This window comes from Butyrivibrio sp. MB2005, from assembly GCF_000424285.1.
Classification (GTDB): domain Bacteria; phylum Bacillota; class Clostridia; order Lachnospirales; family Lachnospiraceae; genus Butyrivibrio.
Window position 1 is genome coordinate 1 of sequence record NZ_AUJP01000016.1, and the last position, 115,343, is coordinate 115,343.

83 protein-coding genes, 2 tRNA genes, 1 rRNA gene and 1 riboswitch (1 of these 87 running past the window's edge) are annotated in these 115,343 nt (G+C 41.3%); of the genes, 7 read left to right on the forward strand and 79 right to left on the reverse strand.

The window, feature by feature from the left end:
* The 9 genes from G610_RS0109400 to tsaE all read right to left on the reverse strand — a co-directional run.
* Positions 1 to 128: ribosomal RNA gene (locus tag G610_RS0109400) — 16S ribosomal RNA — on the reverse strand; the annotation flags it as partial.
* 324 nt (positions 129 to 452) lie between these two features.
* Positions 453 to 541: transfer RNA gene (locus G610_RS0109405), tRNA-Ser, on the reverse strand.
* 39 nt (positions 542 to 580) lie between these two features.
* Positions 581 to 666: transfer RNA gene (locus G610_RS0109410), tRNA-Ser, on the reverse strand.
* Between the two features lie 109 nt (positions 667 to 775).
* The gene (gene ispD / locus G610_RS0109415; protein ID WP_026524573.1) at positions 776 to 1,486 is read right to left on the reverse strand and encodes a 2-C-methyl-D-erythritol 4-phosphate cytidylyltransferase; all 711 of its coding nucleotides are present in this window, start codon (positions 1,484 to 1,486) and stop codon (positions 776 to 778) included.
* 33 nt (positions 1,487 to 1,519) lie between these two features.
* Positions 1,520 to 2,614, reverse strand: coding sequence for a tRNA (adenosine(37)-N6)-threonylcarbamoyltransferase complex transferase subunit TsaD (gene tsaD / locus G610_RS0109420; RefSeq protein ID WP_051197917.1), 1,095 nt, complete (start codon positions 2,612 to 2,614; stop codon positions 1,520 to 1,522).
* A 58-nt stretch (positions 2,615 to 2,672) separates the two neighbouring features.
* Positions 2,673 to 3,266, reverse strand: a complete 594-nt coding sequence (locus tag G610_RS0109425) for a DUF6715 family protein (protein ID WP_026524575.1) — start codon at positions 3,264 to 3,266, stop codon at positions 2,673 to 2,675.
* 44 nt (positions 3,267 to 3,310) lie between these two features.
* Positions 3,311 to 4,234 carry a ribonuclease Z gene (locus G610_RS0109430; protein ID WP_026524576.1) on the reverse strand — a complete coding sequence of 308 codons (924 nt, stop codon included), beginning with the start codon at positions 4,232 to 4,234 and terminating at the stop codon, positions 3,311 to 3,313.
* On the reverse strand, positions 4,227 to 5,411 hold the full coding sequence (gene tsaB / locus G610_RS22670) for a tRNA (adenosine(37)-N6)-threonylcarbamoyltransferase complex dimerization subunit type 1 TsaB (protein ID WP_026524577.1): 1,185 nt from the start codon (positions 5,409 to 5,411) through the stop codon (positions 4,227 to 4,229). The genes G610_RS0109430 and tsaB overlap by 8 nt, the downstream gene beginning before the upstream one ends.
* A gap of 1 nt (position 5,412) precedes the next feature.
* Positions 5,413 to 5,853 carry a tRNA (adenosine(37)-N6)-threonylcarbamoyltransferase complex ATPase subunit type 1 TsaE gene (tsaE, locus tag G610_RS0109440; protein WP_026496917.1) on the reverse strand — a complete coding sequence of 147 codons (441 nt, stop codon included), beginning with the start codon at positions 5,851 to 5,853 and terminating at the stop codon, positions 5,413 to 5,415.
* A gap of 88 nt (positions 5,854 to 5,941) precedes the next feature.
* Positions 5,942 to 6,088: riboswitch (FMN riboswitch) on the forward strand.
* A gap of 71 nt (positions 6,089 to 6,159) precedes the next feature.
* Between tsaE and G610_RS20390 the strand changes: the two genes are divergently transcribed.
* Positions 6,160 to 6,915 (forward strand): ECF transporter S component, encoded by a 756-nt coding sequence (locus G610_RS20390; RefSeq protein WP_035797330.1) that lies wholly within the window; start codon positions 6,160 to 6,162, stop codon positions 6,913 to 6,915.
* Between the two features lie 132 nt (positions 6,916 to 7,047).
* Positions 7,048 to 8,130, forward strand: coding sequence for an HD-GYP domain-containing protein (locus tag G610_RS0109450; RefSeq protein ID WP_026524578.1), 1,083 nt, complete (start codon positions 7,048 to 7,050; stop codon positions 8,128 to 8,130).
* Between the two features lie 41 nt (positions 8,131 to 8,171).
* Here the strand turns inward: G610_RS0109450 and G610_RS0109455 are convergent, their stop codons facing one another.
* The 33 genes from G610_RS0109455 to G610_RS0109615 all read right to left on the reverse strand — a co-directional run bounded on the left by G610_RS0109455 (position 8,172) and on the right by G610_RS0109615 (position 47,194).
* Positions 8,172 to 9,464 (reverse strand): UDP-N-acetylglucosamine 1-carboxyvinyltransferase, encoded by a 1,293-nt coding sequence (locus G610_RS0109455; protein ID WP_026524579.1) that lies wholly within the window; start codon positions 9,462 to 9,464, stop codon positions 8,172 to 8,174.
* Between the two features lie 114 nt (positions 9,465 to 9,578).
* Entirely contained in the window at positions 9,579 to 11,072 is a 1,494-nt protein-coding gene (locus tag G610_RS0109460) for a M23 family metallopeptidase (RefSeq protein ID WP_242829634.1), read from the reverse strand.
* Positions 11,073 to 11,159: 87 nt separating this feature from the next.
* Positions 11,160 to 11,759, reverse strand: a complete 600-nt coding sequence (locus G610_RS0109465) for a hypothetical protein (protein WP_026524581.1) — start codon at positions 11,757 to 11,759, stop codon at positions 11,160 to 11,162.
* 277 nt (positions 11,760 to 12,036) lie between these two features.
* Positions 12,037 to 12,678, reverse strand: coding sequence for a GTP pyrophosphokinase (locus G610_RS20395; protein WP_035793384.1), 642 nt, complete (start codon positions 12,676 to 12,678; stop codon positions 12,037 to 12,039).
* A gap of 26 nt (positions 12,679 to 12,704) precedes the next feature.
* Complete coding sequence (locus G610_RS0109475) at positions 12,705 to 13,631, reverse strand: glycosyltransferase family 2 protein (protein ID WP_026524582.1); 927 nt, start codon at positions 13,629 to 13,631, stop codon at positions 12,705 to 12,707.
* 58 nt (positions 13,632 to 13,689) lie between these two features.
* Positions 13,690 to 14,781 carry an LCP family protein gene (locus G610_RS0109480; RefSeq protein ID WP_026524583.1) on the reverse strand — a complete coding sequence of 364 codons (1,092 nt, stop codon included), beginning with the start codon at positions 14,779 to 14,781 and terminating at the stop codon, positions 13,690 to 13,692.
* 80 nt (positions 14,782 to 14,861) lie between these two features.
* Entirely contained in the window at positions 14,862 to 16,271 is a 1,410-nt protein-coding gene (locus tag G610_RS0109485) for an undecaprenyl-phosphate glucose phosphotransferase (RefSeq protein WP_026524584.1), read from the reverse strand.
* A gap of 22 nt (positions 16,272 to 16,293) precedes the next feature.
* Complete coding sequence (locus G610_RS0109490) at positions 16,294 to 17,277, reverse strand: glycosyltransferase family 2 protein (protein ID WP_026524585.1); 984 nt, start codon at positions 17,275 to 17,277, stop codon at positions 16,294 to 16,296.
* Positions 17,278 to 17,291: 14 nt separating this feature from the next.
* Complete coding sequence (locus G610_RS20400) at positions 17,292 to 18,689, reverse strand: glycosyltransferase family 2 protein (protein ID WP_196809830.1); 1,398 nt, start codon at positions 18,687 to 18,689, stop codon at positions 17,292 to 17,294.
* Positions 18,690 to 18,758: 69 nt separating this feature from the next.
* Complete coding sequence (locus tag G610_RS0109500; protein ID WP_026524586.1) at positions 18,759 to 20,501, reverse strand: phospho-sugar mutase; 1,743 nt, start codon at positions 20,499 to 20,501, stop codon at positions 18,759 to 18,761.
* Between the two features lie 69 nt (positions 20,502 to 20,570).
* Positions 20,571 to 22,634, reverse strand: coding sequence for a glycosyltransferase family 2 protein (locus tag G610_RS0109505; RefSeq protein ID WP_026524587.1), 2,064 nt, complete (start codon positions 22,632 to 22,634; stop codon positions 20,571 to 20,573).
* Positions 22,634 to 24,601 (reverse strand): glycosyltransferase family 2 protein, encoded by a 1,968-nt coding sequence (locus G610_RS0109510; RefSeq protein WP_196809831.1) that lies wholly within the window; start codon positions 24,599 to 24,601, stop codon positions 22,634 to 22,636. The genes G610_RS0109505 and G610_RS0109510 overlap by 1 nt, the downstream gene beginning before the upstream one ends.
* A gap of 213 nt (positions 24,602 to 24,814) precedes the next feature.
* The gene (locus tag G610_RS22675; RefSeq protein ID WP_081667348.1) at positions 24,815 to 26,944 is read right to left on the reverse strand and encodes a class I SAM-dependent methyltransferase; all 2,130 of its coding nucleotides are present in this window, start codon (positions 26,942 to 26,944) and stop codon (positions 24,815 to 24,817) included.
* Positions 26,945 to 26,947: 3 nt separating this feature from the next.
* Positions 26,948 to 28,222: an ABC transporter ATP-binding protein gene (locus G610_RS0109520; protein WP_026524589.1), complete on the reverse strand. Its 1,275-nt coding sequence runs from the start codon at positions 28,220 to 28,222 to the stop codon at positions 26,948 to 26,950.
* Positions 28,223 to 28,254: 32 nt separating this feature from the next.
* Complete coding sequence (locus G610_RS0109525; protein WP_081667351.1) at positions 28,255 to 29,277, reverse strand: ABC transporter permease; 1,023 nt, start codon at positions 29,275 to 29,277, stop codon at positions 28,255 to 28,257.
* Positions 29,277 to 29,843 carry a dTDP-4-dehydrorhamnose 3,5-epimerase gene (rfbC, locus tag G610_RS0109530; protein WP_026524591.1) on the reverse strand — a complete coding sequence of 189 codons (567 nt, stop codon included), beginning with the start codon at positions 29,841 to 29,843 and terminating at the stop codon, positions 29,277 to 29,279. The genes G610_RS0109525 and rfbC overlap by 1 nt, the downstream gene beginning before the upstream one ends.
* A gap of 20 nt (positions 29,844 to 29,863) precedes the next feature.
* Positions 29,864 to 30,385: a hypothetical protein gene (locus tag G610_RS0109535; protein ID WP_026524592.1), complete on the reverse strand. Its 522-nt coding sequence runs from the start codon at positions 30,383 to 30,385 to the stop codon at positions 29,864 to 29,866.
* Positions 30,375 to 31,244, reverse strand: a complete 870-nt coding sequence (rfbA, locus tag G610_RS0109540) for a glucose-1-phosphate thymidylyltransferase RfbA (protein ID WP_026524593.1) — start codon at positions 31,242 to 31,244, stop codon at positions 30,375 to 30,377. The genes G610_RS0109535 and rfbA overlap by 11 nt, the downstream gene beginning before the upstream one ends.
* A gap of 105 nt (positions 31,245 to 31,349) precedes the next feature.
* Positions 31,350 to 32,279, reverse strand: a complete 930-nt coding sequence (locus G610_RS0109545; RefSeq protein WP_026524594.1) for a glycosyltransferase family 2 protein — start codon at positions 32,277 to 32,279, stop codon at positions 31,350 to 31,352.
* 112 nt (positions 32,280 to 32,391) lie between these two features.
* Positions 32,392 to 33,480 (reverse strand): dTDP-glucose 4,6-dehydratase, encoded by a 1,089-nt coding sequence (rfbB, locus tag G610_RS0109550; RefSeq protein WP_026524595.1) that lies wholly within the window; start codon positions 33,478 to 33,480, stop codon positions 32,392 to 32,394.
* Positions 33,481 to 33,589: 109 nt separating this feature from the next.
* Positions 33,590 to 33,928, reverse strand: coding sequence for a hypothetical protein (locus G610_RS0109555; RefSeq protein ID WP_035797331.1), 339 nt, complete (start codon positions 33,926 to 33,928; stop codon positions 33,590 to 33,592).
* The gene (locus tag G610_RS0109560) at positions 33,925 to 34,296 is read right to left on the reverse strand and encodes a transporter (RefSeq protein ID WP_035797332.1); all 372 of its coding nucleotides are present in this window, start codon (positions 34,294 to 34,296) and stop codon (positions 33,925 to 33,927) included. The genes G610_RS0109555 and G610_RS0109560 overlap by 4 nt, the downstream gene beginning before the upstream one ends.
* Entirely contained in the window at positions 34,286 to 35,263 is a 978-nt protein-coding gene (locus G610_RS0109565; RefSeq protein ID WP_155830998.1) for an SGNH/GDSL hydrolase family protein, read from the reverse strand. The genes G610_RS0109560 and G610_RS0109565 overlap by 11 nt, the downstream gene beginning before the upstream one ends.
* Positions 35,264 to 35,285: 22 nt before the next feature.
* Complete coding sequence (locus tag G610_RS0109570; RefSeq protein WP_026524599.1) at positions 35,286 to 36,371, reverse strand: hypothetical protein; 1,086 nt, start codon at positions 36,369 to 36,371, stop codon at positions 35,286 to 35,288.
* 32 nt (positions 36,372 to 36,403) lie between these two features.
* A complete protein-coding gene (locus G610_RS0109575; RefSeq protein ID WP_196809832.1) occupies positions 36,404 to 37,717 on the reverse strand; it encodes an MBOAT family O-acyltransferase in 1,314 nt (437 codons plus the stop codon).
* Between the two features lie 134 nt (positions 37,718 to 37,851).
* On the reverse strand, positions 37,852 to 38,613 hold the full coding sequence (locus G610_RS0109580) for a hypothetical protein (RefSeq protein WP_026524601.1): 762 nt from the start codon (positions 38,611 to 38,613) through the stop codon (positions 37,852 to 37,854).
* A gap of 8 nt (positions 38,614 to 38,621) precedes the next feature.
* The gene (locus G610_RS0109585; RefSeq protein WP_026524602.1) at positions 38,622 to 39,842 is read right to left on the reverse strand and encodes a DUF6077 domain-containing protein; all 1,221 of its coding nucleotides are present in this window, start codon (positions 39,840 to 39,842) and stop codon (positions 38,622 to 38,624) included.
* Positions 39,843 to 39,844: 2 nt separating this feature from the next.
* Positions 39,845 to 40,471 carry a uridine kinase gene (udk, locus tag G610_RS0109590; protein ID WP_026524603.1) on the reverse strand — a complete coding sequence of 209 codons (627 nt, stop codon included), beginning with the start codon at positions 40,469 to 40,471 and terminating at the stop codon, positions 39,845 to 39,847.
* Positions 40,472 to 40,491: 20 nt separating this feature from the next.
* Positions 40,492 to 41,997 carry a hypothetical protein gene (locus tag G610_RS0109595; RefSeq protein ID WP_026524604.1) on the reverse strand — a complete coding sequence of 502 codons (1,506 nt, stop codon included), beginning with the start codon at positions 41,995 to 41,997 and terminating at the stop codon, positions 40,492 to 40,494.
* An 86-nt stretch (positions 41,998 to 42,083) separates the two neighbouring features.
* Positions 42,084 to 43,262, reverse strand: a complete 1,179-nt coding sequence (locus G610_RS0109600; RefSeq protein WP_026524605.1) for an SGNH/GDSL hydrolase family protein — start codon at positions 43,260 to 43,262, stop codon at positions 42,084 to 42,086.
* A gap of 191 nt (positions 43,263 to 43,453) precedes the next feature.
* Positions 43,454 to 44,398 carry a glycosyltransferase family 2 protein gene (locus tag G610_RS0109605; RefSeq protein WP_026524606.1) on the reverse strand — a complete coding sequence of 315 codons (945 nt, stop codon included), beginning with the start codon at positions 44,396 to 44,398 and terminating at the stop codon, positions 43,454 to 43,456.
* Between the two features lie 13 nt (positions 44,399 to 44,411).
* Positions 44,412 to 46,184, reverse strand: coding sequence for a DUF6044 family protein (locus G610_RS0109610; protein ID WP_026524607.1), 1,773 nt, complete (start codon positions 46,182 to 46,184; stop codon positions 44,412 to 44,414).
* A 14-nt stretch (positions 46,185 to 46,198) separates the two neighbouring features.
* On the reverse strand, positions 46,199 to 47,194 hold the full coding sequence (locus G610_RS0109615) for a radical SAM/SPASM domain-containing protein (RefSeq protein WP_026524608.1): 996 nt from the start codon (positions 47,192 to 47,194) through the stop codon (positions 46,199 to 46,201).
* Positions 47,195 to 47,362: 168 nt separating this feature from the next.
* Here G610_RS0109615 and G610_RS0109620 point away from each other — a divergent pair, with 168 nt between their 5' ends.
* A complete protein-coding gene (locus G610_RS0109620; RefSeq protein WP_026524609.1) occupies positions 47,363 to 49,255 on the forward strand; it encodes a hypothetical protein in 1,893 nt (630 codons plus the stop codon).
* A gap of 28 nt (positions 49,256 to 49,283) precedes the next feature.
* Here the strand turns inward: G610_RS0109620 and G610_RS0109625 are convergent, their stop codons facing one another.
* The 4 genes from G610_RS0109625 to G610_RS0109640 form a co-directional block, all read right to left on the reverse strand.
* Complete coding sequence (locus G610_RS0109625) at positions 49,284 to 50,465, reverse strand: glycosyltransferase 87 family protein (protein ID WP_026524610.1); 1,182 nt, start codon at positions 50,463 to 50,465, stop codon at positions 49,284 to 49,286.
* A gap of 18 nt (positions 50,466 to 50,483) precedes the next feature.
* Positions 50,484 to 52,049, reverse strand: a complete 1,566-nt coding sequence (locus G610_RS0109630; protein ID WP_026524611.1) for a DUF6056 family protein — start codon at positions 52,047 to 52,049, stop codon at positions 50,484 to 50,486.
* 8 nt (positions 52,050 to 52,057) lie between these two features.
* Positions 52,058 to 53,164 (reverse strand): DegT/DnrJ/EryC1/StrS family aminotransferase, encoded by a 1,107-nt coding sequence (locus G610_RS0109635; protein ID WP_026524612.1) that lies wholly within the window; start codon positions 53,162 to 53,164, stop codon positions 52,058 to 52,060.
* A gap of 77 nt (positions 53,165 to 53,241) precedes the next feature.
* Positions 53,242 to 54,297 carry an NAD-dependent epimerase/dehydratase family protein gene (locus G610_RS0109640; protein ID WP_026524613.1) on the reverse strand — a complete coding sequence of 352 codons (1,056 nt, stop codon included), beginning with the start codon at positions 54,295 to 54,297 and terminating at the stop codon, positions 53,242 to 53,244.
* 140 nt (positions 54,298 to 54,437) lie between these two features.
* Here G610_RS0109640 and G610_RS0109645 point away from each other — a divergent pair, with 140 nt between their 5' ends.
* Both G610_RS0109645 and G610_RS0109650 read left to right on the forward strand, forming a co-directional pair.
* Positions 54,438 to 55,973: a lipopolysaccharide biosynthesis protein gene (locus G610_RS0109645; RefSeq protein ID WP_026524614.1), complete on the forward strand. Its 1,536-nt coding sequence runs from the start codon at positions 54,438 to 54,440 to the stop codon at positions 55,971 to 55,973.
* 72 nt (positions 55,974 to 56,045) lie between these two features.
* Positions 56,046 to 57,221, forward strand: coding sequence for a glycoside hydrolase family 88 protein (locus G610_RS0109650; protein ID WP_026524615.1), 1,176 nt, complete (start codon positions 56,046 to 56,048; stop codon positions 57,219 to 57,221).
* A gap of 7 nt (positions 57,222 to 57,228) precedes the next feature.
* Here G610_RS0109650 and G610_RS0109655 read toward each other — a convergent pair whose 3' ends face one another.
* From G610_RS0109655 to G610_RS0109695, 9 genes are all read right to left on the reverse strand, one after another.
* Positions 57,229 to 58,095, reverse strand: coding sequence for a YitT family protein (locus G610_RS0109655; RefSeq protein ID WP_026524616.1), 867 nt, complete (start codon positions 58,093 to 58,095; stop codon positions 57,229 to 57,231).
* Positions 58,096 to 58,240: 145 nt separating this feature from the next.
* The gene (locus G610_RS0109660) at positions 58,241 to 59,494 is read right to left on the reverse strand and encodes a leucine-rich repeat domain-containing protein (RefSeq protein ID WP_026524617.1); all 1,254 of its coding nucleotides are present in this window, start codon (positions 59,492 to 59,494) and stop codon (positions 58,241 to 58,243) included.
* 625 nt (positions 59,495 to 60,119) lie between these two features.
* Entirely contained in the window at positions 60,120 to 61,010 is an 891-nt protein-coding gene (locus G610_RS0109665) for a LysR family transcriptional regulator (protein ID WP_026524618.1), read from the reverse strand.
* Positions 61,011 to 61,432: 422 nt separating this feature from the next.
* Entirely contained in the window at positions 61,433 to 67,210 is a 5,778-nt protein-coding gene (locus G610_RS0109670) for a carbohydrate binding domain-containing protein (protein ID WP_026524619.1), read from the reverse strand.
* A complete protein-coding gene (locus G610_RS0109675; RefSeq protein ID WP_026524620.1) occupies positions 67,197 to 68,390 on the reverse strand; it encodes a glycoside hydrolase family 130 protein in 1,194 nt (397 codons plus the stop codon). The genes G610_RS0109670 and G610_RS0109675 overlap by 14 nt, the downstream gene beginning before the upstream one ends.
* A complete protein-coding gene (locus tag G610_RS0109680; protein ID WP_305803307.1) occupies positions 68,391 to 69,578 on the reverse strand; it encodes an AGE family epimerase/isomerase in 1,188 nt (395 codons plus the stop codon).
* 17 nt (positions 69,579 to 69,595) lie between these two features.
* Complete coding sequence (locus G610_RS0109685; RefSeq protein WP_026524622.1) at positions 69,596 to 70,429, reverse strand: carbohydrate ABC transporter permease; 834 nt, start codon at positions 70,427 to 70,429, stop codon at positions 69,596 to 69,598.
* The gene (locus G610_RS20410; RefSeq protein ID WP_051197909.1) at positions 70,426 to 71,325 is read right to left on the reverse strand and encodes a carbohydrate ABC transporter permease; all 900 of its coding nucleotides are present in this window, start codon (positions 71,323 to 71,325) and stop codon (positions 70,426 to 70,428) included. The genes G610_RS0109685 and G610_RS20410 overlap by 4 nt, the downstream gene beginning before the upstream one ends.
* A 33-nt stretch (positions 71,326 to 71,358) precedes the next feature.
* Positions 71,359 to 72,852, reverse strand: a complete 1,494-nt coding sequence (locus G610_RS0109695; RefSeq protein ID WP_026524623.1) for an ABC transporter substrate-binding protein — start codon at positions 72,850 to 72,852, stop codon at positions 71,359 to 71,361.
* Positions 72,853 to 73,122: 270 nt separating this feature from the next.
* On the opposite strand from G610_RS0109695, the gene G610_RS22140 reads away from it, so the two are divergent.
* The gene (locus G610_RS22140) at positions 73,123 to 74,031 is read left to right on the forward strand and encodes an AraC family transcriptional regulator (protein WP_026524624.1); all 909 of its coding nucleotides are present in this window, start codon (positions 73,123 to 73,125) and stop codon (positions 74,029 to 74,031) included.
* A 4-nt stretch (positions 74,032 to 74,035) separates the two neighbouring features.
* On the opposite strand, the gene G610_RS0109705 is transcribed toward G610_RS22140, so the two are convergent.
* The 9 genes from G610_RS0109705 to G610_RS0109745 all read right to left on the reverse strand — a co-directional run bounded on the left by G610_RS0109705 (position 74,036) and on the right by G610_RS0109745 (position 87,861).
* The gene (locus G610_RS0109705) at positions 74,036 to 75,058 is read right to left on the reverse strand and encodes a LacI family DNA-binding transcriptional regulator (protein WP_026524625.1); all 1,023 of its coding nucleotides are present in this window, start codon (positions 75,056 to 75,058) and stop codon (positions 74,036 to 74,038) included.
* Positions 75,059 to 75,257: 199 nt separating this feature from the next.
* Positions 75,258 to 75,515: an HPr family phosphocarrier protein gene (locus G610_RS0109710; protein WP_026524626.1), complete on the reverse strand. Its 258-nt coding sequence runs from the start codon at positions 75,513 to 75,515 to the stop codon at positions 75,258 to 75,260.
* A gap of 75 nt (positions 75,516 to 75,590) precedes the next feature.
* Positions 75,591 to 76,853, reverse strand: a complete 1,263-nt coding sequence (locus tag G610_RS0109715) for a zinc-binding dehydrogenase (protein WP_026524627.1) — start codon at positions 76,851 to 76,853, stop codon at positions 75,591 to 75,593.
* Positions 76,854 to 76,878: 25 nt separating this feature from the next.
* Complete coding sequence (locus G610_RS0109720; RefSeq protein WP_026524628.1) at positions 76,879 to 77,298, reverse strand: PTS sugar transporter subunit IIA; 420 nt, start codon at positions 77,296 to 77,298, stop codon at positions 76,879 to 76,881.
* A 14-nt stretch (positions 77,299 to 77,312) separates the two neighbouring features.
* On the reverse strand, positions 77,313 to 79,349 hold the full coding sequence (locus tag G610_RS0109725; protein WP_026524629.1) for a BglG family transcription antiterminator: 2,037 nt from the start codon (positions 79,347 to 79,349) through the stop codon (positions 77,313 to 77,315).
* Between the two features lie 18 nt (positions 79,350 to 79,367).
* Positions 79,368 to 80,771 carry a PTS mannitol transporter subunit IICB gene (locus G610_RS0109730; RefSeq protein WP_026524630.1) on the reverse strand — a complete coding sequence of 468 codons (1,404 nt, stop codon included), beginning with the start codon at positions 80,769 to 80,771 and terminating at the stop codon, positions 79,368 to 79,370.
* A 269-nt stretch (positions 80,772 to 81,040) separates the two neighbouring features.
* Entirely contained in the window at positions 81,041 to 82,579 is a 1,539-nt protein-coding gene (locus G610_RS20420) for a flotillin family protein (protein ID WP_051197910.1), read from the reverse strand.
* Between the two features lie 109 nt (positions 82,580 to 82,688).
* Positions 82,689 to 84,866: a hypothetical protein gene (locus G610_RS0109740; protein WP_026524631.1), complete on the reverse strand. Its 2,178-nt coding sequence runs from the start codon at positions 84,864 to 84,866 to the stop codon at positions 82,689 to 82,691.
* A 19-nt stretch (positions 84,867 to 84,885) separates the two neighbouring features.
* On the reverse strand, positions 84,886 to 87,861 hold the full coding sequence (locus G610_RS0109745; protein WP_026524632.1) for an Ig-like domain-containing protein: 2,976 nt from the start codon (positions 87,859 to 87,861) through the stop codon (positions 84,886 to 84,888).
* Between the two features lie 169 nt (positions 87,862 to 88,030).
* Here G610_RS0109745 and G610_RS22145 point away from each other — a divergent pair, with 169 nt between their 5' ends.
* Positions 88,031 to 91,015, forward strand: coding sequence for an LTA synthase family protein (locus G610_RS22145; RefSeq protein WP_051197911.1), 2,985 nt, complete (start codon positions 88,031 to 88,033; stop codon positions 91,013 to 91,015).
* A 58-nt stretch (positions 91,016 to 91,073) separates the two neighbouring features.
* Here the strand turns inward: G610_RS22145 and G610_RS0109755 are convergent, their stop codons facing one another.
* The 15 genes in view from G610_RS0109755 to G610_RS0109825 are tightly spaced (at most 55 nt apart) and all read right to left on the reverse strand, a layout consistent with a single transcriptional unit that may run on beyond the window.
* Entirely contained in the window at positions 91,074 to 93,833 is a 2,760-nt protein-coding gene (locus G610_RS0109755) for a YfhO family protein (RefSeq protein ID WP_026524633.1), read from the reverse strand.
* Between the two features lie 45 nt (positions 93,834 to 93,878).
* On the reverse strand, positions 93,879 to 95,186 hold the full coding sequence (locus G610_RS0109760) for a polysaccharide pyruvyl transferase family protein (RefSeq protein WP_026524634.1): 1,308 nt from the start codon (positions 95,184 to 95,186) through the stop codon (positions 93,879 to 93,881).
* Positions 95,183 to 96,391, reverse strand: coding sequence for a Coenzyme F420 hydrogenase/dehydrogenase, beta subunit C-terminal domain (locus tag G610_RS20430; RefSeq protein ID WP_051197912.1), 1,209 nt, complete (start codon positions 96,389 to 96,391; stop codon positions 95,183 to 95,185). The genes G610_RS0109760 and G610_RS20430 overlap by 4 nt, the downstream gene beginning before the upstream one ends.
* 24 nt (positions 96,392 to 96,415) lie before the next feature.
* Positions 96,416 to 99,673 carry a right-handed parallel beta-helix repeat-containing protein gene (locus G610_RS0109770; protein WP_026524635.1) on the reverse strand — a complete coding sequence of 1,086 codons (3,258 nt, stop codon included), beginning with the start codon at positions 99,671 to 99,673 and terminating at the stop codon, positions 96,416 to 96,418.
* A gap of 49 nt (positions 99,674 to 99,722) precedes the next feature.
* The gene (locus G610_RS0109775; RefSeq protein WP_026524636.1) at positions 99,723 to 100,685 is read right to left on the reverse strand and encodes a hypothetical protein; all 963 of its coding nucleotides are present in this window, start codon (positions 100,683 to 100,685) and stop codon (positions 99,723 to 99,725) included.
* A gap of 8 nt (positions 100,686 to 100,693) precedes the next feature.
* Entirely contained in the window at positions 100,694 to 103,471 is a 2,778-nt protein-coding gene (locus G610_RS0109780) for a bifunctional glycosyltransferase/CDP-glycerol:glycerophosphate glycerophosphotransferase (RefSeq protein ID WP_026524637.1), read from the reverse strand.
* 21 nt (positions 103,472 to 103,492) lie between these two features.
* A complete protein-coding gene (locus tag G610_RS0109785; RefSeq protein ID WP_026524638.1) occupies positions 103,493 to 105,355 on the reverse strand; it encodes a hypothetical protein in 1,863 nt (620 codons plus the stop codon).
* A gap of 14 nt (positions 105,356 to 105,369) precedes the next feature.
* A complete protein-coding gene (locus tag G610_RS22150; RefSeq protein WP_051197913.1) occupies positions 105,370 to 107,922 on the reverse strand; it encodes a CDP-glycerol glycerophosphotransferase family protein in 2,553 nt (850 codons plus the stop codon).
* 55 nt (positions 107,923 to 107,977) lie between these two features.
* Positions 107,978 to 108,817 (reverse strand): LicD family protein, encoded by an 840-nt coding sequence (locus G610_RS0109795; RefSeq protein ID WP_026524639.1) that lies wholly within the window; start codon positions 108,815 to 108,817, stop codon positions 107,978 to 107,980.
* A gap of 12 nt (positions 108,818 to 108,829) precedes the next feature.
* Entirely contained in the window at positions 108,830 to 109,789 is a 960-nt protein-coding gene (locus G610_RS20440) for an ABC transporter ATP-binding protein (RefSeq protein WP_081667357.1), read from the reverse strand.
* A 23-nt stretch (positions 109,790 to 109,812) separates the two neighbouring features.
* On the reverse strand, positions 109,813 to 110,592 hold the full coding sequence (locus G610_RS0109805) for an ABC transporter permease (RefSeq protein WP_026524640.1): 780 nt from the start codon (positions 110,590 to 110,592) through the stop codon (positions 109,813 to 109,815).
* Between the two features lie 36 nt (positions 110,593 to 110,628).
* The gene (locus G610_RS0109810) at positions 110,629 to 111,690 is read right to left on the reverse strand and encodes an NAD-dependent epimerase/dehydratase family protein (protein WP_026524641.1); all 1,062 of its coding nucleotides are present in this window, start codon (positions 111,688 to 111,690) and stop codon (positions 110,629 to 110,631) included.
* A 29-nt stretch (positions 111,691 to 111,719) separates the two neighbouring features.
* A complete protein-coding gene (locus tag G610_RS0109815; RefSeq protein WP_026524642.1) occupies positions 111,720 to 112,445 on the reverse strand; it encodes an IspD/TarI family cytidylyltransferase in 726 nt (241 codons plus the stop codon).
* A 24-nt stretch (positions 112,446 to 112,469) separates the two neighbouring features.
* Positions 112,470 to 113,408, reverse strand: coding sequence for a LicD family protein (locus G610_RS20445; protein WP_051197914.1), 939 nt, complete (start codon positions 113,406 to 113,408; stop codon positions 112,470 to 112,472).
* 1 nt (position 113,409) lies between these two features.
* A protein-coding gene (locus tag G610_RS0109825; RefSeq protein ID WP_026524643.1) for a YidC/Oxa1 family membrane protein insertase crosses the window boundary here: on the reverse strand, positions 113,410 to 115,343 show its 3' portion. Its footprint extends 832 nt past the window's final position; the window shows 1,934 of its 2,766 coding nt (coding positions 833-2,766); the start codon falls outside the window, past its right edge; it ends in the stop codon at positions 113,410 to 113,412.

The following is a 115,343-nucleotide window of genomic DNA, read 5'->3' on the forward strand; positions in this document are numbered from 1 at the left end:
CACCCGTCCGCCACTAAGATTTAACAAGATTCCGCCGAAGCCTCATCAGCGTTAAATCTCCGTTCGACTTGCATGTGTTAGGCACGCCGCCAGCGTTCATCCTGAGCCAGGATCGAACTCTCACGTTTAAAATTTATCTAATCACTTAAAGTGACTGGATCGTTCGTCTGACCAGAACTAAAGCTTGGCTTTGTTCTGTCCGTTTTTACCTTGTTAGGTTTGTTTTGTTCTCTGAATATTCGTTATTGATCAGAGCCGGTATTGCGAAACGCTTCGCGTTTCCCAATCTTTTGCTTTCACAAAATAAAATCATTCATGTATAGCTCTTAGCAAGCAAACTTGCACGAGCTATCCCTGATTGATTTTGCTCTGCTCAATGCTGTTTGGAATTTTCAGGGTTGCATTACTATTCCATTGTCAAAGTGCATCTCATCGATGTTACTGATGAGGACCGCAGAAGGAGGGATTTGAACCCTCGCGCCGCTGTTAACGACCTGCACCCTTTCCAGGGGTGTCTCTTCAACCTCTTGAGTACTTCTGCAAAAGTGTTGACTTTAATTCTTCACTCTTCAATTTTGAGCGGAGCGAGAGGGATTCGAACCCTCGTGGCGTTGCCGCCAAACGGTTTTCAAGACCGCCTCGTTATGACCGCTTCGATATCGCTCCAAACACTATATCGGCTACTGTTTGTTGGGCTTCAACGCACAGCGCGATAATTATAATAACAACGTAGTAAACCTTTGTCAATATTAATTTTTGAAAATTTTTAATAATTTTATAGTTTCTTATTTATAATGGATTCCGCAAGGGTTAAATCCTCAGGTGTAGTGATTTTTATATTGTCATAAGACCCCTTTATAAGTTTTACCTTTCTGGTACCAAAAGTTTCCATAACCATGGCATCATCGGTAATATTTACCCCCTCTGAAAGAAGTCTTTCTTCTTCAGCAGCAAGCTTTTCATAGAGCTCTAATATCTCAGGATAGAGAAAAACCTGTGGTGTCTGAATGAGCCAGGTCTTGTCTCTGTCGGGAGTTGTAGCGGCAAATCCGTTTTCATCGGCAAGCTTGATGGTATCCTTTACAGGCATGCCCACAACGCATGCACCATATTCTTTTACAGCGGACAAAGCACGATCGAGAATCTCATCATCTATGAAAGGTCTTGCGCCATCATGAATAAAAACAGCCTCAGTATCTCTTGAGGCTGCAAGGAGTCCTAAACGTACACTATGATATCTTGTACTTCCTCCGGCGACTATGGCCTTTATTTTGGAAAAGCCGGCAGGATCTATTATATCTTCTTTTACCTGCTGTATGTCACTCTCGGGAAGTACTAATATTATTTCATCTATAAAACTGTTTTCAAAAGCTTTTAAAGAATACAGAAGAAGCGGCGAACCGCATATTTCCATATACTGTTTTTTTACGCCGCTTTGCATTCTGCTGCCACTTCCTGCAGCAAGCACTATTGCTGTTGTTTTCAATGAGAATCTCCTTAACATAAATCTATAAAAAGATTAGTTACTGCTTCTTCCATGATATCTGCGTTCTCTGTCTCCAAGGGGGAGATTGGGAACTGCATTCAGATCCATTCCGGCACGGTTTCCTTTTAGATACTCGTAGTAGCCTGCGGCACCTATCATAGCTGCATTATCCGTGCAAAGTACAGGTGCAGGCCTATAGAAAGCCATTCCTCGTTTTTCGCATTCTGCTTCCAGTCTCTCTCTAAGTGCTGTATTGGATGCAACTCCGCCTGCTATTGCGACTTTTTTACATTTATATTCTTCGGCAGCTTCCATTGTGTGCTCAGTTAAAACATCTACAACCGCTTTTTGGAAGGATGCTGCCACGTCATTTTTATTAATTTCTTCACCCTTCATCTCTGCCTGATTAAGGTAGTTGAGAACCGCAGACTTTAAGCCGCTGAAGCTAAAGTCATAGGATTTTTCTGAGGTTTTGGCTCTGGGAAATGCGATGGCATCGGGATTTCCCTCTCTTGCAGCTTTGTCCACCTTGGGGCCTCCGGGGTATCCAAGACCTATGGCTCTTGCGACTTTATCAAAAGCTTCTCCTGCCGCATCATCTCTGGTCTGGCCGATTATGTCATATTCTCCGTAATCTTTTACATAGACAAGATGAGAGTGTCCGCCTGATGCAACAAGGCACATGAATGGCGGCTCAAGCTCTTTATATTCTATATAATTGGCGCAGATATGTCCTTCTATGTGATGTACGCCAACAAGAGGTTTACCTGTTGCAAAGCTTAAAGCTTTTGCTTCAGATACACCAACAAGAAGAGCTCCTACAAGCCCGGGGCCGTAAGTAACTGCAATAGCGTCAATGTCATCAAGAGTCATTCCTGCCTCACTTAATGCAGCTCTCACACAGACATTGATCTTCTCCACATGCTTGCGGGATGCTATTTCTGGCACAACTCCGCCATAAACAGTATGAAGTGCAATCTGAGAAGATATGATATTAGAAAGAACTTCTCTTCCGTTTCTGACTACTGCCGCAGCAGTCTCATCGCAGCTGCTTTCGATAGCAAGAATGTTAATATCTTCATCTTTTGATTCCTGCAAAGCTTCAGTCTGTTCATTTTTGATTGACATAAATATTACGCCGTCCTCATCGGTACGGCGTTTGATGTTTTCATGATTGTTATCCATATTAATTCGCTTCCGTATCCTTTACTTCTGATACTGTCCACCCGAGGATTTTCCAGTTTTTATTGGCATCTTTTCTAAGTACAAAAAGATAGTTGTATATATTTGTATGGGTTCCGTGCCTTAAATAAACCTTGGCAAGGACGTTTGCTATTTCTTCACCGGTTTCTTTGGTTTCTTCGATGTCATTTGAAAGGACTTCATATTTGGAAATGGAATAGTCCTCTTCCTTTTTTTGATCTACCTCATCCTTAAGGCTTTGAGGCCAGTTGGACTGATTCGCAATAAGATCGTCATCAAAAATACCCTTCATTACGTCTGCCATCTGATTAAATTCTTCATCAGTGTAGGTCTGCTTGTACATTACCTTCATTATACGTATGTACAGATCCGCAACGGTGGCAGGTGTTTTGGGATAGGTCTTGGACAGGTCCGTAGTGGTGATCTTTTGAACCTCAGTAAGTTCCTGATCTTCAGTAGTGCTGTTGGTACTGCTTCTACCTCTATTTACTATGACAAAAATGCCCAGTATAACTGCAGCAAACAGAACCATCAAAATAACAGCTTTTATAATAGCGTTCTTTTTGGAATCGTCCATATACCCCTCCTACATGTCGTCCTAATTCCGTTAATTTCTATGCTTTAGTCTTCTTCAAATCTCAAGGTTATTACTCTTCCATCTTTTGTTGCAACAGAGTTCTTGAAAATATCCTGTACCTTTGGCAGATATTCTTTGGGATTAACAAGTGAAGGGCTGTAATGTGTAAGCCACATCTGCTCCACCTTGGCCTTTTTAGCCAGTTCTGCTGCCTCATACATGGTCATATGCTTGTTTTCTCTTGCCTTTTGAAGCTTATCCTCTTCACCATACATGCCTTCACATATGAAAAGATCAGAGCCTTCGGCATTTTCCGCGATACTGTCCGTTGGTCTTGAATCTGTCACATAGGTTAGATGGATTCCTTTTCTCTGCTCGCCAAGAACCATATCAGGGGTGAAAACTTTGCCATCGTCTGTGGTTATAGTCTCGCCCTTCTGAAGTCTGTTCCAGAACTTCATTTCGATTCCCGAGGCTTTTGCCCTCTCCACATCAAATTTGCCTATGCGATCAAGATGCATGGTATAGCCGTAGCATAAAATATTGTGATTTACCTTAAAGGCTTTAATTCTGAATTCATTCATTCCGGGGAGTGTGAATTCATCGCTATCCCCTTCTATTTCATGGTACTGAATCTCAAAAGGCAGCTCCGGAGCTATTGTCCGCAAAGCCTTTACTACGCGCTGAAGTCCTTTGGGGCCAACTAAAAGAAGGGGCTCCGTTCTCTCCGCATTACCCATGGTAAGAAGCATTCCGGGGAGTCCTGATATATGATCTGCGTGGTAATGCGTAAAGCAGATAACATCTATGGGCTTGGGACTCCATCCTGATTTCCTGAGGGCAATCTGTGTTCCCTCTCCGCAGTCAACCAGTATGCTTTTTCCGTTATATCGCACCATAAGTGCGGTTAAAAATCTGTTCGGAAGCGGCATCATTCCGCCGGTTCCAAGTAAACAAACATCAATCATTCGTATTTCTCTTCCAATAAATTACTGCATTATCGTCCGGATCATCATAGAAATTCGGACGTATTCCTTCATTAACAAAGCCAAGCTTCTCATAAAGCTTCCTTGCAGGCTGATTCTGTTCGCGAACCTCGAGGGTAAAATCCCTGCATCCGATGCCTTCTGCCTTTTTCAAAAGCTCAGTAAGCATCAAGTATCCAATCCCAGTGCTGCGAAGCTCTGCTGACACTGAAACATTGGTAATATCACCCTCGCCTGAAATATTCCTTACTCCGCAAAGGCCGACTACTCTACCTGCTTTTTCTGCAACAATATAAACCGTGTCATCACGAGTGCAGGCTTCAAGTAGCTGCTTCTCGGTCCAGGCTTCTTTTCCAAGACTTGCAGCTTCTAAAGTGGCAGCATCTGTGATGTCCTCTGCGCTCATCTCTCTTATCTTAACGGCATTAGCCTTTTTCTCTTTTGCTTCTCGCTCTGCCTGTGATGCCCTTAAGTATTCAGGAGCAAAGCTGTCAGTATCTGCAATCTTGCCTTTTCTGAAATACTCCGCTGCAAGAACAGAAAGAGCTGCTGCACGCTGCCTGTTGGCAAGAGGCGGTGCAAGAATGTAATCAACCTTAAGAAGATCGTCAAGTTTATCTCTGTAAACAGGGATTCCATCCCCAAGAAGGACAACTCTTTTGCCAATCTGATTGAGCCTGTCTGCTATGTCTGCAACGGACATGGCTGCCTGCGGCATAAGGGTCTTCATCTTATAGAAAACTTCGTGCTGATCTTCATTTTCTTTTTCCGGAACAAAGGTATAGATTCCCGTATAGACCTGACTTCTTCTGGCATCCATCATGGGACAGATAATATTCTCATTGCCATAAAGGTTGTATGCCAAAGCGTCCAATGTAGGCACTGCTATAAGGGGCTTATTCAGCGCAAGGCAAAGTCCTTTCGCTGTTGCCACACCGATTCTAAGGCCTGTAAATGATCCGGGACCCGCTGATACAGCAATAGCATCAACAGTACTAAGATCAAGTGAAAGCCTCTCTTTTATCTGCTCCATCATAGGAAGAAGGAGCTCTGAATGTGTTATTTTATGCTGAATTGAAAACTCAGATAATAATCTGTCATCCTCTGTAACAGCTACAGTACAGACAAGCCCTGAGGTATCCAGTGAAATAATCTTCATTTTATCTGTTATCTATCGTCTCAAGTGTTATGCGACGATAGTCTGTTCCTTTCCTTAAATCCTTTTCGATTGTTATTTCCATGTATTTTTCAGGCAATATTTCTTCTATAAGATTGGCCCATTCTATGAAGCACAGGCCTTGCCCATAAAAATAATCCTCATACCCAATCTCGTCCATCTCACTGACATCACCGATTCTGTAGACATCAAAATGATAGAAGGGTATTCTGCCCTGATCGTAAACCTGTAATATTGTAAAAGTAGGGCTGTTTACGGGACCCTCGATTCCAAGACCTGCTGCAACGCCCTGGGTTAAGACGGTTTTTCCCACGCCAAGATCACCCACGAGGGTATATACCATCCCGGGTTCTGCGGTCTCGCCTATTCTTTTGCCAAATGCAAAAGTCTCTTCAGCTGAAAATGTTTCTAATATTGTATTCATATAATCAGAATATTGCAGAAATCATCAAAATGCAAGTTATACCCCTATTGACGAATTTGATTTGATGAAATATTATTGTGTTTGTAAATAATATCTTCGGGGCGGGGTGCAATTCCCTACCGGTGGTGATACCCAGGTGAGAAGCTCATCTGAGGGCAAGTCCGCGAACCGCTACGGCGGCCGATTTGGTGTGAATCCAAAACCGACAGTATAGTCTGGATGGTAGAAGATGTCGTTATATGTCTAGTTTTATTACGCGATTAATCTTTTTCTAATCCTCCCCGACAATCTAAGGAGGAAAAACCAATGAAAAACAACCTATTAACTTCAATTGCAGACAACGCAGGATACGTTGTTGTATTTCTGCTTCTTATCGCTGCAATGTTTGTCGTAGCAAAGGTAGCTGAAAAGCTTGTTGCTAAAAAGACCGGTGATGACGGTTCCGCTCTTACAACCCGTAAAGTTGTAATAATCGGACTGTTTTCCGCAATCTCCGCAATCCTGATGATTTTTGAGATTCCGGTATTCTTCGCACCCAGCTTTTATAGGATCGATCTTTCCGATCTTCCTGCAGTAGTCGGTGCATTTGCTTTTGGTCCTATGACCGGCGTGCTCATCGAGTTCATCAAGATTCTTCTTAATCTTGTAATCAACGGAACAACAACCGCATTCGTAGGCGAGCTTGCCAATTTTATCGTAGGCTGCAGCTATGTACTTCCTGCTTCTATCATTTATCTGTTTAAGAAGACACGTAAGATGGCAATGATCTCCTGCCTTACAGGAACTCTTATTATCACAATCGTAGGAAGCTCATTAAATGCATTCTATCTACTTCCTGCATTTGCAGCACTTTACGGAATGCCTGTTGATTCACTTATCGCTATGGGAACAGCTGTGAATCCTTCAATCAACAACATGTTTACATTTGTTCTTTTCGCAGTTGCACCTCTTAACCTCTTAAAGGGCGGCATCATCACCGGTGTTACCGTTGCAGTATATAAGAAGTTAAGTCCCATCATTAAGAATGCTACCATTGTTTCTGCAAAGAGACAGGAAGCATAATAACAAAGCCTTCATTTATATTTTCTTAATCATTTTTTAATACCTGGTGTAGGTGCCTTTATTGACTTTTGTCAGCGCAATATCATAAAATTATTGTATAAATGCTGAATATTTATTGTCTGCGAGGCACCTATGAAAAGGTTGATCACCAAAAAACTCATTCCCGGCATGATCCTGTCGGACAATGTATATTCTTATGACAATAATCAGCTTGTGTTGCCTAAAGGAACAGTCCTTGATAATCAGGCAATCACCAAGCTGTCTTTTTATTCTGTCGCAAATGTCCTTGTTGAAGATTATGATGAATCATTAGATAATATGCCCACTGACAGCTCAGACGGTTCATACGCATCAAGGCTTCGCGAAACCGCTGAATTCAAGGAGTTTAAGCAGGATTTCGAAAACTGCTCCCAGAAATTCAAATCCGGTATAGACGATCTCATTAACGATAAAGAAAACTTCAGTCTCGAGGAAGTGATGTCTCCCATTTATGCACTTATGCATAAAGGTAACAATCCTTCGAATATTTTGGATATGCTTCACAGCCTTCGTCGTTATGACGATGCAACTTATGTTCACTGCGTAAGTGTGGCCATGATATGCAATATTATGGGACAATGGCTGAGAATGAGCGATGACGACATCGAGGTTTTGACTGAGGCAGGTCTTTTGCATGATATCGGAAAACTGATGATCCCCAGTGAAATCATCACAAAGCCCACAAACCTGACTTCCGATGAATACACAGTGGTACAGACGCATCCTGCTCAGGGATATATGGTACTTTCCGATCTGGATGTCAGCGATCATGTTAAAAATGCCGCCCTTATGCATCATGAAAGATGCGATGGATCCGGGTATCCTGCTCATTTAAAGGGACCTCAAATCGATTATTATGCAAAAATCGTATCGATTGCGGACGTATATGATGCAATGACCTCTGCCAGAGTTTACAGAGATCCTCTATGTCCGTTTTTGGCTATTGAGTTATTTGAATCTGAAGGGCTTCAGCGATACGATACCAACGCCATAATGACATTCCTTCAAAACATTGTTAATACCTATCTTCTGAACAAGGTTCGGTTAAACAACGGGCAGGAAGGCGAAATAATCTTTATTAACAGGGATCATTTGTCGAGACCGACGTTAAAGATTGGTTCGGACTACGTGGATCTGACACAGCATCCGGATCTCCATATAGAACAGATACTATAAAAGCCACACCCTCTAGACGAAGGTATGGCTTTTCTTTTTAATTATGCAAATTTAAGTTTAAACTTCTGAATATCTCTGTCGGTATCTACCTTAGTGATCTGTGCTCCCAGCTCCCTGAGCTTCACATCAAAGTCCTCATAGCCTCTTTCGATATATCTGATCTCTTCTACAGTAGTAAATCCTTCTGCAGTAAGACCTGCTATTACAAGGGCTGCTCCTGCTCTAAGGTCAGGTGCTGCAACTTCAGCTCCGGTGTATTTATCAACACCTTCAATAATGGCTGTGCTTCCCTCTACTTTGATATTGGCTCCCATTCTGGTAAGCTCATCAACATATTTAAATCTGTTTTCAAAAAGTGACTCTGTCACAAGACTGATACCACTGGCAAGCCCGAGAACAACTGTAATCTGCGGCTGCATGTCTGTGGGATATCCGGGATAAGGAAGAGTCTTAACATGAGCATTGCGCATTCTCTTGGTGGCAACAACTCTTACTGCATCATCAGACTCAAGTACCTGGCAGCCCATCTCTATAAGCTTGGCGCTGATAGACTCTAAGTGCTTGGGAATAACATTTTTAATAGTAATATCGCCCTTAGTGGCAGCTGCTATCATCATGAAGGTGCCTGCCTCGATCTGGTCGGGAATAATAGTATATTCCGTACCGTGAAGTCTCTCAACACCTCTGATTCTGATAACATCAGTACCTGCACCCTTGATATCAGCTCCCATACTGTTAAGGAAGTTGGCAAGATCTACTACATGAGGCTCTTTTGCAGCATTCTCAATAATAGTCTTACCCTCTGCCATTGCTGCAGCCATCATGATATTGATGGTGGCACCAACACTGGCTATATCAAGATATATATGACTTGCAACGAGCTTCTCAGCCCTTGCACTGATCATTCCGTGCTCGATTGTTACATTAGCTCCAAGAGCGGTAAAGCCCTTGATATGCTGATCGATAGGTCTAAGACCTATATTACAGCCACCGGGTAATACAACCTGAGCATTGTTATACTTTCCAAGAAAAGCTCCAATCATATAGTAAGAAGCTCTGATCTTCTTGATATACTCGTTCTCTATTCTATAGTCACTTACATGTGAAGCATTGATTTTAACTGAATGACGACCTGTACGCTCGACAATAACGCCTATGCTCTGCATAGCCTGAAGCATTACATTTGTATCAGCTTCATCGGGCATATTGTCGATATAAACTGTCTCATCAGACATTGTCGCAGCGGCAAGAATCGGAAGTGCAGCATTCTTGGCTCCGCCTATTTCAACTTCACCAACGAGCGGTATACCGCCCTTTATTACGTATTTTTCCATATAATCTCTACTACATTCACAAATTTGTGAACTTCCTAGTCAATAAACTCTCCCCATAAATTGCTAACGGCTATTGTTATACCACAAATATATAACTTTGTAAAATAAAAACCGTCAGTTCAAGTAATTAAGCGGATTTACCTGTGATCCGTTAATAAGGATCTCAAAGTGGAGATGTGCTCCCGTACTTACACCGGTATTACCGCTAAGAGCGATCTTCTGTCCCTGAGAGACGGACTGTCCAACGCTCACAAGTATCTTGGAAAGGTGACCATATCTGGTCTCTCTGCCATCGGAATGTCTGATATAGATTACATATCCATATCCTCTGCCCCATCCGGCTCTTGTTACTACGCCTCCATTGGAAGCCATTACCGCAGTTCCTACAGGAGTAGCCCAGTCAATTCCCTTATGATAGGTACTTGCTCCCTTGGTAGGTGCTGAACGTCTTCCGAATCCAGAGGACAGGCGTCCGCCGGAAATAGGCTTTATATATGTAGGAGGTACGATTGTTCCTCGTTCTACAATTTTTGCTACAGCTTCGTAAGTAACTTCTTCTTTTTGAATATCTCGTCCGGTCTCACCGTTATTCTCATAGTTTACAAGTGCTACTACCTTACGATGTCCCGCAGAAGGTTCCTGAACAACTTCCTGTCTTGTGGTGTACCATGAGTCATTATCAATGTATATTACATCAGCTTCATAATCTTCCTCATAGTATTCCTGCTTAGTATAAACTACAGAAAGCTCAGGCTCCGGAACAGTTACTATAATCTCATCACCCACACGAATCATGGATTCCGGAGTGTCTATTGTCTCATTCATTGCCACCAGATCATCCAGAGAAAGTCCAAACTTCTCTGCAATAAGTCCAAGTGTATCACCGCTCTGGATCTCATATATCTGATTGGTCTCCTGATCCTTGGTAACTTCATCGATGGCGGTCTGAACATCTGTTATCTCTGAAAGCGGAAGATAACTTTCAACCACCTCTATCTTGTCACCAAAATCGATGTTCATAAGTCCAAGCTTATAATCCTCAAAGCTCTTTTCCTCTGTAAGAGGCTTAATCTGATTGAAAATCTCGCTGATAGCAAGATCGATTCCGGCTTCAGGAAGCTTAATCTGTTCCTCCTTAGCCTCTACCTCTTCTGTGGAAACCACTTCTGAGGTAAGTACATTAACCTCTCTTGCATTATCGGTAACAAGGTCGACACTATATAAATTCTCAGTATCATATTTTGCAATCGCGGTCTGAAGAAGTGTAAAAACGTCATCCTTGCTGGCCAGATTCACGATAAACTTATTGATTTTTACTGTATAGGCTCTCTCAAGAGTGGTCTTTGTGTCGCTCTTTAAAACATCGAGCATATTCTGTCTGACAGTCTTTTTACTGTCAACCTCTCCAAAAAGCACCTCACGTCCCTCGAGAGTGAGCTGAGCATCAGAAAGGACTAATTCCTCACTTCCCTTTGCAAACTGCCTTCTAGCGTCTCTTAAACACTTTTTCGCGGCCTGTTCGGATGCAAGTGTTCCAACATGCACTCCGTTTAACGAAACCTCGAAAATGTTATTGGCGCCATGCTCTATAGGTGAATATACGGGCAATAAGAAAATTATCCACATAACAACAGCAATTGCTGTGCCCTGAAATAACCCTATTCGAATTTTTTTGTTGCCTTTAAATCTCATTTATCAAACCAAACCTAAAAATCTTAATATGTTGAACACAAGATCTCCCAAAGAGATAAGCAGAACTATAACCAAAAGAGGCACAACGCCTTTACCATTTGATTTATTGGAGTTCTGATACTGCTCTTCAAGCTGATTTCTTGTAGTATCAAGCCTTCTTAAAAGCACAGAGAATTCTCCTTTTATAGCATCTGTCTGCTTATGAAGATCTTCTCTTATATCATCGAGCTGCTTTTTCTGTTCATCAATAACAGAAGCCTGGACATTACGATATATGCGCACACCGATATCATGTGTGGCTTCGTCAGTCTTGTCCATTCTTTTTTCTATATCTTCTTTTATACTGTCAATAACACGGTCAAGATCACCGGTGGATGTTTCGTTTGTTGCTTTAGGCTCCTTAAGATCCTTTAAAATCCCCTCAATACTGTCAAGGCGTGCTTCGAGCTTGTCAGCATTCTTCTTAAGAACATCAATCTCCTCTTCATATTGTTTGTTCTGCTTCTCAATCTGCTCGCGATGTGCTGCTTCAGCGGCATTATTGGCCTTTATCATCTCCTGCGCGCTGATTTTGTCCGTATGCCTCTTAATAAAGTTTTCCATAGCCCCTCCCATCAAACAATTATGAGTCAGTATCTAGATTACATCATTTATGCAATTCGCACAATAATTCGTTTTGCTCATCTAATCTTTTGTATGAATTAACCGCAAGTTTAAAGAATGTTCATAATTTGTTAATAATTGGTTGTTATAATTTACAATGTGTTAAGGAATTAGTCCTTACACATGAAGCATTTTACATTAGCTCCGAAAGATAGATAAATTTTTTCATAATAGCCCGGGCGCCGAAAGGTGTCTGGGCACTCCTCATTAATGGGGATTATTCTATATCCTGCGTGTTCACAGACTGAATCTCATCATTAAGCGAAAGCATTCTCTCGTCCAGTTCTGCAACGATCTTGGCGCACTCAAATAACTGGGCTTTGATTCTGGCAGGTGCCTTCGTTTCGAATTTGTACTGTATCTTATGCTCAAGACTTGCCCAAAAGTCCATGGCAACAGTACGTATCTGCACTTCTACCTTAACATCAGCCATTCTGTCGGAAAGATATACCGGAACAGCCAGTATCATGTGATAGCTTCTGTATCCGCTGGTCTTGGGATTCATAATGTAATCCTTGATGGTAAGAACCTTTATATCCTGCTGATTGCTGATCATATCTGCGATTCTGTATATATCAGAAGTAAACGAACAGATAATACGTATTCCGGCTATATCATTAACGTACTTGATCATATTCTCAAGGGTGGATTCATATCCGTGCCTTCTGAGCTTTTTAACAATGCTCTCCGGAGTCTTGATCCTTGACTTGATATGCTCAATCGGATTATACCTGTGAACCTCCTGAAACTCATCATTGAGAATTTCAAGCTTGGTATTGATCTGTTTAAGCGCTGAATTATATAGAAGACTAACTTCTTCCCAACTTTTTATATCACCATCTGAAAGTCTTGTATCCATATTTCCCCCATTGCTAACCCAAAGTCTTATTTCCAGTAAGACTTATTCATAGAGCATGCCTTAACAAGCTTTTTTGGTAACTTTTTGTAATTCCGTCCAAGCTTATAACCAAGTAATCTGAAGGAACACATTATCACATAGTCAGGCACCAGATAAGACTTACCTATATGTCTGAAATGGCGAATGGTATCACGAACCATGCGCTTTCCTTCTGATTCTGATTTGATTCCGGCGAAAATCTCAGGATGATCTGTCTGAGAAACCCCGAGATCAAAATTCCTGTGAAACTGCTGCATGTATGAGTAGTTGTGTGAATGAATCACTCCTGCCTCAGGTACATAGCAGATAGCATAGCCCTGATACATTGCATTGCCTGCAAATACCATATCTTCATTAAAAATAGCCTTGTGTAAAAAGCCTCCGACCTTGTCAAAAACGTCTCTTCTGTACATTGCACAAACATTGGAGCAGAAGAAAGTCTTTATTCCAAGTCTCGGCAGATCCTTAATCGTCTTGCGCACAGCTTCCGTGGGATAATTGAATTTCCTTGAGTATCTCTCAGCCAGATTACAATCGGCCTTGGGATACTGTCTTGCATAAGCTGCAGCAACTCCCGGATCCTGAAGCGCATTTACAAGATGCGAAATGAGCGCATTGTCCCTTGGTATCGCATCCTGAGTTATCATCAAAAATAAGTCAGCATTTGAGAGGCTGACACCAAAATTCCTGGTATTACCATGATCAAATTCAGACTTATCAATATGTCTGACCTCAATATTGCCATATTTAGCCACAGTGTCCACTATTTCAGCACGTTCTACAAAGTATCTCTTCTCAGTGTTGATAATAATGATCTTATTTACTGCATAAGCCTGCTTCTCAAGCTCATCAATGAGCATTGAAAACTCAGGCCCCGGCTTGTATGAAGGTATTATTACATCTACTGTTTGCATATTATTCCTAACGTTATAAAAGGCCCCGGCTAATCCGGGGCCCAAAATCATCTGCCACTTATTCGCCGATATATTCACTGACATCAGCGGCTATCTTTGAACTGTATTCCTGAACGCTTGATGAAACCTCATATTCAGTATCATCAAACAGGAAATTGTGAAGCCACTGTACATTAGAAGCAAGTGTTACAGGAAGTACACAGCTGCCCTTCTTGCCCATTGTTCCGGTAGTACGCATATCTGCTGTCGGGAATCCATCGTTTGCAACGACATTATATTTGGTAACATTTCCCAATAATGCAATTATATCCTGAAGATCAAATGAGGTATATGTCTCACCAAATATCTTGCCGGCAATGTTCTCAAGCTCTGAAGGGCTTGCAGTCTTTGCCTTATCAAGGATTGCCATGAGAACCGTTCTCTGTCTCTCAGCTCTTCTGAAATCATCACCTGCTGTATATCTGATACGGCAATAAGCTGTTGCCTGTAAACCATCCAGTGTCTGAAGTCCAACATCAGTAACAGGAGTATATTTCATTCCAAGCTCCTCAGCCATTGTGGACTGATAGTTGTTAAGATGAGTGATCTCACTCTCTTCTATATTGATCTGAACGCCGCCAAGCTCATTTACAACATCTGTAAGTCCACCAAAGCCGATAGTTACGAAATCAGTGATATCCAGGTCAAGGTTCATGTTGAGCATGGATATTGCCTGCTCAGGGCCACCTGTAGCATAGGCTGTATTACATTTATTGTAAGAATCGTTACTGAGATTAAGATAAGTATCTCTGTAAACGGAAACAAGCTTTATTTCATTATTCTCATTATTAATGGATGCGATGATAATGGTATCGCTTCTGGTCTTTTTATCAAGATCACCTTCACGGGAATCTACACCAAACAGGGCAATATTCCTATAACCGGTCATCTCCTCATTCTCCTCGACGCCGCTGTTCACACTGCTGGCTATTTTTTCTTCATCGAGGTTAATCTTTCCTACTTTATCAACCTTCATTCTTCCGAATAAAGTCCATACAACAAAAAGCAGAATTAACAGTACAACTACTTCTATTCCCAAGATGATAAATGCCTTCTTGGTATTTTTCCTGCCTTTTCTTCTCCTGCGCCCGTCGGCACCACGATTCGACATGTCAGTATAATCTCCTTTATAGTTGATATTCCACTGACCTATTTTGCCATAAAAAGACAAATTATACAAGTCGAAGAGAATCAATATGCATTCTTATTAACAAAGCCATGGAAAAAGGTTCCAAGCAGTATCCTTATATCAAATTCAAAGGTCCAGTTTTCTATATAATATATGTCATATTCGATACGTTTTCTTATGGAAGTATCACCTCTGTAGCCGTTGATCTGCGCCCATCCGGTTATTCCGGGACGAACCTGATGCTTAACCATGTATCTGGGAATTTCGCCTTTAAATTTCTCAACAAACTGAGGTCTCTCAGGTCTTGGTCCAATAAGGGACATATCTCCAAGAAGCACATTGAAAAACTGAGGCATCTCATCAATACTTGTTTTTCTTAAAATTCTTCCGATCTTAGTAACTCTTGGATCATCCTTGGTAGTCCATCCCTTTTTCTCTGCCTTCTCAGACTGGCATTCCATGGTGCGGAACTTGTACATCATGAAAGGTCTTCCGTGGAGGCCTACTCTCTCCTGTTTGAAAATAATAGGACCGGGGCTTGAAAGCTTTACTGCTATGGTTGCAAAAAGCATAGCCGGTGAAAACAGGATTATTGCAATTAAAGAACCAATGATATCTGTAAGTCTCTTCACAATAACATTGAATCCGTTAGTAAGCGGTACATATCTGATATTGATAACAGGCAGTCCAAGAATATCCTCTGTATAAGGGTTACTGGGAAAAAGGCTTGTGTAATCAGGTATAAACTTGGTGTGTACGCCTGACCTCTCACATATCGCAACCAGTTCCTCCAGTTTGTCGTATCTGTCCAGAGGAAGGGTAATGGTGATCTCATCATATTCGTTGGCACTAAGGTACCTTGATAACATATCGATCTCACCGATAACCTTAACACCGTGATAACTGGTGCCTATGGGTACCATGTCATCAAGAATACCGCTGACAACATATCCCCACTGAGGATTACTGTTGATCCTGCTGATATAACCCTCTGCTGAGCGCGAATAGCCAATAAGCAGAATGTGCTTAAGGTTATAGCCTCTTTTTCTGATATATCTCAGAATTTTTCTTAATAAAAGTCTGGAAAGACTGGTGAATACAACATTCAGCACAAAGAAATACCCGATCATAACACGGGAGAAGTGTGCCTGCTTGATCATATACAGAATTACTAAGAAGCCTGTTACACCGATACCGTTTGCCAGCAGGATACTGTACAGCTCATAGCGCATCTTGGTGGCACGTCTTGGCGTGTAAAGGTTGAACATGCTGTATAAAACAAGATATGCGGGTACCAAAAAATAGAGGGCAGTAAAATATGTCCCCATAGATAAGTAACCCACATCTGGAGCGACGTTGGCAAATACTGACTCAAACTTTAAATACCACGCCAGTATATAAGAACCAGCTACTATAAATCCGTCCCCAATAATATGAATTCTATTCAGATTTGTCTGGTTATCTTTAATCATATCAGATTTATTCTATACCAAATCACCCTGCAAGTCTACGAATACAGTTAACAAGTAGCTCGGCTTCCAATACAAAATAGTTACCGAGGTTACCAGATGAAAAAGGCACCTTTCTGTCTGAATGCTTAATTATCTTCTTAATTCCCATCAAAAGCCCCTTGGCGTAGGACATGCCAAGACCTTTTCTGGCAAAGTACACCTGCTTGATAATAACACCGATTATAAAAAGCGGCAGGTTAAAAATCAGCTGAAGCACCGGCATATTCTTGTATATAAAATACAGATTGTTGGATGCCGTAAGCTCCTCTTTAAATTTGTTGTATCTGGAGCCGCTTGTGCCACTACCTGCATGATAAACTATTGCAGAAGGCTCCATAAGGTTCTTATAGCCGTATATCCTTGCCCTGTAGCCAACATCCACATCTTCGAGATAGCAGAAATGAACCTCATCAAAATATCCTATCTGCTCAAATACATATTTTCTGTAGATAGCTGCTCCAGCGCAGGCCGTTGTGACAGCGCATCTCTTCGAATAGCTCTTGCTATTTTTATCTCTGGCAGGTGAAAAGGCCCATCCAAGGGCACAGTACAGATCCCCGGCATCATCAATAACATCCGGGTTTTTCATAGAGAGCATTTTCGCTCCAACGGAAAACACCTTCTTTTGCGATTCTATTGCACGGACAAGCTTCTCCGTCATACGCTCTTCGCATACCGTATCATTATTAAGAAGTATCACATATTCGGAATCAGCTGCTTTTATTCCCACATTAACCGCATTTGCAAAGCCTGTGTTCTCATGAAGCTCAAGAAACTTAAGCTCCGGATATCTTCCGGGCTTTTTGGATGCCATCTCTTTAACCACATCCACAGATCCGTCCTCAGAGCCGTTGTCCACGATAATAACAGGTGCCTTCATAGTCTGTTTCCCAAGACTTCTAAGGCAGTCGTCCATATACTTTTTTCCATTATAATTTGGAATAACTATAGTTACTTTACTTTGCAAAATACTTCCTCTCTTTATATGACGGTCTCGTACTGCGGATCCCACAGCAGCTTATATCCCATCTTTCTGACTTCCTGTCCGAAAAGAATGCATTTCCTTCTTATTTCTTCATCATCACCGATGCCGCTAAATACCACCTGATTGCCTTCAAGAGTATCCTGATAAGGCACTCCAAAAATCTGTTCATAGATTTCAGAGAGTTCCGGTCGTATTCTCATGCACCTGAGATCCACTGCATCCGTATCCTGCTGAAGAACTGCTCTGTGCTGAAAGCCGCCGCTGTAATTCTTGGGAAGATTGTCAAACCTGACCTTCCCGCTGTCTCTGTAGTTACCGCCCTTAATAAGCCCCCTTCTGTCAAGAAGTCTTCCGCCGATAACGCCTACATCCTTCCTGGTTTCAAATACATCAGCCTTGTAGTCTACACGATAAAATCCCACGTGCTTTAGGTGACTTACCGATGCATCTATCTTGTTATTATCCAAAAAGTCCTTAACAGCCCGCCTTCCGGCCTCATAAGCATAGGTCTTACTCTGAGGATTGGCAGAAGTCGATGCATCATGGCTTCTCCAATGATATAACACCTTAGGGATGTGAATTATCTGCCTTGAAGCAGTGGGACTCCACATGGTATCCCCTATAGCTCTTAGGAAAAGGTCATAGTCCTGAGCTCCGTCATACTCATCTCTGAACCTTGTCTGAAACATAACATCTGAACGAATGGTCGTAAAATGACAGATGTAATTATTTGAAAAAAACATATCTGCATTAAACGCAGGCTTCTTATGGTGCTGGAAAAACTTAGTTCCTTCAGCATCACACTTATCCTCATCAGAATATATAAGCTTGGGATAGTTTCTTATGGCCGTAATCGCTACCTCACATAGCGCATCCGGAGTTATTGTATCATCATGATCCAAAAGAGATATGTAATCGCCTCTTGCTATATCAAGAGCTGCATTCGTATTCTCCGATATACCGCCATTTGTCTTTAGCCTTAAATATTTTATCCGTCCATCAGATTCCGCGTATCCTGCTATAGTCTTCATAAGTGGATATACCTGCAGAATCTTATCGCCCTTTTGACGGTCTACAGGAGCCTCTGCCAATATCAGCTCCCATTTTCCATAGGTCTGATTCCTGACTGACTCGATCATATCACACAAAAATCTCTTATCAGTGTTATAGCATGGCACAAGTATGCTGATCAAAGGAAGCTTTACTGATTTTGAAGAATCATTCAATATCGAGCGATACCATTTCCTTTGCCTCTCAAGTTCCTCTTCAGAAACAGGCACAAATGTATAGTTATCAGCTCTCTGATCATGAATTCTCTCTGCAGCAGCTACCACAGCACCTGATATGCCATTCCTTCTGGCGTATGAAATTGTCTTCTTTATATTATTAAACATGGCAACATTATACATTAAAAATAGAGCTGTCGCGATAGGCAGCTCTATTTTATGGGCTTTTATTATCTATTATTTCTCAATCAATGCTTTTACAGCTGCTGTAAGCTCTTCCTGTTTCTGATCTGCATCATCAAGGCTTGTTCCCTTTACACCCATATAGAACTTGATCTTGGGCTCTGTTCCTGAAGGACGAGCGCAGCACCATGAGTCATTATCAAGTGCAAAGTAAAGAACGTTTGATGAAGGAAGTCCTGTCTTGCCCTTCTCACCTGTAGCAGGGTTAACAGTCTCGCCTGTCTTGTAATCACGGAACTCCTCTACTGTCCACTGACCGAAGGTCTTAGGAGGATCATTTCTAAGCTTATCCATAAGTGCAGCAATTTCCTTAGCACCTTCGATACCCTTCATTGTGATAGAATACTGGCCTTCTTTGTAATAGCCGTAATCTTCGTACATCTCGATCATAGCATCCCAGAGAGTCTTGCCTTCCTTCTTGCAGAATGCTGCAACCTCGCAGAGCATCATAACTGCTACGATAGCATCCTTATCACGGGCATGTGTGCCTGCAAGACATCCATAACTCTCCTCAAGACCAAATACATAATTGTATTCCTGGTTGTTCTCCTCGAAGAGTTTGATCTGCTCGCCGATATACTTAAAGCCTGTAAGAACCTCGATATAGTGAAGTCCGTACTTCTCAGCAACTCTCTTAGCCATATTTGTGGTAACGATAGTTGTAACGAAAGCAGGTCTCTCAGGCATTGTACCTGTAGCCTGTCTCTCACGAAGGATATACTCACCGATCAGCATACCGGACATATTTCCTGTGAAAGGAATATACTCACCTGTCTTTGTATCCTTAGCATATACACCAAGTCTGTCAGCATCGGGATCAGTTGCAAGAACGATGTCTGCATCCTTTTCCTTAGCAAGCTCAAGCGCAAGCTTAAATGCCTTGGGATCCTCGGGATTAGGATAATCAAGAGTTGTAAACTCAGGATCCGGAAGCTCCTGCTCGGGAACGATATAAACGTTCTTGAAGCCAAGCTCTGCAAGTACTCTCTTTACGGGAACAAGACCTGTTCCATGGAAAGGAGTATAAACAACTGTGAGCTTCTCAGCCATTTCCTTAATAGCATCAAGGTGGATGATCTGCTTCTTAAGCTCTACCATGTATGCATCATCGATGTCCTTACCAATTACCTCATAAAGTCCAGCCTTCATGGCATCTTCCTTGGACATGGTCTTAACATCATTGTAGTCAGTGATAGCCTTAACCTCATTGATGATTCCTGTATCATGAGGAGGTGTTACCTGAGCACCGTCTTCCCAATAAGCCTTATATCCGTTATATTCAGGCGGATTGTGGCTGGCAGTTACCATAACACCAGCTATGCATCCAAGCTTTCTAAGTGCAAATGAAAGCTCAGGAGTAGGTCTGAGTTCATCAAATACATACGCTTTGATTCCGTTTGCAGCAAGGCATCTTGCTGTCTCATCTGCAAATTCAGGTGAAAATCTGCGGCAGTCGTAAGAAATTGCAACGCCTCTCTTTGCGCCATCAGCTCCTCCGTTCTTTTTAATATAATTAGCAAGTCCCTGAGTAGCCTTACGAACAACGTATTTGTTCATACGGTTAGTACCTGCACCGATTACTCCTCTAAGTCCGCCGGTACCGAATTCAAGTTCCTGATAAAATCTATCCTCTACCTCCTTTTCATCATTTCTGATGGCAAGAAGTTCCTGCTTTGTCTCATCGTCAAAGTAAGGATCATTTAACCAATATTCAAGCTGTTTTGTTGCGTCACTCATTCTTTTCCCTCCTTAAGAGCTAGATTTGATAATCTAATATATTAAGTAAAACACTATGAAGCCCAAATTTCAAGCATCACGCAGGCTGCTGTAGCCTTCCACATTCAGAGAAAAATCGCTTCTGTCCAGTGAAAAGTTCGGATTGTAATAAGGATCTCCCAAATCCAGAACCTCTTTCCACTTTGATTTGAAATGATCTGACTCCTTTGCATATCTCTTGGCGTTTTCACCTGCAAGATCAAGTCCCCTGGATGCAGATTCGTAATGATACATCTCAGCGAAAGGTGTAAATATGTTAAGGTAACCCTTTTGACGTAATTTAAGACAAAAATCTACGTCATTAAGTGATACTTCAAATGACTCATCAAATCCGCCAACCTCATCATACTTTTCTCTCGAAACCATGAGGCATGCACCTGTAACGGCGGATACGTCCTGGGCGTAGCAAAGTCTTCCCATATAACCCAGGTTCATACCTTCCTGCTTGTAATGGCAATGACCTGCTGTTCTGTGAACACCAAGCCTGAGCACTATTCCTGCGTGCTGGATCTTCCTGTTGGGGAAGTAAAGCTTGCCGCCTACTGCACCGACATCTGCTCTCTGAGCATACATCAAAAGCTCTTCCATCCAGTTAACAGTGATGACCTGTGTGTCATTATTAAGAAGAAGGATATAATCTCCTGTAGACTGCTTAACACCATAGTTAACTACTGCAGAATAATTAAAGGGCGGTCTTGAGCCGTCAGGATTAAGATTATTCTTATCTTCGAAATAATCAACAATTTTAACAACAGAGCTCATGGCGCTGTTCTTAATATCGTCATAATAAGCCTTTATCTCTTTGGACTTACTGCCATTCTCAACAACAATTATCTCATAATTATCATAGGTTGACTTCTCATATATTGATGTAAGGCAGCGCTTTAAATCCTCCAGATGCTCGCAGGTAGGAATAACAATCGATATCTTTGGTGTTCCTTCCACCTCGTAGGCAATTTTGAAGATAGTCTCAAAGGCTCTGGTACTGGTGATTTTGAAATGTTCATAGCCATGGCGTCTCAAATGATCCGCTACAGCTCCTCTTGCCGCATCAATGGCATAGCTTTTAGCACTAATATCAGATGCTACGCTACCGGCATGAGATCTCCAGTAATAAAGAAGCATGGGAACATGTACGATATTCTCAGCATTATCAGTAAGTCTGAGAATCATGTCATGATCCTGGCTACCGTCAAACTTGGATCTGAAAAGCTCTGTTCCATCAAGAAGAGATCTCTTAAATACACTAAAATGACAAATGTAATTATTTGCTCTCAGGTTATCCGGAGCATAGTCCGGTTTAAAGTGCATAGTAATCATGTGGTCTATGCTCTTTCCGGAAAAAGTAGCCTCATCGCAATAGATATAATCTGCATTTTTCTCATTTATTGCTTTTACGTAGTAATATAAAACCTCCGGATGAAGAATATCATCATGATCAAGAAGTCCTATGTATTCACCGTTTGCAAGCTTAAGGCACTCATTGGTATTGCCTGAAATACCTGTATTTTTCTCAAGTCTGTGGTATACGATACCGGTATTATCAACTTTTCCAAGCTTATTTCTTGGATCCTGCTGATATTCCTTTATTATGGTCTCCACATAGCCGTGCTCTGAATCGGAGCCATCAGCCAGGCAAAGCTGCCAGTTCACGTAAGTCTGATCAAGAACAGACTCGATCATATCCCTAAGGAAATTCTCCGGCGTATTGTAAAGCGGAACAAGGATGCTTATGAGTGGCATTTTTTCGAAGATCTCGTTTCTCTCGGCATTTATCCTTGCTTCATCAGGAAAACTCTCAGTACCGTAATGTACCTTGGCTTTTCTCTCAATCTGCTTGTATTTAACCTTGGCGATAACACCGCCGATGGAACCGGCATTTTTCAGACGGTCCTTCTGTCTGATCACAAAATGCATGGCACTTCTGGCAGGTTTGCTGGCTTTCCAGATAGGATTGCCTTTAATCCTGTTAAGCTTAAATTCAAGCTCCTGATTTTTATCCTCAAGATCAGCTACCTTCTGCGCAAGATCGGCGCTTTTAAGCTTTTCTTTCTCGTATGCGGTTTTATAGTCAAATTCGTTATTCTCTGTCATTACACTTTCACCTTAAGTAGATTAGGAACCCAGTTGATCAGCTTAAGTCTGCCTGTCATATCCATGGCAACCATACCCAGCTGGTAATATCCGGGCTTAAGCTTTCCCTTTGCTATCCTTACCTTGTAGCCGGTAAGGTCAACATCTATCTGATCCTGAAGTCTTAGCTTTATATCAGGTCTGTACCAGGTATAAACCGGCGTGCTGTAAACCATAGAAGATACGGGTCTTGCACCCTCAGCGGTAACCTCTACCTGTCTTAGTACCAGTCTTCTGTCAAAAAATGCATTATCTGAGCCGATTACGAAGCAGTAGCCCTTGATAAAGTAACCGCTTTCCACATCGCTCTCGCGGATTCCATACATCCAGTTATCCATAGTCCCTGCATACTCAACACCAAGGCGCAGGCATGCATCCTCACGCACCTCAGGATAACCACCTTCATGCTCTTTTATCGCATGATAAGGAATATCCAGTACAGGAAGGAAATCCTCGCATGGAATTATGGCACTTATAGTCTCATCATCAGTGAGATATCTGCTATAGAAGGGATCCTTGTTGTAAAAACCGGGATGTCTCTTCATCAGAATGTCGTATTCTTTTGAAAGGCGTTCCATCTTCTTCATATCAAGGGTATCAAGGCCGCGACTTAGCGACTCGTGATGATACAGACTTATATGATTGCAGCATACATTGTAGTATCCGCGCTGATGAACACTATAGCACAGATCAACATCATTAAAAGCTACCGGGAGCTCCTCCGGAAAACCGCCGACTTCGTTAAACTTTTCTCTGCTGAGCATAAGGCAAGCGCCTGTTGCTCCCATGAGATTATGTATACCCCTGTTAAAACCAAAATAATGGGACTTCTGATCATGCATTCTCTGCAACTTATGAACAGGGCCAAGTCTTACATTGGTAATACCTGCATGCTGAATAAGATCGGTATCCGGATAAAGAAGCTTTGCCCCTACAACTCCCACATGACGAAGCTGTGCCTGAGAGAGCATCTCTCTCATCCATCCATCCTGGGTTGCCTCGATGTCATCGTTCAAAAAGAGCAGATAATCACCACCGGACCTTGCCGCGCCTCTGTTACACATATGCGAGAAGTTGAATTCTTCAACTTTATACAGATATGTAATATTTGTTAAACCGTTAATTCTGCTTACAGAATTAATATAAGATCCATATCTTACACGGTTATACGCACTACTTCCGTTATCAACCACCACTATTTCATATTTGATATTTTTCTCATGGGTGGTAGAAACTATTGATTTAAGGCACTGCAGCAGAATGTCAGGATGATCCTTGGTGGGGATTATTATACTGACCGTTGCAGGCTTAATAAGCATATGTCTTGAATTATGAAAGCCTCTGCCATAGAACACGTCAGTATCTGCATTTCTATGGAAAAGAATCTCGTCAATGTGCCCTATAGGGAACTCCATGCCATTTCTCTTACCAAAGGCTCTCTCCTCTATGGCAAGCATACAAAACAGCACATCGGCAGAAAGCATACTGGCTTCTCTGCCCACAGCTTCCGGAGAATTCTTTTTTACTCCTGAGGTTCCGCCCAGCATTTTAAGGGCATTATCATATTCCTTAATAGCCGATTCATAGGTATTTGCTCTGCAGGCAAACACACTTCCAATATAAAAAGCATTAAGATAAGTATCAGGTGACCAGTCGGGCTTGAAATAGGGACGTCCGTATTTGCCGTGACCAACCATTTCATCCTCATCACCGTAAACTACGTTGATTTCAGGATGAGCCTGGAAATAATTACGAATGTTATCAATAGCATGTCCCGCAAGCTTTCCCTTAGGACTTACAAAAATCAGAATTTTCTCCGCAGTTGCCGAAGGGTCAGACTCCCTCCATACACTGGTGTACGAAACAACCTCAGTAACAAGCTGCAAACGGCCTGTAACCTCAGCTGCCGCACCGGTGGGTACGGACATAGGGCGTTTTTCCCTCTTATGCTCCCAGATGTTGTAAGCGTTTTTACACTCCTTAACTTTACTCTGGTAGTCACTTTTTCTTTTGCTTATTAGAACTTTTTTGGCAACTTCCTTGAGCATTAATTCCCAGCCTGTCGGCTCCCCTTACTACTTTTTGTCATGCATCCTCAAATCAAAAACTAAGTTCAAGATGCGGTGCAATAAATTACTGCATCAATCCTTTGAAAAAATCTTCCTCTTGATCTTACCGAAGAATTCTTCTTTCTCCCCCTGGCTCTCTTCCGCCGGTACTCTCAGTGAATCCTCAAGAGCAACGGCTGTTTCTTTTGGAATAAGAGTCATCATCATTGTTACCTTGAGATGATTCTCTCTCTTTTTCTCAATCTTACTGTCAGCGAAACCAAATTCAATATTCGGATCATCTGTACCAAAGACTATACTGTCCTCAGAAATCCAGGATCCGTTTGGATGAATCGAAATATGGAGATCGCCTTCTTCAAGAGATACCCCATTCCAAAGCACCTGCTTCAAAGTAACAATGCAGGATGCAAAAGCAGGATCAATTCTGATGTTTCCTACCTGATCGTTACACTCCACATCAATGGTCACTGTATTGTGATCATCATAGGTCTCCTCAGGGAAAATGGAATCATCTTCGCTGTATCCATCACCTTCATCCACATAAATCTGAATCTCTTCAGCACTTCTGGCTGCGTCCACGCTACCTGCAAGTTCCTTGGGAACAATGGCGTTTCTGCCAATCATCTTCCACATCTCTACCTGAGACTTGCGTCTTCCGGTAACATATTTCTGGAACTCAGCCTCTTCACTAAGAAGATTCTTTATATCATCATCTGTAAGGCCAAGTGTCTCATATAAAGCCTTAACATCAAGCTTATCCCTGCTTCTGTCTTCAAGCTTGTAGCTGTAGAGCGCCCTGAAGGCTATCTCTTTTGCAGGAATACACTTACCATAGGTCCACTCATAATCTATGATTGTCCAAATAGGACCATTTACAAGGATATTTGGGAAAATCAGGTCGTAATCGGTAACCGGATAATCCTCTCTGTATCCTATTCTCCTCAAATATTCGCGGAATAAAGCATTAAATGAATCCATATCATCAGATTCAAGACATGCATCAAAAAGAGCTGTCAGCGGGATTCCGTTCACATAGGAAAACATTGCACATCTGCTCTTTTCATCAAGCTGGCAGTCATTAACTTCAAGATCGCCGCCTCTGTACTTCTCGCGAAGGCCGTAATAAGCATCCTGCATTCCAAAAACATGCTCTATAGCAGCCTCGTTAAGGGGGTGCTTCTTAATAAGCTTACGTCCAAGCTTATCTACGACGATATCCGTTCTGATCTTGAACTCTTCTGCGCGGTCATTTGAATATTTACAATATACCGTGTCAAATCCTGGTCCTAAGATTACCTCGAAGGAATTAGCAAAATCCGGATACATTCCATCATGGATAAGACACTCATAGGCTCTCTTTTCATTGAAAAGAATAAGTCTGTCTCTATCGTAATTTCGTACATTATCCTGCAATTCTCCGTATTGCGGCAGATGATCATCAGAATGAAGCGATGTCATAAGCTTATAATCCGGATAAGGATAATAGAAGTGATAGTCATTCATACCACATTTCTTAAAAATCCTGATAAGACCATTTCTTGTGAAGGTCCTTGCTACCGCATCCTTGGAGTAGCCTTCGATTCCTGAGAAATATGTTCCAAGATGATCCTCCTGGGCACCTGCAAAATACTTAAGACCGGTTCTGTTTTCAATAGCAATAACGATTCGGCCGTTCTTCTTAAGGTGCTTTTTAAGCATAAGCAGGAAGTTCTCATAGGGACTGTCTGTGCCGATATATCCCTGACCATATTCAAACACGCCAATAAGGAAAATAAAATCAAAATCTCCCGGAAGGTCCGGCTCTATATCCCTGAAATTGCCTACATGAATAGTGACATTATCGCATTCACTGTTTCTGGTAGCGTTGATCTCACTTCTGCGTCTTGAAAGATCGCAGGCAATTACTTCACTTGCCTTTTCAGAGAGCATTCCTGTGATAGCACCGCATCCTGCACCGACTTCAAGTACCTTTTCATTACCCTTCATCGGAATCCATTCAACAATATTACTTCTGAGCTCAGATAAATGATAAAGAATAGGCCAGCTTGCCTTTTTCTCAATTATCGCAGGATATTCTTCCTTTTTGTGCTTGCGAACAATATCAAAAATCTCATTCTCAATAGGACCATCACTGTAAAGATCAAGTCCTGCGTAATGCTTGTAATTTAGTTTTACATTCCCAATTAAAACTTCTTCCTGCATCTTTTAATCCCTTTTTGCATCCGTTACACTTACCTCGGATTCCATATCAAAGAATCCTACGGTGTTTTTGTCTGATACCACTGTAATATTGAGCGCATCATACAGACGATGATACACTACAAAATCATCCTGCTCAAATCCGGTAACTCCGAAGGATACCAGATATTCTCCCCCCTGCAGGCGCATTCTCTGTTTAAAGACAATCTCCTTCTCATCTCCTGCCTTAACAGGCTCTAGGAAAGACTTCTCTACCATAGAATTCGTGCCTGTAATCTCGATACCAAGAATGTTTTTGAAGGTAAAAGCAAATATAGGAGCATTTACATCCTGTAAAAACTTAACCTTCATGTGAATCTCGAACTCTGACCCCTTTAAAACAGAATTCGTTCTGATTCCCTTGGAATCAAGAGCATAAAACTCAGTAATCTGGGCTGCGTTATTGCCATATTCCAAAAGGTTAGGATTCTCAGCCTTCTCAGCAGCCTCTCTGATATCTTCATCGTCGAGAAGTGACTTAAAATCATTCTCGGGAAGCGGGTACTGTCCCACCAGAACCTGCTTATAGATATCAATCATTTTCTTGGGTGTTCCTTCGCCAAGGATCACGCCTTTATTTAACAGAACAGCCCTGTCGCAATATCTGCTTATGGTTGAAAGATCATGGGATACGAAAAGTATGGTCTTTCCCTGTTCTTTAAATTCTTCAAACTTGTGGTAGCACTTTGCCTGGAAGAAAACATCTCCAACAGAAAGTGCCTCGTCTACGATCAGTATCTCAGGATCGATATTTATGGCAACAGCAAATGCCAATCTTACAAACATACCACTGGAGTAGGTCTTAACCGGCTGATAAACGTAATCACCGATATCTGCAAATTCAAGAATCGCATCAAGACGCTTATCAATCTCCTCCTCGGAAAAACCTATCATCATTCCGTTAAGGTAGATATTGTCAATTCCGTTGTACTCCATATTAAAGCCCGCTCCAAGCTCAAGCAGTGCTGAAATATGACCATTTACCTGTACGTCACCGGATGTGGGTGAAAGAACTCCTGTAATGATCTTAAGAATTGTGGACTTTCCGGAGCCGTTGGTTCCGATAATTCCTATAGTCTCGCCGCGCTTTACCTCAAGGTTCACATGATTAAGAGCAAGATGCTCTGTGTAACCCTGCCCCTTCATGAGGCCAAGTGCATCCTTAAGCCTGTCAGAATTCTTATTATATAATTTATACATTTTTGTAAGGTCAGTGACCTTAATCGCTATATCCTTATCCATAAAACTCTTTCTGATAGTCTTAAAGTAATCTGTTACAGAACATCTGCAAAATGCGTTTTGGTACGCTTAAACACAAGTGAGCCTATACCAAAAATAAGTGCAACCACTATCCAAAAATAAGTGCTTGAGTAGAAATGCTCAAAAAACCACTCATCTCCGTAAACCGCATTCCTGTACCCATTAACAATATAGGTCATGGGATTGAGCTTAATGATCCACTTAAGTCTGTCGGGAAGCATATTTATATCCCACAAAATAGGTGTAGCCCACTGACCGACCTGAAGAACGATTGCAAGAATCTGGGTAAGATCCCTGAAAAATACCACAACCGAGCAGGTGGTATAACAAATGGACAGCACCAGAATGAATTCACAGATTGCGTAATAAAAAATCTGAAGCGTATAAATCGTAGGATGATATCCATACAAAATAGCCACAACCATCATTACGCCTGCAAAAAATACATGTATAAAAAGTGCAGCAATTATCTTGATAAGAGGCAGAATACTAATCTTGAAAAGAACCTTCTTAACAAGGTAGTTGTATTCAAGAAGAGATGTAGTTCCGTTCATAAGAGCTTCATTGAAGAAAAACCACGGAACAAGACCTGTTGTCAGGAAAAGGACATAGGGAACCTCTACTCCTCCTGCAACCATCTGTGATCTGGTATTAAAAATACGATCAAACACAAAGAAATACATCAAAACAGTGACCACCGGCTGAACCAGTGCCCACACAACGCCCATATAAGAGCCGGCATATCTTTTTTTGAAATCGTTGACAGAAAGTCGCCATATAAGGCGCCTGGAATTATATAGCTCCACAGGAAGAACCATGAGCTTGTCATACCAGGCTGTAATCAAAACCATTGACAGTATAAGCAGTACACAGGCACAGATTTTCTTAAGAAGCTCTGTTCTCTGATCTGCCAGTGGATTAAAGTGGAATACTATAATCAGCATCAAAGCAATTGCTATGGTATAGTACACTCCAAGTACCACAGTCTTAGGCAGCTTACTTAATACAGGCAATCTGTCTATTTGCTTTTCTGCCATTATTCTACTCCACGTTCCTTTTTATAATCAGCAAGTGTGCCCCACTTGGGATCCTTCTCAGACATGATAAGCTCTGACTCATCCTCGTAAGGCCACTCAATTCCTATCTCAGGATCACTAAAGAGGATTCCGCCCTCATCATCGGGATGATAAAAATCGGAGCATTTATATACAAACTCTGCATAATCAGAAAGCACCAGGAAACCATGTGCAAATCCCTTAGGAATGAAAAACTGCTTCTTGTTCTCTGCAGAAAGTCTTACGCCGAACCACTTTCCGAAGGTCTTTGAACCCTCTCTTAAGTCAACGGCAACATCAAAAACCTCACCGTTTACTACTCTTACAAGCTTATCCTGTGGAAAGTTCTTCTGGAAATGAAGGCCTCTGAGAACACCTTTTTTGGATGCTGACTGGTTGTCCTGAACAAACTCAACATCTATTCCAGCCTCTGTGAAATCTCTTTTGGAATAGGTCTCCATGAAATAGCCTCTGCTATCACCGAAAACCTGAGGTGTAATAACCTTAAGCCCCTCTATTTCACATGTCTCAACAGTAATCTTTCCCATTTTTATCTATCCTCTCAAATTCAATTACTTTTTTCTGCAGCTTCGTCAGCTTTTGTATCTTCTGTGGTCTCTTCCGATTCCTCTACAGAATCTTCTGCCGCAGAATCCGATGCTCCTGATGAAGGTCTGTCTCTGGTGATATCCTCGGGTCTTGCCTCGATCCTGTCATCACCTGTAACCTCATTATTCATCGGTTCATAAAAATCTGTTGATCCTGTAGATGTTCCCTTGTCTGCATTGGCAGGAACGGGGACGTTATCCACAACCACAACAACTGACGGGCGCTGCTCATTTTTATCAAAAAACTTATCAGATTTAAGGAAGCCTTTAAGATCATCACCAATCTGTTCACCTGATGATGCGATCTCGGACTCACCTATGATTTCGTCTTCCGGGATCTCCTCCTCTACAGTGCTGGCAAATTCATCTGCGCCAATAAGCGCAGCAATCCGCTCCCTGTTAGCGGCGTAGACAACAACGCCAACAAGGACAACTGTAGTTATAATCGCCAGAATTGACAATCGATAAGCTTTAGAGTCCATTTGCTACCTCAACAAGATATTTACCATAATCAGTCTTCATAAGGGGCTCAGCAAGTTTAAGGAGCTGCTCCTTAGTAATAAAGCCTCTCTTATAAGCTATCTCTTCGATACAGGATACATAAAGTCCCTGTCTCTTCTGGAATGCACATACGAAATCAGCAGCGTCAAGAAGAGAATCATGGTTACCTGTATCAAGCCAAGCAAAGCCTCGGCCCATAGTCTCAACTCTGAGAGTTCCGCGGCGAAGATACTCGTTATTAACACTTGTGATCTCGATCTCGCCTCTTGCGGAAGGCTTAACATTCTTAGCTATATCAATTACATCATTGTCATAGAAATAAAGTCCGGGAACTGCGTAGTTGCTCTTGGGATGCTCGGGCTTCTCCTCGATGGAAAGTGCCTTACCATTCTCATCAAACTCAACAACGCCGTATTCTCTGGGATCACGAACATAGTAACCAAAGATTGTAGCTCCCTTTTCTCTTGAAGCAACCTCTCTAAGGAGCTTACTGAAGCTCTGACCATAGAAAATATTGTCGCCAAGTACAAGAGCAACACTGTCACTACCGATGAAGCTCTCACCGATGATGAATGCATCAGCAAGACCTCTGGGCTCCTCCTGAATAGCATATGAAAAGCTCATTCCAAGCTGCTCACCTGTTCCGAAAAGATCCTCGAATATAGGCAGATCTCTGGGTGTAGAGATAATAAGAACCTCTCTGATACCCGCAAGCATAAGTGTAGAAAGCGGATAATAGATCATGGGCTTGTCATAAACCGGCATAATCTGCTTTGAAATCGCTCTTGTAAGAGGATAAAGTCTTGTTCCTGAGCCACCTGCCAAAATAATTCCCTTCATGGGCATAAACCTCCAAAATAAAAATAAAACTAAAATAATCGCAACAATTATATCATAAATTAGTGCTTTTCCGCACTATGGCGGACTTATTTGTAATGCAATTTATTACTTATCGTTTTTACGAACCTCGTCTATGATAAACGGAGGACGTTTTCTTGACTCCTCAAGGACTCTCCAGATATATTCACCCAGGATTCCAAGGGTCAGCATAATGATACCTGATGCAAAAAGAATTACGCACATAAGTGACGCATATCCCATAATAGGTGTTCCAACTGTAAGCTTCTCATAGATAGCGCCAATAATTCCAATAAAAGCAAGAATAGCAAACAATACGCCGCACATACTCATAACTCTGATAGGAAAATATGAAAAGCTCATCATGGAATCCATAACCAGCTTAAACTTCTTAGCAAAGGTCCAGCGTGATTTTCCAACAGTTCTGTCTTTTCTGTGGAAATAAACCTTGGCTGATTTAAAGCCAATCCACATTACCTGAAGTGTCAGTGATGAGTTCTTCTCATCAAGCATCTCGATAACTTCGATTGCCTGTCTGTCAAGAAGATAGCAATCGCAGCCTCCCTGGGGCATATCCTTGTTGATGGTCTTCCTTACAAGCCAGTAATACATGCCTGCAAAGAACTTCTTCATGGCACCCTCATCTCTCTCAGCTCTGATGGCAAGTACTACCTTGTAGCCTTCCTTCCACTTCTCAAAGAGCTCAAGAATAAGTGTGCTGTCCTCCTGAAGGTCAGCCTGCTTGGTAACTGCGCAGTCACCTGTGCACACAGAAAGGCCTGCCAAAATAGCCGCATGCTCACCAAAATTCCTTGAAAGTCTGGTGCAGACAACGTTCTCATCCTTCTCGGCAATCTTGTTCATTACCTCCCAGGAATTATCTCCTGAACCGTCATCCACAAAGACGATCTCATATTCAGGAAGCTTATGGAGGATTTTCTCCTTCATGTCATCATAAAGCATTTCCAGTGTATCTGAGTTGTAATACACAGGAACTACTATTGACAATTTGCTCATAAAATTTATCTCTCCTATAACGCAAAAATAGAATTCCTCCTCGGAATTCTGTTTTTAACACGTAAGGGGCTAATAGGGATTAACCTAAAAGCCCCATGTTATCACTTAATTATCAAAGCTTGTCGCTGTACATGCTATCGTAATACTTCTGATAGTCACCGCTTGTTACATGCTCCATCCAGTCCTCATGCGCAAAGAACCACTTAATGGTCTTTCTGATACCTTCCTTGAACATGGTCTCAGGCTCCCAGCCGATCTCAGCCTTGATCTTGTCAGGTGCGATCGCATAACGACGATCGTGTCCCTTTCTGTCCTCAACATAAGTGATGAGGTCATAAGTAAGCTTCTCTTTTCTGGGATCTGAATCATCAAGAGACTCTCTGAGTACATCGATTATTGTCTGAACGATCTCGATGTTCTGCTTCTCATTGTGTCCGCCAATGTTGTAAGTCTCAAAAAGTCTGCCCTGCTCCTGAACCATATCAATTGCCTTGGCATGATCTTCAACATAGAGCCAGTCACGAACATTCTTACCATCACCGTAAACAGGAAGCTGCTTGCCCTCAAGTGCATTGTGGATCATAAGAGGTATAAGCTTCTCAGGGAACTGGTAAGGTCCGTAGTTGTTAGAGCAGTTTGTAATATTTGCAGGGAACTTATATGTATCCATATAAGCCTTAACAAGCATATCTGAGCTTGCTTTACTTGCTGAGTAAGGGCTATGAGGATCATAAGGTGTTGTCTCATAGAAATATGCGTTGGGATCCTCAGGAAGTGAGCCGTATACTTCATCAGTACTTACATGAAGGAATTTCTTGCCTTCCTTGAAGCTGCCATCAGGGAGCTCCCATGCCTTCTTAGCTGCATTAAGCATTGTAGCTGTACCAAGTACGTTGGTCTCAACGAAGATCTCAGGATTGACGATAGATCTGTCAACATGACTCTCAGCCGCAAAATGAACAACGCGGTCGATGTCGTTCTCCTCGAAGATCTTATTTATAGCATCTCTGTCACAGATATTTGCCTTAACAAAGGTGTAGTTGTCTCTCTCCTCCACATCCTTGAGGTTCTCAAGGTTACCTGCGTATGTAAGTGCATCCACATTGATAATGCGGATCTCATTATCATACTTTTTAAACATGTAGTGAATGTAGTTTGAACCGATGAATCCGGCACCGCCTGTTACAAGATAAGTTCTCATTATTTAACTCCTATTATTAAAAAATTTATAATTATTAGGCTCATAAAATTATAACCGCAATGCACATATCATGCAAGGCGGCGCAAAACCGCACAGAAGCGGCGTTTGCTCAAATAAGATAAAACACACATATACCTGAAAGTATAAGAAGCATTCCTATAATCTTATTTTTTGTAATTTTCTCAGCAAACAGCATCCTGCTAAGAAACATAACCATGATATAGCCCACCGGCTCTAAGATTACCACATACATATACGGCATGTGACCGTAGCATACTATGGCAATAAACATGGAAACAACCAAAAGTCCGTATCCCATAATTACCAGGACATTCAGATACTGTCTGATAAAATTCGGATATTCCTTCTGTGAGCTTTTCTTAAGAAGCATCTGTGATATGGATGCAATAAGCTGTCCTACAAGTGCAAGGATAATGAAAGGAATCATAAGCTCCCTCCTTCCTCGCGGGCAGGCTTATTCAGGATGATGGTTCCTGCTATTACCAGAGCAACACCAATGGCCTTGGGCACTGTGACCTCGCCATGGAATAGAATTACACTCCATAAAAGTGACCACAAAAGTGTCATTGCTTTATTGGCATAAGCAATTGAAAGCTCAAACTTCTTAAGGAGCTGCTGCCACAAAATGGCATATACACCAAGAACTGCAAAATCCAGCATATAAAACAATATGAATTTAGCAGACAAAAACTCGTAATTTGAAACTATCTTGCTGATAACAGTGGTGAGGGAATATATCAAAACCGCACCCTGCAAAAACAATATAGCCTTCAGGGAGACCTTCTTATTTTCCATAAATAGCCTCCGCAAAGTGAGCTGCTATATGCTTGTTGCATTCCTGATTAACATGGATGTTATCAAGAAGATATTCTGAGCTGTTACCCTCATCTATAGTTCCGTAATAGTTATCTATAAAGGAAACGCCTGTCTCTCCGCATACATCTATCATGTGCTGCATATAGGTTGTGAGCTTACCGTTTCCAAAGTCTACTCTGTCACCGTTCTTGAGACTTCCGTCAGAATCATAAGCATAGCAGAAGGTAAATGACATGCATACTACTCTGATATAAGGATATTTTTCCTGAATCTTCTTAATTCCAGAGCGAAGGGCTCCCATATATGTCATGGGATCAACTTCATCACCGGGATTCATTCCGGGACGAAGACTTATATAATCAAGTGCATCATAGTAGATCACAAGAGTATCAACCTTACTAAAATCGGTATTCTCAAGACTGCCAAGGCTAAGTGTATAAGTATTGTCTTCAGTAAATGAATTCAGCGCTTCATCCATTCTGGAAAAATCGCCAGTAACGATTGAATCTACAATATTATTAAAGCTGAAGCTGTCCATGGGATAATCAGCCTGATACTCTGCATTCTTAACAGAAATAGTACTTTTAGGGAAGCCTGCGTTGATCACCGTAGCTCCTGTTTTATCTGCAACAAGTCCGCAAAAGCCTGTTTTTGAATAGTCATAGGTCACAGCGTCATTACCAAGAACAAGTATGGTCTCTTCGCCGTCATCCTCATGACCTTCCTTTTTTTCTGCGGGAAGTACAAAAATCTGGTCAAGGACTTCAACCTCATAGTCCTCTGCATTGACATCAGAAGTATCAACTTCTCTTCCCTTATTCCATATACTAAGCTTCACCACTACAAAAATGATAACAAGTGCGATTACGGCAAGCACCACCAGGTGTACCCATGCCGGAACGGAAGATTCCCGTTCTCTATTGTCATTTGATCGTAAGTTTGGCAATGTTAATTCCCTCCATACCTGCTTAATAATACTCCGCAGTTAGTAGAGCGTCGAAATCAAAGTCATTCACAATACGCATCATCTCCGAAAGCTCATGTTCAAACTGCTCATTACTTTTGACTTCATGTTCTCCGTTTGCAAAACACTCCGTCATATAACGATTAATCTCCGGCTTATAATGTGTATAATCCGCATAGTTACTAAGGTCTGTAACTATTTCCTCCTTGTTCTGAAAATAAAACAGACGCACATTATCATACGACAAAAATTCGGATGCCGCAAATCTATATTGATTAAGGGTCGCTTCGAGGTGGTTCTCAGTTAAAACATTATTCCAGTATAGAATGCTGTAGGGCGGCACAAACACATAAAAAGTTGTCTCAGGATGAGCCTCGATAAAGGGCAAAATATTTTCCTCAAGATTTATCTTTGTCTGAGGTATCAAAAGACCCGGATCCATCTCCTCTTCAACTTTTTCCGGAGCCTCATATCCATGCATTACATAATTGATATTGTAATATTCCCCAGTCCACCAGCTGGCGTAGATTTCAGACATATTCGAAGGCCTTTTCTGAATATAAGGTCTGAAAATATACTCAAGGATAACGTCCTTATTCCAAAGATACTTCACATCATTAAGAACGTTCTTATCATAGAGATATTCCGGCAACGGATATTTTATCTCATCTGTAGCCGCAGTAAGAGTAGGAATATCCAGCACCATAAAAACAGCCTTAACATCATTTGTCTGCCTTGCCAGGGTGCTATCGTCATACACTATACTAAGAATATTGTAATCATCCCTTGGATATGCGCCGCTATATGACAGCTTAAGAGTATTAAGCCCCATAAGCTCGCGGAAATCGTCCGTGTGAAAATTCACAGTCATTGATGAGCCTATTATGCAGCTGTCGTAGGTCATATTTCTGGCCATGCCGGGATTCTGGGAAAGCTGATTATCCACAACATAAGGAAACCCTGAAAGGGGCTTATGATAATGGAAAAAAGGATCCACATATATAACCAGCGCACTGATAACTGCCAGCATAAGTGCCACAATCACCGCGAAGATAAGTATTAACTTTTTGGCAAATCCGTCTTTTTTCATAAAACTCCGATAAAAATCGTATTTTCAATGCATCAGAAATTCACATACAGGAAGGTGCTGACTCTTCCAAGACTAAGGGTACACCATACAAAAAGTGCTGCCAAAAGCACCATGCATACCACCAAAAAGGCTCTGCTGCCGCCCTGCTCTGTTACAAGCTCATAGCGTTTTTCAAAGCCTGCAGCTAGTTCCTTTGCATTTTTTCCTGTAAACACAAGAAGGCATGAGAGAATCACAATAAACCACATGCACACATAGCCGCTCCAGCTATATCCGGGAATAGGCGTAACCTTAAGAACATACCATAGCTCATCCAGCTGAAAACACTCTGCCAGCTTAATACTTATCCTAAGGCCGCTCCAGGCAGCAGGTTCTACTATTTTCCCAAGAAGCGTAATAGCATCTGCTGCCGTTCTTGCTCTAAAGAATACCCATGCCGCTGAAACATAAATAAAAGTAAAGAACCTGCTCTTGAATTTGTCCGGCTTAACAACCCTTGTTATAACCATCATAACGCCGTGCATAAGCCCCCATATTATGAAGGTAAAGCCTGCACCATGCCAGATTCCGCTAAGAAAGAACACAATCAGAATATTAAGATATGTCCTCATGGTTCCCTGTCTGCTGCCTCCAAGGGGAATATAAACGTACTTCGTAAAAAACCTGGTGAGAGTTATGTGCCACCTATCCCAAAACTCTGCGATATTCCTTGCTTTATAAGGCGAGCTGAAATTGATTTCAAGATCCATACCGCACATTCTGCAAATACCCTCAGCCATATCGCAGTATCCGCTAAAATCAAAATAGAGCTGAAGTGAATAGCTAAGAGCCACAATGATGGCATCTATTGCCGTAAGAATCTGAATATTGGAATATCCGTAATCCGCCCCAAGTCCCAACGCATCTGAGATCAGGACCTTCTTGGCTAGGCCCAGTATAAAAAGCACCATTCCCATAAGGATATCCCTTGATGCTACTTTCTTTTTAATTAGGGAATTAAGCTCACCTGTAATCTTTTTGTAATCAGCAAGGGGGCCCTGCATTATCTTTGGAAAAAACAGAATGTAACTAAGATATTCAGAAAGTCTGAAACTTTCTACTTCCTTCTTTTTCAGCATCACAAGAAATGCTATCTGTTGGAAGGTGTAAAAGCTCACAGCCACCGGCATTACAATACTGCCGTTATATTTAAAAAAGCAAAGAAATAAAACATTTCCAAGAACTCCGGGAATCAGTGAAACGCCCTTTTTATCTATAAGATATCCCCAAAGCACATTCCAGATTATGCTCACAAAAAGAGCACCTATGCTTAATGCTCCGTAGCCTGCAAAAAACAGGACTGACATGGCAATAATCCAAAGGCGCATGATAACTTCGGCATTATCTCTCGTACTACAAAATCTCTGGATTAAATGTATTCCGAGAATAAATACCGGCAAATATACAAATATGAATATGTAAGAATTAAAAGTCATAGGAATCAGTTTACCATCTTAGGGTCTTCGTAAATATTATATGCATCCACTTCTGCAATGAGAGTAAGTCCCATCTCCTCCAGGTCCACATCAATACTTCTGCCCTTGGGCATAACAATATATCTGCATTTAGTCTCTCTTGTTGCGGCAAGAAGCTCCTCTGCATTTATGGTCTCAACATTCTCATAAGCCTCATGAACAGCGTTGTAATATTTCCATGCAATAATATCTCTTCCGTAAGGCATCATGATATTCGTGTCGTACTGTCTTACAAAATGGACAAGCTCCTCAGGGAAAACCGCTCTTACTCTGGGCTCACCCTCCTTGGGCGATATAACATCACAGACATCGATAGCAACCTGCGGTATATGATAAAGATTCTCAGCTCTTTGCATATACTGATTTTTATAAACAATGCTGCCGCAAAGAATGATAAGAGCGCTGACAACAACCGTGCCAATCCTTCTGTGAGAAGCAAAAAGCTTACAGCCCGCATAGGCGATGCACACTCCCATAGGAAGAAGCCACAGTATCCTGTAATAGGTATCTGCCCCATCATCCAAGATTGCAACATAAGCTATTCTGGTAAAGGGCACAAAAAAGCCAAGAAGCACGATGAGCGGCGCAATCCCGATCACCATCTTTTTCCTGTAATCTTTCTCTGCTATAAGGAGATATATTAGAGCAGCCGCAAAAAGGACCAGCATAAAGCCGTTTCCTCCGTACTGCTTAAATATCACCCAGCTTTCCATAAAAATTCCGTACATAATAACCTCTACATAGATTTATATACCAGCAGATATATCACGCTGGGAATTATTGAAAGGGCCGCCTTAACGATGACCTTAAAATCTATTGTGTAAATAAGTAAAAGGAAGGTCAAAAGTGCTGTAAAGCCGCATGCAAACATGATTCCCATGGAGCTCATGATTCCTGCGCACATATTGACCATAAAAAGGATCACCCATGAACAGTTTCTGATAACCCTTGTTCCGCCTGCTGTCTCTTCCTTCCACAGATATCCGGGCTTTCTGCAATCATCAAACATCCATAAAAACAGCCACAAAATAAGCGGAATGATAAAATTGGAAACCATGGCTTTACCCTGCCAGGTACGCATCATAAGAAAGGTCTCTGCAGTATAAATGGAAGTATTTCCAAACATGATAAAAAGAGACATAAATATCATGAAAATCGGAACCATCGCCTGCTTACCGGCAAGAAGGATTCTTCCGATCTCAAGATATATAAGATAAACCAGTGGCAAAAGCACAAGGGGCATAATGGAATGGCATACGATAGTCGCATGCACTCCGCTAACCTTGGCGATAAATGCTTCCCACATGGTAAATACAGCCATTGCGTGTCTAAGATCAAGGCTTGTGGAGCTTCCCGTATAAGGAAGGATTGTATTCATAACCCCGGCCTGCTGTGCAAGAAGAGATTCAACTACATAATAAGCATCATCTCCGTCAAAGGGTGCCATAAATACTGCCATAAATAACTGGAACAATACTATAAGAAAAAAGATTCCCCAGAAAACATAGCTCTCAAGGCTGTACTGAACCTTCATCACCCTCACATCAGTTCTTGGGCTTATAAGAGCTGAAGGATCTGCCTTCTCTTCACCGGGAAAGGTAAGCTTCATGAAGGTATGAATTCTGCCTCCCCTGAAATCCTCAGAAAATCTTGGCACGTAGCCATCGCGGACTTTTTTCCTGACTCTCTTTGCTGTTAAAAATACACCTAAAGCAGAAAGCAGAATCTCGCAGGCTCCAAAAACACGTACGCACATCTTAAAAGCGCCGTACTTTAACAAAATCATACAGGGAATAGATACTACCTCAAACACAGCAAAAGAAAGGATAAAACCGCATAAAAAGGTTATCCCAATGGTCTTTTTTGTGTAAGGAAGCAGTCCCTGCAAAAGAAGTCCCATGCACATCGGTATAATAAAAAGCCATAATATTAGAGCAAGAACCGAAAGCACAATCATCCTCAGCGTACCTCCTCCCTGAGCATGGCCTGAAGATGTTCAGTAAAGATATTGATTCCTGTAAGATTCTCGCCGCCTCTGGGAATAATAAGATCGGCATATTTCTTACTGGGCTCAATGAACTGTTCATGCATAGGTTTAACAGTTTCGCCATACTGTGTAAGAACAGAGTCTACACTTCTGGCTCTCTCGATAGTATCTCTTCTGATACGTCTCATAAGTCTCTCATCCGCATCAGTATCAACAAAGACCTTAACGTCCATAAGGTCTCTAAGCTCTTTATTTTCAAGAATAAGGATTCCCTCAAGCAGAATTACGGGCTTTGGAACCACGTGAATAGTTTGCTCTGATCTGTTGTGAATAGCATAGTCATATACCGGGATATCAATCTCCTCGCCTCTCTTAAGCTTTTTCACATCCTCTATAAGAAGCTCTGTATCAAAAGAAGAGGGGTGGTCATAGTTAAGTCTGCTTCTCTCATCATAAGAAAGGTCGTTATGAGCCTTATAATATGAATCGTGGCTTATAACAACAATATCATCACCAAACTTCTCTCTGATCCTGTTGACGATGGTGGTCTTCCCCGAAGCTGATCCTCCCGCAATTCCTACTACACAAACTTTAGCCATTTATTCTTTCCTTTCTAAAATCATTTTGTGGAAACATATTCTGTCTGCTCTGGTTCATAATACAGATGGGTAAGTATCTCTCCACTATTATTATCATATATCAAAATCTGAATATCTTCATCATAATGAGTATCATCATATAAATAGTTCACTTCCTCATCACTTGAAGGATATAGAAGCCTGAAATTCTTCTCAATTGGAATATACGTAAGCTCTCCCATGGCTGTGGCGGCATTTTCTATGGTTTCCATGCCGCAGGCCTCATATTTACCATAAGTCGCATCCTTTATCAGGATATAAGGGCCTTCCGTGGCTGCTGCCCTCTCTATTCCATCAGACCCTGAAAGCCTTGAAATAAGGTGCTTAATGCCCTCATCATGAAAAGCTTCTGACTCAGTATTTACATAAACAATGCTGCTGACATCATCCCTCATAAGAAGATTGAGCTCACATCTGATATCATTTCCGGAAAGCAGCATGTCGTCTAACTCTTCATGAAAATCTGCCGCAAGCTCATCCCACTTGGAATAGTCGCCATCTCCTCTGTGATCTGCAAGATCCGCATTCTGGCTAAACCACTCTCCGATACGATTTGTGACCTTGGCTGCTCCGTTAACATTGAGGTGTCCGTGGTCGTTAAGGTCTGTAGCCTCGTCAATGATGCCATCTTCCTTAAGCATATTGATGCAGGGAACGCCATATCTTTCGGCTACAGCTTCAGCAGTATTAGCCGCAATCTGATCCTTGGTCTCAGCTGAAAAAGGCAGGTAAGTCACAAGAATACCTATTCCGTCTCTCTGGCACTCATCGATAATCTTCATCAGATACTCTTCGCCGACTGTGTGCTCATCAAGGACCTGCCCCTCCTCACACTGAGGATATTCATCCACGTCGGTTTTTACGAGATATCGCATCTCGGCGCCCATGGCTGAATTGGTAGTCATAGTACCTGTAAGCCTCTTAAAATCGCTGCCCTCAAGCTCCTTCCACCTGTCATGATAAACGATGAAGTTAAAAAGGAACTGATTCTTTATATCCTTATCCTCTATAAGATCGTTTATGGCTGCTATCTTGAGTCTGCTTAGGGGATATGCATCCATATTAAGATGGAGCTGCTCTATGGATGTCTTACGCTCATCCTCCGGCGTATCCTCATAGCATTTATCAAGATACTTATAGTTTTTCTCAAGCATGTAGGCATCAACCACCACGTAATCAGGCTTACAATACTGAAGCGCCCTTAAAAGCTGCCAATAGCTCTCCTGCAAAAGACTTCCGTGTCCGCCAAGATTATATGATGTAATACCGTAATTCTCATAAAGTACCAGCGGATTGATACCATTTATCACATGGGATGATCCTATAAAAAGAACATCAAGATGATCTGCCTTTGCCTCCTCAAAAAAGGCTGCATTTTTTTCATAGCTGGATTTTCTCTCTGTGACAAGCATTGCTGCAAAAACAGCACCTGCAAGAATAATCAAAAAAATAACTGTGCTGACAAGCAAGCGGGGTCCTTTTTTCATCAAAAAGACTCTCCTTCCTAAAAAATGAGCTTCAGGTTATTACTAAATACCCTGAAGCCCATTATATCGCATAATTATATTAGTTGTTAATTATTATAAGTAAATGAATTAATCTCAATGTATGGAAGCTCTGCATCATCGCGTCCAAGAGATTTGTTCAGGAAATGTGCCAAAACCGTGGCATAGACCTGTCTGCCAACCTCTTTGTAATGAAGTCCGTCAGCGAGATAATCCTCAAAAGTAGTAATCTTCAGATCAAAATATGTAGCATACATAGTATCAAGGTAGAAATAGCCATTATCCTCGCAAAGGTTCCTTGATATATCCGCATACTCCGCAAGAGTACCTATTCCCTTACTTACCGTGTAGCTGTCTCCAATAACATATCCGTCAGCACCATACCAGATACAATATGAAGGGCTGCAGATGATGAATTTTGCCTTAGGGCTTATGGAACTTAAAATATCACAACCCTTATTAAGAGCGCCTCTGAAGGAGTGAATATCAAAGGGCTCCCCCTCAGTACTTAAATCCTTACCATTGATGTAATCGTTTGCACCGTATTCTATAACATAGAAATCAACATTGGCAGGATTAACCTTGTGATAATCCTCAGCTGCAGATGTATTATTCATAAATGAATCATCCGGGAGCTGTCCTGCAAGAGCATAGCAAATGCCTACAAAGCATGAATCATTGATATCCTGTGGAAGATCACTGGCACCTCTCTCTATGGAAGCACAGGTTCCACCGATTCCAAGGTTGTAAACTCGTACATCATCACCCATAAGCGCTCTGGTATATGCAGGGATCTCACTTCCTGTATCTCTGGCATTGTCAAACTGGCTGTCACCAAGAAAAACAATATCGATAGTGTTATCCTCCGGAACAGCCGCCTCTGTCTGTGCCTCAGCTTCTGCTGATGCGGCTGCGGCTGCATCTGCTTCTGCATCCTTCTGAAGAACATCAACAGGCTGTGTTATCACTTCTTCTGCAATCTCAGGCTCAACTATATCATCCGGATTAAATGAAGCTGCTACGGAAGAAGCATCACCTGAAGAATTCTCAGCATCTGCATTCTCAGTAGATGACTCTGCGCTGTTTGCATCATTCGCACCGGCATCTTCAGTGCCAGTTACATTCTCCTCAGAAGCTTCTGTCTGTGCCTTATTAGCATTGTTTTTGGCAGATAATACTGCTTCCTTTGAGCATCCGGCAGAAAATACCAACATAAGTGTCATGGCAAGTGCCAGCTTCTTTTTCATAAAAAACTCCTCTCAGTAAGTCAGTCAAAATTAATTATCCTTTTGATAATATCATGTATTTAATTATTTTAAAGGAAAGCTTAAGAATCTTAAGATAATCTTAAGATTGTGGTCACAGTAAATTCAAAATAAAAAATCCCATAAAAATGCCCTCTTTTCCGGTTTTCTCAGATAAAGAGGGCATATTTTTGTCAAGATTTTTTTAGCTTTTCCTTTTTTTCGGAATGAAGGCTTATGAGCCTCATCTCAAATTCTCTTCGGTGATTTATTGTCATGTTATTGAGCATCAGTCCCGAGAATATCGAAAGCAGCGCAGCCATCATAACAAAGCCGCATACGATAAGAGTAGGGAATCTCTCAACCAATCCTGTTTCAATATAAGAAATAAGGATCGGAATAAAGAAAGCAATTGAAACAACGGCGAAAATCGCAGCAAGGATTGAGAAAAAGCCCATGGGCTTATAATCTCTGTAAAGTCTTGCAATTGTCATAAGCACGCGCATACCGTCAGAATAGGTGTTGAGCTTGGACTCGGAGCCCTCCGGACGATCACGGAACTCTATGATGTAGTTCTCTATCTGCATGTGATTGTTAACAGCATGAATTGTCATCTCGGTTTCAATCTCGAAGCCTGTGGACAAAACAGGGAATGTCTTTGCAAATTCGTAACTAAATGCACGAAATCCCGTCATAACATCTCTGATATCACAATCAAAAAGCTTATTTATACTGCCTCTTACAAGACTGTTTCCAAAATTGTGGAAAGGTCTCTTGTTCTCGGTGAAATATGTTGATGAAAGTCTGTCTCCCACAACCATGTCAGCGTTTTTATTAAGTACAAGTTCGCACATTCCGGGAGCTGAATCCATAGGATAGGTATCGTCTCCGTCTACCATGATATAACACTCTGCATCTATCTCACGGAACATTCTGCGGATTACATTCCCTTTTCCCTGCACATACTCATGTCTTACGATGGCGCCTGCTGCCTTTGAAATCTCTGCAGTTCTGTCCGATGAATTGTTATCATATACATAAATAACCGCATCAGGCAGGGCTGCCTTTGAGTCCTTAATAACCTTCTCAATTGTCTGCTCTTCGTTGTAGCAGGGGATTAAAACCGCAATCTTATCCATCACTTTACCTTCCTTAATAAACCTCGTATACATAAATCACATAGGGTGATGATTCATCACTGTATGTGCCCTTTAGCGTAAGTTCTTTTTCCTTCGCATTGGATATATCTATTCTGGAAAAGATATATCTGCAGCCAAGCTCCTTCAAAGCATCACTGTCGATGTAGATATCATTATCGGTAACACCGGTATAGCTTCTTGTAGCCATTACTATAGAATCATCTGTTCCCGAATAGAGATAGCACCTTGCTCCCCACTCATCAAAGTAGATTCTGGTGTTCTCCTTGCGGGAAAGTGCCGGCTCAATAACCTTTCTGAAGGCATCCTTATATTCCTGAGTGTAAAATCCAAGATATCCATCAATGGTAGATATTCCATTGTATTCAAGTACAGCGGGATGCATTCCGTAGGCTGCCGACCAGTCATTCTCCGAATAATTAATATCGGACTTTATTATATCAAAAAGTTCCTCGGAATAGAATTCTCCATAGCTAAGTCTGTCCACTTCATGGCCTGTCTTTATCCTATAGGCAGTTCCGTAAGCAGTGTCATACAGATCGTTATAATGCTTTGATCCAATTAAAATCACAAATACCGCTATAACAGGTATGATGGCAGAACCAAAGCTCAGTGCCTTCTTATAAACATCACTGCTGCTCACCCCTGCTGCCTTCGCCATTCGGTAGCAGATTATAAAAAGAGATGCATACCACAAAAAGGGGCTAAAGAAGATGGTTCTGTTAAACTGCCAGCCCGTAAGAGGAGGAACAAGCGTTGCAACAAGATTCCTCATGGCCTCGCTATAATATGCCCCATATACCGCGCTGTTAAATACTAAAAGCGCAGCAAACAGATTATAAACATCACTGAAAATCCCGCGAACATTCTTTTCACGAATATATCTCACATTCAGGAAAACAAAGTAAATGATGCATATTGGCAAAACAAAATATGAATGGGCATCATCTGCATGCATCATGCCGTTTTTCCAAACATCAAAGGACTCACCCAAAATCTGCGGAAGCGTCATACTGGCATCCTTCATGGAACTTCTGATCGTAACTTCATCAGAAAAGAGCATGGTTCCAAAAAGGCGATACTCTAAAATGGCAAAGCCTGCTGACAGCACCACAAGGCCGATGCAAAGAGGGATTGATAGCTTTTTATCTGCTATCCATCTCCATATTATGGCCAGCACCAGGTATCCAAGTATAAACATTCCAAAATAGGAAAAGTAGGAAACTACAGGGTATAAAAACAAAAGCACATAGTATTTAATGGCTTTTACCGATAAGCCCTCTTTGTAGATCCGCCTTAAGAGATAGATCACAAGGGGTATTGAAGCAAAGGGAATTCCAAAGGCAGGGAACAGATTGAGTATTCCGTATGCAAAACCGCAGATATATGCAGGAGCGTCACACTTAAGTCCAAAATCCTTTGCAAGCAGAATGCATGAAACAAGGCCTATAACAACCTTCAGAATATAGCCCAGAATATATGCCGTATAAGCGGGGAATATTTCGAACAACACTGAATAGAGATAGAACTCTCCCGGAAGATTATCTCTGCTGATCCCATGAAGAAATGGCACCAGTGCATCACGAGCAAAAAACGTGTCAGTATTTTGCATCATCTTGTACTGTGCCATAAAAAGATCAAGATTATCGGGTATAGCAATATAGCTGTTTTCACCAACCACCATGTACATGGTAAAAACAGCCATAATAAACAAAGTTATAAGCAGGATATACCATCTTGAAAGTATTTTTCCGGCAAAATCCTTCACAATTACTCCTTAAATCAGTCTTCCTTCTTGATGAGCTTCATTCTCTGCTGACCGCCAAGCTTGTTGGGATCTCTTCCCTCAAGAATAGCGTTAACCATAGTCATACGGAAGCCTGCATCGATGAAATCGCAGTGCTTGCAGAAGGGCTCATTCTGACGACCGTTTGCAATCTTTCTTCTTACTTCCATGAACTTCTCTGAAGCCCAGCCTTCCTTAAGGCTTACCTTACTAAGATCGGCAAAATCAGTAACCTCATAGTTATCACAGCAGCAAAGACCAAGCTTACCGTTAGGCATGATCCACATATCTGTGAAGGGAAGAAGACATGTCTCCTTGATAACCTTCTCTGTGGCCTGCTTATTGGGTGCAGAGCCTGCTCTGTTTGTAAGGACTTCCTCTAAATATCTCATCTGAATCTCGATATCAAGATCCTTAAACTCCTCGGGATTGGCCTTAACGTACTCATAAATCTCCTGAATATTGTCATGGAGCTTAAATTCCATGCTGTAGTTATTGATAATGAGCTGATTGATGTAAGGCTTAATCTGCTTAACCTTATCAATTGTAAGGATAAGACCGTTGGTACTCATGAAAATGAAACTCTCAGGGAGCTTCTCTCTTGCGTACTTATGTCTCTCAACAATCTTGGTATCAAGCCAGGGCTCGTTATTACCATAAAGAGTAAGATGTCCCTTGTAGCCCCAGTCAGCCAGCTGATCAATGATGTTCTTGTAAAGCTCATCATCAATCTTGCAAAGAGGTCTCTTCTCTGCATGTACATTTGCTGTACAGAATGCGCAGGTAGAGTTACATCTGTTGATGGTCTCGATATTAACAACATTGGGCATCGGCACCTCAGGTGCATTCATGAAGTAATCAATATACTTCTGCTGAGACTTATGTCTTGTGACAAACTGAAGCTTCAAATATGCTTCACTTGCAAGCATAGGAAAATGCTTTCTTGCAAACCATCCGAATTTACCCATGAAACTGTTTATCTTAATTGGCATTATAAAATCCTCCATAAATTGTCAAACAGAGTTTATTATAGCACATGAATGTCAGATTTTGCTACTATAACGAAATTTGTTTTTAGTTTGACGGAAGGCCAGCTGTTTTCTATAATTAATGGATATTAGAAATAAAATCCTTAGAAAAATCAAGCTTCGGAGCACACTATGAGTAAAATAAACCTGTTATTTACTTTATTATATCTGGCTGCCTCTGGCGGATGTGTTGTTCTATGGTATAAGCGTGACAAAAGCAGCAGCTCTCAGATCAATATCTCAAATGTTTCATTTAATAAACTCTATACTATTCTGCTTCCTATCGCAGTAGTGGTAGTGGGAGCTCTCCTTAGATTGTACAAACTTGGCGAAATTCCCATGGGTCTTCACCAGGATGAATCTTCTATAGGATATGAGGCTTACATTCTGTCCGCATTTGGCATCGACAGAAACGGCTTCAGGTTCCCGGTTTATCCCATAACCTACGGTTCAGGCGGCGGAAGTCCGCTTATGATCTACCTCAATGTGATTACCACATTCCTTTTTGGTTCAGGGGTCACAACACTTCGTGCATTACCGGCTGTTTTGGGGATCATTACACTTCCTCTGTTCTTCCTTACAATACAGAAGCTATCCTCAACCAGTATTAAAACCTCTGAAAACATAAACTCACTTCAGAATATAAACGGCGAATACGTCTGGATTCCGCTGGTTTCACTTTGCATCATCACCTTTAGTCCTTATCATCTGATGCTCTCAAGGTGGAGTCTTGACAGTAACACCACACCTTTCTGGATTATCCTGGCACTTTTCCTTTTTGCTCAGGGAATGACCCTTCAGAAGGATTTTTCCTCCTTCGAAAATGTGGGAACACTTTTCCAGACAAGAGATAAAAAGAAAAGGCAGGTTCTTAGCTCATCTGATGTAAAGGCCACAGTTATCTTTGCGTTGTCAGCCATCTGCTATGCATTATCGCTCTACAGCTACGGCGCAACCACCATAATTATACCGATTCATCTTTTGATAATATCCATATTCTGCGTAAAAACAGGTCGTATGACACCTTTCCAGATGATCCTCGGCATTATACTGTTTATTCTGGCATCAATGCCGCTGATCCTATTCTATGCAGTAAGCTTTTTCGGACTTCCGCAGATCGTAACACAGGTATTTACAATAAATGCTCTTACCGCAAAAAGATCCGTATTTGCCTCCGGTTCAGGCTTTATGCTGGCCATCGCAAAGAGCTTTATTACCATGGTTAAGAATCTGACTGTAGGTAACTCATCTGAGCAGATTCTAAACTATATACCGGGCTATGCTCCGCTGTTTACCTTTGCTTTTCCTATGACCATCATAGGCATTATCGCAAGCTTTATAAGAGCAAAACGCGGTGAATGCATGGATATCTTCATAATAAGCTTATTTGTACCGGCATTTATCTTCGGGCTCTTTGTTGAGGAAGATATAAACAGAATGGTGGTACTCTTCATACCTGCCATGTATTTTCTTGCAAGAGGATATATTTTTACCACATCAGAATTCATTTTGATAGAGAAATCTACAGCAAGTAAGGCTATACATGCTATGATGATAGCCTGCAAGGCCGTGGCACCTGCCATATTCTTTATAGGCGCCGTTCTATTCATAAAGACATATTTTGGCGAGTACAACAAAATGAGTGCTGAGGCCTTCATGCCGGGCTATGGTGAAGCCTGCAGCTATGCAAACGAAGCCGCAGCTGATGATAAGGTTATTTACTCGACCTACTCGCACTTATCAGCGCCATACATGGTTGCCCTGTATTACACAAAGACATCACCTTATGAATTTATGGAAACCGTTCACTACAGGGATGATAACTCAGAATTTAGAATCGCAGACTCATTTGGAAAATTCGTATTTAGTCTGCCGGAGGATTTTGATAAAGCCTTTGGCTCCTACCTTGATGATGGAAACATTTTCATCCTGCATAGAGACGATATCGCAGAAAATGAGATAGATACAGATAATTCCAAATACAAATTCTCATATTTCGGGAATTTCGTTGTGGTAACAAACTAAACAATAAAAACTTAAAGGCAGCCCGGATTCAGGCTGCCTTATTTTTTGCAAATGCTTTAAATACGTAGAATACAAAATAGCCATAGGCAGCAATCTCTGCCAGAGATATGGGTATCATTGAAATACTGTACTGTCCAAAGAGCACTATCACATATACCAGAAGCGAGCAGATATTCATTACAAGAACTATGGGCCAAAGCTCACGCTTTACGAAGGCACACACAGCTGTCATAAGAAGAACTATGGCATAGTCATATCTCTCATGCATTCCAGGAAGGAACATGGTGCAGGTCCATGCCATCAAAAGTCCGAACATGATGGCATTTTCTTTTTGCTGTAAAAAATCCCTCTTACGATAGGCATATATTACAAGTCCAAGGAGAATTCCCGCTGTAAGCGCTATGGCAGGAAGCTTTAAATACTCATCAAGATTATCCAGCCCAAAGTTGTAGATATTTGGATAGTAGGAAACCATGCCGTAGCCTTCTGTTGTGGTCTCCTGAGTCTGTGACATGTAGGCAAAATAGGTGTCCCTTATGCCCTTTTTACAAAGAACTGAGGGAAGACCCATAATCAGATACATAACAGGAATCCATGCAAATTCAAGGATACTAAAGCCCTTCTTTACCAGATAGATCATAAAAAAGAAGGGTACAAATAAAATCGCCTGAAGCTTGAAGCCAAAGGATATGGCAAAAAAGATAAATGCAGCTCTGTACTGATCCTTTAAAAGGTAATATATGGCGATTACGATAAATACCACGTAAATTGCATCGCACTGCTTCCAAAGGGCTCCGTTAAACATAACAAAGGGCAGTAAAAGCGAAAGCGCTGCGGCAAAATTAGCTTTTGTTTCAGCTTCCTCCTGCAAAACTCCTCGCTCGCCCAAAAGAAAGATTACGATTTTCCTGATATAAACTGCGCTTACAATCTCTGCAATAAAGGAAAAGATAGCTAACGGAATGTACGGCTCACAGGGTAAAAGCGAGCAGATAGCGTACATGATATTATAGGGCACATAGTAGTCCCCTATGTTTTTGCCAAGTCCTGTGAGAATGCCATATTCTCTGTAGGCATTAACCCAGGGAAGATAATAGGAATTATAATCCGGGGAAAGCGTAACCTCCGGAATCATGATAAGCCTTGCCACTACTGCTATCAGAAGCATTACGGCAAGAGCTACCCTTTCTAAAGTTCTATTTTTGTTCAAAAGGTATGAACCTCCACGTCAGTTTGTCTTATCAAGAACCACAGAATCTTTGTGATAATACTCAGCTACTGCATTATTAAGCCAGTCAGAAGCATCATCCGTTATATCAGAAAAATAAAGAAGCTCAGGTTTTACGGAATAGGGCTTAAGTTTAACATCTTTAACGGAATCATCCTTAAGAACCTTAAGTCTTTCCTTAAATTCAGCCTTGTAGGTTCCTGCTTTCCCTGTTGCCAGATCATAAACAGCGGAAGTTCCTGTGTAAACATGGGGATCAGCCTTAATAGCAAAGCATGAACCAACCACAAAGATAAGAGTAACAAATACATACACGCCCTGGAAATCCTTGAACGAAGATACTTTTACATGAACTATCACCCATCCGCAAAGATATCCAACCAGCAGTATCAGCAAAAGCATGCCCTGCATATAGTAGATTCCCTGAATTCTGCCTGCGATGATATTGCCTGTGGCATAAAGAGGTGGCGTGATATTGGCAGAAGCAAGAAGAATAGCAAAAGCGCCAAAAAGTACAGGATGCTCAAACTTATAGAACTTCCTGATCTTGCCGGCAGCCTTCCACAAAAAAGGCACAAGGAGTGCTAACATAAACATAACAGGGAATGTAAGCCACTCTCCAAACATCCTTTCAAGAGTGTAGTAGATGGATATAAGAACCGTTTTAACAGGACCAAAGAAGGTTTCCTTGGATCTGACTGAATTACCAGGAGCAACCACTGAGCAGATAAATCCTACTATCATGAATATCGAAGGCATAACAAGCTTTCTCACAGAAGAAAGCTTCAGACAGATAGCTGTCAGCTTATAGCGGCTCATATTGAACTTCCTGTCAGCATCAGCCCCGTCAAATACGCTGTAATAGACAGCTATAAATAAAATACAAGCAGATATTATTGCCATGCTGAGGGCTGTCATATAATTTGCGCCTCCAAGCAAAAAGCCAAGAAGCGAAATCAGAAGCTTTGCATAAAGCTTTGTATCGACATCCGTTGCAAGCTTTATCATAAGCCCAAGCCACAGAAGGGACAGTGAAAACATAAACATATAGTTTATAGCTCCGCTATACCAGAAAAAACTCTCGCAGCGGGCATTTACAGGCAGCGTATGGAGAAGGATCGCATAGGTGATACTTGTTATGCATCCTGTTATATCATTGCCAAGACGAAGAGTCTTTGTAAGGAGCTGCCTCATGAAAAACCAAAGTCCAAAGGAAAACATCATCAGAATACCGAAGGTTCCAAGGAAATAAAGACTCTCATGAAAAACACTGGGTGCAAGTGCTGTAAGAGCATCTGAAAAGAAATAACCGGTCCAGTTCATGTAGTACCAATATCCCATGTATATGCCCTTAAAAATGGCCGCAAAAACGCTGCCCGACTCCAGGAAAGCCTCATGAACCTCAAAGGCCATACTAAAATCGTCAGCAGCAGGGACATTGAAAAGAGCAATCAAAAAGACAGGGATAACAGCTATTATGTTACCGACAAACAGTGCTATCCGCAGCTTTCTGACGCCTTCCTTCATTTTGAACTTATCATTTTCGATTGAAATTATTTCCCCCATTAAGATTCTTACTCCGCTCTGAATGAATTCAAACGATCAATCACATAATCCATCTCTTCATCCGTCATTCCTGCATAGATAGGAAGTGACAGAACCTCATCGGCGCAGCTCTCGGTTATAGGGAAGTCTCCCCTCTTAAATCCAAGATACTCGTAGGCCTGTGAAAGATGAGGCGGTATCGGATAATGAATAATTGTTGTTATGTTATTATCTGCAAGATAAGTCATAAGCTCATCTCTGTACTTAGGTACTCTTATTACATACTGATGCCATACGCTGGTGGCACCATCTGCAACCTCAGGCTTAATGAAAAGAGGATTGGTAATACCTTCTGCGTAGCGCTTAGCTATCTGGGTACGCTCCTCTGTAATCTCCTGAATATACTTAAGCCTAACTCTTAAAAGTCCTGCCTGCATCTCATCAAGTCTTGAGTTGGCACCAACAACCATGTTGTGGTATCTCTTCTCGCTTCCGTAGTTGCGATAGATCTTCATAAGTCTTGCAAGCTCGGGATCATCTGTGGTAATAGCTCCGGCATCACCAAAAGCTCCCATATTCTTGGAAGGATAGAAAGAAAAACATCCGATATCACCAAAGCTGCCTGTCATTTTCCCATTAAAGCATGCTCCGTGGGACTGGGCACAGTCCTCAACAAGTCTGAGATTGTACTTTTTGCAAAGCTCTGTAACCTTGTCCATGCGGGCTGCCTGTCCATAAAGATGAACAACCAGGATTGCCTTTGTCTTATCAGTTATCTTCTCTTCTATTTTATCAACATCTATCTGATAATGCTCATCAGGCTCAACAAAAACCGGTGTGGCATCGTTAATGGTTATACCCATAACGCTTGCTATATATGTATTACCCTGAACGATTACCTCATCGCCCTTACCAATTCCAAGAACCCTGAAAGCGAGCCAAAGGGCATCAAGTCCGCTGGCAAGTCCTACGCTGTACTTTGTTCCAACATAAGAAGCAAATTCTTCCTCAAAGCTCTCAACCTCTTTTCCGAGGATGTACCAGCCTGAGCGGAGAACATCAAGGGCCTTCTGTTCATATTCTTCCTGATGGCGCATGAAACCTCTGTCCATGCGGCTCTGCATTATTTTATCCATTGATAACACCTTTAATCTTTACATATAGTGAACTATATCAGTTCTAAATTGTCCCTATACGGGATAGCTACGCCTTCTTAAGCGTCTCTTCTTTTTACGTATCCTGCATACCAGTCTACGAAGTTGTGAATACCTTCCTTAAGAGGTGTGTCAGGCTTAAAGTCGAAGTCATTCATAAGATCCTCAACATCAGCAAAGGTAGCCTCTACGTCACCTGCCTGCATGGGAAGAAGTTCTCTGTGTGCCTCAAAATCAAAATCCTTGGGAAGAAGATCATGAGCAACCAGCTCCTTCTGAAGAAGATCAACAAAGTCCATAAGATTCTCAGGGCTGTGGTTACCGATATTGTAAACCTTATAGCGATTACCCTTCTCATCTTCATCAGGCTTGTGCTGCATTACATTAACAACACCCGTTACTATATCATCAACATAGGTAAAGTCTCTCTTGCAGTTACCATAGTTAAAGATCTGAATCTTATCGCCTCTAAGAAGCTTATCAGCAAAGAGGAAAAGAGCCATATCAGGTCTTCCCATAGGTCCGTATACTGTGAAGAATCTAAGACCTGTTGTAGCCATTCCATAGAGGTTACTGTAGGAATAAGCAAAAAGCTCGTTAGACTTCTTGGTTGCAGCATAAAGTGAAAGCGGGTGATCAACCTGGTCCTTGGTGCTGAAAGGAAGCTTGGTGTTTCCGCCATATACGGATGAGCTTGAAGCATATACGAGGTGCTCTACCTTGGGCTCTGAATGTCTGCAAGCCTCAAGAATATTGAAAAATCCGATAACGTTAGCCTCGATATAAGCATCGGGGTGCTCGATTGAGTATCTTACACCTGCCTGAGCAGCCAGATTTACTACAACTGCTGGCTTATACTTTGCAAATACCTCATCAACTGCAGCCTTATCAGCAATATCACCCTTAACAAAAGTGAAATCCGGATATTTTGAGAGCTTCTCAAGACGTTCCTCCTTTAGGCGAACGTCGTAGTAATCATTTACATTGTCGTAGCCAATAACCTTTATATCCTTAAACTCCTCAAGAAGCCTTGTGGACAAGTGTGAGCCAATAAAGCCTGCAGCACCTGTAACAAGTACTGTCTTACCTTCTAAAGAAACGTTTCTCTCTTTCATAATATTAATACTCCTTTGTAGATATGGTATAATCCGTTGTATTATGGTGTATGAGATTGCTTTTTCATAATACAAGTAGTAATCACACTAACGCAATTCTCCAAACATTATAGTTAAAACTCTTGCGGAGGTCAATTTTCATGGGCAGAGTAAAGCTCGCCGCTAAAAATATAACATTCGGATACATCGGTCAGCTCGCAACAGCCCTGATGTCCTTCATATTAAGATCAATTTTCATATACAAGCTGTCCAAGGATCTCCTTGGCGTTAACGCCCTGTACAGCAATATCCTGTCACTTTTGTCAATGGCAGAGCTCGGTATCGGCACGGCACTGAATTTCTCACTATACGCACCTGTTGCCAGAAAAGACACCGAAAAGATCAAGTCCTACATGCAGATGTACAGGAAGGCTTACCATACAATAGCCATTGTTGTAGCTGTTATCGGACTTATCCTTACTCCTTTTTTGAAATATCTTGTAAAGAACCCGGGAAACATCACTCCCAGGGATCTGACCTTTTACTATCTGATTTTCCTGTTTAATACAGTAAGCACATATTTTGTTTCATATAAATACAGTCTGGTAAATGCGGAGCAAAAAAACTACATTCAGACCAATATAAACACTCTGACCAAGATAATCACTGTATTTTTCCAGATAATTGTACTTCTGGTAATTCCGAACTTTTATATTTATCTGTTAACAGATGCTGCCATCCAGCTTGTACAAAAGCTCTTTGTCAGCAGATACCTTGATAAGCTTTATCCCTATCTTAGAGATAAGGACATTACACCTCTTACCACACAAGAACACGACGAAGTGTGGTCCAAGACCAAGGCCCTTGTTCTTCATAAGGTCGGCGATGTAGCAAGACTTCAGACCGACACCCTTATAATTTCCGCCTTCATCGAGGTCGGAATAGCAGGCGTTGTTGATAACTATACGCTTGTTACCGGTACCATTGCGAACTTTGTAAACATCATATTCAACTCGGTTATATCCAGCTTTGGCAATCTTATTGCTACAGAGACCAAGGAAAAACAATATAAGCTGTTTAAAGTATATCGCTTTTTTGCGTCATGGGTATACGGTTTTTCAGCTGCAGGATTTTTCATTCTTTTGCAGCCTCTGATCTATCTGTGGATTGTAAGGCGCCATGGTCCCTCCTGGATGCTCCCCACACTGGCTGTTTACCTGTTCATCACCGACTACTATTTCAAGGGCGACAGAATCGTTTTATCCAACTACAAGACCGCTGCTGGAGTATTCGAACAGGATAAGTATCTGGCACTTATTCAGGGCTTTGTGAACCTTGTGATATCAATCGTTCTTGTTCAAAAGATCGGTCTTGCAGGTATCTATGTGGGAACCGTTGTTTCAGGACTTATTGCAAATGTGACCAAGCCTGTTATCATCTATAAAGTATGTTTTGATAAGAGCTCATCCTCATACTTTTTAGACAGCGCCAAATATATACTTACAGAGGCTGCCATCATTGTGGCCTGCTTCTTCATAAGTAAAGCTGTCCTCGTTAATATCACCATCCTTACCTTTGTGATAATGGGCATAATAGTTACCGTTATTTTTAATGGTGTGTTCTGGATCATGTTCCATAATACAGACGAATATAATTATCTGCTTGGAATAATCAAAAGTAAGTTATCAAGGAAGTGATTCCTGTCAGACGTTATTATTTCTTGAAACGTTTGTTATTTATACAATATCTATTAATTTAATGGAGATCTTATGACGATCAAAGAACTTGAATCATTTATATCTGTAGCAAGAGAGGATCTTGCAAATATCCATAAGAGGAGTCTCAAGGATTCCATGAAGGACGTTGCCAAAAAGGCCCTTGGTCGCCCCTCTGCCACAAAGGACATGATATTCTGGCCGGCAGGAGTTCTGCTGTTTGGTCTTACGGAAGCCATATCTCCGGTTATCTCTGAATCTCTCAAGACAGAAATAACAACCGACATCAATTCATTTATTAAAAAATGGCAGGATGAAGGCTCTGAAAAGGTATCCTTTGTGGATGACTCTGTTTTTGGTGCTGGTCTTCTTGGAATGTATAAAATAACAGATGATGAGAAGCTTAAGCAAAGCGCTTCAAAGATTTATGATTTTCTGAATAACAGTCCCAAGAACAGGACAGGAAGTATCATCTATAATCCCAAGGCGGGAAATGACTATATCTTCGCAGATGGCGCAGGGCAAAGTGCCATGTTTCTCTCACGCTACGGCGCTGAAATTGATGATAAAGCCTTTGAGCTTGCAGCCACGCAGCTGATAAACTACTACGACCATGGAATGGACTTCAGGTCAGGTCTTCCCTATCACGCCTTTACTATGTCAACAGCTAAAAAGCTGGGACTCCTTGGCTGGGGAAGAGCTATGGGGTGGCTTATTATGGGATACGCGGAATTTTTGACCTGCATATATAAAACATCAGATATTCATAATGATGCAGCAGGTCAGGTCATTCTTCCGGCAGGAATAGATTTGAAAACGCTTGATATTATTAAAGAACAGTTCATTAATCTCGTTAGGACCACGCTCAGCTACCAGCGCCTTGATGGCGGTTTTTCCTGGCAGCTTCAGTCTATAGAAGGAGAACCCGATACCTCAGCTACTGCTATGATTGGATATGCACTTGCCAAGACTCTTGAGTGCGGACTTTTTAGAGAAGAAAGCTTAGAGGCTATTTCTGATATTATAGGCGACTCAGATATAAATGAAGATAAAATAACAAAAGCTCTATTACGAATGCAGGACTTTTTACTCCTTCATACAGATAAGGGTTCTGTCCAAAAGTCCCTTTCTGGCTGTGAGGACATAGGAGTTCACAGACAAGTCTATGGTCATTACCCCTGGGGACAGGGAGCCGCTCTTGCCATGCTGACTCATACAATACAGTTGTAATTTTGCATTATTCCTCGAAAATCCTCTCAGGCATGGACTTTGATCTGTACTGCATATCACTGACCTTATATACAGTTATGAATGCCTGAGGGTCTATTTTATTTATAAAAGTCATAAGTTTCTGAAATTCACTTTTATCTACAATAGTTATAATCTCATTGTGCTCCTGCATGCGGTAAGCACCAATAACCTTGTAAATGCTTGCCCCACTGTGCAGCTCATTAAGTATGTAGTTTCGTATCTCTTTTTCAAAAGGAGAAACGATACAGACTCTTCTTTTAAGTTTCTGGTCAAATATGAAATGATCAAGGATCATGCCATTAAAATATGTTCCAAGAATACTAAGTATAAGTGTCTTTGTGTCATAAACAAGGATTGAGGATACAGCAACGCACAGTCCTGCTGCAGACATCGCCTTTCCAAGGTCAATTTTCAGATATTTGTTAAGAATTTTTGCCACAATATCCAGACCACCTGAAGATGCATTCCTGTTAAACAATATCGCGATGCCTATACTTACGGTAAATATGTAGCAAAGAACGTCAAGTGTCGCATCTCCTGTAAAAGAAACAAAATCCGGAAAACACCTTTCAAATATTCCAATAACCACCGGCAGCAAAATTGATGTATATACTGTCTTATAACCAAACTCCGCCCCGCAGGTGATAAAACCGATTATCAGTAGAAATACGTTCATTATCATGGTTATCGTTGAAACCTGTAAAGGTATAAAATTTGTCAATACAATTGCTAATCCGGATATACTACTAACCGATGCATGACTTGGCATTAGAAAAAAGAAAACAGCAGCCCCAACAATCGTCGTAGCAATCGTCAAAATGGATATTTCTTTAATCAGTGCAAACTTTTTCATAACTATAAACCCTTTCCCACATATTCATTCCAATTCTGTCCACACATTAGAGTAATACCCCACACGCAAAAAAGCTACAGGCTACTCAAAATTAAGTAACCTGTAGCTCATTTTCTCTAGCGTTATCGCTATTATTTTAAATTATTTAGCTAACCGACCATGTCTTAACATAACCAATCTTCTTGTTCTTGAATACCTTTATTGTAGGTGCTTTAGCCTTCCTTGCTTCAGATTTGGTCATCTTCATTTTAACCTTTGCCTTTTTATTTATCTTACCAAAGGCATTCTTACCAATCTTGCTGGCCTTGGTGAGCTTTGAAGACTTAACTTTGATATTCTTAAGACCGGACTGATAGTATGCTTTTTTGCCAATCTTCTTTACTTTCTTTCCAATTGTAAGCTTTGTCAACTTTTTGCAGCCTTCGTTGGCAGACTCACCGATTTCCTCAACGTTATCAGGAACGTCGCACTTTGTAAGAGCTACGCAGCCCTTAAATGCTTTGGCGCCAATCTTCTTAACGTTCTTTCCAATCTTAACTTCCTTAACGTTCTTGAGTCCTTCACATGCATTCTTACCGATTTCTTCAACGTTATCGCCAATGATAATCTTGGCAATGTCGTCCTTCTTCTCAAAGTTCTTAAATGCGCCGTCACCAATTGCGGTTACCTTATACTCGTTGCCGTCCTTAAGGATAACAGAAGCTTTTATTTCTTCTGTGCCTGATGCATTCTCAGCGGGCTTCTCGTATGTTACAGAACGCTTTCCTTCATCTGTTCCTGTTACCTTGTAGGTTGCGGAATCTGCAGAAGTCTTACCCTTCTCCTGAAGTTCATCGTCTTTCTTTACTTCTGCACTCTCCGTCGATACTATACTTCCATCATCTGCAAGTTTTCCACCCTTGATGGTAACATATGTATTAATAGCTTCCTTATATGCTGCAGCTTCGGTTGTTTTGTTTTTTCCATATGCTTGGTCTATAGTCAGCTTAGCGCCGGGATTCATTTGAATAGTAATGCCAGTAGACACATTACCGTTGTCCTTATCAACAGCTCCAATAAGCCTTGTTGAGCAATTACCATTGACAACAATTGTTATGCCAGAAATATCACCACTTATATCATCGAAACTACCATCTGTAATAGTAAGCGTTTTGGTAGTAGCATCCCAAGAAACAATTTTACTCACATCATCTACAGGAGCTAAAAAGCCACCACTTATGCAAAGATCATCATAACTAATATTACCAGATGTTACTACTCTTCCATCTTTTAAAGCCTGAAAATTTTCAGCAGCAGCCAAAACCTTCTGGGGCATAAATCCAATGCACATAGTCAGTGCAACAGCAAGTGCCATAATAAATGATAAAACCCTCTTACTACTCTTTTTGCTAACCCTCATAAAAGTACCTCCATCATAGTATTTGTTCCATTAATTCATAATGAATCCACCACTTTCGACAACACATCTACTACAATTGTCCAACCCTACAATACCTTTTTCAATAAGTGCCGGTGTTATTTTATTCTCTTTTAAGATTGTTTACCCGGTATTTATTTATGGAAAGTATGGCAGATTTTACCACACTGCTGTTTTCCCGCGTTATACATCTCATTTTCAGAAATGGCATAAACTATCTATTCCTAATTCTTTTCGAGCAGAGAAAATACTGATTTTGGACAAAATAGAGGCGCGAGCATAATTATGAAATAGAGACAAATCCTTCCTGCGCAGCGGAAAACACAATTATCGCCAAAATATAGGCGCGGTATCGCTCTTGAACAGCTTTTGAAAGCTCGAAGCAGAGCTCTCGCGCAGAGAAAATAAAGATTTCATTGAAAATAGAGGCGCGGATTTTTTCTGAAATGCTATAAAGCCGGTTTTTGCGCAGAGAAAAGCGAAAATCTCCCTAAAATAGAGGCGTAAAAGCCATTTGAACGACTTTAGCAAGACTCTCTGCATCATGTCTGAGCAGAGAAAATAACCATATCTCTCAAAATAGAGGCGTGACAGATTTTACCACCTGCTATTTTCCTGAGTCATACATCTCATTGACCATATCCCAAAATTCCATAGCCACCTTTGAGAGATCACGCTCAGCGCTTTTTACAAGAACATAGCCGGCTGTTACATCGGGTTCTATTATTCGTTTGATCACTACGCCACCATTAACGTATTTGGCAGCTGAAGCAGGATAAATTGCAATTCCCACGCCCTTGGATGTAAGCTCGTAAGCGTTAAGCATGTGGGCCATTCGGCAGATTATCTTTGGCTGGCACTTTAGCGGCGCAAACCAGTTCTCAATCTCTTTTCTTCTGGATCTTCGGGACGGGATGATGAGTTCATATGGTGCAAGCTTTTTAAGCTCGATGCTATCTCCCTTTTCTTTAGCTAAGGGATGGTCTTCCGGAATAATTGCAACCCAGGGCTCATTGTAAATGAGACGTCCATCCAAGCCCTCTTCATCGTAAGGAAGAGTTATAACGCCTACTTCATTAAGTCCTGAGTGGACCCTTTTTATAACATCGTCTGAGTTCCCATTCCAAACTTCGTACTCTACCAGTGGATATTTCTTCTTGAATTCGCTTATCCAGTTGGCAAAAAGCTCAGGGGCATGACCTTCCACAGTAGCAAGGTAAAGCCTCCCTGTAAGACCTTCATTCATTTTGCTGATATCTTCCACAGATTGATCAGCAAGTTGCTTGATGCGGCGAGCGTATTGGAGAAACCTTGTTCCCTCCTCAGTAAGCGCAAGACCTCTTGCCTTGCGTACAAACAGTTTTGAGTTTAATTCTTCCTCCAGGTCTCTTATCTGACGACTTAAGGGAGGCTGTGCAATATTTAGTCTTTCCGCCGCTTTTGTAAAGCTACCTTCTTCTGCTACTGTAAGAAAATACCTTATGTGCCTGAGCTCCATACCCGTTCCACCTTTCTGCGCTTATGCTCTGATAGTTATCATCAGCGATGATATATAGTTTCCTTGCTACTATCATTCCCATCTATACCTATAAGGTATATTACACCTACTATTATATGTATTATACAACAGCTTGATTAACTGTTATCATTTAATTATCAAAAAGAAATAAGTAACAGCTGCATAGATACATATAAACAAAGCAAATCTTTAAAAAGGAGGCCTTGGCATATGAAAAAACTGTTTAAAATGATTGAAGAAATCTTCGAAGAGATGTATGGAATAGAAGGTAAGGTTGACTAAATAGTCGAACCCCCAAAAAAACAGGAGGCGGTCAGTTTTGAACTGACCGTCTCCTTCTTTTTGCTATTATTTATCGCTATAGCATGCTTATTTGCTTCATAGTGTAGTTTAGTGTTCTATTAGTGTTTTAATCTTAATATGAAATAGGCCGCACCTATCAGAACAGTGATTGTTGCTGCAGCGCTTAAAGGAATCAGCGGAGATGACTTCTGATTGTTCTCCTCAGAATCAGTTGCCATACTATCTGCCTCTTCTGAATCTGATATAGAGGATGCTTCTTCCGGATTATCTACTGCGCTATCTGCAACCTCAACTTCTGTTTCAGCATCTTCAGTTTCTGCATCAGAAGATGTATCAGACATTTCTGCTGCGTCAGCCATATTCTTATCTGATGCCTTGGCTAAATCAGTCTCGGTGCCTGAATTCTGAGAATCAGTTGCTGCGCCTGCTGTCCTGCCGGATTCTGTTGAAGAGCCTGCATTTCTGTCTGCTAAAGCTGGCTCATTTCTACTTGCACCAAGTACGCCACGACCGGCAGTAGAGTCGGTCTGTTTTGCGGTAAGTCCAGATTTGTTCTGACTTCCGACCTGAGTATTCGAGTCTCTATCGGACCCCTGATTTGCACCGGGGCTAACTTCTTCACGGTTCTGAGTTCCTGTGTGCTTTGTCTCAGCGTTATTCTGTGACCTGTCGCCACTGCCCTTACTCTCTGTGACAGTTTTGGATTTCTTCGGCGTAATGGTACCTGCTTCTGTCTGCTTTGCATTATCACTTACAGGATTAACCGTCTGTTGAGGAGCTGATGAATCCTCTTTTGCAGCCTCGGTAGATTCCGAATTCTGAGGTTCTATCTGGCCTGAACCTGGTTCAGACTGACCACCTTCCTGTTCAGTGGATTCTCCTGCTTCAGACTGACCACCTTCGCCGTTTTCTCCGGGCTGTTCTTCACCCGCGTTCTCCTGTTCTGCTGCCTTAGTCATAATGAGCTGAACATTGTCTACCTTCAGACCTTTTCCTGTAAAGTCACCGCTTATGCTAACTGTGGCAACACCGTCCACAATCTCAATATCAGTAAGTTCGACAACTCTGGCTTCACCCACAGTTATATCACCATTAACTTCAGCGGAAGAATCATTAACAGCAATCGATATACTGTTATCAAAGCCTTCGTTTAAAAGTTCAATTTCAGCAGAAAGCGTATATGTACCTGCAGGAAGATCATTTATGGTCTGACTGATAGTGAAAGTATAAGGATTTCCTTCATCGGTATAACCAACAAATTTACCGTTCTCACCCTTCACAGGATAGTCAGCACCTTCTGATGAGATTTCCCAATACAGCGGAAGATTTGGCCAATCAGCCTCTACCTCTTCAAAATCCCCATTGAGAATTACATTCACTGGTTCAACCGGAGTTTCTTCCTGCCCTTCTTCACCGGTACCTGATTCTTGACCGGATTCTCCAGCTTCCCCGGATTCAGAACCTGAACCTGCTTCACCGCTTTCACCTGAACCTGATTCCTCGCCACTCGCCTCACCGGATGCACCGCCGGATTCTCCTGTTTCAGAACCCTCGCCGGTTTCTTCACCGGAGCCATTATCACTCTCACCGGTTTCAGAACCTTCTCCTTGCTCAGAACCTGTTTCTTCACCGGATTCATTTCCACCTTCTCCGGCTTCAGAACCTTCTCCAGGATCTTCTCCCTGCTCCTGATTATCCTCTATGGTCTCAACCAGATACAGTTTTATATCTCCCACAGCGAAGGTAACTCCATTGGCATCAGCAGGGGCTGATACGTAGTATTTCACTGTTACTGTATTATTTCTTACCGTAAGCTTCTCACCAAGAAGCTGATCCTCCACGATGACATCTGCTGTGTCTATTGGTGATGATGTCACTTCCTCATCGCCGGAGAAAAGAGCCATAACAGCGCTGTTCATGTTACTCTTTACCTTGATATCATTGGACAGATTGTAAACACCGTTTGGCACGCCTGACACTGTATAGGAAAACACTGCTTCATACCCATCCTGAGACCAGGCAACAAGTCTTCCGTCCTCAAGCTTTGGAGTAAATCCTTCTAAGGACCAGCCGTCCATTCCGCTCTCACCAAAGTTCCAGCTCCAGATCACATTGTCATAGTGTTCTTCCTGTGGAGCATCATTACCACTGGCCATGAGCTTTGTAGAGTATTCTGCGCTTTCTGCTACAGGCTCTCCATCAGGATAATAGAACCCAGCCCTGATTCTAAGGTCATCTGAGTTCTTAATCCCTGAATCCTCTGTCAGCTTATAATTCCAGCCTCCGTCAGCATTTACAGGCACGTTGAACTTCTTATCGCCTGCAGTGACAGTCACATATTTTACAAACTCAGCTGTTCCAGTAATCTCATAGGGGAACTCTGTTATCTCCGTAGGCACTTCATCTATAGATACTCTTGTGTTAGCAATAAGCTCCTCTACAAAATTTGCACCCTTAAGGTCATCAACATAGAAAGTTCCGCTTGTGACGGTTCCTGTCTGATTGGTATAGATGGACACAGACTTAAGGTTCTGCGTACTGTCTATAGGCTGAGGCGTTCCGGATGTAGCCCAGTCAGGCTGCACAATCTTAGAAAAAGGCATATATAAGGTCATAGGGCCTTTGCCTGTCATATAACCTGTATAAGCATAGGTGGAACTTTCCGTTTCCATCTGAACCTTGATCTCATTGCCGGATCCGTCAGAATCGATATACATGATAAATCCGTCATATCCGCTAAGATTCAGCAGATTCATGATTTTAGTGGCACCTGCATATCCTTTTCCGTCATAGTCATAATCGATTCTAAGGCCATAGGAGCCTTCTGATTTATTGCCGGAATCAAGAGAAAGTCCGAAACTTCCGCCATTTGTATTTCTGGAATAAGCCTGATTCAAAAGCGTATTGGATCCGCTATATCCCTCAAAATCATCAACCTTTGTGGAAGAGCCCGCATAAATACTGTCTATACAGATGCTACTGTCGCCCTCTCCATCAAAAGAATATGAAAGCTTCACTCCGTAATTCCCTGAATAAGCGCTGTTCTCATCAAGAGAAATGGCACCGCCCATACTGCTACTGCCGTCTTTTCCAAGGATTACAAATTCCGCTCCCATGACGCAGCTCCAGTTAAAGTCGCCATCCTTTGTGATAGGGAGTCTCTTCATCTCAGATGCGCCGCCAAGTGTTATCTTTTCACTCTCCCAGATATTTCCTGCATCGTCGCGAAGTCTTATCGCCAGGTCATTACCGCTGCCATCGGGCTTAACCCAGGCAAAAATGCAGTCATAGGCTGAATAATCTTTTCCATCAAGTCCTTTAGAAAACGAAACCTCGCCGCCTGCAACTTTTATCTGATAAAAAGAATTAAGAACTGAATCCTGACCAAAATAAAACTCGCCATCCTCAATGGTATTATCAGGAGAGCCTTCTGTAAGGGGAATCATCTTATTTCCGCTGGATATCTCAACCAGGCTCACAAATACATCTTCAGAACATCCTTCAGGAATGGTCACCCTGATTACTCTAACAGCCTCTGACACATTAAGATTTCCGTAAACTTTTCTTGTAACGCCATCAACTGAGGATTCGGATAATTCCCCGGTGTCCTTAAAACTTACGCCGTCAAAAGAGTACTCAACCCTGACATTTTCGCCATTTAATGAAACTGTGCTAACGCGGTAAGCATTGATGTCATCTCCTGTCTTATAAATGATAGATCCTGACTCTGTACCTTCTGTTGTGAGGCCTCTGATGTCGCCGTTTTGCCTCACCGCAAGGCTCTCATCTTTTGAAACATAGAAGGGCTCAGCATCCACGCCGAAGGTATTATCCTGGATCAGCACGTTGGTCTTTACCCTTGTTCCATTTTCTCCGTTAAAATAAGATAATCCGTCGTTTTTATAAGTAATCTCTATGGCATCCAGCTTGCAGCTGCTTTTCCCCTGAAGATACACTCTGACAAAGTAGTAATTACCTGCGCTGCATATATCAGAAGCTGTGTAGTTCTTTGATCCGGGGCTATGTGTGACGACCGCCTCCTCAAAGGTTATGCCATCGGTGGATACCATAACCCTTGGCTCAGAGCCTTCCTTTGCTTCACTCACAGCAGTGATCTCCACCTGGTCTGCAGGGATTTTTGCAAAGTACTCGATATATCCCTCTTCAGAGCTCTTATTGACAACAGTACTGCCTGACTGCTCAATATTTGCAGAGTGATCAGAACTGTAGGTGCGTCTTATCTCCGTGGGATTAGGATCATTACTTGAAACTGCGATCAAATCAAGATCGTCCTTAACCACGTGATTTACATTTTCCACGGTTACAATGTTTGACCAAAGACCAACACCTGACTCGTTGCAGGCTCTTACTCTGTAGGAATAGGTATGGCCATCAACAGCCGTTTCATCATGGTATCCCGCGATACAGTCATGGTCCTTATCCTCCCAGTTGCGGCCGGAATCATAGACATAATCTTCCTCGCCGGCAATCGTAACGAAGGTCTCGGAATCCTGATCCGTAACTGTTCCTTCAGCCCTTTGAATTTCGTACCATGCTCCGCCCACGACGCCTCGCCATTTTATATCGCCCACAGAGCTCCGGGTAAAAGAATTGTCATGGCTTACACCATTTTCGGAATAAAGGAGCGGTGCTTCCTCTGTCTCGGGAGCAGGAATCGGGATAGCTGCTGCCTCCTCATAGTTTGAAGCCTTACCGTTTGCAATCTGAGCATAGGCATAGATAGAGCGAATTATCTCTGTCTCACCGTAGTAGTTACCGGCTTCAAATCCCGGCCAGTGATATGATGCCCAGTATCCATCCTCGTTATGAAAATAGAATCCATAGCCATCCTTGTGAGCTCTAAGGCTCCACATCATTATTCCGTTTGTGTCATTCTCTACACCCTTTTGAAAAACATCGATACAGGGCTTAGCTGTAACCTTTGCACCAAACTCGCCAAGGATAAAAGGTTTTCCTGCTTCATGGGCAGATCTTGTATCATCCTCGCATCTCTGGGCATAGTTACCCTCATAATAGTGGGCTCCAAGAATATCAGCCTTGTTTTCGTCACTAAGTGACTTTGGTGCCATAGACATTCTTCCGTCCAGAACAAGGTGATTGCTGTCGATACTTTTTACATGCTCTACCACGTCATTGGTCCACTTTGCCAGCTCATCATCCCTTTCCACCTGGCTTCTGTTACCAATCTCATTTCCTGTTTCCCAGCAAAGAACCGCCGGGTCATCCTTATATTTTATACCGGTAACAGTATTTGTTCTATTCAGCAAATGAGTGATCATCTGCTTGAACATATCCATACATTTTTCGCTGCTGTAGAACTTCCATGCCCACTCCTGAAAACCTGACTGGGTGGGCTTTTTGCCCTCAGACTCACCGGCAAGCCACACATAGCTGTCCATACCGCCGATCCAAAACCAGTGATCCACAAAAGGAACGATAACCCTTATTCCATACTGATTTGCCTTGGCCAGCACATCATCAAGTGCATTTAGCGCATCTTCATTAAAAGTGAGCTGTCCATTTTCATCAACACCCGTAACATAAGCAGTGTCCGCGTTTTCGCCGTTGTAGGCAGGGATGGTGTAGGTTCTTGTAACATTTCCTCCCATGGCCCTGAAGGTCTTCATGGCATTGGCATGCTCCCAGGGTGTATCGCTTGTTGCCTGGGGGTAATTCAAGGAAACAAATTTGAGCTCCTTATCACCATCCATGAGCTTTGTGCCTGACACTGTAATAAAATTCTTAAATCCCACAATATCCTCCGTACTTGCAGCATTTGCTGTTACCGGCATGGCAGATGATACCAAAAGCCCTGCCGATACTATCAAAGACAAAATGCTTTTACTTATTTTCATGATCCCCTCCGGATTTCCTGATAAGCTCCAGGTTCCTGCTTATCATCTCATCTCTCTGCTTCACGCACAGAACTGACCTTCCCGGATCCTGCGGCGTCTCAAAGCAGAAATCCAGTAATTTATCAATTGTGGTTGTAGCAACATGCATCCTTGTATCGGAAGAAGCATAGTAGATGAACACCTCATTGCTTTCGTTGACGATTGCTCCGTTTGTGAAAACAACATTTGAGACGTCTCCTACTCTCTCTTCTCCTCTTGGTCCTATCAAAAGCCCTGAAGGCTCAGCGATGACCTTTGACGGATCCTTTAAATCAGTCACAAAAGCATAGAGCACATATCTAAGCCCTGCAGCTGTATTTCTTACACCGTGGGCGATATGCACCCATCCTCTCTCCGTCTTAATAGGCACAGCGCCTGCGCCGTTTTTAGCTTCTGTGATGGTGTGGTATTTGCGAAGACTTGTCATCTTTTCCTCATCGATAACAGCCTGGGTAATATCACTGCAAAGGCCAAAGCCTATTCCACTTCCGCTGCCTGTCTCAATAAAATCATCCATGGGTCTTGTATAAAAGGCATATCTGCCATCCACAAATTCAGGATGAAGGACCACATTCCTCTGCTGAGGGCTCTTGAGAGTCACCAGATTGGGAAGTCTCTCCCAGTTCTTAAGATCCTTTGTCCTTACTATCCCGGCAGATGCCACAGCCGCTGACAGGTCGCTTACTGAAGTATCTTTACTCTCAGAGCAGAAAACTCCGTAAATGTATCCGTCCTCGTGCTGTGTAAGTCTCATATCATAGACATTGGTCTCTTCTTTACAGGTATCCTCCAGCAAAACAGGATGATCCCAGAATCTGAAGTTATCTATTCCATTTTCACTCTCAGCTACGCCAAAGAATGACTTTCTGTCATTGCCCTCAATTCTGGCCACCAGATAGTATTTCCCGTTTAAATAAATTGCGCCGGAATTCATGACAGCATTAACTCCAAGCCTCTCCATGAAAAAGGGATTGGTATCCTTATCAAGGTCATATCTCCAGGTAAGCGGTATATGTTCTCTTGTAAGAACAGGATATTTGTACCTGTCATAAAGGCCGTTATAAAAAGGAGCTTTTTCATTCTTTCTTTTCAGATATTCGTTTTGCTTATCCAGCTCCTCATAGTATTTTTCGTGAATCATTTACAGCTCCTTCTTTAGTCTTTCTATAATTTCAAAACACATTCTTCCGTTGTGATACGGGCATTTCCAAGGTTCTACTATAGGCTTTGTTGCAGGATTTCCTTTTTCATCCACCTGCCAGAACCACTCAGAACCCTCCCTTTTATCAATCATGTTTTCTTTGGTGTACTCCCAGATTGATCTGACAGCAGATAAAAACTGAAGCTCCCTGGTTTTGGTATAAGCATTTGCAAAGCCCACCATGGCTTCCGACTGCACCCACCAGATTCTGGTAGTATCATTTACGCCATTTTCACACTCATTTATAAAAGAGCCATCTATCAGAGCATGCTCCATGGTATTTCTAGCCATATCCAGCGTCATCTCTCTTATCTGTTTTTCAATACCCTTATCCAGATAGCCTTCGCCCAAAGTATTTACCGCAAGGTCTATAAGCCAGGATGCCTCTATGTCATGACCATAACTGTAAAGGTCGATAAGACTGTTGTACTCAAGATCAAAGAAAACTTCCTGTCTCTTTTTATCCCTGTCATATATCTTGTTATTTATTGTGACCAAAAGCTCTGAAAGCCTGTTTCCAACCTGCTTTTTTATAGCCGCATCGCCTGTCACTTCAAACAAAAGGGTATAGGCTTCAAGGATGTGCAATGCAGTATTCATGGTTCTATCGGCAAGAACACCGTTTTCAGACAACTTGTCATTGGGCAACAGCCGGAAGTTCTTATCAAAGGCCTCAAGGTATCCACCATCGTCCCTGCACTTTTCTTCTACTAGATAAAAAAGGTCAAGTGCTTCATCAAGCACTTCTGTTCTGCCGCAGGCCTTGTAGTATTCTGAAAGTGCATAAATGGCAAAAGCCTGATTATAGGTATGCCTTGTGCTGTCCAAAACCTGTCCGTCATAAGTTACTGACCAGCAGATGCCGCACTTTTTATCCAGCATGGAAGTTTTCATAAACTTGTATGCGTGGTCCGCATATTCAAGAAGGGTTTTATCCCCAAGCTCTACAAAGGCTCTTGCAAAAAACCAAAGTATGCGGCTGTTTAATATGGCACCCTTGGGTGCCTTTTTATCTAAACTCAGCTCGTAGTCCAAAAGCCCGTAAAACCCGCCATTTTCATCATCCCGAAGGCTTTTCCAGAAAGGAATTATGTGCTCTCTAAGTTCTGTATTTATTTCCTGTAACATCAAAATATCCCTCAATATCATCCTTTTACCGCACCCTGCGTAATTCCGCTGTAAATCTGTTTCTGACTAAAGATAAAAACCAGAAATGCCGGCAGTATCGAAATCAGAACTCCCGCACAAATCAGGTTGTACTGACTGCCCATAGGTCCCACAAAGGTATAAAGGGACGTGGACATGGTTCTTATCTCTTTGTCCATAAGGTACAGATTTGCACAGTAATACTCGTTGTAGACTGAAACACCTTTTAAAATGCAGGCAGTTACAATAGCCGGTTTAAGAAGCGGAAGAATTATCTTCCAGTAAACAGTCCAGTATGAGGCCCCGTCTATGATGGCCGACTCATCCACAGAAGTCGAGATGTTTTCCATAAACTGAATGAAAATATAGATGGAGATAACATCCGTTCCGCACATCATGATGATATAGCCGTAAAGGTGATTTACCAGTCCCAGCACTGACATGATCTTGTAGACCGTAACCTGCATTGCAATCGACGGAAGAAGTGATGCGAATAAAAACATATTTCGAATCAGTCTGTTTCCAAAGAAATCAAAGCGGTTCAGGATGTATGCCAGCTGCGTTCCCACTATTACCGACACCGCAAGAACAAAGCCCATTACGATAAGAGAATTCAAAAAGGCTCTTCCCATGTTTGCAGTCTGAAAAGCCTTTATGAAGTTTTCAAAGTTAAGCCAGTTAGAAGGCGGAGTCATTACACTTGTGGTCTGGTACTCCTCCGTTGTCTTAAATGCGGTAAATATGCATGACACCACAGGAACCACCGCCGCAAGTGCAAAAAACAGCAATATGGTGTATTTAATGATATTTATAAAAATCTTACTTACTTTCATGTATCCGCCTCTCGAAAAGCATATTTAAAGAACAGCTTCTGCAAAATGGTGCAGATGAATATGATTATCAAAAGAACCACTGCCATTGCGCTGGCAAGGCCTACTTTCTGAGTCACATGAGCTATTTCATTCATGATTACAAAGTAGGTTCCGGTGCCGTTTGCTCCGCTTGTTATTACGTATGGCGGCTCAAAGGCACTAAGAGATCCTGTTATGGACAAAATAACGTTCAATGTGACTATTGTTTTTATACTTGGAAGAATTATGTGAAAAAACTGCTGAAACCTGTTCGCGCCATCCAGGGCTGCTGCCTCATAGAGCTCCGCATCAACAGACATAATTGCTCCTATAAACAAAACCATATTCTGACCAAAATATCTCCACACAGAAGTGGCAACCAGGGACCAGTTGTTTACAGCCTGATCCTTAAGCCAATAGGGAAGAGCCTCCTGGCTCACACCAAAAAGTCCAAGTATTGAATCAAGGACAAATCCTCTGGTATAGAAGAATTTAAAGATAAATCCGATGGCAATTCCGCTTATGAGGTAAGGGAAAAACATCATTCCCTTCAGGATATTTCCTCCCTTTACCCCAAAGCTCAGAATTGTTGCCAGAAACAGTGCCAGAGCCAGCTGGAAAAGAGCGCCAATGCAGTAATAAACACTAAGCTTAAGGGCCTTAAAGCAATCATCTCTTGTGAACACATCAATATAGTTTTTGAGGCCCACAAACACTCTTTTATCCGGCGGTGTCAGGTATTTCATTTTGTAAAAGCTGAACTGTACCATCTGCGCAAATGGCAGATAAGTAAAGATCAAAAGAAGAAGTAATGGGACAGTGACAAAGCTGAAAATAATGACAGCCTGTTGTCCCTTTCTACTTTTAAGCCACTTCATTGTCCCATCCTCCCTGGTTCATAGTGTTCGAAATTATTCAGCAGCTACGCCGCATGCTTCCTGCGCAGCTGTCCACTTTTCATTCCACTCGTTCATGATGTCATCAAATTCCATGTCTCCCATTGATGCATGCTCAATGATGAGCTGGATTCTTCTGTCACCGCCTGCTCTGTAATTAAGCTCAGACTCTGCGTTAAGCTCGTTTAAGAGATCCTCTTCGCCTGTGGCAGCAGGTGCCTCCTGAAGGAAAGTAACATTGTCAAAAGAAAGCTTTGTCTCTGTGCTGCCTGCTTTGATCGGAAGACCGTCTTCGTTGTAAACAAAGCCTGAGAGCTCAGTCATCCACTTAACGAAGATAAGAGCTGCCTGCTTTTCATTCTCGGGTGCATTCACGTTAATTCCGTAGCAGTAGTCAGGACCTGCAAGAGCATACTGCTTGCCATCTACAGTTACAGGGAAAGGCATATATCCGATATCCTCTGCATTCTCACCTGCGGCTTCCATCTGAGGATATGCCCAGGATCCAAGAACCATGCATCCGATCTCACCTCTGTTGATCATTCCCTTGCAGCCTTCCCAGTCTGTTGTTGAGTAATCATCCTCTGTAAGTCCCTTTGCAACTGCATCATAGAGAATCTTATAAACTGCATAGGGATGAGTAGAATCGCCATAATCTCTGAAAGGATCCTTTTCGTGGAGCAGTGTTCTGTTTGTATAGTCTGCATCACCTGTAGCACTGATTCCTGTGTAGTCATCCCAGCTTCCCATTGTCCAGCCTGCAGCATAATTTGTATAAAGAGGGATGATGTCATTGTTGTAATCTTTGATCTTCTGTAGAGCATCAATGAACTCCTCGGGAGTCTTGGGAAGCTCTGTAACGCCTGCCTCCTCAAATACTCTCTTGTTGTAAACGATTCCCTGCGCTGTAGCTGTTGAAGGGACACCATATACTTCTCCCTGATATTCCCAGTGATCTGCGTAGTTAATCTGGGTGCTCATCTCATCAAGGCTTCCGTATGACTCAAAATAAGAAGAAAGGTCTGCCTTATCAATTGAAGGAATTAGAAGCACTGTCTCATAATCTCCTGACTGAAGGTGAGTTTTTGCATCCTCAGCGTAGTTGGTATCAGTGATCACGTCGACTTTGATATTCGGATAAAGCTCATTAAAGGCTTCCATGTACTGTCTCCAATTAGTTCCGCCATAGTCCTCCGAATCAAGGTCTGTTCTGTTGCTGAAAAAAGAAATCTCTGCAGTTAAGTCAGTGAAATCTTCACCAAGTGTGAGGTCTGCATATGACTTAATGCCTTCTGTCTCAGATGAAGTTTCTTCCTCTGTTACAGCTTCCTCTGAATCCTGTACAGGTTCTTCAGATGCTTCTGTGTCAGTTGCCACATCTTCTGTTACCACAGCTTCCTCAACCTCAGTTGTATCTGTTCCGGCTGCTGTAGCCCCATTCCCACAGGCAACTGTTCCTGTTGCCAGCGCCATCATAAGTGTGGCTGATAATACTCTTCTCAATTTCATTTTTGTCCTCCTTTTTTGGAACTTCGTTTTATTTGCTTTATGTAGAATACATTTTTAGGTAAATTTAATCATCCATTAAACTTGCGTTTTATACCTCATTCTTGCTTTTATGATCAAATCGCATTAATTTAACTGCATTTTAAGAGATATTTAGGCATATTTAAGCCATTTTGTAATTATTTACCTAATTTAATTAGCATTATTTAGCTAATTAACCGATTGAATTTAACCTTTCTTTTAATTAAAATAATCTCACCAAAAGGAGTTTTTATGGTAGAAGCAGTACATAACAGAATAGAAGATCTAAACAGAATATTCCGTTTTCACAGACTTTTCGGAAGTGGTACAGAATTTACGGATGTTTTGGATACCAAGCGCTTTGTAGCAAGCCCTATTGAGAAACCGGACCCGCTTCTTATTAGCGCAAGATTTGGCGGCGCCATCACTTATGGCATACCCACTACCTTTGAATGTGTCGATAATCCGTATTTTTTATTGCTCTATATTGAGAGAGGAGACGTGCTTATAAAGGCAAAAGAGAGCCTTAAGCTAAGAGAAAAGAATATGATCCTGATAGGTCCTGGCGAGAAGTTTCGTTTTGATACCAGCAGCACACCCTGCTACTTTCATATGTTTTTATTATCAGGGGACAGCCTTGGATTATATATAAATAAATCATTTGAAATAATAGAATTCGGAGAAAAATATGTGGAGGCGCAGCTGGCCTACCTTCAAAGACTTCTCCTTCGCCCGGGGCTTGATATTGAATTCATGAGGGCAAAGCTTCTTACTGACATTCTGACAGATGCATATCTTGCAGGAAGTAAAGCTTCTGCTCCGTCAGCGCCTTCCGGAATACCCGGACATGTGCAGGAAATGAAAAATATTCTTGACCGTGAATACAACAGTTCCATTACTCTGGGCACCTTGGAGAAACGTCTTTTCATAAGCAAATACAGGCTTTGCAGAGAGTTTAGCAGCTATTATGGGAGGTCACCTCTACAATACTTAAACAGCCTGAGGATTCAGAAAGCAAAAGCCCTTCTTGAGCAGACAGATATCAGCATCCATGCAATCGGCTATGATGTTGGCATATCAAACACAAGTCACTTTATAAAATTGTTCAAGAGAGAAACTTCGCAGACACCTGCCCAGTACAGGAAAAGCAAAAGCTCTTAGCCATTTAGCTAAGAGCTTTTACACTGCTTTTTTCTACAAGATTACCTGTAACAATATGCATTCCGGTTTTTACGCTTTCTCCCTTGAGGAGCGCATTCATATATCCCACTGCATTTTGCACCATTACAGGAATATCTACTTCATAAGTTGTTATTTCCACGTCGCAGGCCCCGGGATAAATATAGTTATCATAGCCCACAACCGAAAAATCTTCAGGAATGCTATATCCTTCTTTTTCAAGCCTTCTTATCAGAACTCCCGCTGTCAGATCGCAGTTACACACGAATGCTGTAGGAAGCTCAAGCGGAAGCGGCAGCTTATCCGGTTCAAAAATAATTCCTGTGGTCTTATCTCTGTCCTCTATCTGCCAGTCAGGTCTTACAGGAACTCCATGCTCCATCATGGACTTAACATATCCAAGATATCTGTCCGTTATTGAAGTGGTAATAAGCGGAGATCCTACAAAGGCTATATCCTTGTGACCATGCTCAAAAAGATAATTGGTCATATAGTACGAACCATAGAAGCTGTCTGAAATAACAGAAACATCTCTCCCTGATTCATCTGCAAAATCCAGATAAAGTACAGGCAGATCTCCCATAATCCCCTTAATATAATCGCAGTACTCACTTGAAAACTCGCCCTGAAGGATCAGCGCCTGAACCTTTTTTTCTTTAATAACCTTCGGCGCGATCAGATCCTTTTCCATGTCATGGGTGATAATCTCAAGCATGGCAAAATCACCCTGACTTCCAAGCTCGGAAGAAAGGAGCTGATACATTTGCATATAAAAGGAATTGTATTTGGTGAAATGCTTATCATGAATGATGATGCCAATATTGCGGCCTTTATCCTCGCTCTTAGAAGCTGCTGCAGGCTGAACGTAACCCATCTCATCAGCAAGCTTTATAATCCTGCTGCGCATAGCTTCGCTGACACCCTTTTGACCGGTAAGTGCCTTGGATACCGTAACCACACTTACTCCAACTTCTTTTGCGATGTCTGCCATCTTAACAGTCTTAGCCATTTTCGTCATCCTTAATTAGAATTTTGATTTCTCTTGAATGATACTATATCGCTGTTATAAACTCAATTGCTAAAAGCGGAGTGCCTTTTTATTTCACAGAAAACCCTATTGAATAAAAAAAGAAAGCACTGTAGTTTGGGGATTCAGTGCTTTCGTTCTCAAAAAAGAGAAAAATTTGGAGATATATGATATACAGGTATCACAGATTAACCTGCATATACCGTTGTAATGCTGCTTCTGCTTGGGCCTCATCATCGCCATCACAGGTAATTGTGATGACTTCGCCGCATTTTATTCCAAGGGTCATAACAGCAAACAGATCTTTAAGATCGACGCTACCTCCGTTACCCTTAGCCGTTATGCCACAGGAATATTCATTGGCGATTTTTATAAGCCCTCCTGCGGTGAGTGCATGAACACCCTCAGGATCTTTAACTGTATGTGTGATTTCTCTCATACATCCTCCGCTTCGCATAAGCAGTTTCGAATATTCGGGAGAATCCTTCAGAATTCTCCCAGTTCATAACTATTATCAGATTTCTACGCCGTAGTGCTCAAAGAGGATCTTCTCAGCCTCAGGATTCCAGAGACCGCTGTGAGCCTTGCAGCACTCATCAAGCTTAGCAAAAAGAGGATCACTCTCACCAAGTTTTCCAAAGTCATCTATAGCTGTAAGAGGCATCTCGATCTGTGTGTAGATAAGCTTCTTTCCGCCGGGTATATTGGGCAGGTTGCAGGTTGTCTCTGCTGCTGCATCAAGGCCACCAATATGTGTAACCATAACAGAAGGGTTGATCTCACCCTTTGCAGCCAGCTGAAGTGCCTCAAGAAGATCGTCATTATTACCACCTGTAGTACCGAGAATATGGGTACTTGTGTAGTGTGAGTTGTAAAGATTTATCTCTGCCTTAAACTGATTATCTGTAGGGCCCGCAAAGAAGTTCATGCAACCATCAAAAGCAAGAAGTCTGTCGCCCATCTCGGCAACGGCTCTTACGGGTACGTATACAAATACGTCATCATAGCCGTGACCTTCAGTGATATCCATAAGCTTCTGTTCAGCATCAGCTCCCGAAGAGTTGAAATAGATAAGCTCTATTCCCTTTGATGCTGCATACTCAGGACTGATAACCTCTGCTGCTCTCTGCAGTTTCGCATCATCAAGATCTGTTACTACGATTCTCTTAGGCTTATTCTCAAATCTAAGGCCATAGCTTACTGCTCCAAGGCCCATAGGTCCGCAGCCGCCCATGATAAGGATGTTGCCGCCTTCCTTTGTGCCCATTGCATGGTCATAGTTCTGCTTATTTGTATGATAGTTAGCATGGTATCCTCCGATAATGCAGCTCATGGGCTCTCCAAGGGATGCCTGATAGAAGCTCTCTCCGTCATAGGGAAGAAGTGCATCCAGCTCCATAACCTCGTGAAGCATGATGCAGTATGTTGCATCTCCGCCGCAGAATCTGTAGGAATATCCGGGAGAATCAAGCTTGCCCTGATAGTTAAGAGCAGGCTGAAGTGCCCACTTATCGCCAACCTTATACTTATCCTTCCACTTTTCACCTACTTCAACGATGACACCTGAACACTCATGTCCTGTGATAACAGGATTCACATCGATATCCTGAGGTGCTCTCTTGTGCTTCTTGCCCTGCTTTGCAAGCTTATAGGTGGACATGCAGATACTGTCACTTATTACCTTAACAAGAATCTCATCATCCTTTATCTGCGGAAGCTCGAACTCATCGAGTCTTAAATCCATTTCTCCGTACATTCTGACTGCTTTTGTTTTCATCTATATTACCTCCGAAAATGCAGAATTATCCTTCAAACATTCTGCTGATCTCTTCTTCATTAAGTTTAAGCAGGTCCTCAAGTCCCTGTTTATCTGAGAACGTCATGGCTATTTTCTGTAAAACCTCAAGATGCTCATCGCCAACAGCAGCTATTCCTATAACCACTCTGACCTTCTCGCTTGCACCCCAGTCCAGTCCCTCGGGGAAAGTCATGAGTACAAGACCTGTTTTCTTTATATATTTCTTAGCTTCCTCAATTCCATGAGGTATTGCTATTTCATTCCCTATATATGTATTAAATACCTTCTCTTTATCCAGCATGGCCTGAGTATAACTCTCGTCCGTGCATCCCTGTGATGAAAAGATTTCGCCAATCCTTCTGATAACATCTTCCTTGCTGCTGCCTTTTTGATTTATAAAGATATTTTTAGTTTCCAGTATCATGTGTTCCTCCTTACCTACAGATCACCAAGCTGCTCACTAAAATAGCCTCTTAGTATTTCCTGCAGTTTTTCCTTAATTCCTTCTTCGTCGCTCTTTTGCAGTATTCGTAAAAATTCTTCGTCTTCGATAATGGCGCTTGAAACCCTTCCAAGCATTTCCGAATTCTGCTGTCTGTGGTCATCAAGTGGCATCGTCATACAAAGTGCTGCCCTGATGCCCTGCAGCTTTTCATCCGCAAAAGGTTCCTCTTCCTTGGGTCCTACCGTTATTATCTGGCAATCCTTTACAGCCTTTGATCTGCAGTGGAAGAGTGCAATTCCTATCTCAGGGAAAAGCTGACTCATCACCTGCTCTCTTGCGAGGATATCAGCTGCCAAAACTGCTGCAGCCCGTGGTGAATCCGTAATATCCGCCGCGATCTGTCTGATCATCGACTCAAGACTTATATCAGTCTGAACTGTCAGATGATGATACCTTCTAATAACACCTTTAACTCTGGTTATTATGTTATTGATCTCATCTAGCTGCCTGGTGAAATCATTGTTTTCCTGCCTTGCAGGCATGGATGCATATTCATCGATCTTTACACTGATCTGAAGTACATCCCTGTTAGTAATAAGCGGATTAACAAGGCAATAATCTACGCCAAGCTCGTCCACATTTATGCTTGATATGAAAAAATCAGTTCTCGAAACTGTATGCTGGGTAATCTCGTCTACCCCGTATGCTTTAAGTACTATATCCCAGTCGGAAAACTGGCTTTTTAGCTTTGCCATCATAAGCTGCGCTACACCAAAACCGCTGGCACAAATAACACCTATGGTAACAGTTCGCTTCTTACGCCTTCTGGAATCTATCCTCTCTCTTGCTGCGCCAAAATGCATTGCAAGATATCCAATCTCGGCATCATTTGGCACGAGAGAAGTTTTCTGTGTAATAACCCTTGCTGCCTTCTCACATCTGGAATATATATCAGGATATTCCTGCTTTATCTGGGACAACAGAGGATTACTTATGGTCATTTCATTTTTAATTCTGTAAAGCGTAGGCTCTAAGTGGACCATCAGACCTCTTATAAAGTCGTCATCATACCTTAGCTCTCTGGCAAGTCCCGGATCAAAGACATCTATCATGCCTTCAATTATCACCATGAGTTCATCTGTATTAATGCCGCTCTCGCCGATAACATCACTGGTGTAATTGAGCTTTGCTCCGTTTATATGAAGCAAAATGTTGTTGACCTCAGATTCCGGTATTTCTATGGAAAATTCCTTCTCCAGCGCCGTTGCAATGTTCTTTGCTATGTCGTAACCCTTATCAAACCTTGCATCGTAGCTGTCTTCACTAACAAGCTCGCCCTGAAGGATTCTCTCAACTGCCACAGCCAGATGTACCAAAAGTCCTATATATGCATCATTTGTAAGAAGATGAAGATAAGGTTCCTCCACTTTTTCCAGGACTGATTCAACCTCTGAGAGGATTTCTTCATTCATCAAAAGATAGATATTATCTCCTGCTGATGTGATTTCCTTGGTCTTCATATTCTCAGTGACAAAGCGCTGCATAGCCATGCGGTAGCTTTTTTCACTGCCGGAAAGCGTTATGCCATAGCCGGGCTTTCTTATGATCTCAAGCTTACATTCCCTTGCCCATTCATCTATAGCTTCAAGGTCGGTGCTTATAGTCGCTTCGCTGACACCGAACATATTGCTGTAGTAAAAGAGCTTCTGGGGTTCCCTATTTCTCAAAAGCTCAAGCTTCAGGAGTTTTCGCCTCTGTTCTTTATCAGAAACCACCTGCTCCTTGCGGGCTTTGAGAATCCCCATGAGCTGCTGTTTAGCCTCGGGATCACCCTCTATCTGGCTGCCTTCGCCTTTTTTACGCACCAGGGTAAGACCATGGTCCTTTACGATGCTTCCTATATAGTCGGCTTCCCTTAAAATAGTGCGCTTACTCACACCCAGAGCATCAGCCACCTCCTGATCAGTGGCCGGCTGCTCTGCGCCAAGCAAATATATTAAAATCTGTCTTATGCGTGGTGTAAGTTCCATTTGAATCTCTTTTCTTATTTACGCTCTCAGCTCATTTGCCAGCGCATCATACTCAGGTGCTGACATGAAATTGCTGATAGTGATCACTCTCACGCCGGGAGCACTCTTTTTAGCTCTTGCCGCAAGATCCTGATGTGTTACAACTATCTGAGCATCTTCAGGAATTTCAGAAACAGAAGCATGCTTAACTTCGATATCTGTTCTTCCTACCTCTGATAATTTTTTTCTTAAAACTGTTGCACCCATTGCTGATGAACCCATTCCGGCATCACATGCAAATACGATGTGCTTGATGTCTGAAGGTGCTACATTTACAAGTGCATCAGCTGCTGTAGAAACTGTGCTTGCAGCAACACCCTTTGCCTGAGCCTTCATCTCTCTCATCTTCTCTGTAGAATCCTCAAGACTCTGCTTGGAGTTTGAAAGTCTGATGATAGGAGCAGCGATTGCGAAGGATACGCCTGCAGCAACTACAACTGAGAGAAGAACCATGAAGGTTGTTCCTCTGGGAGCCATACCAAGGTATGCAATGATTGATCCGGGTGACGGAGGTCCTGCAAGGCCAAGGTTGAATGCTGTGTTGAAGATCATAGCTGCTACTGAACCGCCGATTGTTGCAAGTAAAAGAAGCGGGTTCATAAGTACATAAGGGAAGTAAATCTCGTGGATACCGCCAAGGAGGTGTACGATAAGTGCTCCGGGTGCGGAATCCTTTGTAACCTTATCTTTAGCAAATAACCAGTAAGCGAGAAGTACGCCTGTACCTGCACCGGGGTTTGTCTCTATCATGTAGAAGATAGATTTTCCTGCGTTAGCAACCTGCTCTGCTCCAAGAGGAGTAAAGATACCATGGTTGATAGCGTTGTTAAGGAAAAGAACCTTAGCAGGCTCAACAAATACTGATACAAGAGGCAGAATGTTGTTTTCAACAAGTACTGCAACACCTGCGTTAAGAACTGCAAGTACGCCGCCCATGAAGGGTCCGATTACGTAGTAACCGAGAATAGCAAGGCCCAGGCCAAGGATACCAACTGAGAAGTTGTTAACCAGCATCTCAAATCCTGTAGGGATCTTACCCTCAACTGCCTTGTCAAACTTCTTGATAACAAGTCCTGCAAGAGGTCCTGCGATCATAGCGCCCATGAACATTGTGTACTCTGTTCCGCAGATGACACCGATTGTCATGATTGCACCCATAACTGCTCCGCGGTTTCCGCCAACCATCTTACCACCCTGGTAAGCAATGAGGATTGGAAGCAGATATGTAAGCATAGGACCAACTATTGTGCTAAGCTGTGCATTTGGGAGCCAGCCGGTGTCAATGAAAAGTGCTGTCAAAAGTCCCCATGCTATAAATGCGCCGATATTCGGCATGACCATTCCACTTAGGAATCGGCCAAAACTTTGAATCTTTTCTTTCATTTGGATTTCCCCTTCCCAACCTGATATACAGGTAAGCTCCGGCACGTCTGCCGGTATTCTGAGTAATTATCCGAATGCATTCGATTTGTTGTAATCTAATTGTATTTTGACCGAGTGAATATTTCAATTCATACATATTAAACTTTGTCACGATGAGAAAGTGACAAGTACTAAAAAAGAAAAAAATACCCCGGATAGAATAAATATCCTATCCGGGGCACCACATATTAGTGGAGCGCCGATTAAAGCGTTTCCTTAGATAAATTTAATTACTTTTCTTCACTGTCAGCCTTGTTGTCTACATTTACGTTCACGCCGCTGCCTGAAAGATTGATGTTCTTATTAACCTTTGCATCATATGTGCCTGCTCTCATGATCTCTGTAAAGTCTACGCCTGTAGCCTCTGACATTGTATCAAATACCTGCTTCATAACGATGGGAAGGTTACCTGAAATCTGGCTTGTGCCATTTGTGCCATCGCCTGTTCCATAAATGTTGATCTTGTCGATCTGTGAAAGAGGCTTAGCAATTTCAGCTGCCATCTGAGGCATGATCTTGATCATCATCTCAGCCATAGCTGCGCCGTTGTACTGCTTGTAGGCTTCAGCCTTCTTCTCCATTGCTTCAGCTTCTGCAAGACCTTTAGCCTTGATGGCTTCAGCTTCCGCACGACCCTTAGCTTCAATACCTGCTGCCTCAGCGTCATACTTAGCCTTGATACCAGCTGCTTCCTGCTCTGCTGCATATTTCTGAGCTTCAGCCTGGGCTTTTCTAGCCTCAGCCTCCTGCTCCTGCTCGTACTTAACAGCCTCAGCCTTTCTCTGTCTCTGAACAAGCTCTGCTTCAGCGATCTTCTCAGCCTTATACTTTTCAGCATCGGCTTTCTTCTCGATGTCAGCTGCAAGTTCCTGCTGCTTTACGATAACTTCCTTCTGCTTCAGTTCAGCTTCACGCTCTGCCTTAGCGATCATAGCGTTAACAGTATTGGTCTGGATGGCCTTTTCCTGTTCCTGTCTCTGAATCTCATAAGCTGCGTCTGCTTTAGCCTTTGCAGCATCGGTTTCCTGCTTAAGTTCTGCCTGCTTCATAGCCAGGTCGCGCTGCTTCTGAGCAATCTCAAGGTCAGCTGCGATTCTCGCATCGTTTGCTTCCTTGTCAGCCTTTGCCTTCTCAACAGCTACTTCCTTCTCAGCCTGAGCCTTTGCAACAGCTGCGTCCTTCTTAATCTTGGAGGTGTTATCCATACCAAGGTCATTTATAAGGCCGTTCTCATCGGTTACGTTCTGGATGTTACATGAGAGGATCTCGATACCGAGCTTACTCATGTCCTTTGAAGCCTTTTCCATAACCTGATCTGAAAAGCTGTCACGGTCTGTGTTGATAGCCTTAAGTGCAAGAGTACCGATGATCTCACGCATGTTACCCTGTAATGAATCCTGCAGGTCTAACGTTATCTGCTCGGGGTTCTTGTTCAGGAAGTTCTTGGCAGCCAGCTGAATAGCATCAGGTGTTGTGCCGATTCTTACCTTTGCAACTGCGTCCACGTTTACATTGATGAAGTCATTTGTAGGAACTGACTGCTCTGTCTTGATGTCGACTGTCATCTGACCAAGATAGAGTTTGTCGACTCTTTCAAAGAATGGAACCTTGATACCTGCGCGACCGATTAAGATGCGAGGAACCTTTCTGATACCGGATATAATAAAAGCCCTGTCCGGAGGAGCCTTCACATATCCTGCTGCAATAATGATTATTGCAATGATGATGATTGCGGCAATCGTAATCGCCATTGTTAATGATGTTGTCATACAACCCTTCCTTTCCTTGGACTTTTGCCAAGATATCTGTTATTTGTTTCTATGACTATATGATATGCGCCATAGCAAACGAAATACAGAACCATTATGGCATATTATTTCATTTTATTCTTCTTTTTTGGAAAATTAATTTCAGATCTATTGAAAATGCCGCAAAGCATGCAAAAAGCAGTATAAAGCAAATAGCCAGAGCAATAGCAAAAGGTACATAACTGCCCCTGCCCGCATACTCCACTTTCATAGAAAGATCATCTACAAATTCTATATCCCCCTTGGTAAGTTCACCAGCGTAGGAATCAATGTAGTAATTATCTCCTGTAAAAAAGGTTAAATTTCCGCTCTCTTCTCCGGTCTTTACTATCTCGAGTACATATTTGCAATTCTTTTTCCCAGGAACAATATCGTCTGTGTTAATACGTATAGTTCCCTTCTTTATATCTCCGGCATTAACGGTTTTGCTGTATAACAATTCTCCTTCTTCATTGTACATGCTTATGAGATAATCATAAGTCTCTTCCCCGGCATCTGCATTTATGGTGATTTTGTTAAAAGTATCCGAACATGCAAATGTCTGTCTTAGTGTCTCATTATTATCCACCTCAATGGAAATATGATCATCACTTCTATCATACGTATTACCGTTTATCCTGTTATGCGTATACTTTACTTCTGTTGTCAGAATTACAAAAAAGGCAATACACATAACAATCGCCAAAATGCCAGCAGCTACACGCACAATGCGATTTTCAGCCACTTTGTCAAAAGTATCCGGCGCATTGCTGATACCCACAGCGGCAATTATTACCATTAAAAACAAAAGAGAATCAGAGTAATCACCCTTAACCTCCCATATCAGATAAAACAGCATCTCGCCAAACAATGTTATGGTAAACAAACTCAGCCTTCTGTCGAAGCCGCTCCATATCCTGCTGCAACAAAGGGTACACAAAAGAATACCAATGACCGTTATCAGTCTGTAAATGTAGGCAAAAAACTCTCCTCCATCCCCTCTTAAGAACTCAAATATCCTGCCTGAATAAGCACCGCTGTAAGTTCTTGAAACTACAGAAGGGAACCCATCGGAAAAAGTGATACGAAGCTTATTGGCCCACAGTTTTGCAAGCCCTTTTATTCCAAGCTTTTTATAATTGTAAATTATTCCTTCGATGTAAATCCCGGACTTTTCTTCCTTACTTTTGCCATATAACCTTGAATAGTCGAATCCATTGTCCTCGTATTCAGTCTTAATACTTCCATCACCCTTAGAACCCACATAAAGCCATCTGGCAGTTGGAAGATTGTATTCCTGATAAGGTCCAAAATTATCCGCAACTCTAATATTTATAGCCTTTATCCCTGCAAAAGCTACTATCATAACTCCCAAAGCAAAAGCCATTCTGATCAGATATTTTTGTTCTCTTCTCTCAGATTTATCCATGGAAAAAAAGTCAAAAATCCTTATCACCAAATATGCAATAACAGGAAAAACAGCAGTCAACCGCACATGGAAGCCCAATATCAAAAGCGCAGCAAGGATCACACATAACAATCCTTTTTTTAATAATCCATCTTCGCGATAAAGCTTAAGCAGCACATAACATATTCCCATCAGCAGAGGCACACTTATGGATGAGCTGTATACCCAAAAAGAAAGATAGTAATATAGCGGATTTAATACCATAAGTGACAAGGCCTTATTCGCCATAGCGTGACCTGCAATTTCTACCACACATAAAAACGAAAGCAGCAAACCGGCAAACATATGAAGGTAATTTATCACCCACAGGTATGGCATTATATCCGTAATACCCAAATGATCTGCCATGATCGCAAATTGCTTAAAGAGCAATATCAGAAAATAGTTATTGGGATACATCTTTATCCACTTTATGTGGTAATTATTATCATCAATAACATTATTCTTAAGAAACCACCCCAAATCTATATCCGTAAGACTATCTGTATTGGGCCTAAAATCAATGCTTACAAAAAGCCAGACTGAAATTAAAAGCTGGATCAGAAAAAGAACAACAGACACAATTTTCTGCCATTTTTCAGGGAGTGTCTCCACCAAACAAAACCATTTTCTGATAAGCAAACAAAAACAGAGTGTAAAGAAAAGAGCCGCAACAAACACAACGATCTTATACTTCTTATCAGCTATTGTGTTACTGCTCATATTCCAGAAAATACCACATATAATTACTGCCGTCATTGCCGACATCAAAAACAGTATTATTTTTTCAGGAATACTCAGTTTTTTTGCTTGCTTGTTCATTTACACTCCGTTTGATGAATTATTTTACTTTTATAGTTATGACCGTGGATACTCCATTATATGCCTTAACCGTAATAACTGCTGTACCCTTCTTTTTAGCAGTGACAACTCCGGAAGAAGATACCTTTGCAATCTTCTTGTTGCTGCTCTTATATGTATATTTATTGCAGCACGCTCCTTTATTTACCTTAGGAGTTAATTGATATTTCTTTCCCTTTTTTAAGGTCTTTGTTTTCTTTATTGTGACTTTTGTAGGTGCTTTTTTTACATCAGCAGTCAGACTGACATTAACGGTACCATCACCTCTACTCCAGGACGCGGTGATAACAGCTTTACCCTTTTTTACTCCCTTGATTTTTCCTGCTTTTGTAACCTTGGCTATGGATTTCTTACTGCTCTTATAAGTACCTTCTGCCTTGGCCACCAGGTCATTTGTAAAGGGTGAGAAAGAACTTGGACTTGAAGCTACCTTTTCTCCTGCACCAAGCTTTACTTTTGCAATCTCACAGGTTCCGTTGCAGCTTGAGGAATCATCCACATAAACACCAAAGGGACAATCCATTGTCAGCTTATTGGAAGCCATATCGGAAACCGAGCTGTCATCTCTTACGGCAATGCTGGCATCTTTTTCTCCCTGAAATGTATTTGAGCCTAAATATGAAGCACCGCTTCTAACCTGCACCAGCACTCCAAACTGACCATTTTTTAATTCATTTCCGGATATATTACTTTCAACATTGTATGCGGTAGTTATATCTGCATATACAGAATCTGATTCAGTAAATCCCCAATCTTCATAGCCCTTTATGATATTGCCGGAAACTGTATATCCTTTTCCCAAATACACGCCTGTCGGGTGGTTACTGCTTGATTCCCAGCTACTGTAACCGCCAAGTAAAACACCGGTCATACTGCTGCTGATTCTGTCACGATTACCTATATTGATAGTATTTCCGGTGATGCTCACGTTAGAGTAATAAGAAAGAGCATCGGCATTTCTATTTTTCTTTTTAGAAGGATATCCCGTATAAAACGAATAAATAGTAGTATCCACACCTCGTCCTACGTTATTCATTGTATTATTGGATACCGAAGAATCCTTCCACATGGTACACATTACTGCTGTGTTATAAATATTATCAAACGAACAATCATGGATATTGATATTTTTATAATAAAATTCGCCCGCAATTGCTCCATGACTTCCAAAACCTCTGTACAGATTTCGGAAAGTACATCCACTGACCTCAACATTTTCACATGCATAATCGTCGTATACAGGATCCGGGTCATATTCAGAGGAATTCTCATTGGCTACATCCAACTGGAAAGCTTCCACATCGTTACCATTCAGCTTTCCGTCCTGAAACAGACATCCCTCTACCTTGACATCCTTACATGCTGCCAGAGACAACATATGTGCCGCGCCTGATTTTTGAAATGTAACGTTTTTAATGCTAAGCCCTGTCAGATGTGAGAGAAGAATAAAACTGCCACCGGCATTTGACTTTTCTCCATCGAAACATCCCCCTGTAAATGAGATATTCTGATAGTCTCCATAGCCACCTTTTCCATCGTCTATGGTCTGAGTAGTAAAAATATTTTTACCACCCTTTTTCATGATGGTAACACCATTCATCTCAACCGAAGTATTGCTGCCAATCTCGATTGCGTCATCCTTGGCTTTTCTGGTATATGTTCCTGCCGGGATCACTATCCTAAAATATTTTGACTTATCATTTTGGGTGACTTCCCAGGCTTTATCCGCTGCTCCCTGTACAACATTTCTGAAATCAGAAGCCAATTCATTCGTAAGCCCGGAAAGATCTATAGTGGTAGTATTTCCGGCAGTAACCGCAGGATAAGAGTAATTAAGTACATTTACAATCACAAACTCTGAAAAAGACTCTGTATCAAACTCCAAAGTAATGTCCTGATAGAATTCTGTCTCCATAGGCGCATTCAGAGTCATGGGAGCAAAATCCATGCCCTGTTTCAGCTCACGGGTATTGGAATCAATATTCTCTTCCGGAACTATAACCTCATACTCCATACCGGCAGACTTTTCAACATCCGAATCACTACGTTCAATCTCCGTATCCATGTCATCTACATCACCGTCATGAATATGGATCATTTTTATCTCTGTAGTTCCTTTTAATCCATCCTGCTCTATCATGGCTTCCCTCGGGAAATCTACACTGATATGAACAGTACCGTTTTTAGGCTCAAACATCTTTCCTTCAGAATCATAAATAGAGATATCAAAAGATTTTGCTAAAAGGATTTCTTTTTCTAATCCCTTTTCTATCTTGTTATAAGTTTTCTGTGAACATTCTTTTCTTTCGACAGATACATATGCATCATTGGGCAAAATATTTTCTTCTGCAGAGAAACTAAAAACATATCCCTCGCATTCTGTCTCATAATAGAATTCATCACTTGTCAGGTCAGAGTCGCCTTCAGAACCTTCTTCTGCAACAGGCTCATCAGTCGTCGAAACAATCGGCTGCTCCGTGTCATCAGCGGCAGTTTCACCGTCTTCTGCATTTTCTTCAGAATTCTCCGCAGGATCATCCGCCTGCTTTTCGGAATCTTCAGATTCTGTAGCTCCTGTTTCAGAAACAGATGAGTCTGCATTAGTGCTATCGTCTGTAGCTCCCTCATTACTTTCATTGTTGCTTTCATTATTATTTGCACTATTCTCGTCGTTTTCCGTCTGCTCTGATTCATTATCAGAAATATTTTCTGATTCCTGAGCGGTTTCACCGGATGAATTATCCGTTTCACCTGTACCATTATCTTCATCGCCTGTACCATTATCTTCATCGCCTATGCCGGTTTCTTCACCTTCCCTTGCAGTATCATCTGTTGATGAAGTCGTTTCATCCCCAACTATAGTGGTCGTATCCGGATTTTCAACTGCGTACACATTCTGTCCGAATAACGATACTATCAATGCCATCTCGATAATGAAACTCGTAACTTTCTTCATATAACTAATACACTCCTAAAAAACTATTTATCTATAGATGCACCAATCCATATTATATCTTAGTTTTTAATATCATGTAAAATTTTTATGTTTTATGCTATGATTCTTTAGTTGAAAAGAACTTATACCTGCCTAAAATACAGGCTTCATATATAGGAGAATAACCATCTTGAAAAACCAGAAACTTACAGTTATTTTTAAATGTCTTGGCTGGATATGCCTTATTTTTCTTACATTAATGGGATTTAGCATGCATTGGATGCTCGTGACCTGGAGCGATCTCACCTTCGAGGAGGTTCTGTTTCAGCTGTCCGCCATTCAGGGTACAGGAAACGGGATGATAACCCAGTATATTGTAAACAACGTTGTGCCTGTTGTTGTCATATTTTCAATAGTTTTCATCTTAAGATTTATAGTTTTCAAAAAAGATACCTGGAAAAAGAATCTTGTGCGGGCTGTTTCTGTCTTCGGAATCGGTTTGTTTTTATTCTATTTTACTTCCTCTGCTATCAAGCTTGATCTTTTCGCCTACATCAAGGGCCAGCTGTTTCCCGGCACATTCATTGAGGATAACTACGTTGATCCCCAAAGTGTAAACATTGATTTTCCTGAGAAAAAGCGAAACCTTATATATATTTATATGGAATCCGGTGAGACCACCTTCGCAGACAAAGAAAATGGCGGTGCATTTGATGAAAACGTCATTCCCGAGCTCACAGCTCTTGCTCAGGAAAACGAGGATTTCTCCGGTGCCGACAAGACACTAAATGGCGGCTTATCACTCTATGGAACCACATGGACAATGGGTGGTATTTTTGCTGAATCATCAGGACTGCCTCTTAAAACAGATGTTGGAAAAAACAAGATGAGTACCATGGAAAGCTTTGCACCTGAACTCATAACAATTGGTGATATTTTAGACGATCATGGTTACAATCAGGTCTATATGATCGGTTCTCCTGCCATCTTCGGCGGAAGAGATCTGTTTTTCAAGGATCATGGCAATTTCGAAATAAAAGATTATTATTACATGCAGGATAATGGCATAATTCCTGAAGATTATTATGTATTTTGGGGCTTTGAAGATAAAAAACTGTTTAGCTTTGCCAAAGACGAACTAACTGAATTATCGAAGAAAGATGAACCATTTAATCTTACTCTTCTTACTGTTGATACCCATTTTGAAGATGGTTATGTATGTGATCTTTGCGAAAACAAATTTGATGAGCAGTATTCTAACGTATATGCGTGCTCCAGCAAACAGATCACGGAATTTGTCGACTGGGTTAAACAGCAGGATTTCTATGAAAACACAACTATCGTTATAAGTGGTGATCACCCCACCATGGATCAGAATTACTGCACTAATGTGGATCCCTCTTATAGTAGAAAAGTTTACACCACATTCATAAATGCCGCTGCTACACCGGAGAAAAACGAACGCAGAGAATACTCTACATTTGATGCTTTCCCTACAACCATTGCTGCTATTGGTGCAACAATTGAAGGGAACAGACTGGGATTAGGTACAAATCTGTTTTCATCAGAAGAAACTCTGTTGGAAAAATACGGTGAATCCAGCCTGAATTCATTCCTTAAGCAGCGTTCAGAATTCCTCTCGAAGCTTATGGACACTGATACGGTTGAGTACAAAGATTACACATATCTGCATAATGCTACCGTAGATGTTCAAAAGTCAGATGAAGGGAAGTTTAGTATAACAGTAAGAGATATCCTGGAAATTGGCGAAGGAATTGACAAGATAGACCTTTGCATAACACCTGACGGTTCAGAAAAAGAAACTGTCTATCCTATGGTATATGATGGTTTTACTACCTACGAAGCCTTGGTTGATTCTTTATCCATTCCGGGAAATTATGGACATATCAGAGTTGAAGTAACCGGCCTTTCAGGAGAAAAATACAACGTTTATGAAACAGACACAGACATATATCTCCTGTCTGAAGACTATATAAGCTATCTTAAAAAGTTAAGGGAATATCTTGACGAGGGCAGAGATATTACAATTCTTACTTCTGCCATGAAAGATGCCACATTGAATTTCACTGCTCCCATGGGTAAAGCAATGAATGATCTGGGGTTTGAAACAGACTTCTTGAATCTTAATAAGCAGAGCTATTATGGCATACTTGATCAGGAATCTGTAACTGAGCATTTAAGTCGCGACTACCTGACCTACACAGGTTCTTTTTCCGATGGAACAACCTATAAAGTTAATAGCGGAGGTAAATTCGCGGGAAATACCAGCCATTTGATCATAGGAGACACAGACTACTCCAATCGCACCCCGGGATTTAATTATCTTGTCTATGACAATACAAGCAGCAGGATGATCAGCAATGCATCATATGGTACGTATTATCATCCACTTGATGTGGACCTGAAAATGACTTCTTACGACGCTGTTAACAACCTTATCACTGTGGAAGCTTCGAATGTAAGAGGCATTAGGAAATGGGAGCAGGACAACAAGTCCGTTATTAAATATTTTGATCCCAAGGATCAAAGCACACTTGATTTTTCAGTGCTCGGTCTTAATGATGAAAACAAGACACTGTCTGCTACGTTTGAATATTCAGCCTCTTTGAACGATCAGATACAGCTTCAGCTTAATGTTGCAGGATCAAGAGGTAAGGTGAGAACCACAGAGAGCATTACGTCTCTGGAATTTTTGCAATACTCTGATGTCAATGAATACCTGTCATATATAGGAAAACGTGATGATATTGCAATCTTACTTGCTGTAAATACTTTTGGTGCCCTGTACCCTCATGCCGGAAGTTTTGAAGATTTGAAAACTCTTGGACTTGGTTCACAGGGAGACCTTAATGTAGAAAATCTTAGATGCGGATATGTCGCTGTCATAGATGATGGAAAAATAGTTACCGACAAGCTGCAGAATCAGCAATCAGAAGATTATGCAGAAGATTCCGGAACACTGTCCAATGGAACAGAGTATTCAATAAAAAGCACCGGATACGATATCGGATCCGGCACCAGTATCTGTCTTAACGGGACTGATTACTCCCTGAACAGGGTTGGTCTTAATGTAGTTATTTATGACCTGAATCGTAATGAGGTCGTAGATACGGCTGTCATTAAATGGGTTGACAGCTATATGGTCAGCAGATAACAACTCTTCTATGTTCACGGTTTAGATTGAGGATGACATCTTGAAATATCTCAGGATGTCATCTTTTTTCGCGTTTTATCAGAAAAGCAAGCACACAGATGGATACTAATGATACAAACCAGCCTATTCCAAAACCTCTTGTATGATATTTCAGTTCCAGAGTATGTGTTCCCGCTTCCATATATACGGATGAAAACATGGTATTAACTCTGTAAATAGGTGCTTTTTTACCATCAATATAGGCTGTCCAGGCTTCTTCATAAGGCATGTTAATAACAAGAAGTTTATCCTTATCAAGGCTTACATTAGCGTCTATGTGGCTTATAGCATATGCTTCATTATTATCATTGAAATTGACTTGTGCAGAAATACCTTCTGTTCTATCACTGACATACTGTGTTATGGCATCCACCGGCTGACACTTTATTGCTATATTCCCTAATCTGTATGTACCGGCATTAACAAATGTTAGTTCAAATCCTTCCAGAGCTGTTTCAGAATATCCGGCATTAACGACAAAATCCTTTATTCCATTTCTCCATCTGAATGTCTTATCACATATATCCATTTTACGTGATGTGTAGACTTCACCACCGGATATTGACCTTACTTGAACAGCTGCTCTCTTGGACTCTAAACGTGACAGATAATATGTAAGAGAATCATCATCTCCCGGAAGAGCATAGGTCACATCATCTGCACACAGATATGTCTCACAACCACTCTTTCCTTCAAAGGCAATATGTGCAACAGCGTTATCAGCTGTTACCACAAACTCTCCTGTGTTCTCATCATAAGTCACATTGTCACCTGTGCTTATTTCATAATCAACATTTTCTGAGGTAAATACAACCTCTTTGGCCGAAAGCATTGTAAATAACTCATCGGCATCACTACTCTCAGAATCTACGATTGCTGTCTGCATCATCATTTCCTGTTTTTCTAAAACAGTATGTTCATCAGCATCCGCTTTTCTGGATACGTTGTCATATCCATAGATAAAGGGAAGTGCATTTGGATTTTCAAAAAGCTTCTCATCCAGTTGCACCGATCCGTACGGAACATCTCTGTCCGATTTGGAAATGAGATATTTAATACCCGTAAGTGAATTTAAAAATGTCCTGCCTTCCAATCCAGAATAGTGGTATGTACTGGGAATAGTTTTTCCAACATACTGTATAAATTCACAAATGTAAGGATTTGACAGGCTAAAATAAAATTTTGTGGATGAAAGGCCATGGAAAAGTGTGGCATTTTCGTCATAACTACCGCTAATTCTATAAGAAGGTTCGTTTTGATAATTCTCCCGAATCTGCTTTATAGGGGAATTGATCAGCTCTGAGACTATATCTACATCCTCATTAACATAAGCCTCTGCGATGTTGTCATACTCCTTCTCAAAAGTATATACACCATGCATTTTTAGCGAGAACAGGGTTAATAGCAGAACAGATATCCCAATGATCATTTTGCACTTATTCTTATAACCTGCTTCGTCAGCCCCCTTTTGATATTTCAGGCATATTACACTTGCAATGGTTCTTATCAAAAGCAGTATCAGCATCAGGCTGACACCAAGTATAATGTCACTTTTGAATCTGACCGGACTATAACGATACAAGCGCCAGAAAATGGCAGTCATTACAATTGTAAGAACCCACTCCTTCCATATAAGACCCAAAGATGGCGTTACAAGGTCCTCCCAGGAATCTACAACAAGAATGCAGATGCAGAAAACAAAAAACCAGTTCCATCTGTTACTGACATAAGACATACCATTCAATATATAACCGCAAACCGGAATAGAATATGTCAGAAGGCAAAGAAATATTGCAACCTTATTTGATGTGTATTTTTTCAGGAACAACAAAGCAAGCAATATACAGGAACCCGCTAAAAATGTTGTTCCGGGAATAGTCCAATACCCTTTAAAATAGCTTGAAATAACACCACCCGGAAGATATCTGTAATATTCCTTACCATATACAGGGATGATCTTGTACTCCATTGATGATCTGGTATCGCCCAGGATCTGAATGATGGTAGGCAAAAGAATCGGAGCCGCTATAGCCACCCCGACAATCCCATCTCTTAGCATCAAAATAAGAGTAAATATCTTATTTTTACTTGATTTGATAACATGAAAAAGTGCATAAAGAACTACAAATATGACTTCCATGTAAAAGAAATAAAAATTGGAAAGACATGAAACGGCAACAGATACTATGAAAAGAATATGTTTCTTTTCCCTAATAATCTTATCTATTCCCAAAAGAAGAAGCGGCAGCCATATCATGGGCACCATGAAATATGGATGCTTTGTTGCAGATCGGAGCACATAAGCACAGAAAACGTACATTACGGATGCAACACCCACTGACAAAAGACTTGCGTCCTTTTTTCTGTAGAAGCAATACCAGGAAAAAGCTGCTCCTGCGCAAAACAATCTCACAACAATGATAAAGCTGTAAAACTTAGCCATTAACGCATCCGGAACCAGGCAGGCAAATATTGTAATCGGATCTCCAATTACGTAATAGCTTAAAGTGGTAATAATACCCCCACCGTAACCTATTCCAAAGTCATAAGTAGGTATTTCAAACCTGTGCTCCACAAAAATACTATGGGCCACTGTTCTGAGCCATCTGCCATAATACAGAAGAGCCTTCAAATGCTGATCTGTAGCATCGCCATCCTTAATAAAGGTCTTATCGTATTTAAAAAATGTATAGTATGCCAGTGCCATGGATGCGCAAAACAAGGCAGTATAAAAAAAACTATAAAGCGCAATTCTTTTTTTCTTGTCTGCTGCATTCATGACTACAAATTCTCCATCCTGTAAGTTGTGATACATCCCCAATAATCACTTAACATGAAATACCTTTTTAAGGCACTTCTTAAGCTTGGGAGATTCAATCTTTTTCCAAATTTTCCTGGCACCTGTTTCAAAGGCAGAGGAAACCTGTTTCTTCTTCCAAGCCTGCTTGCTTTTCTCAAGATATGGCTGGGCATCAGCTATGATTGGTCTGTGCTCTCTGCTTTCAACATCTTTAAGTGCATCCAGTATGCACTTTGATGATTCAGCAATTCGTTTTTCCATAACCTCATTAACCGCATCATAGTTAATAGGAGTCATATTCTGTGCACCAACAAAACTCTTGTCACCAAGCCATCTGTCATCAAGTCCAAACTGTTCCAGCAAAAGTTCTATCTTGTCACCACCTCGTGCCCCATTGAAGAACTGCTTTTGGAATATTAGTGAAAAACATGTTCCATGGAATGAATTGGTGAATACCCACTCAGCATGGTCAATATACCAGAGCCATTCCTCAACGCCGATGTCATATAGGAATTTATGTCCATACTTTGCCTGATAAGCTCTATGGCTGACTTCTTCTGACAATTCAATAACCATGAGCCCGTTCTCATCTGCAAACTCTATTACCTTCTGCACAAATTCATCATCCATAGTCTGGGCAAGGTAAACCAAGACATACTTTTCGGGATGAACTTCAGGTACTATCTCTACACTTCTGTAGAATTCCCTGTCCATAAGGAAAACAGGATCAAGCACATTAGGAGTGTCAATATCAAGAGTCTCCTTCATGTAATCCTTAAGACTATTCTCTCTTACAAAAATATAATCAAAATCACATGCCGCGTTGATAAAGCGCTCTTCCTGACCTTCATTATATTTTCTGGCTCCTTTGCTGGCAGCATATGCTATTTTCTTTTTACCTTTCATCGAATCGCAGGCAAGAAGATAGCCCTTGTCCGGACCTCCGGGAACTGCCTTCCAGATAACATCTGTGGCGCAGATATAGCAATCAAAACCTGCATCCTCCTCATCAAGAAGCGCAGAAGTATAACACTTGTCAGTAGTAATATAATGATTATTCACAAATCCGAAGAATTTATCATATCTGATCTCTCTCTCGTAAAACAGATCACGCCATTTTATGAGCTGATTCCTGTCAGGCTTCTCGTTTTCAACATAAGAAAACAGAGGATGCTTAACATCAAAATCCTTGTAATATCCGGGTTTGTACTCAATAACCTTAGAATCATAACCATTTTTCTTAAGAAACTGTTGGAAAGCAAAGCTATGAATTATGCATCCAAAATTGAGCGTTGTAGTATGTATGTTTATTGATATGATACCAATCTTCATGAAATGGAGTCCTCTTTTTTCATTTTTCTGTATATGCCTTTAAAGGTTCTGACAATTACCAACGTTCTATATTTACATATAGCCTTGGCTCTGTCAACAAATGCTGGATAAACTGCCTCATATCCGGCCTTGGTAAAGCCTTTTTTTCTATACAGATCGTAAAATGCTTCTCGACTGGCCATGTCTGAAGGAGCAGGTTTTCCTGCGTTATTATTCAGTGTTTCCGGCGCTCCTTCAAGCTTTGCCATATAAAAACTATCTTTCCTTGAATCGAATGCTTTATCAAAAAGCTCTTTGCCATGAGCGTTATTTACATAAACAATAGATGTTCTCTTATGGAATCTTTCCTCAAGGTCTTTGGCAACCTTCCTGTGATTCCAGAAATCTCCCACAGTAAAATCACCCTGTCTCGGAAACTGTGCGAATTTACATCCATAGCAGCTCTTTCTCATATTGAGTTTATTATGAAAAACTAGTTGGAATAGATCCGTTCTGCCACCGAACCTATATGCAATACCATTTTTCAGGAACACACTCATGCATGTTCCCCAACCTTTCCTGCGTCTCATCTCAACCTTATCTATTTTGGAAAGACCATACTCGTGATCCAGATGCTCCCTTAACTGCACTGCAGAAGGAACACCCTGACAGATCAAATCCATAGTAAATAAATTAGTATCTTCTTTATTTCCCAGATAGCTGTATAATCCTGCTATCTGACATGAGCAGCCTGTGTATAACACTTTTCTGCCCTGCTTCAGATCATCTTTGACCTTGCTATAACAATCCGTCTGATTGCTCTGAGCATATTTGGATTTCTTCAGCTTATCAAGCTCTTGCAGGTTCTCAACCCTTATGTGTTCAACAAAAAAATCCTCCGTAAATGAAGCTCCATAAACAACTCCGCCCTCACTGAGCACATACTCAGCTAGCAGAGTAAATGCGCCGCCTGACGAACATTCATATAAAATATCCTGCGACGCTGTAAGTGCAAGCGCATAAGGCTCCCGGTCGTTACTCAGATCCGGAGCCTTATTTGCTATGCACACTGATTTGCATTTCCCACAGGAGATACAAACATCTTCGTTTATTTTTGGAATAAGAAATCCTTCATCATCCAGCTCCATCTCTATGGCATTAACGGGGCATGCATTTTTGCACGCTCCGCAGCCATAACATTGTGTAATATCTTCCAAAATAACCATGTTTATATCTCCTACTTTAGATTTTTAATTTACTACAACCTTAACCTTACATTTCTTTTTGTTATATGTAGTAATGGTAATTGTTGAAGTGCCCTTTTTCTTTGCAAGAATAGCACCCTGAGGGGTTACATATACACTATTCTTCTTGCTGCTCTTAAATCCATATCTTCCACAGCCTGCCCCGCTATTTACCTGAGGTTGTAACAGATAAACATCGCCCACAGACAGATTTACGGTTGCTTCCGGCACAGAAACTGATTTAGGTGCAGTACCTACAGTTACACTCATCAATCCCTTCATCTTGTTCTGAGTTGCAGTAATAACTGCGTTACCTTTTTTCTTACCTTTAATCTCTGACTTGGAAGCAGCAGCTATTTTCTTCTTACTGCTCTTAACACTTACCTTTCCTTTTTCACTTGTAAGCAGATAGGGTTCAAACTTCTCTCCCTTACCGAGAGTTATTTTACCATCTGAATAAAAAGCAGCCTTACTGGTCTTATCAATGTAAACGCTTCTCTTACCTTTAAACTTGGAATTAACTGAAGCGCACAGATTATTAGATGTCTTTTTAACAGTACATTTTGTCTGAACCTGAACTGCCATCTTTCTGGCACCATAAATGCAGTTATCAGCTATCAGTTTTACTGTGCTGTTCTTTTTTACAAACAAGCCGACAACGCCACCGATTAGCGTATTGCCGCTTATCTCATCAATAGAGCATGAATCTGTAACAGATAAAATATTACCTGTATCACGACCCTTAATTGTATTGCCGGTAATTACCTGACCTGATACTGTTCCCAGATACAAGCCAACGCAGTTAGAGCCTTTCATTCCCTCGATAGTATTATCACTTACTGTGGCACTAGAGCAATACATCGCAGAAATACCACGCTCCATGGTACCATGTATATTGTTTGAAGTAATTGTGAAACCACCTATGTTAATTTCACCTTTAGGAAGATTATTAGTACCCTTCTTAACTTCAAATCCACCATAACGGATGCCGGTCTTGATATCACTATTTGTTTCTACAAGGCCTATATCATTTCCGCTTATCACGCAGTTACATGAATATTCCAATGCGCCTTTGCTGACGCTGCTTGAGCCATTTTTCAGATACAACGAGCCTTCTGTCTGCCTGAAATCAATACCTGTACCTACATTTACCAAAGTATTGTTCTGAATCTGGCTATCCTTGAAATTTCTGGCCACGATCGCTGTTCCTTTAATGTTTGTAAAGGTATTATCGTGAATGTTCACGTTAGAATAATAATTTCCAACTACGGAATGATGGCTTCCCAAACCTCTTATAAGATTTTCGAATGTACATCCTGTTATTTCAACATTTTCACAGGCAAGATCATCATAAACTCCGTTATTCCAAACAAAATTTTCTGCGCTGTGTGAAACATCCAGCTGAATTGCTTCCAATGAGCTTCCTTTATCAGTATAGTCCCTGAATGTGCAGTCCTTAACAAGGAAATTTCTTGTTGCTGCAACCTCAACATGGTGACTATCGTATGCATCCTTGAAGGTAACACCATCAAAGGTCAGGCCATCTACATGCGCAAATCGAATCATACATGTTCCGCTTCCCGATTTGTTTCTTCCGCAGCCATCCCATGTGCCACCCTTAATCGTAATATTCTTATAAGCATCAAATCCTGCTAAAGAACCAAGAGATGCAAGCCCAGTCTCGACACGCCAATCACCGGACAGAAGATTAAGATAACCATCAGCGCCGTAAATAGTAGTGCCTGCTGTCATATCGATAATTGTATTTGAAGAAATATACAACGAATTTACTTTTACCGGATAACTTCCTGCAGGAAGAATAATGGTATATGTATTATTAATATCATTTCTTGACTGGTCAAGAGCTGCCTGAACCATTCCCTGGAAATTACCTTCGTTAAGGTCCCCAGAGCTGAAGGTGTATGTATGCGTACTGGCATTTAAAAAGGCAGATGGATCATAACCATTTGCAAGCACTACGGAATACACCGAGAAAGAATCCGCCTTTACTTCAACCTCAAGTTCATCCGGTTCTTTGTATTCGTACCCTGTGTTATCCTCAACAGGCTCGGGAGTTTCTTCCTGATAATCAGTATTTATGTCTGCAAGGCTATCTTCTGAAACAGGAATTTCTTCACCTGAAGACTCTTCATCTGTTTCTTCAATTTCTTCTACTTCTTCAATATCTTCATCTGCATTTGCGTCATCAGCATTTTCATACTCTATGTCTTCATTTGCCGCATCTGCAACTTCTTGAGCATCTTCCCTTAATTCTTCAAGGTCTTCATCAGACATTGCCTGTATGATTTCACCTTCTGAAACAACATTTGTTTCACTCTCCAGTTCATCAGCCTTAGCTTCGTCATCGATATGCATAACCTTTATCTGAGGATCCACTGAATACTCGTAAAGAGTCTCCATTTCTCTGCTTATTTCGAAGCGCAGATTAACACTGGATCCTTCTACAGGCTGTACTTCCTTTCCGTCTGCATCCTTAAAGGTAATATCGAAAGAAGCGCTGCCAAGTACGGAGCCATCAATTTTTTTCTCAAGAATCTTATCTATATCCTTGTTATTAACCTTCTCAACAGATTTAACACTGACGGTAGTGCCGTTTGGTAACACATTTTCATCAGCTGATATATTTATTGTGAATCCGTCTATTTCTGTTGAATAATCAAAGGCATCTGACTGAAGTTCAGCAGGCTCTTCATCAGCGGTTTCTTCTGTATTCTTTTCCGTTTCTTCTGCATTAGGCTGTTCCTCTGCGTTATCAGAAGCCTGGGCATCCTCGCTGGTTTCATCCTGATTCACATCAGTTTCAGCAGCAGCGGTAGTATCTTCTGTATCCGTTTCTGGTGTTTCTTCGCCGGTAGCAGGCTCTTCACTGCTTGGCGCCGGTTCTTCCCCGCCTTCTTCCTGACCTGCAGAATCTGAAGCGCTTTCATTCTCACTTGAAGAATCTGAAGCACTTTCATCCTGTCCCTGCGATTCCTGCTCATCACCGGTGTCAGCTGCTTCATCACTGCTACCGGTATCATTGGCATCACCAGCTGCTTCATCTTCGCTCTCCGGTGCTCCTTCTTCTCCGGATGTCTGCATGGTTTCTGCCTGCGGATTCTCTGTCACAATGTCAGTATCACGATTCTCATCATCGAGATCCTGTCCATACGAATCCGTCGCTTTTGCCTGAATGGAACATACTCCATCACAGGGCGAGATTACCAGTAATCCTGTTAAAATAAGTGCTACGATACGTTTCATTTTTCCCCCTTTCAGAAAAACATATAACTTAACCTTTCGGTTTGCATCCTTATCTTATATCCAGAATATCAACGATTTCTTTCTCCGCAGAATTATATTTGTTACTGTCATAGCTCCACCTCTCATCCATCTGAAGCTCATGGGCTTTACTCAGAACTTCTTTTGCAGCCTTTCCACTTTCGGTACCTTCTATCAGTTCCACTCGTTTATTTCCAATTTTAAAAAGATGGATCAGATAAAGATCGTCTGTGATAAGTGCACAGGATGCGTATGACAGATGCATTGTATCAGTACCGGGGTATTCAACCCTTACATCAAAGTCATTACTGCATTCTCTCATTATGAGCTCAGATAGTCTTGAGCTACGGAATATGTATACTATTTTACCACTTGTCTGTCCCTGAATTAGCTTCATAAGAGTTAAAATTTCATTAACTATTTTTCCCTCATCCGGAATCTCGTCCTGATCCCCAAGTGAAACATAACAGATATTAGCATCTCCAGGTATTTTATTCTCCATACGGACCTGATTTACAGCTTCATCCCGGGACGCATTATCTATTCCGGATGGCAGGCATCTCACAATCCTCTCATCGTCGGATATCCCCGTAAGGTCACTTAGGTATCTTTCAAATAATGGAAATGTACATATTATTTTGTTATAGGCATCAAACATTTTTTTCAGATTCTTGCCGGTTTTCATGGCATCATCCAGTTCTCTTGCCCAGTACTCGCCGGGAGAAAGCAAACAGATTCTTTCAGGTATGGCAGAAAAATCTGCATTTTTTCCTGATAATGAAAAATCATCGCAAATAACCGTATCTTTACCCTGTGCTCTCGAAATAACCTGTTCCTTAATACCCTTTTTCTCGTTCGCGCCTTTTCTTCGGGGCTCTATGCACATATCGCTCAGATCACAGTTTTCCTTATTTGACAGTGCATGTCTTATACGCCTTAGTTCATCTGACCCTTTATTTTTGCTTGTGCTTAAAAAGAATATACTTCTTCCCATTTATTCTCTTATTTCTCCATATATCCGTTTATAACCTGCGCAATTCTCTCCGAGCTGTGTCCATCGCAAGCAGACATATATTTGTCAGTAAACCTCTTGTATTCAGGTCCTGTCACTTTTCTGTCATCAGAATTCAAAAACTCCACAAGTTCCTGCTGATTCTTAAGAATCTTACCCGGAAGATCCTTATTGTAATCCAGATAAAACTGCCTGTTGTAGGACTCAAAATCATAGCAGTAGAAAGCCATTGGTTTCCCTGTGAGCGAAAATTCAAATATCACTGACGAATAGTCTGTAATTAGGATATCAGCCACTAACATCATGTCATTGGTAGATATATCTCTGATCTCAAGAATGTTTTTACACTTACAAGGGACAATTTCATTAGTCATTAAGGGATGCGGACAAATCACTAATACCTGATTCTCAGGGAGCGAAGCAGATAATGACTCAAAATCTATCGGAGGTCTGAAGTATTCCCTTCCATCATCACTATCGCGAAATGTGGGTGCATACAGAATTACTTCCTTTCCATGCAAAGCCCCATATTCTTTATAAATCTTATTTCTTACATTATTTTTGTACTCTTCATCAAAAAACGTATCTGTCCTTGGGCATCCAAGTGGCTGAACATGCTCTACATCTATCTGAAAAGCATCCGCATAAATACTCCTAAGATTATCCGCGCTTACTGACACGAGATTGTACTGCATGTGGGTAGTTCTCTCGCTTCTTGCGGATATATTTGTTCCATACTGCCCAAACATCTTGAAGGCACCGCAAGCATGCCACAGCTGAACAACTCTCTGGTCGTCTCTTAGCTTGTAATACCTTAGATATTTCTCATAATCATCGGTAACGATTACCTTACTGCTGACGGTGTAATACTTCATCAAAAAAGTCATCCAGGCTGAATGAGGCAACCTATGGGCACATATAACCTTGCTCCCCTTTATATACGGATAAAGCGCTTTGGCATTACCTTCAAGTTCTCCGTCTTTCCTGATACTGAAAAACAAGACTCTGTTCTTAACATGCTTTGCCGCATAATCCAATACTTTTCTGGACCGCTTGGCAAAGCCGCCCTTTTCCTTAAGAGGCATTATCTGTCTGCCCACCTTAACAGGGTCCGTCTTTATCTCATCGCGATGGAGAAGCTTCCTTAATTCTTCGTTTGATGAAGATACGCCTACTGCAAATCTTTTTCTATCTTTCAAATAATCATCCCAGAAGTTTTCAGGTGCTTTCAAATAGAACACGAGTCCCTGGTGATATAAGGAAAACTCTCCTTTCTTTAGTCCCAGGTAAAGGGCTTCTGAAATGTTTTCTTTTGAAAAATCCAGCCATTTTTTTACAGAAGAAAGCCTGAACAGCTTATTATACGGATACTTTTCAAGCTGCATCCACCGAACCCCATCCTCTCCTTCTTCAAAGGCAAGAACAGCTTCCCTGGATGGCTGTATTTCCATATCAAATCCATAAACGTTGTTATGATAAGCATATCCAACAAAATCCAGACATGTTTTCTTTATGTACTTTATTGACAAATCAAAAAAGAGATTCGAATAATATATGGCAGGGGACGCAAATAGTACAAATTCTGTATTTATGCGCTTTACTGCCTGAATCCAAAGTTCCTCTTCTGTCTCTGCCTCCAGATATATTACGCGACCATCATCCGAAAATATCTGACTGGCCTGATCTTTGACCTGTATGGGAAGAAAAATGTTAAAAAAGGGAATATTCTGATTTTTGATACTCTCAAGACTTTTCTTCAGATATTCAGGCACACTGTTGTCTGCAAACATAACGACAGAAGCAAATCTGCATCCCTCCAGTGCATTTATATCTTTATCCATCACCTCGCAATATAGAGGGTATGCTTCTGTAAGGAGTGACTTACCATAGTCAGTAAGATGCTTATATGAATCATCAAGCTCCGTCATGATAATCTTTTTCAGGTCATCATCTATTTCAAAATAGTGTGCCAGAAATTTCTTGATCAGTGTTTTTGCCAGTTTAATATAAAACTCATCGAAGTATCTGGCATTGGAATTAGTCATCACGTCGCCGGCAAGGTTAAGGATTATTTTGTGAGCCTCTATGAAATCTCTAATCTTTCTGGATGAAAGTGCGCCTGTAGCAGGAATATCCTCACCGCTCTGATCGAATCTTCGATATTTATAGACCTGCTCACTAAGACCGCAAATATTGCCGGCCTTATAAACACATTCCATTACAAAAACAGCATCCTCAGAATAAACAAGATCAGGAAAACTGATTTTTTCTCTCTTGATCAGTTCCAAAGAAAAGAGCTTGTTCCACAAAGCAAAACTCTTTAGGATATCAGAATCATAGGGACTTATGCTGTCCATCTCCAATAACCTGTTAATCTGAGTTGCAGCTCTTTTCATCTCATTATTGAATATGCTGTACCCTGCAATAACTATGTCAGCTTCCCTATCTTTTGCTCTGTCATAAAGAAGGCGTAAAGCTCCTTTTTCAAGTACATCATCCGCATCTGCAAAAAAGACATACTCTCCGCTGCATATCTCCAGTGCCTTATTTCTGGCCGAAGATACCCCTGAGTTTTCCTGATGAAGCGATTTGAAAAACTCATATTTATCAGAATACTCGTCCAGGATATCACCTGAACCATCAGTAGAACCATCATCTACAGCGATAACTTCAATATCTGATAAATCCTGGCTACAGATACTGTCAAGACATTCATTCAGGAATTCCCTGGCATTATAAACCGGAACAACTACCGAAACTTTAATCATAATCTAGACAAAGGCTCCTTATTAATCATCAAAATCACAGGCTATTTTCAATGAAGCAGTACCATCATCAGAAAAAGAAACCTTATACAAGGCTGCTCCGTATATCTGCTCCCCGCCGAACATCTCAGCCAGCGCATCATCAAGATATGCATCTGAATCATAAACCCACAGATATGAATAATTTCCATTCAAAAGCAGCTGCGGAAGTGCGTCAACACCAAGGTCCTTATTCAAAGCCAGTCTTATCATGCTGCCTTTTTCAGTAAACTTCCATGGCTCCGCATTGTAATTACTTACGTTTTTATCAAATGTATAAAAGGCAAAGTTAGAAGGATATTCAGAATCTCCTTCCTGATCCAGGAAATAAACTCTATCGGTCTCACCGATTGTTTTTTGAATTTCCTTAATCTGAGAACGTACCTCTTCTATATCATCATAACCGGTTATGTACTCAAGCCCGAATGCTGTCATATTGGACAAATATTTGTTATTTATGGCAAAGCAGAAAATCAAAAGCATAAAGAACATATATCCCTCTCTAATCGGGATAGTTTCTTTAATTTCAGTTCCTGTCTCATCTGACACCAGGCTGCTCCAGGCTATAAGCACAACAAATATGCCAATGATGGAAAAATATCTTCCTACAGCCGCCATTTCAGCAGCTTCCTCGTAAGAAAAGACCACAAGGTATGCCATAAATAAAGCTGTGAGGTATATAAACAGTGAACCAATCTCTCCAAAAAGCAGTACTTTGCTCTTTATAACAGAGTTTTTATCATTCTTATATACAAAGGCCCTTACTTCCGCACAGATTACCAAAATAACAACTATAGTTATCAGATAGAATTTTATTGCAGGGTTCACGGAAAGTGGTTTACCCACAATGGATTCAATAAATGCATAGGTAATCTGCTTCACGATTGCGGTTTCATATCTTTTAAGTCCCAAGCTGACAATTACTGTATATCCAAGAAGGCACCCTGCTGTAGTCACTAAAGCTGCAATAATGCCGATTTTTCTGCTTACTCTTAGCTTTCCACCCAGGACCATTTCTGTAATCTCATGACCTGCCACATACATAACGATAAGCAAGTCCATAAGTATTCCTATATATGACTTGAAAAAGAACACCATAATAAGCCCTGCAATGAGAACAGGAAGCTTTTTCTTATCCTTCAGGCTATGCCCTGATATCCACCAGGTAGTAATCCCTGCTGCCCATCCTGCAGTGGCCAAATCCACATAAAGGTTCTTTCCACCATAAAAATAGAATGCATAGAGAGACATATATACAACTGCAGCATAGAGGAAACATTTTTTCCACTCTTTCCATCTGCAATTATGAAAAGGCAGCATAAAACCAATCCAATACAGCACAGATGCAGACACATACATAAATGCCTCGTTATATCCTGTGAATTTTTCAAAAAACAGAATAAACAAAGATGTGCCATACTTCTGCCTAATATCGCCTATAAAATCACCCGGAACCGGTAAAGTATTTTTACCAAGCATATACTTCACAATCATAGCCCATTGGTGAAGTTCATCGATATGTTGAATGAAATCGTGGAAAAATAGAATAGAATTCAATAATAAAACAGCAATAACTACCACAAAAGCAGGAGTGATAAACTCATTCCTGCTTCTGTCTTCTTTGCCCCTTTGGGTTATGAGCACAATAATTCCTATAACAGCTAATACTGCAAGCATGATTATGCCAATATTAAAATTCTTAAGATATCCTGAAAAGAACATCACCGTTATAATCGTAAATACAGACATAACAGTGCCTTCCATAATATCATAATTCAGCACCTTGGCATAAAAGACTGCTATGCAGGCTAATACTGCAAATGCTAAAAATAACATTGCAAAACTCATTTATAATCTCCCAATCAGCTTATTTTCATAATATCTTTCACTATTTTCTCGGTTCTTTCGGATGCATGTCCGTCGCAATCAGAGAAAAATCTTTCACGGAATTTATCCAGTATACTCATATCGTAATTATCGATATCTTTTATCTTTTTCACAAGTTCGTGACCATTACTGCAGGATATTCCGGGAAGCAGTTCCTCATAATCCAGGTACATCTCCTGCTCTCTTCCATAGGTCACTCTGTCAGGTGCCCACAAAAACAGCGGCTTTTTGCAAACAGCTGCAGCCAGCATATAACTGGTATAGTCACCCACAACTACATCTGCACAGGAAATGGCTTCCATTACAGTAAGTGGCGGGAACTTCTTCCAGTTTATCTTATCCATTCTCGCACCTGCTGCCTCATCAGGAAGTTCATCAGAATCAAGGGCGTCTGCATCCTGCTGCGCTACTCTCTGGGCAAGCACATATCTGGGATCAAATCCAAATCCTTCAAGATACTCTGATATCTCCATTTTTCTTCCGGGACGGCCATCACAGGCAAATCCTACGCATACGCTGTCTCTGGCAAACTCTTCATGGAGCTGTGTCATTACATTACTCAGATATACTGCAAGCGGGTCTCTGTCCTTGCATAAGAACAAAATGACCTTTTTCCCTGTTGCATAAGGGCAGATCGTATCAAGACGTTTTCTGGCATTGGCTTTAAACTCATCATCAAAAAGCAGATCTGTTACAATATTACCAACGTTATAGATACTGCCATTTTCTGTAAGTTTATAGTTTCTTCCAAATAACTCATTATCCTGCTTTGCCCCACCAAGGATAGCATCATAAGCTGAATTAATCGGGAAATTCTCACATTCCCTGACATTATAACCACTTCTCACCTCTTTGGAGTTTATCCATCTGGGATATATAGGCAACAATTCAGGACATATCTGCATAAGCTTAGTTTCTGCTCTAAGCTTTATCATTCTCATGATATAGGGCTCACCTGCACAAACGACAAGAGATGCCCCTGCAAGCTTCTCCATAAAACCGGGAGTATTCTTTTCATTGAAAGTAATATCCCGAATGATATCGTACTCTCTACCTGACTGCTTAAGGGCTTTTTCCAGACCAAGAAATACATCCCAATCTGCGCCCTCTGCAGCAAGAAGAGCAATTCTATTCTCAATCACAGGTTTCTTGGCAGCCTTTGCATAAGCTTTTTGGCCAATCTTCATGACCTTCATCATTTTATCAAAGCGCTTGTCTCTGTCTCTTGGAAGACCATTAACCTCAGGCAGCGTATGATAATCCCCTTCAAGAGGTGTATCTCGTCTGAAGGCTTCCATTTCAGGACCGAAAAACTCTTTAATAATTCTCTCCGTAACATGTCCGTCACAGGAACTCATGAAACGCTCTCTGAAAGCATGAACCTTTTCCTTGTCAAACCTTTCATCGATGTTTTCAATGTAGTCAATCATCTCGGAATTGGTGTAACATACCGGTCCGGGAGTAAGCTCATCGAAATTATAATAAAAGCCTCTCCAGTCAAAATAGTTTGCAAGATCATATGCAAAAAACAACATTGGCCTCTCAAACAGTGAAAATTCAAATATCAGAGACGAGTAATCCGTTATACATATATCTGATACGCAAAGCAGCTCTGAAATACTCATCAAATCTGTAAGATCCACAGCAAATTTGCTGTAATCCGTCGGAATAGTAGGCTTCAGCCTAACCATAGGGTGATGCTTAAAAATTAGGATATAGTCCTCATGAAAATGCTCGTAAAAAGCACCTATCTGCAGCATATCAGGGGTAATAGCTTTTCTTGGTGTACCACGGAAAGTAGGTGCATAGAGAATTATCTTTTTGCCCTTTGCCTGAGGAAGGACATCGTAAAGATGGTTAAATGCAGCATCAATGAAATCTTTTTGATAGAAAACGTCACTTCTGCTGATTCCCACAGGCTGAACACACTCCGGATGCTTATCCATGCCCATGGCTTCAATATATGCCCACGCTACATCAGGACTACTTACAGTTACCATGTCATAATCAGGATGTAATCTGTAAGATGTTCTTTCTTTTGCTGTTCCTCCATATATTTTGTTAATGGTACTCAATCCGAACTTCTTAAAGGCACCGGCAGCATGCCACGTATTAAGTACTTTTGTGCCCTTCCTAACCTTAAAGCATCCCTGTACATCGATACTGTCATTGTAAACAAGATACTTGGCAGTAGCTGCATCCTTAACAAAATCTATCTGCTTCTTGAGCTCCATGCTCTTTGTCACTATTCCAAGCTGGAAAAAGTGACAATGAATATCCATTTTGTAATTCTTTACAAGTTCATTGAAAATCTGCTCATAGCTGTCTGTCAGTTCTGAAAATCTAATCTCAAGAAAAATAACCTTATTCTGCTTAATGGGTCTGAGTGCATAAAAATGATATATTGCAGGAAACATGATTTTCCTGGTAAGCCATCTCTTAACATCGCCAGCCATACTATGATTGGTCTGAAGGCTGCTCCTTATTACATTTTTACCACTTACCCTTTTATTTTCAAAAAAACTCATTTATTATCCCTTCGTAACTAACAGTGTCACCCTTAACAATGAACGGGTTTCATTATCATTCTATTCGGTATGCTTTCATCTCATGGGTTTTTCTCTTCTCAACAGGCGGAAGCGTCATGTATTCCCCAAACAGATTATGCAGATACTCATCCCAATATGATGTAGCTTTGAAAGTATGACCTTCAAATTCCACATCTATAGATTTAAGATATGCTTCTCTCGGAATAGCTTCTCTTACTCCATATAACCCTTCAGTGACTATACCCACGCGCTTTGATGCATCAAAGCCATTGTACCTTGCCGCATCCACAAGCTTTTTATTATATCTGTCGGTATTTATCAATTGTGCAAACATAGCCAGTAAAGGCTTTGTGATCATCTTGGCTAAACTTTTTGCCTTGAAAGGCCTTATATATTTCATCTGTACAAGTTTGCGGTATCTGAACATTTTCTGATAAAGCACCCGGACTTCTTCGTCATCATCCGGTAGTCCGTCAACAGGAAGAAGATCCACCCATACATTGTCATAATCACTATCCTTGAAAAATTCATTTCTGACTATGGTTCTCTTATCAAGAATCTTGATGAATGGAAACCTTGATGTCCCGTTTTCATAACATACAATTTCAAGCCAATCCGGCTTATTAAGCTTCTGTTCCCTTACAAGTGCTGCCAGCCTGTCATATTCGGGTCTTGGCATACATATATCTATATCATCATCCCAAGGAATAAAGCCCTTATGTCTTACTGCGCCTAAAAGAGAACCGCCACACAGATAAAATGTGAAGCCATTCTCATCGCATATTTTATTAAATTCCAGCAGTATATTAAGCTCAGTATCTTTTATCTCCTGCAGAGTAAGTTGCCTGCCTGGATTAGAAGAATCCACCGCCATCTGATCCTCCCTTTATATCATCTTCCTGTATGCAGCTTTAAGTGCTTCCGGTCTGTTCTGCCTGAGAACTGCCAGAGCGGCTTCTACAGCAGGCTCTGTTTCACCTTCTTGTAAGATTTTCAGAATTCTCTCTGTTTCCTTCTTGGTCTCTTCACGCATGGACTTTGCATGTCTTACCTCAAAAGCATCCGCAAGAGCTTTTATCTCTTCTTCATTGTGAGGAAGCTTCTTGGTTGCAAGAAACTCTTCGTATGCATTACAAACATATTCCGCGTCATCGCTGAATATTATCTGATTTCCATGATCAATCCAAAGGATTTTATTGCAGAGATCCCTTACCTGTGAAATTGAGTGGGAAACCAATATTCCTGTAATACCACCATTTAGTATTTCCTTCATTTTTTCGGCACTCTTTTTGCGAAATGCACCATCACCTACGCTAAGTACCTCATCCAAAATGATTATCTCAGGATTGATTAAGCAGGCAATAGAAAATGCCAATCTGCTCTTCATTCCACTTGAAAGTTGATTGAATGTATAATCCTGGAATTTTTCAAGCTCTGCGAACTCAATTATTTCATCATACTTCTGATCCATAAACTCACGGGTATAACCAAGCATAGCTCCTCTGAGGTACGCATTTTCGCGGACAGTCAGATCCATGTCAAAACCGCTTGATAGTTCCAAAAGAGCTGCAATGTTCCCTCTTGTCTTCACTGTTCCGCTTGCCGGTGCAAGAATACCTGTAACAGCCTTTAGCAAGGTACTTTTTCCTGCTCCGTTTGTACCGACAATTCCAAGCATATCACCCTTTTCGAGAGAAAATGTTATATGTTTATCAGCCCAGAATTCCTTAACCTTTATTTTGCCTGTCATTCTCTTTATTACGAAATCCTTGAGCCCGGCTGATTTTATATTTCCAGTTTTATAGCGAATGCTCACATCATTACATTCTATAGCTGATTTACTCATTAAAACCTCTTTTCAATGCATGCTTATAAATAATAAATGAACTCTCTGTTGTATTTCTTATAGATCATCCCTCCCAGTATCAAAAAGAAGAATGCATAAAATAAAAGAAGCAGATGATAAGCCGGTGACGGAATAACACCATCTATTACAACAGTTCTGAAATACTTAATATTCGCATATACCGGATTCAATAAAAACAAGCTCTGTATAGATTCACTAAATCTGTCTACTCTGTAGAATATAGCTGAGAGATATGTAAGAAGTGTCAAAAATACGTCATACAGATACCTCATGTCCTGGAAAAAGACAAACAGCGCAGACAGTATCATTCCAATGCCAATATTCATTACCGTCAGGGTAATTATAGGATAAAGGAGTATCAGCATCCTCGGTCCAAATACAATTCCATCGAAAGCGCAGAACAAAAAATAAACTACCAGCGTAATTAAAAAGTTTACTAACGCTGATACGTTCTTTGATAACAAAAACAAATACTTGGGAATGTTAATCTTATCTATTATCTTTCTGTTACTGACAAGGGAGTTCATACCATTTTTAGTAGCTTCCTTATAGAACGCCATTACCAGGTTACCACTAAAAAGATATGTGGTGTAATGCGGTGTATCCCTTCCAAAAAACTCCGTAAATACGATTTTCATTACAAGCAAAGTCATAAGCGGAGAAAGAATACTCCAAAGCATACCCAATGACGTACGCTTGTATTTTTGCTTGAAATCTCTTTTCACAAGTTCTGAAAAGAGAAACTCATATTTTTTTGCTCTATGAATCCATTTCTTTAACATATCTTTAGTTCTCTTCTACCTCAACATCTTCGCTTTTTATATTTCCCTCAAAACATCTATTGTTCTGATAAGTCCCTTTTTCATATCATAAGCAGCGCTCCAGCCAAGTCCCTTAAGCTTTTTGGAATCAAGGATAGCCTTTGTTGCTTTTGAATAGCCTGCTGCCTCTGTGGCATCCGGAATCTCAAATACCACTTCTTTTCCTGTGTATTCCGCGATGAGCTTTGCCATATCACGAAGTGTTATATCTGAATCAGGATCAGCAATATTGTAAGCTTCGCCGCTCTTTCCAAGGAACAGGCAATACAGAAGGCCGCTTACCGCATCAGCCACATAGCTGTAGGAATAAAGCTGTGTGCCCTCGGACTTAAGAATAATATCTTCGCTGTCCACACCTTTTTTGATGAACTGTGAAATAGCTTTGGTATCGCTCTTAAGCATTGATGGGCCGTAGGTCCTTGATAATCTGGGGATTACAACATCCAGCTCCTTCTGCTTCATATATGCCTGGCAGAGAGCCTCTCCTGCACGCTTACTCTCGGGATATCCTGCGCGAAGGGTATTACAGTCAATATATCCAAGGTAATCCTCTGCAAAATATTCTGTATCACCACGGTTTTCACCATACACTTCTACGGATGAAGCGAAAACAAAACGTGCAGCCTTAGAATCTGCCGCATAATCAAGCATATTTTTAAGGCCGATGATATTGGTAATAACTGTACCTATAGGATCTGTTGAATACTGAAGAGGATGAGTGTTACTTGCAAGATGAAGCACATAATCCGCCTTGATATCACTAAGCTCAGGATTTATATCATCATTTACGTCCTGGGTTATAGCCTTAAAATACTCGTTATCAGAGGAAATGCCGAATCTGTCATAGATTCGCTCTTTGCTCCTTCCAAGGGCAACAATCTTAATGCCTGCGGCATTTTTCTCATTTCGTTTCTGCAAAACATCTATCAGGAAGCTTCCTATAAGACCTGTTGCCCCGGATAAAACCACAGTTTTTCCGTTCAGCTTTTCCCAGGGGATATCAAGTCCTGCGACATAAGCCACATCCTCTAAATATTTTGCATTTTCACTAAGTTTCATAAAAATCCGTCTCCGTGTGTAGTATCAGATTATTTAAGCCAGTTGTCCTTATCTGACTTAAGGTATGCCTTGAACATTTCCAGGTCATCCTTGGTTGTAAGCTTGATGTTTTTATCTGAGCCCGCTGCAAAGTGCAGAGTCTCTCCAAGCTCAACCATCATAGTATTGGTATAAGCACTTCCCTTTATTCCTATCTCCTTCTCGAAGGCTTCGTGGTAAGCCCAGTCAAGCTTGCCGAATTTGTAAGCCTGAGGAGTAGATACTCGTCTGAGAGTCTCTCTGGGAATGAATTTCTTGGTAGTACTTTCATCTTCCTCGTTTACCACAAAAATCTGCTCGTTGTAAGGAAGGGATGTTACAGCATTGCCATACTTCTGGCATACTACAATAACGTCTGAAAGAACCATCTCATCTACAAGAGGTCTGATTCCGTCGTGAATGATGATAGTATCGTCGTCTTTAACCTTACCTTCTAAGTTGAAGACACCGTTTCTGATGGACTCCTGACCGCTGTTACCGCCGGGAACGATCCACTTAAGCTTGGTTATATTGAACTGCTTGGCATAAGCCCAAACCATATCCTGCCATCCATCTATGCACACAAGCTCAATCTCATCTATCTGGGGATGCTTCTGAAAGCCCTCTAATGTATAGATCAGCACCGGTTTATCATATACATTGATAAACTGCTTGGGAATGTCCTGCTGCATACGATGTCCTGATCCGCCTGCGATAATAATTGCTATGTTTGCCATACTTCCTCACTTTCAATAAAAAAATTATTCACCAAAACTAAGTTCAACTGCTGAATGTATCTCTCTGTTCTCTACCGGCGGAATCTTCATGTAATCACTGCCGTAGAGAATCTCCATATAGGTCTCTGTTCCCTTGGGAATTCTTACCTTCATACCTTCAAAAACGGCTTCACGGGATTCGCACATATCCTCCCGTCTGTACATTTCTCCAAAGAAATGCTTCCTTCCACTGGGAATACAAACATGTTCCGTATTGCCCTTTCGGCACAAAGAATACCAGAAAATCGTATCCTTAGCCATTTTGTCCAGACTTCTCCAATTAAACAAAGACCCGATTCTCTTCTTTTTAAGATAAGCTTTTTTCAGTTCTTCATTATTTACAAGAAACGGTAACAACTCTTTCCAATCTCTTGCTGTCTTTCTGCAGGTAAGAAGATATCCCCAGAAAAGACATATTATACCATGGATATTTCTTTTAACTATATTATCATAAGTATTCTCAAGAACAAAAATATCTATGAATATCCCGGTATCTTCCATTGTAAGCTCATTAAAAGCTTTGTATACGGTGCCCTTTTTCTTTATCTGCACATGTGACATGCCATAGCCCCTGCCGGATTCAGGGCTGCAGAGTACATATTTATCACCTAGTCTTTTATCAAACACCGTTTTTAAGTGCTCAAAGTCCTTCCTTGGCATATTTATGTCTATGTCATCATCCCAGGGAATAAACCCCTGATGCCTGATTGCACCAAGAACACTTCCTCCACTCAGTGTGTAAAAGATTTCCTCGCCATCAAAGACTTCTATAAAATCCTTAAGCATTTCAAGCAGAGTACTCTGAAGTTTTTTAAGATGCTCATCGCTCAGTTCAAATGTACCAGGAGCACCTCTGAAACCGACCTTAAAAAAATGCCTTTTATCTTCAGCACCTATTTTTACACCATTACTTTTATCAGCCATATCAATAGGGAAGTACAGCCTTTTTCTGGACTATACTCCAGTTCTCCTTTTTTCGCATATCATCATGTACCGATAGCCACATGGATGGAATAAACTGAGTACCGTTGTTTTCGTGAATATTATGCTTCTTAGAGGCAATTATATACTGATCATGGGCATATTTCTCGTCATCATTGATAGTCTTTCCCGTAAACGGATTTGTTGGCTCATCAATTATTCCATCGACAGCAAGAACGGGCGTATCAGCGTTTGTCATAAACTCTTCATTCGTCTTTATTTCACCATCAGCGTCAAAATCTTTTGAAAGCAAAAGCGGGTAATAGAACTGAGCGTCCATTAACATTTTACCTTCATCATCCAATATCAGATTATCCAACTGATGAAGTGAACGTCCATGATCAGAGGTTATGATAATTCTTGTATTATCATATACTCCATTTTCTTTTAAGTATTTAATCCATTCAGCTATCTCAAGAATGGATGCCATATTCACATGATAATGAGCCATTCTTCTGCCGGTATCCATCAAAATAGATTGCCCGCCTACAGTAAATCTGTCAGTGTTTTCAGCATCATACTCTGTATTATCCACAAGTGCCTCTACTGAATAATCAGGCTCTCCAAGCATATGAGGACGATGGGGCGTCTCATTATCAATCATCATGAATGTATCGCCCTCCTCTGTAATATGTGTGATATTACTGAGATTTTGCAGTACAGTATAACTTTCAAGGAACTCTGTACTAATACCCTTCGACACAGAGAGACCTTCCACACTCTGTTTGCCGGGGATTGAGGGATCATCATATCTATTATAGTTAGAACTGTTATAAAGAGAAGGCTGAACTATCACGGGCATGGATTTCATCAGACTATAGCAGAAAAAATCCGACTTTCTTCGATCAACAATGCCTTCTTTTATTTCCGTCTGCATAAACTTACCCTTGGCATGATATGCTTTTATGTTCGGATAATCATCATATATTGAAAGATCAGCATAAGTGGAATATCCGGCATATGGCGGATCTATCACCGTAACATCGTAGCCATTTTCGTCAAACAGCACCGGCATAACCTTAAGTGCCTCATTATGCTTATCCCCCAGAAGCTCTGTATCTCTCTTGTTAAGTTCAGCAGGGGTATATTCATAACCTCCAAAAAGCGCAGGAGTACCAAAATTGGTACTTGGGCCAAAGGAAATGGTATTGGGATAATACGTAAATCCCGAGAAAATCTCCCTGAGCTCAGGCTTTTCCTTGAGAATATACGGAAAATACGAATTCATTCCACGATCAAGCATGAACACTATTACGTTCTTACCGCTTTTACATAAATTAAACTCCGGCGTATCCTCCGCCGCATGCTTTACTTCATCATCAAGTTCAGCAACAGACATATGGATTGATGACATATTAATTACAGCCATAACTGCAAGTGCCATTATTGCTACTGAAAGTACTGACAGGCATACCTTTTGGAATTTTTTTACCACAAAGATCACTAACACAGTAACCAGTACAATCACAAGGAGACTGGAAATCTTTTCAAACTTTGAAAACTCAAGCCCCTCTTCAAATTCAAGTTCTGATGACAAAGTTCCAAGATTTCTGCCATAGAACATGAAATCTAATGTCGCTACTACACTTAAGACAACCATAAGCTTGTCAAATATGGGTCTATAAGTTTTCCCTGCAAGCCAGTAGAAAACTCCCATCCATATTACAAATGTACCAATAGCCACAGAAAAAGTACTGCAAATATACCAAAGCGGATGAACAAAATAATTAATATCCACAAGTTCCTGGGGTGAAGCATGCACTACAGAAACCGGAATAACAACACCAATAAGCATAACTAAATAAACCGCTCCAGCCCAAAACAGTTTGGGATTAGCTGTTCCACGAATTTTTATAGCAACCTCAGAATTCACTTTTC

Coding starts and splice junctions, on each gene's coding strand:
- tsaD (WP_051197917.1), bottom strand. CDS start 2,614: ATGTCAATCAAAAATGAACAGACTGAAGCTTTGCAGGAATCAAAAGAT.
- G610_RS0109425 (WP_026524575.1), bottom strand. CDS start 3,266: ATGGACGATTCCAAAAAGAACGCTATTATAAAAGCTGTTATTTTGATG.
- G610_RS0109430 (WP_026524576.1), bottom strand. CDS start 4,234: ATGATTGATGTTTGTTTACTTGGAACCGGCGGAATGATGCCGCTTCCG.
- tsaB (WP_026524577.1), bottom strand. CDS start 5,411: ATGAAGATTATTTCACTGGATACCTCAGGGCTTGTCTGTACTGTAGCT.
- tsaE (WP_026496917.1), bottom strand. CDS start 5,853: ATGAATACAATATTAGAAACATTTTCAGCTGAAGAGACTTTTGCATTT.
- G610_RS20390 (WP_035797330.1), top strand. CDS start 6,160: ATGAAAAACAACCTATTAACTTCAATTGCAGACAACGCAGGATACGTT.
- G610_RS0109450 (WP_026524578.1), top strand. CDS start 7,048: ATGAAAAGGTTGATCACCAAAAAACTCATTCCCGGCATGATCCTGTCG.
- G610_RS0109455 (WP_026524579.1), bottom strand. CDS start 9,464: ATGGAAAAATACGTAATAAAGGGCGGTATACCGCTCGTTGGTGAAGTT.
- G610_RS0109465 (WP_026524581.1), bottom strand. CDS start 11,759: ATGGAAAACTTTATTAAGAGGCATACGGACAAAATCAGCGCGCAGGAG.
- G610_RS20395 (WP_035793384.1), bottom strand. CDS start 12,678: ATGGATACAAGACTTTCAGATGGTGATATAAAAAGTTGGGAAGAAGTT.
- G610_RS0109475 (WP_026524582.1), bottom strand. CDS start 13,631: ATGCAAACAGTAGATGTAATAATACCTTCATACAAGCCGGGGCCTGAG.
- G610_RS0109480 (WP_026524583.1), bottom strand. CDS start 14,781: ATGTCGAATCGTGGTGCCGACGGGCGCAGGAGAAGAAAAGGCAGGAAA.
- G610_RS0109485 (WP_026524584.1), bottom strand. CDS start 16,271: ATGATTAAAGATAACCAGACAAATCTGAATAGAATTCATATTATTGGG.
- G610_RS20400 (WP_196809830.1), bottom strand. CDS start 18,689: ATGTTTAATAATATAAAGAAGACAATTTCATACGCCAGAAGGAATGGC.
- G610_RS0109500 (WP_026524586.1), bottom strand. CDS start 20,501: ATGAGTGACGCAACAAAACAGCTTGAATATTGGTTAAATGATCCTTAC.
- G610_RS0109505 (WP_026524587.1), bottom strand. CDS start 22,634: ATGACAGAGAATAACGAATTTGACTATAAAACCGCATACGAGAAAGAA.
- G610_RS0109510 (WP_196809831.1), bottom strand. CDS start 24,601: ATGTCCGTACCCACCGGTGCGGCAGCTGAGGTTACAGGCCGTTTGCAG.
- G610_RS22675 (WP_081667348.1), bottom strand. CDS start 26,944: ATGCAGGAAGAAGTTTTAATTGGGAATGTAAAACTAAATTACAAGCAT.
- G610_RS0109520 (WP_026524589.1), bottom strand. CDS start 28,222: ATGGATAAGGATATAGCGATTAAGGTCACTGACCTTACAAAAATGTAT.
- G610_RS0109525 (WP_081667351.1), bottom strand. CDS start 29,277: ATGGCAGAAAAGCAAATAGACAGATTGCCTGTATTAAGTAAGCTGCCT.
- rfbC (WP_026524591.1), bottom strand. CDS start 29,843: ATGGGAAAGATTACTGTTGAGACATGTGAAATAGAGGGGCTTAAGGTT.
- G610_RS0109535 (WP_026524592.1), bottom strand. CDS start 30,385: ATGGACTCTAAAGCTTATCGATTGTCAATTCTGGCGATTATAACTACA.
- rfbA (WP_026524593.1), bottom strand. CDS start 31,244: ATGAAGGGAATTATTTTGGCAGGTGGCTCAGGAACAAGACTTTATCCT.
- G610_RS0109545 (WP_026524594.1), bottom strand. CDS start 32,279: ATGAGCAAATTGTCAATAGTAGTTCCTGTGTATTACAACTCAGATACA.
- rfbB (WP_026524595.1), bottom strand. CDS start 33,480: ATGAGAACTTATCTTGTAACAGGCGGTGCCGGATTCATCGGTTCAAAC.
- G610_RS0109555 (WP_035797331.1), bottom strand. CDS start 33,928: ATGATTCCTTTCATTATCCTTGCACTTGTAGGACAGCTTATTGCATCC.
- G610_RS0109560 (WP_035797332.1), bottom strand. CDS start 34,296: ATGGAAAATAAGAAGGTCTCCCTGAAGGCTATATTGTTTTTGCAGGGT.
- G610_RS0109570 (WP_026524599.1), bottom strand. CDS start 36,371: ATGAAAAAAGACGGATTTGCCAAAAAGTTAATACTTATCTTCGCGGTG.
- G610_RS0109575 (WP_196809832.1), bottom strand. CDS start 37,717: ATGTCAGTCCTGTTTTTTGCAGGCTACGGAGCATTAAGCATAGGTGCT.
- G610_RS0109580 (WP_026524601.1), bottom strand. CDS start 38,613: ATGTACGGAATTTTTATGGAAAGCTGGGTGATATTTAAGCAGTACGGA.
- G610_RS0109585 (WP_026524602.1), bottom strand. CDS start 39,842: ATGATTGTGCTTTCGGTTCTTGCTCTAATATTATGGCTTTTTATTATA.
- udk (WP_026524603.1), bottom strand. CDS start 40,471: ATGGCTAAAGTTTGTGTAGTAGGAATTGCGGGAGGATCAGCTTCGGGG.
- G610_RS0109595 (WP_026524604.1), bottom strand. CDS start 41,997: ATGAAAAAAGGACCCCGCTTGCTTGTCAGCACAGTTATTTTTTTGATT.
- G610_RS0109600 (WP_026524605.1), bottom strand. CDS start 43,262: ATGAAAAAGAAGCTGGCACTTGCCATGACACTTATGTTGGTATTTTCT.
- G610_RS0109605 (WP_026524606.1), bottom strand. CDS start 44,398: ATGGATAAGATTGCGGTTTTAATCCCCTGCTACAACGAAGAGCAGACA.
- G610_RS0109615 (WP_026524608.1), bottom strand. CDS start 47,194: ATGCCAATTAAGATAAACAGTTTCATGGGTAAATTCGGATGGTTTGCA.
- G610_RS0109620 (WP_026524609.1), top strand. CDS start 47,363: ATGAGTAAAATAAACCTGTTATTTACTTTATTATATCTGGCTGCCTCT.
- G610_RS0109630 (WP_026524611.1), bottom strand. CDS start 52,049: ATGGGGGAAATAATTTCAATCGAAAATGATAAGTTCAAAATGAAGGAA.
- G610_RS0109635 (WP_026524612.1), bottom strand. CDS start 53,164: ATGGATAAAATAATGCAGAGCCGCATGGACAGAGGTTTCATGCGCCAT.
- G610_RS0109640 (WP_026524613.1), bottom strand. CDS start 54,297: ATGAAAGAGAGAAACGTTTCTTTAGAAGGTAAGACAGTACTTGTTACA.
- G610_RS0109645 (WP_026524614.1), top strand. CDS start 54,438: ATGGGCAGAGTAAAGCTCGCCGCTAAAAATATAACATTCGGATACATC.
- G610_RS0109650 (WP_026524615.1), top strand. CDS start 56,046: ATGACGATCAAAGAACTTGAATCATTTATATCTGTAGCAAGAGAGGAT.
- G610_RS0109655 (WP_026524616.1), bottom strand. CDS start 58,095: ATGAAAAAGTTTGCACTGATTAAAGAAATATCCATTTTGACGATTGCT.
- G610_RS0109660 (WP_026524617.1), bottom strand. CDS start 59,494: ATGAGGGTTAGCAAAAAGAGTAGTAAGAGGGTTTTATCATTTATTATG.
- G610_RS0109665 (WP_026524618.1), bottom strand. CDS start 61,010: ATGGAGCTCAGGCACATAAGGTATTTTCTTACAGTAGCAGAAGAAGGT.
- G610_RS0109670 (WP_026524619.1), bottom strand. CDS start 67,210: ATGAAAATAAGTAAAAGCATTTTGTCTTTGATAGTATCGGCAGGGCTT.
- G610_RS0109675 (WP_026524620.1), bottom strand. CDS start 68,390: ATGATTCACGAAAAATACTATGAGGAGCTGGATAAGCAAAACGAATAT.
- G610_RS0109680 (WP_305803307.1), bottom strand. CDS start 69,578: ATGTTACAGGAAATAAATACAGAACTTAGAGAGCACATAATTCCTTTC.
- G610_RS0109685 (WP_026524622.1), bottom strand. CDS start 70,429: ATGAAAGTAAGTAAGATTTTTATAAATATCATTAAATACACCATATTG.
- G610_RS20410 (WP_051197909.1), bottom strand. CDS start 71,325: ATGAAGTGGCTTAAAAGTAGAAAGGGACAACAGGCTGTCATTATTTTC.
- G610_RS0109695 (WP_026524623.1), bottom strand. CDS start 72,852: ATGAAATTGAGAAGAGTATTATCAGCCACACTTATGATGGCGCTGGCA.
- G610_RS22140 (WP_026524624.1), top strand. CDS start 73,123: ATGGTAGAAGCAGTACATAACAGAATAGAAGATCTAAACAGAATATTC.
- G610_RS0109705 (WP_026524625.1), bottom strand. CDS start 75,058: ATGGCTAAGACTGTTAAGATGGCAGACATCGCAAAAGAAGTTGGAGTA.
- G610_RS0109710 (WP_026524626.1), bottom strand. CDS start 75,515: ATGAGAGAAATCACACATACAGTTAAAGATCCTGAGGGTGTTCATGCA.
- G610_RS0109715 (WP_026524627.1), bottom strand. CDS start 76,853: ATGAAAACAAAAGCAGTCAGAATGTACGGAGAAATGGATTTAAGACTC.
- G610_RS0109720 (WP_026524628.1), bottom strand. CDS start 77,298: ATGATACTGGAAACTAAAAATATCTTTATAAATCAAAAAGGCAGCAGC.
- G610_RS0109725 (WP_026524629.1), bottom strand. CDS start 79,349: ATGGAACTTACACCACGCATAAGACAGATTTTAATATATTTGCTTGGC.
- G610_RS0109730 (WP_026524630.1), bottom strand. CDS start 80,771: ATGAAAGAAAAGATTCAAAGTTTTGGCCGATTCCTAAGTGGAATGGTC.
- G610_RS20420 (WP_051197910.1), bottom strand. CDS start 82,579: ATGACAACATCATTAACAATGGCGATTACGATTGCCGCAATCATCATC.
- G610_RS0109740 (WP_026524631.1), bottom strand. CDS start 84,866: ATGAACAAGCAAGCAAAAAAACTGAGTATTCCTGAAAAAATAATACTG.
- G610_RS0109745 (WP_026524632.1), bottom strand. CDS start 87,861: ATGAAGAAAGTTACGAGTTTCATTATCGAGATGGCATTGATAGTATCG.
- G610_RS0109755 (WP_026524633.1), bottom strand. CDS start 93,833: ATGAATGCAGCAGACAAGAAAAAAAGAATTGCGCTTTATAGTTTTTTT.
- G610_RS0109760 (WP_026524634.1), bottom strand. CDS start 95,186: ATGAAGATTGGTATCATATCAATAAACATACATACTACAACGCTCAAT.
- G610_RS20430 (WP_051197912.1), bottom strand. CDS start 96,391: ATGGTTATTTTGGAAGATATTACACAATGTTATGGCTGCGGAGCGTGC.
- G610_RS0109770 (WP_026524635.1), bottom strand. CDS start 99,673: ATGAAACGTATCGTAGCACTTATTTTAACAGGATTACTGGTAATCTCG.
- G610_RS0109775 (WP_026524636.1), bottom strand. CDS start 100,685: ATGGGAAGAAGTATATTCTTTTTAAGCACAAGCAAAAATAAAGGGTCA.
- G610_RS0109780 (WP_026524637.1), bottom strand. CDS start 103,471: ATGATTAAAGTTTCGGTAGTTGTTCCGGTTTATAATGCCAGGGAATTC.
- G610_RS0109785 (WP_026524638.1), bottom strand. CDS start 105,355: ATGAGTTTTGCAATGTTATTTTTAGCATTTGCAGTATTAGCCTGCATA.
- G610_RS22150 (WP_051197913.1), bottom strand. CDS start 107,922: ATGAGTTTTTTTGAAAATAAAAGGGTAAGTGGTAAAAATGTAATAAGG.
- G610_RS0109795 (WP_026524639.1), bottom strand. CDS start 108,817: ATGGCGGTGGATTCTTCTAATCCAGGCAGGCAACTTACTCTGCAGGAG.
- G610_RS20440 (WP_081667357.1), bottom strand. CDS start 109,789: ATGAGTAAATCAGCTATAGAATGTAATGATGTGAGCATTCGCTATAAA.
- G610_RS0109805 (WP_026524640.1), bottom strand. CDS start 110,592: ATGTTAAAGAAATGGATTCATAGAGCAAAAAAATATGAGTTTCTCTTT.
- G610_RS0109810 (WP_026524641.1), bottom strand. CDS start 111,690: ATGAAACTTAGTGAAAATGCAAAATATTTAGAGGATGTGGCTTATGTC.
- G610_RS0109815 (WP_026524642.1), bottom strand. CDS start 112,445: ATGGCAAACATAGCAATTATTATCGCAGGCGGATCAGGACATCGTATG.
- G610_RS20445 (WP_051197914.1), bottom strand. CDS start 113,408: ATGGCTGATAAAAGTAATGGTGTAAAAATAGGTGCTGAAGATAAAAGG.